Consider the following 115,343-nt stretch of genomic DNA (forward strand, 5'->3'; position numbering starts at 1 on the left):
GAACAAATATTGGGAAAACCCCCGCATCATCTGATGCGGGGGTTTTCTGCGTTCAGGGGTCTTTTACCACCCTCGCGGGGCGGCGGGACGCACCCGCTCAGAGCCTTCCCGCCGCCTTGAGGGCCAGATAGGCGTCCGCGAGCGCCGGCGCCAGACCATCGGGAGTCGCGTCCACCACCGACACCCCACGACGGCGAAGTTCCTCCGCGGTGCGGTGCCGCTCGCTCTGCGCCTGTGCCGCCGCAGCGGCCTCGTACACCGCCTCGGCGGTGCCCCGCGACTTCGCCATGCCGGCGATGAACGGGTCCGCGACCGAGGCGACCAGAACGGTGTGGCGCTGGATGAGCTGCGGCAGGACAGGAAGCAGACCCTGTTCCACCGGTGCCGCGTCCAGCGTCGTGAGCAACACGATCAGCGAGCGGCGAGGTGCCGCGCGCAGAGCGGTCGCCGCGAGACCCCGGGAGTCGGTCTCGACGAGCTCCGGTTCGAGAGTGGCCATCGCGTTGACCACGGACGGCAGGACGTCACCCGCCGAACGGCCCTGTACCAGCGCGCGGACCCGGCGGTCGTAGGCGAGCAGATTCACCCGGTCGCCGGCGCGGGACGCGAGCGCCGCCAGCAGCAGGGCCGCGTCCATGGAGGCGTCCAGACGTGGGGCGTCGCCCACCCGGGCGGCCGACGTACGCCCGGTGTCGAGGACCAGGAGGATGTGACGGTCGCGTTCGGGGCGCCAGGTGCGGACGGCCACGGTGGACTGGCGGGCAGTGGCACGCCAGTCGATCGAGCGGGTGTCGTCCCCGGGCACGTACTCGCGGAGGCTGTCGAACTCCGTCCCCTCACCGCGGGTGAGCACGCTGGTGCGGCCGTCGAGTTCACGCAGCCTGGCGAGCTTCGACGGCAGGTGCTTCCGGCTGGTGAACGGCGGCAGGACGCGCACCGTCCAGGGCACCTTGTGGGCGCCCTGGCGGGAGAAGAGGCCGAGGGGACCGTAGGAGCGAATGGTCACGCGGTCGGTCCGGCGGTCGCCGCGGCGGGTGGGGCGCAACCGCGTGGTCACCCGCCGGCGTTCCCCCGGGGGGATCGTGAGCCGGTGGCGGGAAGCCTCGACCTCGGTGCCGGACTGCCAGCTGCTGGGCGGCCACGCGTCCCGCAGCCGCGCCCGCAGGAGCCGGCGGGAGGGGTTGGAGATCGTGAGGGTGACGTCGGCGGTCTCCCCGAGACGGGCGGAGGTGTCCCCCGAGCGGGTGAGGCGGAGGCGCCGCACGGGCGCGGCAAGGGCGTAGTCGCAGGCGCAGGCCAGCGCCAGCGGGCCGTTGACCGCCAGGATCCCCGTCCAGCCCGGTTCCAGGATGCCGACGGGGACCGAGCCGAGGGCCGCGAGCAGAGCGGCGCGTCCGGTGAGCGCCATCAGCGGGGGACCGGCACGTGGGCGAGGATCGCATTGATGACCGAGTCGGCCGTCACACCTTCCATCTCGGCCTCGGGGCGCAGTTGCACACGGTGGCGCAGAGTGGGCAGGGCCAGGGCCTTGACGTCGTCGGGGATGACGTAGTCGCGGCCCGTCAGCCAGGCCCAGGCGCGTGAGGTGGCGAGGAGGGCGGTGGCACCGCGCGGGGAGACGCCCAGGGTCAGGGAGGGCGACTCGCGGGTGGCGCGGCACAGGTCCACGACGTAGGCGGTGATCTCGGGGGACACGGTCGTCTTGGCGACCGCGGCCCGGGCGGTCTCCAGGTCGGCGGGGCCGGCGACGGGTCGTACACCGGCGGCGCGCAGGTCGCGCGGGTTGAATCCGGAGGCGTGTCGGGTCAGGACGTCGATCTCGTCCTGCCGGGAGGGCAGAGGGATCGTCAGTTTGAGCAGGAACCGGTCCAGTTGGGCCTCGGGGAGGGGGTAGGTGCCCTCGTACTCGACGGGGTTCTGGGTCGCGGCGACCAGGAACGGCTCGGGGAGCGGGCGGGGGGTGCCGTCGACCGTGACCTGGCGTTCCTCCATGGCCTCCAGCAGGGACGACTGGGTCTTGGGCGGGGTCCGGTTGATCTCGTCCGCCAGGAGGAGGTTGGTGAAGACCGGGCCGGGCTGGAAGGAGAACTCGGCGGTGCGGGTGTCGTAGACGAGGGAGCCCGTGACGTCGCTCGGCATCAGGTCGGGGGTGAACTGGACACGCTTGGTGTCGAGTTCCAGTGCGGAAGCGAGTGTGCGGACGAGCAACGTTTTGGCGACCCCAGGGACTCCTTCCAGTAGTACGTGTCCGCGGCAGAGGAGGGCGACGACGAGACCGGTCACGGCGGGGTCCTGGCCGACCACGGCTTTGGCGATCTCGGCGCGCAGGGCTTCCAGGGAGGCACGGGCGTCGCCCGCGCCTCCGCTCCGCCCGGCGTTGTCAGTGGTCGGGTCCGTCATGAACGGCGTACCTCTCTTTCGAGGGCGTCGAGTTGGTCGGTCAGGGCGATGAGCGCCGCGTCGTCGCCGGGCGGCGGTCCGAAGAGGAGGGAGTGCAGGGCCTGGACGTCACCGGTGAGGTGGGCGGACAGGGCGGGGAGCAGGGCCTCGGGCGTGTGCGCGCGGGCGGCGGGGACGCCGGCGAGGGGAGCGAGGCGGGTGCGGGTGGCGGAGCGAAGAGCGGCGGCAGCGCGGTCGCGGGCATTGGCCTTGCGGTAGAGGCGGGCGCGTCCTTCGGCGGTCTCGGAGGCACGGATCGCGACGGGGAGCCCTTCCGGCACGAGGGGGCCGAAGCGCCGCGCTCTCCAGAAGGCGGCGAGGACCGCTGCGAAGAAGAGTTGCAGGGTGCCCCAGAGCCATCCCGACGGGAGCAGGTCGAGGAAGTTCTTCTGCTCGTCGGTGTCGGTGGCGGAGGCGTCGGACAGCGAGGGGAGGTACCAGACCAGATGCGGGCGGGAGCCGAGGAGTTGGAGGGCGAGCGAGGCGTTGCCCTGCTCGTCGAGGCGGTGGTTGTAGAGGATGTCGGGCGCACCGAGGACGACGGTGTCGCCGCCCCCGGACGCCGCGGGGATGCGCAGCAGGGTGGCGAGGCGCGCGCTGGGGTAGCACGAGTCGGCGTCGAGGTGGGTGGTGGTGTAGCGGATGCCACCGGTGTCGGCGCTGCCCGCGCGCCGGGCCTCGGGCAGGGTGCAGTCGGGCTCGAGGGTGGACTGGCCGCTGTTCGCGGGGTCCGCGGTGACTCCGGGCGCGAGCCGCTCGACGGACGGGCTGCCTGCCGCGACGAGGACGGTGCGCCCCCCGGAGGCCGCTGCCGCCCGGTGCAGCCGGGTCTGCTGACCGGGGGTCAGCAGGTCGGGAGCGGCGACCAGGAGCGTGCTGTCGGGACCGGTTGCGGCGCGTGCCGCGTCGAGGGTGGTGACCACCCGCGTGGACACGCCCCGTTGGGCGAGGAGTTGTGCGACGGCGCGGCTGCCGTAGGGGTCGGCGGAGCGCGGGTCCAGGGCGCCGTGCCGGGTGGTGGAGCGTACGGCCGCCATGGCGACGGCCGCGGCCAGGATCAGCACGACGGCGAGCGTGATGCCTCGGGCACGGGTCCACAGCCGGCGGGCGGTGGGCGCGGTGGAGGTGGCCGGCAGGGTGGCCTCGGTGGTCACTCGGCGGCCCCCTGGCGGGTGCTGTGGGCCGTGCGGGCGGTGCTGTCCGCGAGGGCGGGACTGGTGCGCTCCAGGTCGCGGTCGAGTTCGGCGAGGCGGCGGTACGACTGCTCGCCGGCCCGGCGTCCGCCGTACGTGACGTCGTCGAACTCGCGGGCCGCGGCGCGCAGCCGGTCCGTGTGCCCGGGCAGGGCCCGGCCCGCCTCGGCCGCCGCCTCGTCGGCGGTGCGGCCGGGGCGGGCGTCGAGCAGGGCTCGTTCCTCCAGCGCGCGCACGATGGCCCGCATGCGTTCCTGGACAGCCTGGTTCCAGTGGCCCTGGGCGGCGTGTGCCTCGCTGGCCGCCCGGTGTTCGGCGGCGCTTCGCGGGCGGTCGTCGAACAGGACGGGGGCCGAGGAGGCGGCGCGGCGGGGCGTACCCAGGCGCCACCACAGCGCCGCCAGCACGGCGACGACGAACAGGACGACGACGAGCAGGCCGACCGTCCCGCCGGGTGTCGCCGAGGCGGCCGCGCCGAACAGCCCGTCCAGCCAGTCCCAGAACGCGTTCAGGGCACGCTGCAGCAGGCCCGGGTCGTTCTCGTGGTACATCCGCTTGGACAGCTCGCGCCGAGCCGCCTCCCGCGCGGGATCGCGCGGAAGTGTCACGGGCGGCTCGTCCCCGGAGCCGCCGGCTGCCAGGACGGTCGTGTCCGCGGCGCGCAGCAGTCCTCGTACGAACGTGCTGCCGGTGCCGGACGAGGCCGCCGCTGTGAGCATTCCCCCCGAGAGGCTCACCGCATCATCTCCCCGGCGTGGGACCGGAGGCGCCGGTCACATGGCCCTGTACGCCGGCGGCGCGGGACAGTTCGAGGTCGAGGGCCTCGCGGCGGATGCGCTGGTCGATGTAGAGCAGCACGGTGACGCCCGCGCTGATCGGGAGGGTGAGCGTGGTGCCGATCAGCGAGCCGATCCCGCGGATGATCAGGAAGGCCCAGCCGACGTCTCCGCCTCCGGTGCCATACAGGCTGCTCGTGCTCTCGTCGCTCACGAGGGCCCCGATGAGGGCGAAGGGGATGGTGACGACGGATTCGACGATGTTGGTGATGAGGCCGGTGAGCAGCACGATGCCGAAGACGCGCCACCAGGAGCCGCGCACCAGCTTGGCGGAGCGGCCAAGGGCCTTGCGGATGCTCTGCCGTTCCAGCATCAGGGCGGGCGTGGCCAGGTAGAAGCGGATCATCAGCCATCCGGCGACCACGAAGGCCGCGAGGATGCCGAGGGCGAGCAGTGCCGCACCGCCGTTGTGGTTGCCGGAGAGCATGACGAGGAGTCCGGGCAGCGTCCCGGCGAGGATCACACCGCCGGTGATCAGGCCCAGGAGGAGGAGCAGGCCGAACAGTCTGGGGATCTGCGGGCGGGCTTCGCGCCAGGCCTCGCCGGTGCTGACCGGCTTGCCGAGGACGGCGCGGCTGGTGATGGTCGTCAGCAGGGCGGTGGCGACGAGGATGGCCACCATGGAGATCACGGCGACGATGCCGGCGCCGACCATGACGTCGCGCAGGGCGGGCAGGACGTCGTCGGCGGTGGCGGTCCGGTCGTCGAACGACGTCCGGGCGAGGGCGTCGTTCATGAGGAAGCCCTGGACGACGACCAGCGCGGTGTCGACGAGCAGTGCGACTCCGAGCGAGATGCCGAGCACCGTGCGCCAGTGGGTGCGCATGGTGGAGACGGCGCCGTCGAGGATCTCGCCGACGCCGAGCGGGCGCAGCGGGATGACACCGGGCTTGGCCGCGGGCGGAGGTCCGCCCCAGCCGCCGCCCCAGGGGGCGTAGCCGCCGGGGGTGCCGTAACCGCCGGGGGTGCCGTAACCGCCGGGGGTGCCGTAGCCGCCGTGGCCGGCGGGAGGGCCTCCGTGGCCGCCGGGGCCGGGGCCGCCGTGCTGGGGGCCGTTCCAGCCCGGGCCGGGAGGCGGGGGCGGCGGGGTCCGGTCGGGGCCGGGGGCCCCGGTGGGCGCGGACCACTGGCCGGGTGGCGGCTGCTTCTCGGACCACTTCGCGCCCGGCTGCTGCGGCTCAGTGCCCGGCTGCGGTGCCGGCTCGGAGGGGCCGGGGCGGTCGGCGGGTTCGGTGGAGCCGGACGCACCGGGTTCCCGCCCCTCGGACGAAGAGGCGGATCCGGGCGAGGCCCAGCCCGGAGTGTCTGTCATCGAAGCTCCTTCTCGGTGCCCTTCCGCGCACGCGGCGGCAGGTTGGCAGCCATCGTGCCATGGGGTGGTCACCGGCGGACCGGCCGCGGTGGGGGCGGGACACCTTCAATTGTCCGCCGGTTCCGGGGCAGACTGACGGCATGGCTGATCAGCAGGCGCGAACGGACGGGGACAAGCGGCCGAGCGAGATACCGGTTATCCGTTGGGAGGAACCACCCGAGGGTCCTGTACTGGTCCTTCTCGATCAGACGAGGCTCCCGACCGAAGAGGTCGAGATGGTGTGCACGGACGCGTCGGCGCTGGTGGAGGCGATCAGGTCGCTCGCTGTGCGTGGGGCGCCGCTGCTCGGGATCGCGGGGGCCTACGGCGTCGCGCTCGCCGCCGCGCGCGGCTTCGACGTGACCGAGGCCGCAGCGGCGCTCGAGGGCGCCCGGCCCACCGCGGTGAATCTGGCCGTGGGGGTGCGCCGGGCCCAGGTCGCGCACCAGACGGCGCTGGGCAGGACCGGCGACCCCACCGCGGCGGCCGCGGCGGCGCTGGCCGCGGCGCGGGCGCTGCACCGGCAGGACGCCGAGGCCAGCGCCCGGATGGCGGTGAACGGCCTGGCGCTGCTGGACGAGCTGCTGCCGGGCGGCGGACACCGGATCCTCACTCACTGCAACACCGGATCGCTGGTGTCGGGCGGGGAGGGCACCGCCTTCGCGGTGGCTCTCGCGGCGCACCGCGTGGGGCGGCTGCGGCGGCTGTGGGTGGACGAAACGCGTCCGTTGCTGCAAGGCGCTCGCCTGACGGCGTACGAAGCGGCCCGCAACGGGATGGCGTACACCTTGCTCACCGACAACGCGGCGGGATCCCTGTTCGCGGCGGGCGAGGTGGACGCGGTGCTGATCGGGGCGGACCGGATCGCGGCCGACGGTTCGGTGGCGAACAAGGTGGGGAGCTATCCGCTCGCCGTGCTCGCGCGCTACCACCATGTGCCGTTCATCGTGGTGGCGCCGCTGACGACGGTCGATCCGGACACTCCCGACGGGGCGTCCATCGAGGTCGAGCAGCGCCCCCCCTTCGAGGTGACCGAGGTCACAGCGCCGCAGGTGCCGGTGGCGGGAGCGGGAGGCGGGATCCCGGTCGCGCCCCTGGGAACCCAGGCGTACAACCCGGCGTTCGACGTGACGCCGCCCGAGTTGGTGACGGCGATCGTCACCGAGGAGGGCGCCGTCTCACCCGTGACGGCCCAGGCGCTAGCCGAGCTGTGTGCCAGGTCGGGCCAGGTGACGATCAACTGATGGGCTGATGTCGGTTCGACCCGGCCGGCTGCCGGAGCGGACCGGCGTCGTCGTGCACCGACCGTCATCCCCCGCTGCCGTCGACGTCGGTCGCCAGGGGCAGACAGTGACGGCGCCGTACGACTATCGTCACAGGCCAGTGAGCCTGCTCACCTGCGCCTCTGTCGTCGTTACGAGAATGGGATGATGTCGTTTATGAAGGGAAGAGTCCTTGTCGTCGACGACGACACCGCACTGGCCGAGATGCTCGGCATTGTGCTGCGTGGTGAAGGTTTTGAGCCGTCTTTCGTAGCCGACGGCGACAAGGCGCTGGCCGCTTTCCGTGAGTCCAAGCCCGACCTGGTGCTGCTGGACCTCATGCTGCCCGGTCGGGACGGCATCGAGGTGTGCCGGCTGATCCGGGCCGAGTCCGGCGTGCCGATCGTGATGCTCACGGCCAAGAGCGACACCGTCGACGTCGTCGTGGGCCTGGAGTCGGGCGCCGACGACTACATCGTGAAGCCGTTCAAGCCCAAGGAGCTGGTGGCCCGGATCAGGGCGCGGCTGCGCAGGTCCGAGGAGCCGGCACCGGAGCAGCTGACCATCGGTGACCTGGTCATCGACGTGGCCGGGCACTCGGTGAAGCGCGACGGGCAGTCGATCGCGCTGACCCCGCTCGAGTTCGACCTGCTGGTGGCGCTCGCACGCAAGCCGTGGCAGGTGTTCACCCGCGAGGTGCTGCTCGAGCAGGTGTGGGGCTACCGGCACGCCGCCGACACGCGGCTCGTCAATGTGCATGTCCAGCGGCTGCGCTCCAAGGTCGAGAAGGACCCGGAGCGGCCGGAGATCGTGGTGACCGTCCGTGGTGTCGGATACAAGGCCGGACCGAGCTGACATGACCGGGGACAGTGCCGCTTCGGCTCCCGGCGGGTCCGGGTCCCGTCCGGGGCGGCCTGTCGGCCGGGCGACGGCGGGTGCGCGTTTCAGGCGCCTCTTCGAGGGCGGGCTGCTGCAGGGCGGTGCCAAGGGCAGCCCGGTCCTGCGGCTGTTCCTGCGCTGGATGCGCCGGCCGCTGCTGCCGGTGATGCGGCTGTGGCGGCGCAACATCCAGCTCAGGGTCGTCGCCACGACTCTGCTGATGTCGCTGGGCGTCGTCCTGCTGCTCGGCTTCGTCGTGATCGGTCAGGTCCGCAACGGCCTGCTGGACGCCAAGGTGAGGGCCTCGCAGAGCCAGGCCACGGGCGGGTTCGCCGTGGCCAAGCAGAAAGCCGACGAGGCGGTCGGCGGAACCGGCGGCGGTACGGGTGCCGGGACCGGCGCCGCCGACGGCACCTCGACCCCCGACGGACGGCAGTCGCAGAACGTCATCCAGTGGATGAGCGACCTCGTGACGTCGCTCGCCAGTGGCGGCGCCGGCGCCTTCGACGTGGCGACCCTGCCCGTGGGCGACGACAGCGGCGGCGGCCGCAGCCCCCGCGGCTCCGGGAACGTCGACCCCGCCTCCAGCGTGCCCGCCGACCTGCGCGAGCGGGTCAACAGCGGTACGACGGCCGCCCAGAGCTACACGCGGATCGTCTACTACAACGGCAAGGAGTCCCAGCCGGCGCTGGTCATCGGCAAGCAGGTCAACGACCCCAACGGGCGTCCCTACGAGCTGTACTACCTCTTCCCGCTCACGCAGGAGGAGAAGTCGCTCAGTCTGGTCAAGGGCACCCTGGCGACCGCCGGGCTGTTCGTCGTCGTCCTGCTCGGCGCCATCGCGTGGCTGGTGGTGCGGCAGGTCGTGACGCCGGTGCGGATGGCGGCCGGGATCGCGGAGCGGCTGTCCGCCGGGCGGCTCCAGGAGCGGATGAAGGTCACCGGCGAGGACGACATCGCGCGCCTCGGCGAGGCCTTCAACAAAATGGCGCAGAACCTCCAGGTCAAGATCCAGCAGATGGAGGACCTGTCGCGCATGCAGCGCCGGTTCGTCTCCGACGTCTCGCACGAGCTGCGGACGCCGCTGACGACGGTCCGCATGGCGGCGGACGTCATCCACGAGGCGCGCGAGGACTTCGACCCGGTGACCGCACGGTCGGCCGAACTGCTCGCCGACCAGCTGGACCGGTTCGAGTCGCTGCTCGCCGACCTGCTGGAGATCAGCCGCTTCGACGCGGGCGCGGCGGCCCTGGAGGCCGAGCCGATAGACCTCAGGGAGGTCGTGCGCCGTGTGGTCAGCGGCGCCGAGCCGCTCGCGGAACGCAAGGGCACGCGGATACGCGTGGTCGGCGACCAGCAGCCGGTCGTCGCCGAGGCCGACGCCCGGCGCGTGGAGCGAGTGCTGCGCAACCTGGTGGTCAACGCCGTCGAGCACGGTGACGGCAAGGACGTCGTCGTCAAGCTCGCCGCCGCCGGCGGCGCGGTCGCCGTCGCCGTGCGCGACTACGGCGTCGGGCTCAAGCCGGGCGAGGCGACCCGCGTCTTCAGCCGCTTCTGGCGGGCGGACCCGGCACGCGCGCGCACGACCGGCGGTACGGGCCTCGGGCTCTCGATCGCCCTGGAGGACGCCCGGCTGCACGGCGGCTGGCTGCAGGCCTGGGGCGAGCCGGGCGGCGGCTCGCAGTTCCGGCTGACACTGCCGAGGACCGCCGACGAACCGCTGCGCGGCTCGCCGATACCGCTGGAGCCCAAGGACTCACGCCGCAACCGGGGCCTCGACGACGCCGGGCTGCCCCGTGGCGGCGAGGAGAAGCGGGCCACCGTTCCGGTGCAGCACAGCGGCGCCCAGGTGCCCGCGCTGCCGCCGCGGACCTCTGTCGCGCCCGGGCTGGCCACGGTCACCCCGGCCGCCGACCCGACCGCGCTGCCCGGCAACGGCACCGGCACGCGCGTGGTGCCCAGGCCGGCCGGGGGCGTACGGCGCCCCGGGGACAGGACCGCCGAGAGTCCCGCACCCGATACGAACGCGGCCCGGCCGGACACGGCGCAGCCGGGTGACCCGACCGAGCCAGGGGAGGAATTTCGTGGGCGCTGACCGCAAGGGGGGCGCCCGGCGGCGGCCGGGACGCGCGGTGGCGTTCGCCGCCTTGGGGGTCGTACTGCTGTCCGGGTGCGCCTCGATGCCCGACAGGGGCGACCTGCGGGACGTGGAGTCGACACCCCGGCAGGACACCGGGGTGCGGGTGTTCGCGATGCCACCGGCCGACGGTGCCGGTCCGGGCGAGATCATGCAGGGCTTCCTGGAGGCGCTGACCAGTGATGATCCGCAGTACGACACGGCTCGCAAGTACCTGACGGCCGACGCGGCGCACCGCTGGCGGCCGGAGCTGTCGACCACGGTCCTCACGAACGGGCCGGGCATCGAGACCGACTGTCAGGCCGGCCAGAAGGAGGACAACAGCGTCAGCTGCGTCCTGACGGGCAGCCGGGTCGCCACGGTCGACGCGCAGCAGGCGTACCGGCCGGCCGACGGGCCGTACCGCAAGAAGCTTCAGCTCGTGCGGAACGCCAAGAGTGGGCAGTGGCGCATCGACGGGCTGCCCGACGGCGTCGTCATGGGCAAGTCCGACTTCCAGCGGAACTACACGTCCGTCGACAAGTACTACTTCGCCTCCAATACGGCGGTCGGGACGAGCGGGCAGCCGGTGGCGGTCGCCGACCCGGTGTTCGTGCGCGGCCAGGTGGACCCGATGACACAGGTGGTCCGCTCGCTGCTGAAGGGGCCCACCGCCTGGCTCGGACCGGTGGTCAGGTCCAGCTTCCCCACCGGCACGGCCCTGCAGGACGACGTCACGGGCCTTGCTCCGGACGACCAGAACAAGCTGACGGTGCCGCTGAACCTGAAGGCGTCGCAGGTCGCGGCCAGCAAGTGCGCCGAGATGGCGACGCAGATGCTGTTCACCCTGCGGAACCTTGCGCCGACGCTCGAGTCCGTGGAGTTGCAGGGGCGCGATGGCGCGCGGCTGTGTGATCTGCCCGAGGAGCGTGCCGAGTCCGCCGCCTGGCACGGGGCGGACAAACGCCCCGACTTCCTGTACTACCTCGACGGCAAGCACCGGCTGGTGCGGATGACGACGGGAAGCACGGGGACCGGCGCCGTCGCGGTGCCGGGAGCGCTGGGCGAGGGCGGCAAGCGGCTGCAGTCGGTTGCGGTGTCGCGGGACGAGAACACCGCGGCCGGGGTCGGCGACGAGGGCAGGTCCCTGTACGTGACGTCGCTGACGGCGGACGGTTCGCTCGGGGACGCCCTGGTGACCAGCACCGGCGCGACCCCCGCCGACCGGCTGGCCACGCCCGGCTGGGACGCCCGGGGCGATCTGTGGGTGGTCGACCGCAACCCGGACCGTCCGCGGCTGAAGGTCCTGGAACAGGGCGTCTCGAAACCCGAGGACGTCGCCGTGCCCGACCTGCCCGGGCGCATCACGGACGCGCGGGTGGCCGCGGACGGCGTGCGGATCGCGCTCGTCGTGGAGGAGAAGGACGGCAAGCAGTCCCTGCTCCTCGGGCGGATCCAGCGCGACGGCGGGACCGGAGAGGGCATCTCCGTGGACGGTCTGCGGCCGGCGGCACCCGACCTGGAACAGGTGAGCGCCATCTCCTGGGCCGGGGACAGCAGGCTCCTCGCCGTCGGCAGGGAGCAGGGCGGCGTGCAGCAGATGCGGTACGTCCAGGTCGACGGCTCCGCACTGGACGGCCCGGCACCCGGCTCGCTGCCGGGGGTGAAGGCGATAGCCGCTTCCGAGGACGAGCGGGTACCGCTGGTGGCGTACTCGGACGACGGGATAGTCCGGCTGCCGTCCGGAGCGCAGTGGCAGAAGGTGGACAAGGACGGGACGGCGCCCGTCTATCCCGGCTGAGCGGCCGTTCCGAGGCGCCGCCCCCCCGTCGCCGCAGGGCGTTCGGGCGACCGCCCGTCACTCGTGCGAGTGGCGGGCGGTGCCGCTCGCCCCGAGTTGTCCACAGGGGGTTTTCCACAGGGGTGGCAGGCCGTCCCCGCCGTTGGCACAGTGGAGGCCATGCGGGGGTGGTGGAACGACCTCACCGACCTGGTGCTGCCGGCCGAGTGCGCGGGCTGCGGGGCACCTCGTACGGCGCTCTGCGCGCGATGCCGGTCCGCGCTGAACCGGGCCGCGCCGCTACGGGTGCGACCGGTGCCGGAGCCGGCCGGGCTGCCGGTGGTGCACGCGGCCGCTCCGTACGCCGAGAGGGTGCGGGCGCTGATTCTGGCCCACAAGGAGCGGGGCGCGCTGGCCCTCGCCGGAGTGCTGGGCACGGCTCTGGCGGAAGCCGTGCGGGCGGGCCTCGGGCGGCACACGGCGGGTGCGGGCACGGAACCGGCCGGACCGGACCGGGCCTGTGGGCACGGGGCCGTGCTGCTCGTGCCCGTGCCCTCCGCACGGTGGGCCGTACGGGCGCGTGGGCACGATCCGGTACGGCGGATGGCCCTGGCGGCGGCCGGTGAGCTGCGGCGCACCGGGACGCCGGCCCGGGTGGCGGCCGTACTGCGCCAGCGGCGCGCCGTTGCCGACCAGGCCAGGCTCGACGCGCGGCAGCGGCTGGAGAACCTCGCGGGCGCTCTGGAGGTGACGGCGGGCGGTGGACGGCTTCTCGACGGCGGCCGGATCGTCCTCGTGGACGACCTGATCACCACGGGCGCGACTCTCGCCGAGGCGGCGCGCGCCCTGCGGGAGGTGGCCGGATCACACCGGGAAGCGAGACACGAGGACGGGAACCGGGTGAGACAAGTCGTGTACCGCGCCGTAAGTCGGGAAGGTAGGGGAGAACGAAGGACCGGAGTGCGAGAGGAGAGGGGGAAGTGGATGCACGGTGCACCGGAAAAGGCGGCGGTGAACACCCTCGGGCCGATGCTCCATGCGGCCGTGGTCGCCGCTCCTCGGGATTCTTTCGAAATGGACAGGAACTGACCGCCGACCTGCATCGTTGCAGGTAGTGACAGGGGTAATTCACCTGTACGGAGGTACGCAGCAGTAGAGGGTGACGCCATCCGTCCGGGCGAGATATGTTCGGTTGTGAGGAAAGGCGCAGGCCACACCTCTCTAATCGGAATGCCGTGCCACGGGTTTTCCGCAATCACCCGTGGCGGTGGGGTGGAGATCTCGCCCATGGGGGAGGAGGAGGTGGAAGTCACCGAGTCCGAGGTCCGGTGATCACCGGACCTGGTGCAAAAGGGAGATGCTCCGCCCGTGCGGCGGAGTGATCCGGGAACGGAGTTCTGCGTGGACATCGTCGTCAAGGGCCGCAAGACCGAGGTGCCCGAGCGGTTCCGCAAGCACGTGGCCGAGAAGCTGAAGCTGGAGAAGATCCAGAGGCTCGATGCCAAGGTGATGAGCCTCGACGTCGAGGTGTCCAAGGAGCCGAACCCTCGACAGGCGGACCGTTGCGACCGAGTGGAGATCACGCTCCGCTCCCGCGGTCCGGTGATCCGGGCGGAGGCAGCGGCCAGTGACCCCTACGCGGCACTCGACCTGGCCGCGGAGAAGCTGGACGCCCGGCTGCGCAAGCAGCACGACAAGCGTTTCTCCCGGCGCGGCGCCCGCCGGATCCCGGCGGCGGAGGTCGCCGACCACGTGCCGGACGCGGCGACACTGGGCAGCAACGGCCTCCCCGTCCCGCAGGAGGAGACGGACGGAGTGCCGACCAAGCGGATCGGCTCGCTGGAGGTGAAGGGTGAAGGCCCCCTGGTCGTCCGCGAGAAGACCCACGTCGCCTCCCCGATGACGCTCGACCAGGCCCTCTACGAGATGGAACTGGTCGGCCACGACTTCTACCTGTTCGTCGACTCCGAGACCAAGGAACCGAGTGTCGTCTACCGGCGGCACGCCTACGACTACGGCGTCATCCACCTGAGCACGGACCCGATGGTCGCCGAGGGGGAGCCTCCCGCGGCCGGAGGCACGCTGGGCGGCTGATCCCGCCCGTCCAAGCCGGTCAGGTGCCCCTGGTGCGCGTGTGCGCCCCCAGGGGCACCGGTGTGCGACCACTTCGCGCCCTGCACGGCACCTCGCGGACGCCCGGGCATGAAATCATGACGGCACCGGCCCAACCGGTGGGCCGCTGCCTTGGGTTGGCGATGGCACAGGACCACAGGCCACAGCCTCAGGGGGAGGAACGATGGCGGACACCTTCGGACCGATGCGGGACGAGGACGCCGACGACGATGTCATCGGCACGGGCCCGGATGCGGTCCGTCCAGACGCGGAGCCGATCAGGGTCCTGGTGGTCGACGACCACGCCCTCTTCCGGCGCGGCCTGGAGATCGTGCTCGCGGCCGAGGAGGACATCCAGGTCGTGGGCGAGGCCGGCGACGGGGCCGAGGCCGTCGACAAGGCCGCCGACCTGCTCCCCGACATCGTGCTGATGGACGTCCGGATGCCCAAGCGCGGCGGGATCGAGGCCTGTACCTCCATCAAGGAGGTCGCCCCCAGCGCGAAGATCATCATGTTGACGATCAGCGACGAGGAGGCCGACCTCTACGACGCGATCAAGGCCGGTGCGACCGGGTACCTCCTCAAGGAGATCTCCACCGACGAGGTGGCCACCGCCATTCGCGCGGTGGCCGACGGCCAGTCGCAGATCAGCCCGTCCATGGCGTCGAAGCTCCTCACCGAGTTCAAGTCGATGATCCAGCGCACCGACGAGCGCCGGCTGGTGCCCGCGCCGCGGCTGACCGACCGGGAGCTGGAAGTCCTCAAACTCGTCGCCACCGGGATGAACAACCGCGACATCGCCAAGGAGCTGTTCATCTCCGAGAACACCGTGAAGAACCACGTCCGCAACATCCTGGAGAAGCTGCAGCTGCACTCCCGCATGGAGGCCGTGGTCTACGCGATGCGGGAGAAGATCCTGGAGATCCGGTAGCGGTCAGGCGAGGGCGCGGCTCAGTTCCCGCGCCAGGGGCTCGCGCAGTTCCGGTGCGTCCACCCGCTCCACGCGCACGTCCGTGCAGTTCACCCAGCCGGCCGCCTCCACCAGGGCCTGCGCGACCGCCGCAACCGCCTTCGGCCCGTCCAGGGTGACCTGCTTGGCCACCAGCGTGCTGCCCTCGCGAGCGGGGTCGACACGCCCGACCAGCCGGCCGCCGGCGAGCACCGGCATCGCGAAGTAGCCGTACACCCGCTTGGGCCTGGGAACGTAGGCCTCCAGGCGGTGGGTGAAGCCGAAGACGCGCTCCGTGCGCGCCCGCTCCCAGATCAGCGAGTCGAACGGCGACAGCAGAGTGGTGCGGTGGCGGCCGCGCGCCGGTGTCGTCAGGGCGGCCGGGTCGGCCCAGGCCGGCTTGCCCCAGCCCTCGACCTCGACCGGAACCAGACCCGAGTCGGCGATCACCGCGTCGACCTGCTCGCCCTTGAGGCGGTGGTAGTCGGCGATGTCCGCGCGCGTGCCGACACCGAGGGACTCGCCGGCCAGCCGGACCAGACGGCGCAGGCACTCCGCGTCGTCCAGTTCGTCGTGCAGCAGCGGCTGCGGGACCGCTCGCTCGGCGAGGTCGTACACCCGCTTCCAGCCGCGCCGCTCGACGCACACCACCTCGCCGTACATCAGGGCCCGCTCCACGGCGACCTTGGTGCCCGACCAGTCCCACCAGTCACTGGTCCTCTTCGCACCGCCCAGCTCGGTGGCGGTCAGGGGACCTTCCGCGCGCAGCTGTTTGACGACCTGGTCGTAGGCGCCGTCGGGCAGTTCGTGGTTCCAGTGCGGGCGGTTGCGGTAGGCGCGACGGCGGAAGGCGAAGTGCGGCCACTCCTCGACGGGCAGGATGCACGCCGCGTGCGACCAGTACTCGAAGGCGTGCGCGTCCTTCCAGTAGGCGGCCTCGACCGTCGTGCGGCCGACCGCGCCGAGCCGGGCGTAGGGCACGAGCTCGTGGGAGCGGGCGAGCACCGAGATCGTGTCCAGCTGGACCGCGCCGAGGTGGCGCAGCACTCCGCGGACACCGGCCCGGCGGTCGGGCGCGCCGAGGAACCCCTGGGCCCGCAGGGCGAGACGGCGGGCGTCGTCCGCGGTGAGAGTGGTGGTGGGGCGCGGCAGGGTCGTCATGCCCCGGACGATAGAGGCTGCCACTGACAGCCCGGCGTGAGCTGGGACTTCGCCTGCTCCTAGGTACGCGCGGGCAGGTACGGCGCCGTCGACGGCAGGCCCAGGTCCGAAGGGAGCAGGGAGCCGACCCAGCAGTCCCGGCGTACGCCCTTGTTGTTGACGCCGGAGCGCAGGGTGCCCTCGACGGTGAAGCCCGCGCGCTCGGCGACCGCGCGGGAGGCCCGGTTGCCGACCTCGGCGCGCCATTCGACCCGGTCGACGCCGACGTCGGTGAAGACCCACCGGCACGCGGTGAGGACGGCTTCGGTGACGTAGCCGTGGCCGCGGTGCTCCCTGGCGGCCCAGTAGCCGACCTCCGCGGCGCCCAGCGAGTGCATCGTCAGGCCGATCATGCCGGCCAGCCCGCCGCCGGTCAGGAAGACGCCGAAGGTGAACATCGAGCCCTGCGACCAGCCGTCGGGGACCATCTGTTCCGTGAAGGCGCGGGCGTGCTCGTGCAGATAGGGCGAGGGGATCGTGGTCCAGCGCTGGATGTCCGGGTCCTGCGCGGCCCGGTACACCGCCTCGGTGTCGTCCGGGCCGACGGCGCGCAGCAAGAGACGGTCGGTGGTGAGGGTGACGGGTTCCATCGGCCGATTCTGCTCGCAACACACGCCCGGAGCCATCCGTTTGCGCGTTGCGTGAGCACGCGATCACATTTCGTGCGATTCCCCGCTACGGTGCGGCACTATCCGAGCGGCCCGTCCGTTGTCCCGGTTGAAGCAGCCGTCGAGCCGACAGGCCTCCCGACGCGGCCGGGTCCTCGCATACGATGGCGGTTGCTCAGTACGTAGAAGGAAAAACCGACCGTCCCAGGCCCGACCGGCAAGGAGACCAGCCCCCGTGTCCGTCCTCTCGAAGATCATGCGTGCAGGCGAAGGCAAGATCCTGCGCAAGCTGCACCGCATCGCGGACCAGGTCAACTCCATCGAAGAGGACTTCGTCGACCTCTCCGACGCCGAGCTGCGGGCCCTCACCGAGGAGTACAAGCAGCGGTACGCCGACGGCGAGAGCCTGGACGACCTGCTCCCCGAGGCGTTCGCCACCGTCCGCGAGGCCGCCAAGCGCGTCCTCGGCCAGCGCCATTACGACGTGCAGCTGATGGGTGGCGCCGCGCTCCACCTCGGCTACGTCGCCGAGATGAAGACCGGTGAGGGCAAGACCCTCGTCGGCACGCTGCCCGCGTACCTGAACGCCCTGTCCGGGGACGGCGTCCACCTCATCACGGTCAACGACTACCTGGCCGAGCGCGACTCCGAGATGATGGGCCGCGTCCACAAGTTCCTGGGCCTCAACGTCGGCTGCATCCTCGCCAACATGACGCCGGCCCAGCGCCGCGAGCAGTACGCGTGCGACATCACCTACGGCACGAACAACGAGTTCGGCTTCGACTACCTGCGCGACAACATGGCGTGGTCGAAGGACGAGCTGGTGCAGCGCGGCCACAACTTCGCCATCGTCGACGAGGTCGACTCCATCCTCATCGACGAGGCCCGTACGCCGCTGATCATCTCCGGCCCGGCCGACCAGGCCACCAAGTGGTACGGCGACTTCGCCAAGCTGGTCACGCGCCTCAAGCGCGGTGAGGCGGGCAACCCGCTCAAGGGCGTCGAGGAGACCGGCGACTACGACGTCGACGAGAAGAAGCGCACGGTCGCCATCCACGAGTCCGGTGTCGGCAAGGTCGAGGACTGGCTGGGCATCGACAACCTCTACGAGTCGGTGAACACCCCGCTCGTGGGGTACCTGAACAACGCCATCAAGGCCAAGGAACTCTTCAAGCGCGACAAGGACTACGTCGTCATCGACGGCGAGGTCATGATCGTCGACGAGCACACCGGCCGTATCCTCGCCGGCCGCCGCTACAACGAGGGCATGCACCAGGCGATCGAGGCGAAGGAAGGGGTGGACATCAAGGACGAGAACCAGACGCTCGCCACGATCACCCTGCAGAACTTCTTCCGCCTCTACGGCAAGCTCTCCGGCATGACCGGTACGGCGATGACCGAGGCCGCCGAGTTCCACCAGATCTACAAGCTCGGCGTGGTCCCGATCCCGACCAACAGGCCGATGGTCCGCAAGGACCAGTCGGACCTGATCTACCGCACCGAGGTGGCCAAGTTCGAGGCGGTCGTCGACGACATCGCCGAGAAGCACGAGAAGGGCCAGCCGATCCTCGTCGGCACGACCTCCGTCGAGAAGTCGGAGTACCTCTCGCAGCAGCTCAGCAAGCGCGGCATCCAGCACGAGGTGCTGAACGCCAAGCAGCACGAGCGCGAGGCGTCGATCGTCGCCCAGGCCGGCCGCCGGGGCGCGGTCACCGTGGCGACGAACATGGCCGGCCGTGGTACCGACATCAAGCTCGGCGGCAACCCCGAGGACCTCGCCGAGGCGGAGCTGCGCCAGCGCGGCCTCGACCCCGAGGAGCACATCGAGGAGTGGGCGCACGCCCTGCCCGCCGCCCTGGAGAAGGCCGAGCAGGCGGTCAAGGCCGAGAAGGAGGAGGTCGAGGAGCTCGGCGGGCTGTACGTGCTGGGCACCGAGCGGCACGAGTCGCGCCGCATCGACAACCAGCTGCGCGGTCGTTCCGGCCGTCAGGGCGACCCGGGCGAGTCCCGCTTCTACCTGTCGCTGGGCGACGACCTGATGCGCCTGTTCAAGGCCCAGATGGTCGAGCGCGTGATGTCGATGGCGAACGTGCCCGACGACGTGCCGATCGAGAACAGGATGGTCACGAAGGCGATCGCGTCCGCGCAGTCGCAGGTCGAGCAGCAGAACTTCGAGACCCGTAAGAACGTCCTGAAGTACGACGAGGTGCTCAACCGGCAGCGCGAGGTCATCTACGGCGAGCGCCGGCGCGTCCTGGAGGGCGAGGACCTGCACGAGCAGATCCAGCACTTCATGGACGACACCATCGACGCCTACATCGCCGCGGAGACCGCCGAGGGCTTCCCCGAGGACTGGGACCTGGACCGGCTGTGGGGCGCCTTCCGGCAGCTGTACCCGGTGAAGGTCGTCATCGAGGAGCTGGAGGAGGCGGCCGGTGACCGGGCCGGTCTGACCGCCGAGTTCATCTCCGAGTCCATCAAGGAAGACATCCACGAGCAGTACGAGGCCCGTGAGGCGCAGCTCGGCTCCGAGATCATGCGTGAGCTGGAGCGCCGGGTCGTGCTGTCGGTCCTCGACCGCAAGTGGCGCGAGCACCTCTACGAGATGGACTACCTCCAGGAGGGCATCGGCCTGCGCGCGATGGCGCAGAAGGACCCCCTGGTCGAGTACCAGCGCGAGGGCTTCGACATGTTCACCGCGATGATGGACGGCATCAAGGAGGAGTCCGTCGGCTACCTGTTCAACCTGGAGGTCCAGGTCGAACAGCAGGTCGAGGAGGTGCCGGTCGAGGAGGCCCAGCCGGTGGGCGAGGGCGTCCAGGACACGGTGCCGGCGCAGGCCGGGGCGCGTCCCGAGATCCGCGCGAAGGGGCTGGACGTGCCGCAGCGGCGCGACCTGCACTTCTCCGCGCCGACCGTGGACGGTGAGGGCGGCATCGTCGAGCGTGACCTGGAGGACGACGAGCCCGTGCGGTCCGAGTCGGACGGGCTGACGCGTGCGGAGCGGCGTCGGCAGGCGAAGGGTGGGCGGCGCCGCAAGAAGTAGCGGGTTGCCTGCGGCGCTTTCGCCGTTCGGTTCGGCAGGGCCGGTCTCCTTTTCGGGGGGCCGGCCTTTCTGCGTTGCGGTGTGTTGCGGTGCGGTGCGGTGCGGTGTGTTGCGGTGCGGTGTGCGGGCGGTGGGGTGGGTGTGGCTTGCCCGCGCCTGCGGGGTGCCGCTGCGCCCACCCGTGCCGCCCCAGCGGCACGACTGCCCGCAGCTAGGCGGCACGAGTGCACGCGGCTGAGGCGGTACGAGTGATGGCGGCTGAGGCGGTACGGCTGCCCGTGGGTGTGTGGGGGTCAGGTGGGGGTTGGGCCCGTTTCCACTGCTGTGCAGCGCCAGCGGAGGTCGTTGCCGAGCTCCAGGCGGAAGGCCATGGCGCGCAGCCGGTCGCCGGCGGCGATGCGGGCGAAGACCTCCAGGGCGCCGTCGCTGGGGACGTAGTAGCCGATGTCGTGGACGACCGGCCGGGGGCCGAGGGCCCGCAGGGGGCGGCGTTCGGCGAGGCGGACCAGGTCGTCGTAGGCGCGGCCCGCGGTGTGGCGGAGCATCCAGTGAACGGGTCGCTGACCGCTCAGAACGGCCAGCAGACGGTCCGCGAAGAGGTCGGTGGGCCGGGGCTGCCGTACGGCCTTCGCGGGCAGCGTACGGGCCGTCTCCGGCCGGGCGGCCGTGCGCACGGTGCTCCTGGCGGGGGTGCGCGGTGGCGCGCCGGCCGGGCGCCGGGTGTCGTGACGGGTCGGGGGGCGGTGGCGCGGGCGGGTCTGGGGGGTGCGGCTCATGACCTTGTTCAAGGGGGGTCCCCGTTCGGCGGGCCCAGGAGATACCGGGCGGTAACCAGCAGTCGGAGACCTTGTACGGGGCGGAGGAGACGGAAGCAAGGAAGGCGGCGGCGGGTGTCCGCGGCCCCGGAGAGTTCACCTATCCGAGGGATGAGGACGGGCAAAGCTCCAGGTGGCGGGTGGGGTACCGGGTGAATTCCGGGGCGGGGAGTGGACGCCGGCGGGGGCGGGGACAGGGACTCGAAAGGGGACGCCCGCACGTATCCTGAAGGCCCTCGGAAGGCGCGTCGTGGCGCGGCGGACCGGGGCGCCCAGCGGAGCAGACGACCAGAAAAGAGCGGCCGGCCATGCGCGTGTACGTCCCCCTGACCCTCCCCGGTCTCGCCGAGGCGCACAGGACGGGTGAGCTGGGGAGCGGCCCGTTCCTCGCGTACGCCGTCACCCCCGCGCTGCGCGAGTGGTACCTCTCCGACGACATCGAGGAGCTGGAGTACGCGGCGCTCGGCCGGGCCGCGCTCGCCTCGCTGCGCCTGCTCGCCGCCGACCGCGCGGCGGCACGGCGCCGGGTCGTGGTCGCGGTGGACGTGCCCGACGGAGCCTGCACCGTGGACCCCGACCGCGGACTCGACCCGGCCGCGCTCGGCCAGGTGACGGTGACGGTGACGGTGCCGCTCGCCAAGGCGGCAGCGGTGCACGTCGACGCCGACGACGCGGAGGCGGACGTGACCGCGGCCGCGGACGCCCTGGAGGCGGCCGAGGGCGGGGACGACGACGCCCGGTTCGTGGTGGACGGGGCGGACGACCACGAGCTGCTGTGGTACGCCACGCAGGAGATCCCCAACCTGGTCGGACAGGCCTGACCCGGGTCCCGGACGGTCCGCCCTCCCTGGTTCCCGCTACGGGTTCGTCAGTGGAGGCGGGTACGGTCTTGGACATGGGGACGAAGGCGCGCGCGCACATAGTCTGGGACTGGAACGGCACCCTGTTCCACGACAACGACGCGATCATCGGGGCGACGAACGCGGCCTTCGCCGAGCTGGGGCTCGCACCGATCACGCTCGAGCAGTACCGGTCGCTGTACTGCGTGCCGGTGCCGAAGTTCTACGAGCGGCTGCTCGGCCGGCTGCCGACCGACGCGGAGTGGGAGCTGATGGACGGCGTCTTCCATCGGCACTACGCGGAGCACCGGGTGCGGTGCGGGCTCACCGACGGGGCGGCCGAGCTGCTCGCGGGGTGGCGGTCGGCGGGGCACAGCCAGTCACTGCTGAGCATGTACGTGCACGATGAACTGGTGCCGCTCGTGCGCGGCTTCGGGATCGAGACCCACTTCGTTCGGGTCGAGGGGCGTACGGGGCCGTCCGGTGGGAGCAAGGCCGAGCACATGGTGCGGCACCTGCGGGCGCTGGCGGGGGCGGTGGAGCCCGCGCGCACGGTCGTGATCGGGGACGCGGCGGACGACGCGGTGGCGGCCGGGTACGTGGGGGCGCGGGCCGTGCTGTACACCGGGGGGTCGCACAGCCGGGCCAGTCTGGTGGGGGCAGGAGTGCCGGTGGTGGACACGCTGGAGGAGGCTGTGGCTGAGGCTCAGCGGATCGCGGCGTAGGGCTGCCGCCGGGGGGGCGGGCGGTGTGTGAGCGCCCTGTGCTGGGGTCGGCGGGGGGTCTGCCCGTGCCTGCGGGGTGCCGCTGCGCCCACCCGTGCCGCCCCAGCGGCACGACTGCCCGCAGCTAGGCGGGACTGTCCGCCCAGCTACGCACGACTGCCCGCAGCTAGGCGGGACTGTCCGCCCAGCTGCGCACGACTGCCCGCAGCTAGGCGGGACTGGGCGTAGCCGGGTGGCGTTGATGCTTCGGCTACGCCGGGGCCTTGGTGCGGAGGATTTTCAGGAACTCTCGCATCCAGGCCGGGTGGTCCGGCCAGGCCCGGGAGGAGACCAGGGTGCCGTCGACGACCGCCTCGGTGTCCTGGAACCCCGCGCCGGCTGCCTGCATGTCCGGTTCCAGGGCGGGGTAGGCCGTGACCCGGCGCCCCCGCAGGCTGTCGATCGCGGCCGTGAGCAGCGGGCCGTGGCAGATCTGGGCGACCGGCCTGTCGGAGTCGAAGAACGCCTTGAGGATCTTGCGCAGTTCGGGGTCGTTGCGCAGGTATTCGGGGGCCCGGCCGCCGGGGATGACGAGGGCCGCGTACTCGCCGGGATCGACCTCGGCGAAGGCGAGGTCGGCGGGCCAGGTGTAGCCGGGCTTCTCGGTGTAGGTGTCGTAGCCGGGCTCGAAGTCGTGCACGACGAAGCGGAGGGTCTTGCGGGTCGGGGCCGCGATGTGGACCTCGTACCCCTCCTCGCGCAGGCGCTGGTAGGGATAGAGGACTTCCAGGGACTCCGCTGCGTCTCCGGTGACGATCAGGATCTTCGCGGGCATGTCGGCTCCTCGGGGGGGCGGACTCCGGGAGGGCGCACCGTGCGCGCCGTCCCGGGCAACGTGCCTCCGTCGGGCGTGCTTGCCAAGGGGGCCCGTCGTTTTCAGGGTGCGGCCGACGGCCGGAGAGCGCTAGCGGATACGCCACTCACCCGCCTACCGGTGCTGTGCAGAACGTCAAAGTTACCCGCTCGGTTTTGTACACATACGGCTCATGACGGCTCCGGGGTGAGGAGCGATAGCCTTGTGGCGTGATCAGCGCGATAGTTCGCGGGGGCAGTGCTGCCCCTGCCCTGCGCCCGGGCCGCACGGAACACCTCCGTGACCGGGCGGCGGTCGCTGGTCTTCGCGGGCGGGACGGGGGCGCGGACGCCTCCCCGACGCCGAGGACACCCCCGGACATGGTGACGCCGACAGCGGCGTCCAGACCGACGGGCGTGCGGAGAATGGCCGAATCCCCCCCGCTCATCTCACCTCGCGGCATAGCGTCTGAACGGACCGGACATCCCGGGCCGTGGCGTCACGCCGGAGGGGGAGAGACCGTACTTCCTTCAAAGTCACGCAACGGCGCGCGACAGGAGCCAGAGGACAATGCAGACCAAGCTGGACGAAGCCAAGGCCGAGCTGCTCGAGAGGGCCGCGCGGGTAGCTGAGAACAGCCCGGTCGGGGGGCACCTACCGACCGGGACGACGCGCGAGGGCACCCCCGGCACCCCGGACAGCGCATCCGTGCTCGCGTTCCTCCAGCGCTACTACCTGCACACCGCCCCGGAGGACCTCGCCGACCGCGACCCGGTCGACGTCTTCGGCGCCGCGGTCTCGCACCACCGTCTCGCCGAGAACCGCCCCCAGGGCACCGCGAACGTCCGGGTGCACACCCCGACGGTCGAGGAGAACGGGTGGACCTGCAGCCACAGCGTCGTGGAGGTGGTCACCGACGACATGCCCTTCCTCGTCGACTCGGTCACCAATGAGCTGACGCGGCAGGGCCGCGGTATCCACGTCGTCATCCACCCGCAGTTCGTCGTCCGGCGTGACCTGACCGGCAGGCTGATCGAGGTCCTGCCGACCCCGCCCACCGGCGACCTCCCGCACGACGCGCACGTCGAGTCCTGGATCCATGTCGAGATCGACCGCGAGACCGACCGCGCCGACCTGAAGCAGATCACCGCCGACCTGCTGCGTGTCCTGTCCGACGTCCGCGAGGCCGTCGAGGACTGGGAGAAGATGCGGGACACGGCGACGCGGATGGCCGACGGCCTGGAGAGCGAGCCCACCCCCGGCGACCTGCCCGAGGCCGAGGTGGAGGAGGCCCGCGAGCTGCTGCGCTGGCTGTCCGGCGACCACTTCACCTTCCTCGGCTACCGCGAGTACCAGCTCCGCGACGACGACACGCTCGCCGCCGTGCCCGGCACCGGTCTCGGCATACTGCGCTCGGACCCGCACCACGCCGAGGACGACCAGCACCCGGTCAGCCCCTCCTTCGAGCGGCTCCCCGCCGACGCCCGGGCCAAGGCCCGTGAGCACAAGCTGCTCGTGCTGACCAAGGCCAACAGCCGCTCCACCGTGCACCGGCCGTCGTACCTCGACTACGTCGGCGTGAAGAAGTTCGACGCGGACGGCCGAGTCGTCGGTGAGCGCCGCTTCCTGGGCCTGTTCTCCTCCGCCGCGTACACCGAGTCCGTCCGCCGCGTCCCGGTCATCCGCCGCAAGGTCGACGAGGTGCTGGTGCGCGCGGGCTTCTCGCCCCACAGCCACGACGGCCGCGACCTGCTCCAGATCCTGGAGACGTACCCGCGCGACGAGCTGTTCCAGACACCGGTCGCCGAACTGCAGTCCATCGTCACGAGCGTCCTCTACCTGCAGGAGCGGCGGCGGCTTCGCCTGTACCTGCGCCAGGACGAGTACGGCCGCTACTACTCGGCCCTCGTGTACCTCCCGCGCGACCGGTACACCACCGGCGTCCGGCTGCGGATCATCGACATCCTGAAGGAGGAGCTCGGCGGCACCAGCGTCGACTTCACCGCCTGGAACACCGAGTCGATCCTGTCCCGGCTGCACTTCGTCGTCCGCGTCCCGCAGGGCACCGAGCTGCCCGAGCTGTCGGACTCCGACAAGGAGCGCATCGAGGCCCGGCTGGTGGAGGCGGCCCGGTCCTGGACCGACGCGTTCGCCGAGGCGCTGACCGCCGAGTGCGGCGAGGAGCACGCCGCCGAGGTGCTGCGCCGCTACAACCACTCCTTCCCCGAGGGCTACAAGGCCGACCACCCCCCGCGGGCCGCCGTCGCCGACATCGTCCACCTGGAGGCGCTCGGCGAGGACAAGACCTTCTCCCTCAGCCTGTACGAGCCGGTGGGCGCGGCGCCCGACGAGCGCCGCTTCAAGATCTACCAGAAGGGCGGCACGGTCTCCCTCTCCAAGGTCCTGCCGGTGCTCAGCCAGCTGGGCGTCGAGGTCACCGACGAGCGGCCGTACGAGCTGCGGTGCGCGGACCGCACCACCGCCTGGATCTACGACTTCGGGCTGCGCATGCCGAAGGCGCCGGGCGGCGGCGACTACCTGGGCGACGACGGCCGTGAGCGGTTCCAGGAGGCGTTCGCCGCGACCTGGACCGGCAAGGCGGAGAACGACGGCTTCAACTCCCTCGTCCTGAGCGCCGGGCTGACCTGGCGGCAGGCGATGGTGCTGCGGGCGTACGCCAAGTACCTGCGGCAGGCCGGCTCGACGTTCTCGCAGGACTACATGGAGGACACCCTCCGCAGCAACGTCCACACCACCCGGCTCCTCGTCTCCCTGTTCGAGGCCCGGATGTCGCCGGACCGGCAGAAGGCCGGCCTGGAGCTGATCGACGCGCTCCTCGAAGAGCTCGAGGCGGCGCTGGACCAGGTGGCGAGCCTGGACGAGGACCGCATCCTGCGCTCCTTCCTGACCGTCATCAAGGCGACCCTGCGCACCAACTTCTTCCAGGAGACGCTCGGCGGACAGCCGCACGACTACGTCTCCATGAAGTTCGACCCGCGGGCCATCCCGGACCTGCCCGCGCCGCGCCCGGCGTACGAGATCTGGGTGTACTCGCCGCGCGTCGAGGGCGTGCACCTGCGCTTCGGCAAGGTCGCCCGCGGCGGTCTGCGCTGGTCCGACCGGCGCGAGGACTTCCGCACGGAGATCCTCGGCCTGGTCAAGGCGCAGATGGTGAAGAACACGGTCATCGTGCCGGTCGGCGCCAAGGGCGGCTTCGTCGCCAAGCAGCTGCCGGACCCGACCGTCGACCGCGACGCGTGGCTGGCCGAGGGCGTCGCCAGCTACAAGACGTTCATCTCCGCGCTGCTCGACATCACCGACAACATGGTCGCCGGCGAGGTCGTGCCGCCGCAGGACGTCGTCCGGCACGACGGGGACGACACCTACCTGGTGGTCGCGGCCGACAAGGGCACCGCGACCTTCTCGGACATCGCCAACGGGGTCGCCGAGAAGTACAACTTCTGGCTCGGCGACGCCTTCGCCTCCGGCGGCTCGGCCGGCTACGACCACAAGGGCATGGGCATCACCGCCCGCGGCGCGTGGGAGTCCGTGAAGCGGCACTTCCGCGAGCTGGGCGTGGACACCCAGAGCGAGGACTTCACGGTCGTCGGCATCGGCGACATGTCCGGTGACGTGTTCGGCAACGGCATGCTGCTGTCGGAGCACATCCGCCTGGTCGCCGCCTTCGACCACCGGCACATCTTCATCGACCCCGACCCGGACGCGGCCACCGGCTACGCCGAGCGCCGCCGACTGTTCGAGCTGCCCCGCTCCAGCTGGGCCGACTACGACACCGAGCTGCTGTCGGCCGGCGGCGGGGTCTTCCCGCGCAGCGCCAAGGCGATCACGCTGAACGCGCACATCCGCGAGGCCCTCGGCATCGAGGACAAGGTCACCAAGATGACCCCGGCCGACCTGATGAAGGCCATCCTCCACGCGCCGGTGGACCTGCTGTGGAACGGTGGCATCGGCACGTACGTCAAGTCGTCCGCGGAGTCGAACGCGGACGTCGGCGACAAGGCCAACGACGCCATCCGCGTCGACGGCTGCGACCTGCGCGTCAAGGTCGTCGGCGAGGGCGGCAACCTGGGCCTGACCCAGCTCGGCCGCATCGAGTTCGCCACGCACGGCGGCAAGATCAACACCGATGCGATCGACAACAGCGCCGGCGTGGACACCTCCGACCACGAGGTGAACATCAAGATCCTGCTGAACGGCCTGGTCACCGAGGGCGACATGACCGTCAAGCAGCGCAACAAGCTGCTCGCCGAGATGACCGACGAGGTCGGCGCCCTGGTCCTGCGCAACAACTACGCGCAGAACACGGCCCTCGCCAACGCCCTGGCCCAGTCCCGCGACATGCTCCACGCGCAGCAGCGGTTCATCCGCCACATGGTGCGCGACGGCCACCTGGACCGGGCGCTGGAGTTCCTGCCGACCGACCGCCAGATCCGCGAGCGCCTCAACCAGGGCCACGGCCTGACCGGCCCGGAGACGGCCGTCCTGCTGGCGTACACGAAGATCACGGTCGCGGAGGAGCTGCTGCACACCTCGCTGCCGGACGACCCGTACCTGCGCGGCCTGCTGCACGCCTACTTCCCGACGGCGCTGCGCGAGCGGTTCGTGGAGGCCATCGACGGCCACCCGCTGCGCCGTGAGATCACCACGACCGTCCTGGTCAACGACACGGTCAACACCGGCGGTACGACGTATCTGCACCGCCTGCGCGAGGAGACCGGCGCCTCGCTGGAGGAGATCGTCCGCGCCCAGACCGCGGCCCGTGCGATCTTCCGCTCGGCCCCGGTGTGGGACGCGGTGGAGGCCCTCGACAACAAGGTCGACGCCGCCGTGCAGACCCGCATCCGGCTGCACTCGCGCCGCCTGGTCGAGCGCGGCACCCGCTGGCTGCTCAACAACCGGCCGCAGCCGCTGGAGCTCGCCGAGACGGTCGAGTTCTTCGCCGAGCGGGTCGAGCGGGTCTGGCAGGAGATGCCGAAGCTGCTCAAGGGCGCGGACCTGGAGTGGTACCAGCACGTGTACGACGAGCTGTCCGCGGCCGGCGTCCCGGACGAGGTGGCCGGACGCGTGGCCGGGTTCTCCTCCGCCTTCCCGGCGCTGGACATCGTGTCGGTGGCCGACCGCATGGGCAAGGAGCCGCTGGACGTCGCCGAGATCTACTACGACCTCGCCGACCGGCTGCACATCACCCAGCTGATGGACCGCATCATCGAGCTGCCCCGCGAGGACCGCTGGCAGTCGATGGCCCGCGCCTCCATCCGCGAGGACCTGTACGCGGCCCACGCGGCGCTCACCGCGGACGTCCTCGCCGTCGGCAACGGCACGTCGACGCCCGAGCAGCGTTTCAAGTCGTGGGAGCAGAAGAACTCGGCGATCCTGAGCCGTGCCCGCACCACCCTGGACGAGATCCGCGGGTCGGACTCGTTCGACCTCGCCAACCTGTCGGTGGCGATGCGCACGATGCGGACGCTGCTGCGCACGCACTCGTAGCCGTACGGCGTCCCGAGGCGCCCCGGGTCCGCGACAGCGGCCCGGGGCGCCTTCGTTCTTACCGGATCTTGGGGAAAGGCGTGGGAGAAGAGTAGGAAAAACGTGCGGTGAATTTACCGTTTCCGGCTGATCGGTGCGCTTCGGATAGGGTCTGCGATGTGACAGTGAACCTCGCCAGGACCCGTCTGCATGTACGCCGCGCCGTCTGACCTCGAACCGGTGAGCCGTACGACGCCGGCGGGAGGCGCGACACGCGCCGGCCGGTCGCTGCCGCTGGTCGCCGCCGGGCTCGTGCTGGGGCTGCTGCTCCTGGTCGTCGTCCGTCTGCCGTGGGCGGGCGACCTCGGTATGCACGCGGCCACCGTGCAGCGGCTGCGGCACAGCCTGGCGCACCCGGGCAACCCGCTCGTCGACGCCGGCACGCCCAGCCCGTACTACTCGCCGTGGATGCTCGTGCTCGGCTGCGTGGCCCGGGTGACGGGCCTGTCGGTGTTCGTGGTCCTGCGCCTCGCGGCGGTCGCCGGCCTCGGGCTGCTGACCACAGGGGTGTGGCGGTACGTCCGCACCCTCAGCGCGCACCGCGCCGCGCCCGCCCTGGCGCTGCTCGCCCTGCTCTTCCTGTGGGGCCCGGAGCTGTTCAACTGGAGCGGCTTCCTGGGCCTGAACTCCCTCGCGCTGACGGTGTCGTACCCGAGCGTGTTCGCGCTCGGGCTCACCTTCCACTTCTGGGCGTGGCTGACGGGCGCGTGCGCCCTGCGGGCCGCTGCCGCCTGGTGGAGGTGGCCGGCGCTGGGGCTGCTGTGGGCGTCGATCCTGCTGTGCCACCAGTTCACGGGTGTGGTGGCGTCCCTCGGCGCGCTGGCCGTGGTGGTCGCCTCGCGGCCCGGCCGGGCGGTGCTGCCGCGGCTCGGCGCCGCGCTGCTGCCGGGCCTGGCGGCGTTGTGGCTGTGGCCGTACTACGACTTCTTCGCGCTGTTCACCGCCGGAGCCGACCTGGAGGCCATCCACCGCCCGCTGTACGGGCATCTGGCGGCCCGGTTCGGGCTGGTGCTGCTCGGGGTCGTGGCCCTGGGCCTGCGGTGGCGACGGGACCGCCGGGACCCCCTGGTGCTGTTCTTCGCGTTCGGCGTGCTGGTGTTCGCCGCGGGCGGGCTGACCGGGCACTACTCATGGGGCCGGGCCCTGCCGGCCGCGCTGATCCCGGCCCAGCTGGCGGCCGCGCTGGAGGCCGTGTCGGCCGGGCGGCGGGCGGTACGGGCGGGATGGGCGTGCGTGCTGGGCGTGGCATTGGCGGTGGGGGCGTGGACGCAGGCCGGGACGCTCGGGTACGTGGTGGGGCCGGACGCACTGCCCGGGGTGGTGGCGGCGAAGTACCGGACGCCGTGGGTGGGATACCAGTGGATCATGCGGGCGGGGGTGCGGTACGGGGACGTGGTGATGGCTCGCACGTTTCCCGCGCGGCAGATTCCGGCGTACGGGCCGTACACGGTGGCGCCCGGGTATCCGGACGTGTTCCTGGCGGACGCGGGGCGGAGGGAGGCCGCGGTGTCGCGGTACTTCGACGGGGGGACGTCCGTGGGGGAGCGGCGGGGGATCTTGCGGGAGTACGGGGTGCGGTGGGTCGTGGGGCCGCGGGGGCTGGCTGGGGCGGGGACCGGGTTGCGGAAGGCGACCGGTGGGCCGGGCGGGCAGGTGCTGTACCGGGTGGTGCCCTGAGCCGCGGCTGAGGGGGCGGGGTGGGTTTGCGCTTGCCGGCGCGCGCAGGGTGCCGCTGCGCCCACCCGTGCCGCCCCGGCGGCGCGACTGCCCGCAGCTACGGCGGCGCCGGTGCCCGGCCAGCTGCGGTGGCGTGCATGCCCGCAGCTACGGCGGCGCGACTGCCCGCAGCTGCGGTGGCGAGGGTGCCGTGGTTGTGGGTGGGTGGTGGGCGCAGTGCCACAGGGGCGCGGGGAACTGCGCGACCAGCCCGTCACGGGCCGTCGGTCGCGCACGCTCCCCGCAGTGCGGCGGCGGTGCGTGGCCGCCCGCTCACTTCAGCAGGCTCGACACCAGCTTCGCCGCCTTGCGGACCTTCGGGGGCGCCACCTTCCGGACCACCGGGCGGATCACGTGGGCCGTCACCCCCACCGGACGCCAGCGGAGCTGCAGACGGCCGGGGTTGCGGCCCTCCGGCTCGACGGTGACCTCGTGGGGGGCCGCTCCCGAGCGGTAGTCGATGCGGGCCCTGCGGACCGGGAAGTCCAGGGGGGCCAGCAGCAGACCGGAGTGGGACAGGCCCTGCTGGTCCAGGCGGATCATCGGGTGGCGTACGCCCTCGAAGCCCTGCACCGGCAGCGTGGCCGCGGCGAGGTCCAGGTGGACGGTGCCCTCGAAGACGCCGGGGCTGACCGGGTCCAGGCGGAACGGCACCGTCATGCGGCGCCCGCCGGGGGACAGCAGCAGGCCGGCCCGCTGCGGGCCGACGGGCAGCCGCAGCCCGGGGTCGTACGTGCGCACGGCCAGGGTGAGGCGGGCGCCGGCGCCGGCGGTCAGCTCGGTGATCTCGTGGCGGAAGTGGGCGCTGGTGAACGGGCGGGTGTCCAGCTCCAGGTCGGACACGTCCAGCTCACGCCGGGCCTGCTCGGAGCCGGGAACGCGGTCGCCCCAGTAGGGCACGCCGGCCGCGTCGGCTGTGATGTGCCGCGGCGCCACCGCGTGCCCCAGGCCGCGCGCCGCCAGCACGGCGTCGGCCAGGCGGCCGTCGCGCAGCAGCTGGAGCACGACCCGCTCCTGGCGCGGCAGCCGGGCGTAGGCGCCGGGGGCCAGGGCGTCCAGGTAGGGGTTCATGATCTCGGCGAAGGAGCGCAGCCACTCCTCGTCCCGGTAGGGCAGGTCGCCCGCGTACATCCGGAAGTCGTGCTTGAGGAACTTGTAGTCCTTGTCCCCCCGCAGCCCGGCGTGTCCGCTGCTCACCAGGAAGTCGTCGATGAGGTGCTGCACGTGGACGCGGTCGCGGACGTTGGAGATCTTGTGCCGCTGGTTGGAGATGGAGGCGGAGGCCGCCGCCGCGAACGGCTCGATGTACCAGACGTAGACCGGGTCCGGAATGATCGTGAACGCCTTCGCCAGGCAGTACGCCTGCGCCGAGAACAGCTGGTCCTCGTAGTGGATGCCCTCGGGGAAGCGGAGTTCGTGGCGGTCCAGGAAGGAGCGGGCGTACATCTTGCTCGTGGACAGGTGCTCGAAGAGCAGTCCCGGATCCGCCTCGATGCCGTCCAGTGTGCGGTGTTCGGCGACCAGGTGCGGCATCCACGTCGAGCGGCGCCCGTTGTCGACGCGTACCCGCCGTACCGCGCCCATCGCGAAGTCGACCTCGCGCTCCCGGTGGGCGGCCAGCAGCAACTCCACCGCGCGCGGCGGGAGTTCGTCGTCGCTGTCGAGGAACATCAGGTAGGGCGCCCGGGCGATCTCGATGGCCCGGTTGCGCGGGGCGCTGCAGCCGCCGCTGTTCTCCGGCAGGCGCAGGTAGCGCACACGCTCGTCCTGCGCCGCCAGCTCCCGCGCCACGGACGGCGTGTCGTCCGTGGAGTGGTCGTCGCTGATGATGATCTCGATGTTGGCGTGGGTCTGCGCGCGCAGCGAGGCGACCGCACGGGGGAGGCGGGCCGCGTCGTTGTAGACGATGACCGTGACGGTGACGTCGGGGGTGGTCATGCCGTGGCCTCCTCGGGGGTCGGGGCGGGGGTGCGTTCCTCGATCGGGAGCACCGGGGGCAGGGCTTCCTCGGGTTCGCCGAGGAACACCCGGCGTACGACCCGTTCGGCGGCGCGTCCGTCGTCGTACTCGCAGAACCGGCGCCGGAACGCGGCCCGTGCCTTCGCCGCGCTCTCGTCCCGCCAGGCGCCGGAGAGGAAGACCTCCGTGAGCTCCTCCTGGGTGCGGGCCACCTGGCCGGGGTGTTCGGCCATGAGGTCGAAGTAGACGCCCCGGGTGGTCCGGTAGGTCTCCCAGTCGTCGGCGTAGACGACGATCGGGCGGTCCAGGTTGGCGTAGTCGAACATGATCGACGAGTAGTCCGTGACCAGCGCGTCGGCGGCCAGGCACAGTTCCTCGACGGGGTCGTAGGTGGAGACGTCGATGATCCGGCCGGAGCGGCGCAGCCCGGTCAGCGGGGAGGCCGCGCCGCCGTAGAAGTAGTGGGCGCGGACGAGCAGCACCGTGTTCTCGCCGAGGCGGTCGGCGAGGGCGGCGAGATCGAGGCGCGGGGTGAAGCCGGCCTCGTAGTCGCGGTGGGTGGGGGCGTAGAGGACGGCGGTCCTGCCGGGGGCGATGCCCAGGCGCTCACGGGCCGCACGGACGTCGGCGGCGGTCGCCGTGTAGTAGACGTCGTTGCGCGGATAGCCGTAGTCCAGGGAGGTGTAGCGGGCCGGGTAGGCGCGTTCCCACATGCGGGTGGAGTGGCTGTTGGCGCTGACGCTGTAGTCCCACTTGTCGATGCGGGCCAGCAGGGCGGCGAAGTCGAGGCCCTTGGCGGCGGCCGGGTGTTCCATCTGGTCCAGGCCCATGCGCTTGAGCGGGGTGCCGTGGTGGGTCTGGAGGTGGATCGCGTCGGGCCGTTTGACCATCGCGTTGGGGAAGTTGACGTTGTTGACCAGGTACCTGGCGGTGGCCAGGGTCTCCCAGTAGCGGCGGGTGCCGGGGACGACGTGGTCGGTGCCGGGCGGCAGCAGGGCCGCGTTCTCCTTGTTCACCACCCACACCCTGTGGATGTGCGGAGCGAGTTCGGCGAGCTTGGCGGCGACCGCGGCCGGGTTGCAGGACACCCCGCGCTCCCAGTAGGCGGCGAACACGGCGAGGTTCGGGTCGACCGGGCGGCTCAGGGCGCGGCGGTACTGGTGGTCGCGGACCTTCGCGCTCACCTGGCGCTTGCGGGTCCGTACGGCCTTGCGGGCGGCGCGCCGGGTGCGGTTGGCGGCCTGGAACGCCCGGTACTTGCTGTAGGCGCCCTCCTCCAGCAGGGAGTGCCGTACGCCTTCGAGGCCGGGTGGCCGCTGATGGCCCTCGGGGCGCCAGCGGACGGCCGCCAGGGAGGCGCGGCGGAAGAACTCGCGGGCCACCGGGTCGGGCATGTCCTCGCGCGCGAAGGTGCGCACCAGGTCGCGCACCATCAGGTCGTACAGCACCGTGTGCACGGCGCGGCGGTCCCTGGCGAGCGGCAGCAGGGACTCGTAGCGGTCGATGAGGGCGAGCCGGTCCTCGGGGGCGAGCGGCGGCAGGCTCTCGGGGCGCAGCACGCGGTTGTCGTACGCGACTTGGTTCAGGCAGGCCACCCGGTCGGCGTGCAGCAGGGCCGCGTGGGCGGCGCGCGGCTCGTCGTCGGTGTCGAGCAACTGCTCGTGCGCCCGCCAGAAGTCGGCCCGCAGCACGCGGTTGCCGAGCAGCGGCGCGATGCGCAGCAGGTTGGCGCCCTGGTTCAGGGTGAGGGCGTCGCGCCCGACGGCGGCGAGGAAGCGGCCGTCGCGGGACGGGGCGGCGCTGGTCCGCCAGGTGGTGGTGACGTGGTCGAGGAGGAGCACGTCGAAGGCGGCGCCGTCGGTACCGGTGGCGCCGGTGTCCTCGAGTTCGGCGATCCGCTCGGCGATCAGGCGGGGCGCGCCCGCCGGCAGGCCGTCCTTGGCGTGCACGAAGTGCAGCCAGCGGCCCGACGCGTGGGCGGCGCCGGCCGCCCGCGCCGCCGCGTCGCCGGTGCCCTCGGGCAGCGGCACGACAACCGTCTCGGGCGCGTGGCCCTCGGCCGTCTCCCGTGCCCAGTCGCCGACCGCGGCGACGATCACCTCGGTGCCGGCCAGCGGGTGGGATTCCAGGGAGCCGAGTAGCTCATTCAAACGCCCCTGTGCGTTCGGTCCGTAGACGATCACGCTGAGGTGGGGCATCGCAGGGAACTCCTTTGACTCGTCGACTCCGGGCACCCTGCATAACATACCGATATTAAGCGGATGAAAGGGATAACCACGCTTCAAGTAAGAGCCGGAGGCGGGCACCGGGCTCATGAGGGAAGAGGGGCTTTGGGGGCTTCGGGTTGCGGCGCCTGCGGCAGCGGTGCGTCCGGCTCCGGTGCGTCCGCCTGCGGCAGCGGTGCGCCCGGCTTCGCGGCGTCCGCCTGCGGTGCGGGCTTCTTCGCGGCCGGTTTCCCGGCCGCCGCCTTCTTCGCGGCGGGCTTCTTCGCGGCGGGCTTCTTGTCGCCGGTGAAGGCCTCGTACTCCTTCATGACCTCCTCCGTCGGCCCGTCCATGCGCAGTTCACCGCGCTCCAGCCACAGGACCCGCTCGCAGGTGTCGCGGATCGACTTGTTGTTGTGGCTGACCAGGAACACCGTGCCCGCCTGCTCGCGCAGCTCGCGGATCCGCTGCTCCGAACGCTTCTGGAAGGAGCGGTCGCCGGTCGCCAGCGCCTCGTCGATGAGCAGGACGTCGTGGTCCTTGGCGGCCGCGATGGAGAAACGCAGCCGGGCCGCCATGCCGGAGGAGTAGGTGCGCATCGGCAGGGTGATGAAGTCGCCCTTCTCGTTGATCCCGGAGAAGTCGACGATGTCCTGGTAGCGCTCCTTGACCTGCTCCCGGGACATGCCCATGGCGAGGCCGCCGAGGTAGACGTTGCGCTCGCCGGTCAGGTCGCTCATCAGGGCCGCGTTCACGCCGAGCAGGGAGGGCTGGCCGCCGGTGTGGATGTGCCCGCTCTCCACGGGAAGCAGGCCGGCGACCGCCTTGAGCAGGGTGGACTTACCGGAACCGTTGGTGCCGATGAGCCCGATCGCCTCGCCCTTGTAGGCGACGAACGACACGTTCTTCACCGCGTGCACCCGGCGCACGCCGGCGGCCTTCTCGGCCTGTTTGCGGCGCAGTATGCGGTTGAGGGCGGCGGTGGCGGTGCCGCGGCCCGCGCCGGTGCCGTTGACGCGGTAGACGATGTCGACGCGGTCGGCGACGACGGTGGGGATCCTCGCTTCGGTGTGCTCAGCCACGGCCGTACGTCTCCTCAGCCTTCCAGAAGTAGATGAAGCCGCCGACGCCGGCGGCCACGGCCCAGCCGGTGGCCGCCGCCCACACGTGCGGGGGCAGGGATCCGGCGCGGAAGCTGTCGATGAGCGCGAACCGCATCAGGTCGATGTACACCGCGGCCGGGTTCACCTGCAGCAGGCGGGCGATCCACTCGGGCCGTCCCTCCAGCGTCCTGCTGATGGAGAACATGACGCCGGAGGCGTACATCCAGGTGCGCAGGAGGAACGGCATCAGCTGCGCGAGGTCCGGGGTCTTGGCGCCCATCCGGGCCACGATCATCGACACGCCCGCGTTGAAGGTGAACTGCAGGACGAGCGCCGGGATCGCGAGCAGCCACGAGGCGGCCACCGGCACGCCGAAGCAGAGCAGGATGACGACCAGGGCGGCCATCGAGAACAGCAGCTGCTGGAGCTGCTGGAGCGCGAAGGAGATCGGCAGGGCGGCGCGCGGGAAGTGCAGGGCGCGGACCAGGCCGAGGTGGCCGGAGATGGCCCGGGTGCCGGCCATGATCGAGCTCTGCGTGAACGTCCAGATGAACACCCCGGTGACCAGGAACGGCACGTAGTCCGGGACGTTGTGCTTGGTGCCGATCAGCACGCCGAAGATGAAGTAGTAGACCGCCGCGTTCAGCAGGGGGGTCATCACCTGCCAGACCTGGCCGAGCTTCGCCTGGCTGTACTGGGCGGTGAGCTTGGCGGTGGCGAAGGCGGTGATGAAGTGGCGCCGGTCCCACAGCTGGCGGACGTACTCCGGCAGGGAGGGGCGGGCGCCGCTGACCGACAGGCCGTGCCGGGCGGCCAGCGCCGCGAGGTCGTCCTCGGCCGGGGCCTGGGTCGGGGGCGGTGTGTGGAGTACCTGGCTCACATCCGCTGCTTTCGCTCGGGGAAGGGAGTGCTGCGTCCGGCTGCCGCCGGGCTGCGGCGGTGTCCCGTCGCCCGCTGTTTCCTTACGGTTCTCTTCGCGTTCTCTTACGTCGGGACGGCACCGTATCGTCGCAACGTGAGCGTAGGGGCAACGGACGTCGGAACGCAACCGTTTCGTCGTAGCGGCCTATGCTGTTCGTATGACGACGAACGCCGACGAGTCCGCCGACGAGCCGCCGGCGCGTCCGCGCCGCCGGGCCCCCGCGGGGGCCGCCGTGCTCCGGGAGGACGTGACCGACGCCATCCGGGCGGCCGTGTTCGGGGAACTGGCGGCCGTCGGCTACGCGCGCATGTCGATCGAGGGCATCGCCCGCCGGGCGGGCGTCGGCAAGACCGCGGTGTACCGGCGCTGGCGTTCGAAGCTGCACCTGGTGCTGGACGTCGTCTCCGCGATGGCGGTCTCGGGCTTCCCGGTGCCGGACACGGGTTCCCTGGAGGACGACCTGCGTCTGCTCTACGGGGTCACCTCGCGCGCCCTGCGCCACCCGGTCGCCTCACAGATCATCCCCGACCTCCAGGCCGAGGCGGCCCGCAACCCCGACCTCGCCGAGGCCTTCCAGAAGGCCCTGCGGGACGGCCAGGATGGTGTGGCCAGCAAGATCGTGGCGGCGGCGGAGGAACGCGGCGACATCCGCCCGGACATAGACCCCGACCTGGCCCTGGACCTGATCTCGGGCCCCCTGTACTGGCGCGCGGTGGTGACCCGCTCCCCGAACCTCCCCAAGGGCTACCTGCAGAACCTGGCCCGGGCCACCGCGGGGGCGCTCAGGGCCCTGTGAGCGGCCCGGGCGCGCGGCGGCGGTCCCCCCGGGGCGCGCGCGGCGGCGGTGCCCGGAAGAGGGGGGCGGCCGCCGCGGTCGCGGGGGCGCGGAGGTCCTACGAACGCGCCGCTTCCGGGTGGTGGTGGAGCCAGCCGTCCCAGGCCGAGGTGATCATGTCCTGGACGTCGTACTTGGCCTGCCAGGAGAGTTCCGTGGCGATGCGGTCGGCGGAGGCCACGACGCGGGCCGGGTCGCCGGGGCGGCGGGGGGTGACGGTCGGAGGGCGGTCGTAGCCGGTGACCGCGTTGACGAGGTCGATCATCTCGCGGACGGAGACGCCCTCCCCGCGGCCGATGTTCAGCGTCAGGTCGGTGCCGGGGGAGGACTCCAGCGCGCGGGCGACGGTGACGTGGGCCTCGGCCAGGTCGGCCACGTGGATGTAGTCGCGCACGCACGTGCCGTCGGGGGTCGCGTAGTCGTCGCCGAAGATGCGCGGCGGCGCGCCCTCCGTCAGCTTCTCGAAGACCATCGGGATCAGGTTGGACACGCCGGTGTCGGCGAGTTCGGGTGAGGCCGCGCCCGCCACGTTGAAGTAGCGCAGGGACGCGGTCGAGAGGCCGGTCGCCCGGCCGGCGGCGCGGACCAGCCACTCGCCGATCAGCTTGGTCTCGCCGTAGGGGGACATGGGGCGGCAGGGGGTCTCCTCCGTCACCAGGTCCACGTCCGGCATGCCGTAGACGGCCGCCGAGGAGGAGAAGAGGAACGACGGGACCTCCGCCCGGGTCACCGCCTCCAGCAGCACGCGCAGGCCCTCGACGTTCTGGTGGTAGTAGTGCAGCGGGCGCTCCACCGACTCGCCGACCTGCTTCTTCGCCGCCAGGTGGACCACCCCGGTGATCTCGTGCTCGGCGAGCGTACGGGCCAGCAGGTCCGCGTCCAGGGTCGAGCCCCGCACCAGTGGGACCTCGGCCGGCACCCGCTCGGCGACGCCCGTCGACAGGTCGTCGTAGACGACCGTGCGCTCTCCCGCCTCGGTCATCGCCCGTACGACATGCGCTCCGATGTATCCGGCGCCGCCAGTGATCAGCCAGGTCATGTGCGGCCGTCTCCTCGTCCGTGGTTCCGTGTCTCAGTGAAGCAGGCGGCGTCCCTCAGCGGAGCAGGCGGCGGAGCCGGCCGCGGAGCACCTTGACGACGCCGCGCGGTCCGGCCGCCACGCGCAGCGCGAGCGCACCCGAGTGCGTCGCGTAGGGCTGCGCCAGCAGCACGCCGTGCCGGACGCTCGGGACGACGCGCCGGCGCAGCCGGGCGGCGCCGGTCAGGGCGTGCGCCGTGAGGTCCCGGTGGGTGCCGTCCGCGAAGCGCAGAGTCAGCCGCAGGTCCCAGGTGCCGTCGCCGAGTCCCGCCAGGTCGACGGGCACCTCTGCCGACCAGGTGTCCGCGCCGGAGGGCGAGAGGGTGGCCGTCACGTGCCCGGCCGGCCGGTCGTCCTGCCGGGACCGCCACTGCACGACCAGCTCGCCGGGCTTCGCCTCGGCCACCTTTCCGTACAGCTCGTGCAGCGTGAGGCGCAGCAGTGAGGCACGCGCGCGGGGGCGCAGTTCCGCGTCCACCGCGAGCGGGAGGGTGCCCGTGGGACGGCCAAGCAGCGGGGCCAGGCCGACCTGGGGCAGGTCGGCGGACCAGATGGGAACGCCGTCCGGGGTGCGGGCGTAGGGCGGGAGCAGGCGCGCCGGGCGGGCGGCGAGCTCCCGCAGCCGGGGCAGGTCGCGCGGCTCGGGCGACTCCGCGACGACCCGGGCGATCAGCCGTCCGGGGGCGGCGGGGTTCGTCTCCCAGTCGGCGGCGTCGTAGCGTTCGAGGTACTCACGCGTGTGCGCCCACCACTCGCGCCGGTAGTCCGCGTCACGCAGCCCCAGCTCGCGTGCGTACATGCGCATCTCGTGGTCGAGGAACTTGCCCCGCGCCGCCCGCGCCAGCTCCTTCTGCCCGGCGCCGAGCAGGATGTCGTACGCCATCGCACAGGCCTCGACGCGCGCCTTCCAGTTGTCTATGCGCGCCCGGTCCAGGGAGAGGGACAGCTGCTCGGCCGACCGGCGCACGTGCCACACGTACACCCGGTCCGGTACGAGCGCGATGCGCGGGCCGGCGGCCAGCACACGCGCGGTGAACACGAAGTCCTCGTAGAGGAAGCGGCCCTCGGGGAAGCGGATGCCGTGCTCGCGCAGGAAGTCGGTGCGGTAGAGCTTGTTGACGCACAGCGTGTCGTGGACCAGACGCGGGCGCTGGGAGGGACGCGCGAGTACGGCGTGCGTGGCGTACAGGGGCGCCTGCCAGGGCTGCTCGGTCCCCGAGGGCAGCTCCCGGCGCACGCACAGGCCGCTCACGACCTCGGCGTGCGCGTCCCCGGCCGCCGCCAGCAGCGCGTCCACCGCGCCCGGCGGCAGGACGTCGTCGCTGTCCAGGAACATCACGTACGGCGCGGTCACCGCGTCGACCCCGGTGTTGCGCGGGCTGCCGCAGCCGCCGCTGTTCACCTCCCGGCGCACCACCCGCAGCCGGGGCTCCCGCGCGGCCAGCCGGTCGAGCAGTTCGGCGCTGCCGTCGGTGGAGCAGTCGTCCACGGCGATCACCTCGGCGACGGCGGGCCCCTGGCCCAGGGCCGAGCGCACCGCATCGCCCACGTGGGCACGGTCGTTGAAGCCGATGACGACGACGGCGACCTGCGGCGCCGGTCGGCTGTCCGCCGGGTCCGGCGCGTTCTGGAGGTCGGGCACGTCCGTCGGATCGGGCGGGCCTTCGATGTCTGGCGGGTCTGACGGATTCGAATGCATGGGGTCCACGGGCCGGCAGCGTAGGAAAGTTCGGTAATACCCGGTTAAGAGATACTTAGTGCTCGGTCCGGAAGACGGTTGGAATCGGACCGAGGTTGCCTCGGCGGTACCTTCTTTTCGGCCGGTGGCCGCGCGGCCCGCCACAACCGCACGAAGGACAGCCCGGCGGCACCCGCCAGCAGCGCGTTGCGGGACAGCATCAGCAGGCAGCCGCTCCAACTGCCGTCGACCACCTCGCGGTAGCACACCGGGTACGCCACCGTGCTCAGCGCGGACGCCGCCAGGACCAGTGCCGCGACCGGCCGTTGGCTGGTGGACCGCGAGGTCAGGCACACGGCGGCGAGACCGAGCAGCCAGATCATGTACTGGGGGCTGATCACCCGGCTGGTGACCGTGAACAGCAGCACCGCGCTCAGCGCCGCGTCGTACGGCGTGGCCTCGCTCCAGCGCCGCGCCCGTACCCGCCACAGCACCAGGAGCCCGAAGGCGGCCGCCGTGAGGGCGAGGGAGGCGTTCGCGACGGCCTGCACGTGCGGGCCGACCAGTTCGATCGCGCCGTACTGGTAGCGGGTCCGGCCGGTCCAGCCGGCGTGCCGCGCGAGGCTGAGCGCCGTGCCGCCGAGCGACTCGATCTGCACCCCCCGGCCGCCCTGCTGCCGCAGGAAGGACAGCGGGTCGGTGAAGAGGACGGCGAACAGCGCGAGGGCCGCGGTCCCGGTGGCCGCCGCCCAGCCCCATGACCTGCGGGTCGCCCCGCCCGGCGGCGTGCCCAGCAGCACCAGCGCCGGCCACACCTTCACCAGCGCGCCCAGCGCCCCGAACACACCGCACGCGCGCGGGGAGCGCGAGAGCGTCAGCAGGCAGAGCACGGCCAGGCCGGTGACCACCACGTCGTACCGGGCGAGCGGGAGGTGCAGCAGCAGCGGCAGGCCGCCCGTCCACAGGGCCGCGCCGCGCACGCTCCGCCCCGGCCGTGTGCCCGCGCGGACCAGCGCCGCCCCGACCAGCGCGTCCGTGGCCAGCGACAGCACGACGAACGCCTGGAAGTACGTCAGCCCCGGCAGCAGCCCCGGGGCGAGCAGCACTCCGCCCGCACCCGGCGGGTACTGCCACATCGGGTCGTGCGCGGGGAAGGAGCCGTGCGCGAGGACGCCGTACCAGTGGACGTACAGCCGCCACACCTCACGGGTCACCGAGCCCCCGCCCAGCAGCGAGGCGGTGTCGTGCAGGAGCAGCCACAGCGTCAGGGCGCGGGTGGCGAGCCAGCAGGCGGTGAGGGCGAGGACCGGGCCGGGGGTGACACGGAGGCGGTTCATCAGCCGCGAGCCTAAGCGGTACGGATGGTGTATTCCCGGCGATACGCCGTCAATACGTGGCAAAAGGCACCTGATCGCGAAAGATCGGGGCGTGGTGAACGCCGGGGTGCGTGTGCGCCCGCCGTCGCGCCGGGCGGCCGGAGCGACAGCGGACGCGCCGAGCCCTGTGCGGGCGCGGGTGCGGGTGCGGGTGCGGCGCGCGGTCGCCGTGGGCGTGCCCGCGGTGACGATGCTCGCCGTCGGGCTCTGGGGGCTCGACCGGGGCGGGATGTGGCGCGACGAGGCGGTCACCTTCCAGGTCGGGCGGCGCACGGTGCCGCAGATCTGGCGGCTGCTGCACGACGTGGACGCGGTGCACGGCCTCTACTACCTCCTCATGCGCCCGGTCCTCGCCGTCCACCCCGGCGAGGTCGTCCTGCGGCTGCCGTCGGTGTGCGCGGCGGCCGTGACGGCGGGACTGGTCGCCGCGCTCGGCACCCGGCTGGCCAGGCCGCGCGTCGGGCTGTGGGCCGGGCTGCTCTACGCCGTCACCCCGATGGCCGGCCACTACGCCCAGGAGGGCCGCTCCTACGCCCTGGTGGCGGCCGGCGCGACCGGGGCGACGCTGCTGTTCGTCCGTGCCGCGCGGGGAACCTCCTGGTGGGCGTACGGCGCCGTCGTCGCCCTCACCTGCTGGCTGCACGAGTTCGCGGTCCTGCTGCTGTTCGCCCACGGGGTGTCCCTGGCGCTGGGCCGGGCCGGGGCGCGGGTGTGGCGCGGCTGGGGGCGGGCGGCGGCCGCGGTCGTGCTGTCGCTGCTGCCGATGGTCTTCGTGTCACGGGCGCAGGCCGCGCAGGTCGCCTGGCTGCACAGGCCGACGGCGACTGCGGCGCAGGGGCTGGCACGGCAGTTCCTGGGACCCTCCGACGGGGTGTACTGGATCTGCCTGGGACTGGCGCTGCTCGGGCTGGCGGGGGTCGTCGGACCGCGGGGCGAATTCACCCGTGCGGGGGTGGCCCTGCCGTTGACGGTGGTGCCGCCGGCGGTCCTGATGCTCGTCTCGCAGCACTCCCCGCTGTACGTCGACCGGTACGTGCTGTACGCGCTGGGCGGGGCGCCGCTGCTGGTGGCCGGCGGCGCGGAGCGGGTGGCGGCGGCGCTGGGCGGCCTGCGGCGGTACGGCGGCCGGGTGGTGGTGGGACGGCTGCGGCCCGGGGGCCGGGCGGCGCTGGGCGGCCTGCGGCGGTACGGCGCCCGGGTGGTCGTCGGTCGGCTTCGGCCCGGCGGCGGGCTGGACGGGCGGGCGCGACGGGCCGCCGGTCCGTGGCGGTCCTCTCCGGTCGCCCTCGCCGGTGTGCTGGCCGTCGCCGCGTCCCTCCTGCACCAGTCGTCCCTGCTGAGCGCGGACCGCGACCCCGGCCGCCGGCCCGACGACATCGCCGCCGTCTCCCGGCTCGCCGCACGGGAGCTGGGGCCCGGGGACCCGGTGCTGTTCCTGCCGGCGCAGACGCGCGGCGCGGCCCTCGCCTACCCGCGGGCGTTCCGGGGCGCCCGGGACGTGGCCCTGACCGAGGGCGCGGCGACGTCCGGGACGCTGTACGGGCGGGAGGCCGGCCCCGCCGGGCTGCGCCGCCGTCTGGCCCGGCTGGAGCGCGTGTGGGTCGTCGCGGACCAGGACCTGCTCGCCGGCCGCTGGACCTCCCACAGCCCCACCGAGCGCGCCAAACTCGCTGTGCTGCGACGGGAGTACTCCGTCCGGGCGGAGGCCGCACGGCACCGGACGACCGTACGGCTCTACGTGCGCCGGGCTCGGGCTACGGCGCGCCCTGGGCCTCCGTCAGCGTCGCCGCGTCCAGGGCGGTGGTGAGGCGGTCGAGCCGTTCCCGCAGCTCGATGATCTCCGTCAGCTCGAAGCCGGTCGCCGCCGCGATCCGGCGCGGCACCTCAAGGGCGCGCCCGCGCAGCGCCGAGCCTTCCTCGGTGAGCCGTACCCGTACCGACCGCTCGTCCTGCGCGCTGCGCTCGCGCCGCACGAGACCGGCCGCCTCCAGCCGCTTGACCAGCGGCGACAGCGTGCCGGAGTCGAGCCGCAGATGCTCGCCGAGCTTCTTGACGGGCTGGTCGCCCCGTTCCCAGAGCACCAGCAGCACCAGGTACTGCGGGTAGGTGAGCCCCAGGTCCCTGAGGATCAGGCGGTAGACGCCGTTGAAGGCGCGGGACGCGGCGTGCAGGGAGAAGCAGATCTGGTTCTCCAGGCGGAGCCAGTCGGCGTCGGCGGCGGCGACTTCGTGCGAGCCGTGCGGGGTCGGGGATGCGGTCATGGGTCCAGGGTAGCCCTTGCGGGCCATTTGGTTGTGCACAACTTAATTGTGTGCTCTACTTGTGCTCGCAACGGACCGCACAACCGGATCCCGTGACGCACCCACACCGAGAGGGATGGTCTTCCATGGACGCGCTCTACACCGCTGTCGCCACCGCCACCCACGGCCGCGAGGGCCGTGCCGTCTCCTCCGACGGCAGGATCGACCTCGCCCTGGCCATGCCGGTGGAGCTGGGCGGCAACGGCCAGGGCACCAACCCGGAGCAGCTCTTCGCCGCCGGGTACGCCGCCTGCTTCGGCAGCGCCCTCGGCCTCGTCGGCCGCCAGGCGAAGGTGGACGTCAGCGAGGCCGCCGTGACCGCCGAGGTCGGCATCGGCAAGCAGGGCGAGGGCTTCGGGCTGAAGGTGACGCTGCGCGTCGAGCTGCCCGACAGCGTGGACGAGGCGACCGGCCGCAAGCTGGTCGAGACCGCGCACCAGGTCTGCCCGTACTCCAACGCCACCCGCGGCAACATCGACGTCGACCTCGTCATCGAGTAGGCGGACGGCGCGCCGCGACGGTGCCGGTCCCGTACAGGGGCCGGCACCGCCGCGTGTGTCCGCTGCGCCGCCGGCGGAGCTCTCAGTACGCCGTCCGCCCGGGGAACCGCGGCGCGGCGCCCGGCTCGGTCATCGGCCGGGCCGTCCCGCGGGACGCCAGGTGGACGGCCGGCTCGGAGTGGGCCGCGTCGAGCCGAAGGGCATGGGAACTCCCTGGGGGTCCGACGGTCTTCAGCGGGTCTCGGTGACGGGGAGCGCGCCGGTGGGCTGCGGCGGGGCGGCCGCCGGGGCGCGCGCCGGCCGCGGCACCGCCGATGCCGCCGACGGCACCGGTCTGCGCCGGCCGAGCGGGACGACGTGCGGCCGCCCCTCCGTGTCGCCCAGCACCACGTGCCGTACTACCCGTTCGGCGGCGCGTCCGTCGTCGTACGGGCAGAACCGCCGCCGGAACTCCGCCCGCAGCAGGTCGGAGCGCGCGTCGCGCCAGCGGCCGGTCGCGAAGACGTCGATCACCTCGTCCTCGCTGTGGGCGACCGCGCCCGGCGGCGAGCAACGCAGGTCGAGGTAGGTGCCGCGGGACGCCTCGTACGCCTCCCGGTCCGGGGTGTGCACCACGATCGGCCGGTCCAGGTTGGCGTAGTCGAACATGAGGGCCGAGTAGTCGGTGAGCAGCGCGTCCGAGGCCAGGCAGAGGGACTCCACGCTCGGGTGGTCGCCGACGTCGATGACCCGGGCACCCGTCCCGAGGGGACCGCCGTGCACCGGGTGGGAGCGGGCCAGGATCACGAACCGCGGGCCCAGACGGCGCAGGACGCGCTCCAGGTCGAGCAGCGGCTGCTGGGTGCGGCGGTGGTCGCGGTACGTCGGCGCGTACAGGATCGCGACCGCGCCCTCGGGAACGCCGAGCGACTCGCGCAGCCGGGCCACGTCGGCCGACGTGGCCCGCTGGAAGACGTCGTTGCGCGGGCGGCCGTACTCCAGGGTGGTGAAACGGCCCGGGAAGACCCGCTCCCAGGTGAGGGTGGAGTGCCGGTTGCCGGACAGCACGTAGTCCCACTGGTCGACGTCCCTCAGCAGCTCCTCGAAGTCGGTGCCCCGGGCCGCCGCGGGACGCTCCTGGAGGTCGAGACCCGTGTGCTTGAGCGGCGTGCCCTGCCGTGTCTGCACCACGACCTGGCCGCGGCGCTTCCCCGGCCCGGGGCCGGGAAGGGCGTCGTGCACCAGGTACTTGGAGCGGGCCAGCGCCGTCCAGAAGGCCGCCGTGCCGGGGCGCAGCGGGCGCGGGCCCGGCGGGACCGCGTGCTCCCACCCGGGCTGGACGATCCAGGCGGTGCGGATGTGCGGGGCGTACGCGCGGAACGCCTCCTCCAGCGCCCCCGGATCGCCGCGTCCCCAGGAGGCGGTGAACACCGCCCGGTCGGCCCGCAGCGGCAGCCGCAGCTGGACGCGGTAGTGCAGCCGGAGCACGCCGGAGCGCAGGGCGCGGACCGGCCGCACCGCCGACCTCAGCGCGCGCCGGCGGACGGCCGAGACCAGCCGCAACGCCCGGAACGTGCGGTGCAGGCCGTAGCGGACCAGGGCCTGCCGCGGCCCCGTCCGGACGCCCGGGACGCGGTGGCGGCGGCAGTGGGCTCGGGCCCGGCGGAGGAACTCGCCGTGACTTCCGCGCGGGAGCCTGCCCCGCCGCGTGAAGACCACGGCGTAGTGGTCGACCATCCGGCGGAACAGCTCGGGCCGCCAGCACGCCAGGTGCGGCCGCTCGTCGACGTAGGCGAAGACCCGGTCGTACTGGTCGAACAGGTCGAAGTGCCGGCGGCTCGTGGTGCCGAGGATGCTGCCCTGCCGTCGCTGCCGGTAGTGCACGCACACCCGGTCCAGGGTGGCGATCGACTCCGCCGTCATCAGCACCGGGAAGGTCCAGGGGGTGTCCTCGTAGTAACCGGGCGGGAAGGCGAAGGCGTGCTCCTGGACGAACTCCCGCCGGTAGGCCTTGTTCCACGCCACCATCAGCACCCTGAGCAGCCCCGGCCGGTCCTGGAGCCGGAACGGCGCCGGCCCCTCCTCGGCGAGCTGGGCCGACAGCTGGTTGCGCGCCGTCCGGCCGTCCCAGTAGGTGCGCGCGTAGTCGTAGACCAGGACGTCCGGCTCACCGGTCACCGTGATCCGGTCGGCGACCGCCCGCAGCGCGTCCGGGGTGAGCGTGTCGTCGCTGTCCAGGAAGACCAGGTAGTCGCCGCTCGCCTCGGCCATGCCCGCGTTGCGGGCGCGGCCGAGTCCCCGGTTCTCGGCCAGGTGCACGGGCTTCACGCGCGCGTCCAGGGCCGCGTACTCGTCGATGATCGCGCCGCAGGCGTCGGGGGAGCAGTCGTCCACGGCGATCAGTTCGAGATCGGGGTACGACTGCGAGAGCACCGAGTCCAGGCATTCGGCGAGGTACGCCTGGACCTTGTACGCGGGGACGATGACACTGAACCTGGGCATGGGACATCCATGGGTCGGACGGCGCGGGCGTCATGCCCGGCAACGGCCCGGGAAGCGGCTTGGTTACGGCCCACGGGGCAACCGGGCTCCATCAGGTGAACGCCGAGGGGCGGACCGATGCCGGTCCGCCCCCCGAAGAGTGCCCGCCGGGCGCCTACTTGACCGCGCCCGCCATCACACCGGACACGAACTGCCGCTGGAACGCGAAGAACACGGCCAGCGGGATCACCATGGAGATGAACGCGCCGGGCGCCAGCACGTCGATGTTGTTGCCGAACTGCCGTACCTGCGTCTGCAACGCGACCGTGATCGGCTGGGTACCCGACTTGGTGAACACCAGCGCGACCAGCATGTCGTTCCACACCCACAGGAACTGGAAGATGGCGAGGCTCGCGATCGCCGGCCCGCCGAGCGGCATCACCACACGTGTGAACAGCCGCAGTTCACCGGCGCCGTCCAGCCGGGCCGCCTCCAGCAGCTCGCGCGGGATCTCCGCGAAGAAGTTCCGCAGCAGGAACACCGCGAACGGCAGGCCGAAGCCCGTGTGGAACAGCACGACCCCGAGGATCGTCCCGAACAGGCCGATCTTCCCGAACAGTTCGGCGATCGGAATCAGCGCCACCTGCACGGGCACCACCAGCAGGCTGACCACGCCCAGGAACCACCAGTCCCGCCCGGGGAACTCCATCCACGCGAACGCGTAGCCCGCGAGTGAGCCGATCACGACGACCAGCAGGGTCGCCGGAACCGTGATCAGCACGGTGTTCACCAGGGAGTCGGTGATGTCGCCGTTCTCCAGCAGGTTGCGGTAGCTGTCGACGGTCAGCCTGGACGGCTCGGAGAACACCGTCCACCAGCCGCTCGCGCTCATGTCCTGCGGCGCGCGCAGCGAGGAGACGAGCAGCCCGACGGTCGGCACCAGCCAGAACAGGCCGACGAGCACGAGGACCACACGGACCAGGCCGCCGCTCAGCTTCTCCGCGATGCGGGAACCGAGGGACCGCCGGGCCCTGACCGTGTGGACCGGCGCGGTCTTGCCGATGCTTCCGGCGGTGGTGGTCATCGCCGCACCTCCCGCCTGAGCCGACGGATGTTGAACAGCATCACCGGGATCACCAGGAGCAGCAGGAACACGGCGATCGCGCTGGCGACGCCCGGCTGGCCCTCGGCGAATCCCTTGCGGTAGAGCTCCAGGGCCAGCACGTTGGCGTCGTCCTGGGAGGAGCCGGGCGCGATGATGTAGACGAGGTCGAACACCTTGAGCACGTTGATCATCAGCGTGACCACGACCACCGCGAGGACCGGCGCCAGCAGCGGCACGGTGACCCTGCGGAACACCTGCCACTCGTTGGCGCCGTCCACCCGCGCCGCCTCCAGCAGTTCCCGGGGCACGCCCGCGAGCCCGGCCGCGATCAGGACCATCGCGAAGCCCGCCCACATCCACACGTACGACCCGATGACCGCCGGGGTGACCAGCGCCGGGCCGAGCCAGTCGACGCCGTTGTACGGCTCCTTGAAGTTGCTCGCGGGCAGCCGGAGCAGCGCCCCGTCGGCCGACGCGGGCAGCGTGAAGGTGCCGTCGCCGGCCGCCTCGGTGGAGGCGACCACCTTGCCGTCCTTCACCGCCTCGATCCGCATCCCGGCGTAGCCCAGCTCGGCGGGGTCGGGCGCGCCCAGCTTCCCGACGCCCTCGCCCCGGGTGAAGTCCTGCCAGGTGGTGCCGGTGATCCTGCCGGACTCCGCCGTGGCGGCGGCGGCCTTCTTCGCGCCGTCCGGCATCTGGTCCGGGGCGACGCCCACGAGCGGCAGGGCGACCGGCTGCCCGGCACGTACGGCGGCCTTGGTGACGAAGCCCCCGTCCCGCGCCACGAGCGGTGACTGCCGGCCCGGGTGCGCCTTCGGGAACGCCGACGACTGGGCGAAGGTGTCGTGGACGCCCACCCACACCGCGTTGGCGACGCCCTTGTCCGGGTCCTGGTCGTACACGAGCCGGAAGATGATGCCGGCCGCCAGCATCGAGATCGCCATCGGCATGAAGACGACCAGCTTGAACGCCGTTCCCCAGCGCACCCGTTCGGTCAGCACCGCGAAGATCAGGCCGAGCGCGGTGGAGACCGTGGGCGCGAACACCACCCAGATGACGTTGTTCTTCAGCGCCGTCCGGATGCCGTCGTCGGTGAACAGCGCCTTGTAGTTGTCGGCGCCGGCGAAGCCGTCGCCGGAGGCGTTGTAGAAGCTGCGGACGACCGAGTACCCGATCGGGTAGACCACGAGCGCGCCGAGCAGCACCAGGGCGGGCAGCAGGAACAGGGCTGCCACGGTCCGGCGGCTGCCGGTCACGCTCTTGCGGCTCTTGGGCGCGGCGGGGCCCGGTGGGGCCCCGGCCGCCGCTGCCGACGCCATGGCCGGATCAGCTCCCGTTCCCGTACGCGGCCGCCGCGTCCTTCTCCAGCCGCGCCTGCGTGCCCGCGACGTCCTTCGGGTTCTTCAGGAAGTCCTGCAGGTCCTTCCACTCGCCCTTGCCGGGGGTGCCGCCGAACGCCTGCGGGGCCTGGTCGGACATGTCGAAGCGGAAGTCGTCGCCGGAGGCGATCAGCGCCTTGGCGATGGTGCGCTGCACCTCGTTCGGGTAGGCCGACTCGGGCACGTTCCTGTTCGGGGAGAGGTAGCCGCCGAGCTTGGCCTGGATGGTCGCCGCGTCCGGGGAGGCCAGGAAGGTGGCCAGGGCCTGGGCCGCCTTGGAGTCCTTCAGCACGACGGCCGCGTCACCGCCGGAGACCACCGGAGCGCTGGAGCCCACGGCGGGGAACGGGAACACCTTCGCGTCGGTGCCCACCTTCGCCTTGGTGTCGCCGATGTTGACCTGTGCGAAGTCGCCCTCGTAGACCATGGCGGCCTTCGGCTGGTCGCCACCGGTGAAGGTCTGGGTGACGGAGGCCGGGAACTCGGTCTGCAGCGCGCCGTCCGCGCCGCCCGCCACGTAGTCCTTCCTGCCCCAGATCTGGGCGAGCGTCGTGAGCGCCTGCTTCACCGACGGATCGGTCCACTTGATCTTGTGCTGGGCGAGCTGGTCGTACTTCTCCGGGCCCGCCTGGGACAGGTAGACGTTCTCGAACCAGTCCGTCAGCGTCCAGCCGTCGGCGCCGCCGACCGAGAACGGGGTGACCCCGGAGTCGTACACCGCCCGCGCGGCGGTCAGCAGGTCCTGCCAGCTCTTGGGCTCCTTGGCGCCCGCGTTCCCGAAGGCCTTGGCGTTGTACCAGATCAGCGACTTGTTGGCGGCCTTGTAGTAGACGCCGTAGCTCTTGCCGTCGACCTTGCCGATGTCCTGCCAGCCCGGCGAGTAGTTCTTCCGCAGTTCCTTGAGCGCGTCCGCGCCGAGCGGCTTGGCCCAGCCCTTCTGCACGGCCTGCCTGATGGCGCCCGGCTGCGGCAGCAGCGCCACGTCCGGCGGCTGACCGCCCGCGATCTTGGAGCCCAGGAAGTTGATGATCGGGTCCTGGGCGGGCACGAACGTCACCTTCGCGCCGGTGCGCTTCTCGAACTCCGCGAGGACCTGCTTGAAGTTCTTCTGTTCGGTGCCGGTCCAGACGGCGGCGACCTCCAGCTTCTCGCCGTTCAGCTTCGGCAGGGTGACGGTGGAGCCGGTGGCCCCGCCGCTCGTGTCGCCGTCGTCCTTCTTGTCGTTGTCGGAGCCGGAGCATGCGGTCAGCGCCAGGGCTCCCGCGAGCAGCGCGGCGAGTGTGGTGACGGCCCTGTGTGTCCGGATGGTGCTGCTGTTGCTGCGCATCACTTCCCCGTTCGTCGTTCTCCGTTGAACGTCAGAACTGTGTCCCGTCCGGTCCGGTCTACGCCGGGCCGCGCGAAGGCGGCAAGAGCGCCTGCGCCGTCCAGCGGTCCATCGTGACCGGCTCGTGATCAGGGGGGTATGCGTGCGGATTCCGCCAGGGCCCGGTGAGGCGGCGGCGGGAGCCCGAAGCGGTGGCGGGCCCCTGGACGCGGCGGGGGCCCGCCGCAGCGGCGTGGGCCCTTGAAGCGGTGGCGGTCTCCTGAGGCGGCGGTGAACCCTTCAAGGGGTGGCGGGGCGCTAGAGCAGCGAAGGCACCTCCGCCGCCGAGACCTGGCGGGCCGCCCGCTCCACCGCGCTCGCCAGCAGCGCGAGGTCGGTGGGGCCGTTGCCGAGTTCGCGCACGGGCCGGCGGGTCGGCGGGTCGCCCATGCGCTGCCAGTCCAGCGGGACGACCGTGGGGCGCTGGGTCGCGGTGCGGGGGATGCGTCCCGTCACCCGGCCGCCCTGGAATTCGGTGACCCGTCCGTCCGCGCAGGTCAGCCGGCCCCGCCCGGGCGCCACCTCCTCCGGTCCCGGCTCGGGAGCGTCCAGGGTCACCCGCAGGGTGGCCCGGCGGGCCGGTTCCGTCTCCTCCGTACGGCCGCCGGTCCCGGCTGCCGCCACCAGGTGCACGCCGAGCCGCTCGCCCTCCCGGGACACCGCCTCCAGCGCCCGCATCACCGACCCGGCGGCGGGCCGGCCCGGTGAGCCGAGGGGCGGGGAGACCAGCGCGTCCAGGTCGTCGACGACGACCACGAGCCGGGGCAGGGGCGGTGCGGTCTCGGCCCGCCGGCGTGCGGCCGCGCCCGGGCGCAGCCGCAGGGTGGAGCTGGGCGGGGTGTCGAGATCACCGGTGGCGGACGTGCGCTGGGCGACGATCCGGCCCGACACCTCGCGGCTCGTGTGCCACTCGGTGAAGTCGCAGCGGCCCAGCAGCTCCGCCCGCCGTTTCAGCTCGGCGCTCAGCGACTGCGCGAACTCCCGCATGCGGACCGGGTCGTGAGCGCCCAGGTGGGTGGTGACGTGCGGTATGTCGGTGCAGACCCGCAGGCCCTCGTCGCGGCCGACGCCCGTGCCGACGCCGTCCCGGCCGTCGATCAGCACCACGCCCAGCCGGTCCGGCCGTTCCGCGGCGGCCAGCGAGGCGACCACGGACCGCAGCAGCTCGGTACGGCCGCTGCCCGCGGGCCCCTCGATCAGCAGGTGCGGACCGTCGGCCACCAGGTCGGCGGTGAGCGGGCCACGCGGTCCGGCACCGAGCACCGCCCGGGCCCGGCCGCCCAGCGACTCGGTGTCGTCCGCCGCGTCCGCCCAGCGGGCCATCAGCGACGCCGGGGTGGCCCGGGCCAGTCCCAGCTCGTCCAGCAGCCGCGCGGAGCGCGGCAACGGCGTGGCGACGCGCGGGTGCCGCTCGCCGGCGGGGCCGTCCGGTCGCAGGGGCGCCAGTGCCCGCGCGAACCGTTCCGCCCAGGCGGCGGAGACGGCGTCCACGGCGGCGACGGTGCCCGGGCCGACCGGTCCGCCCGGCGCCACGCGCATCAGGTGCAGCGCGCTCGCGACATCGCCGCCCAGCAGCGCCACGGCACCGCAGTGCCGGAACGTCGGTGTCGCCGCGCACGCGGCCTCGTACACCCGTGTCGCGGGGGACGCGGGGGAGGCGGGCTCGGTCTCGGCGAGACACAGCACGTGGATCCCGGCCCGCGGCCCGGCCACGGCCAGCCGTGCGAGGGCGTCGCGCAGGGCGGTCCCGCCGGGATCCCCGTCCACGACGACGACGGTGTACGGCCCCGGAAACCCACCCCCGGCACCGACCGGTTCGGCGTCCCCCCTGGCCCAGGAGGGCCGCCGGCCGGGGGTCGCTATGCCACCGGGGTACGGGTCGTGCGCGGGAGCGCCGTGCGGTGGGGGTGCCGAGCCCGGCATGGATGCGCCGGCCGGGCCGGGGGGAGTGTTCCTGGCGGGGCCGCCCGGGTACGGGTCGTGCGCGGGAGCGCCGTGCGGTGAGGGTGCCGGGCCGGGCATGGACGCGCCGGCCGGGCCCGCGGCCCCTGCGGTCGGGACACCGGGGCGTGTGTCGTGGGCGGGGGCGTCGGCGGAGGCCCTGAAGGGTCCGTCGGCGGCAGTCGGGACCGGGCCCCGTGCCGAGGCGCCGTGCGGCGAGGGGGCCGCGCCGGCAGCGGACGCGCCGGTCCGGCCCGAAGCCGTGTCCCGGGCCGGGGCGTCGGGGCGGGGTGCCGGATGCGCCGCGCTTCTGCCCGTCGCCGCGTGGTCGTCGACCCGGCGCAGCAGTTCCTCCGTGCGGGCCGCCGCCTGCTCGCGGTCGTAGGCGAGCAGCAGCCGGCAGCCCTGGCCGTGGCCCGGCCGGACGTGCGGGAGCCAGCCCAGCCAGGACCATTCCGCCGTGCGTTCCTCCACCGGACGCGAGCGGTCCGCGCTGATCAGCACGATCTCCAGCAGATCGGGGGAGTGCAGCGCGGCGAGCTGGGCCAGTGCCGCGCGGGCCAGCCCGGACAGGCGGGGGCGCGGGCCGGCCAGGCCCAGCGCGCCCGCCTCGCGCAGCGCCGCCGTCACCGGCACGGCGGGCAGCAGCCCCGAGCCGTCGGGCGCGCTCCGGTCGGCCGTGCCGAGCCGGAGGGTCAGCACCTCCGGGTGACCCGGCCCCCGCTCCCACAGCCGGGGCCCCGGGCCGAGCGCCGTCAGCAGCAGCGCGGCCGGGTCAGGCCAGGTCTCGGTCTGCTGCGGCGCACCGGCGGCGGGTACCTCGGCGGCACGGGCCGCCGCGGCCTCGTACGTCTCCGGACCGGCCGGCTGTTCCCCGCGCCCGCCGGTCAGCCGGCGCGCCCACGCGCCGAGCCCGCGCCGCCGCAGGACCTGCGGGACGTCGGGCGTGCCGCCGCCCGCCGGGCGCGGCGCGGTAGGACCGGCAGGGGGCTCCCCGAAGGGTCCGCCGGGCCCCGCGACGCCGAACCGCCCGGCATGGGTGCGAGTCTCGCCCGAAGCGGCACCGGACGTCGCGGCGTCGTCACCCCTGCTCCCGCCGCGCGGCGCTCCGGCGTGCCCCGGTATCACCGGGGGCTCCCCTTGCCGGTGCTCCGGGAAGGCCTCCCAGCCGGCCGAGCCGTAGGCGTGGCGCACATCGCCGGAGGGGCCTTCGCCGGCAGCCGGCGCACCTCCCGCGCCGGACGGCCGCCCGCCCCAGGCACCCCCCGCACCCGCCGACGGCGCTTGCGCCCCACCAGGGCCACCCGCACCCGACGACGCTTCCCGCACGGGTGGTGCGGGTGGGAACCCGGACCCGGCCGAAGGCCGGGCATCCCCTGACGCACCGGCACCCGAAGACACACCCGTACCCGAAGACGAAACCGCCCCCGCCCCCGAAGACACGCCCCCGCCGGCCAGGCCGACCCGCAGGCACCCCTCCCCGTCGGCGACGGTCCGCACCCGAGCCCCCGGCCCCCCGGACGGAGTCACCCGCAGCGCGGACTCCCCGATCCTCAGCAGCGCCCCCGCGGGCAACCGCGCCGGGCGGTCGGTCACCCGCGTGCCGTCGAGCACCGTGCCGTTCGTGGAGTTCAGGTCGGCCACCGAGACACCGCCGTCGGCCGCGACCGTGACCACGCAGTGCAGCCGGGACACGTCCGGGTCGTCCAGCGGGACGTCCGCGTCGGCGGAGCGGCCGACGGTGATCCGGCCGCCGTGCAGCAGATGGACCCCGCCCGCGTCCGGGCCCGCGACCACGTGCAGCTGGGTCGGCGCGTCGTCCAGCTCGGGATGGGACTCCGGGGCCGCCGGGGCGCCCAGGGACAGTACGGCACCATCGACCAGCGGCGGCTCGCCGAGGACACAGCGGCGGGGGTCCAGACGGTCGGTGCCGGCGTACAGGACCACCGGGGAGCCGGTCGCGTCACGCCCGGTACCGCCCTCGCCCGTGACCGCACCGGCCAGCGCCGAGGCGACCGCGGCCAGGTCCGTGCCCGTGGGCGCCGTGACCAGCACGTCGCGGCTCGCGGCGCGGCCCCGCTGCGGAGACGGGCCCGGCGGGTCTACGACGGTCAGCCGGATCTGCATCGGCGTCAGCGGTCCCTTCTGCGCGGGTCTGCGCGGGCGCGGACTTCCCCCCACCCCACACGAGCACGTCGGCCAGTACTGGGAGGCATCCTCGCACCTGCCACCGACAGCGCGCCCGGCACCCGGGAACAAGTGATCTTGATTGGTCGGCTCTGCCCCCAAAAGTGCCTGACCAGTGCCGCACACGCGATCAGTTGAGATCGGTCACGTCCGGCTCCGGCAACCACTCGACCGGGACGCGCGTCTTTCCTTCGAACATGCACCAGAACGCCTGCGCGGTGCCCCGAGGACCGGCACTAGAGTGGGTCGGAACACCAGGACACCGGGACACCGGACGACGGAACACCGGAAACGCAGGCAAGCAAGCAGCAGGGAGCGCGTGACGTGCGGCCAGTCGGCAGCAAGTACCTGCTTGAGGAGCCGCTCGGACGCGGCGCCACAGGCACCGTCTGGCGTGCCCGCCAGCGCGAGACCGCGGGCGCCGAGGCGGCCGTGCCGGGCCAGCCCGGGGAGACCGTCGCCATCAAGGTCCTCAAGGAGGAGCTGGCGAGCGACCCGGACATCGTGATGCGCTTCCTGCGGGAACGCTCCGTGCTGCTGCGCCTCACCCACCCCAACATCGTCCGGGTCCGCGACCTGGTCGTCGAGGGCGATCTGCTGGCCCTGGTGATGGACCTCGTGGACGGCCCCGACCTCCACCGCCACCTGCGGGAGAACGGCCCCTTCACCCCGGTCGCCGCCGCGTTGATGACGGCCCAGATCTCCGACGCGCTCGCCGCGAGCCACGCCGACGGCGTGGTGCACCGCGACCTCAAGCCCGCCAACGTGCTGCTCCAGCAGCACGACGGCCAGCTGCACCCGATGCTGACCGACTTCGGCATCGCCCGCCTCGCCGACTCCCCGGGCCTGACCCGCACCCACGAGTTCGTCGGCACGCCCGCGTACATCGCGCCGGAGTCCGCCGAGGGCCGCCCGCAGACCTCCGCCGTCGACGTCTACGGCGCCGGCATCCTGCTGTACGAGCTGGTCACCGGCCGCCCGCCGTTCGCCGGCAGCACCGCCCTGGAGGTGCTGCACCAGCACCTGAGCGCCGAGCCGCGCCGTCCCTCGACCGTCCCGGACCCGCTGTGGACGGTCATGGAGCGCTGCCTGCGGAAGAACCCGGCCGAGCGGCCGAGCGCCGAGAACCTCGCGCGCGGGCTGCGCGTCGTCGCCGACGGCATCGGCGTGCACGCGAACGCCGCCCAGATCGCCGCGGCCGAGGGCGTGGGCGCCCTGCTGGCCCCCGACCCGGCCCCGGCCGCCGTCCCGGGAGTGCCCGGCGCGGCCGACCCCACCCAGGTGCTGCCCACGAACGCACCGCAGGGCGCCTACGACCCGAACGCCGCGACCAGCGTCCTGCCGTACACCAGTGGTCCGGCCGGCGCCGCCGACCCCACCGCCGTACTGCCGAACACCGGCGCGGCCGACCCGACGGCGGTGCTTCCGAACACGGGCCCGCAGGGACAGCAGCCCGACCAGCCGCACCCCTGGCAGTCCCAGCTGCGCGCCGCCCGGGACCGCAACGAGCAGACGCAGATCCAGTACCTCGCCCCGGACGAGGACCCGCTGCGTCGCCGCCCCCAGCGGCAGGTCGCCCGGCCCCAGCAGCAGCCGCGCCCGGCCCCCCAGCCCCGTCCGCAGCGGCCCCAGCCGCGCGGCCGGCAGCAGCCGGCGGCCGACTACGGCTACCCGCCGCAGCAGCCCCAGCACTACGCCCCGCCGCAGCAGCCCCAGCGCTACGCGCCGCCCGCGCCGGAGCCGCGGCGGCCCGCGCCCGAGCCCCGGGCGCCCCGGCAGCGCAGCGCCAACCCGACGAAGATCCCCGGACTCGGCTGCCTCAAGGGCTGCCTGTTCACGATCGTCATCCTGGTCGTCGCGAGCTGGCTGATCTGGGAGCTGACGCCGCTGCAGGACTGGATCGGCACCGGCAAGGGCTACTGGGACCAGCTGAGCGACTGGGCCGGGAGGATCGGCCACTGGGCCAAGGAACTGGGCGGTTCCGCCGGCGGCGGGAACTGAGCGGGCGAAGCACCGGAAACCGATCCCCGGTTTGGGGACTTGTCGACATCTGGCGGGTGATTTCCGCCTCCCCCGTGAAGGCCGGCTCGTTCGGCGCGTAGTTTTAACGACAACACGCGTCGGTAGGAGCAGTCTTGGCACGGAAGATCGGCAGCCGGTACACCGCGAACCAGATCCTGGGGCGGGGCAGCGCCGGCACGGTGTGGCTCGGCGAGGGTCCCGAGGGTCCCGTCGCCGTCAAGCTGCTGCGCGAGGACCTCGCCTCCGATCAGGAGCTCGTCGGACGCTTCGTCCAGGAGCGCACCGCACTGCTGGGCCTGGAGCACCCGCACATCGTCACCGTGCGCGACCTGGTGGTCGACGGCAACGACCTGGCGCTGGTCATGGACCTGGTCCGGGGCACCGACCTGCGCACGCGGCTCGAACGCGAACGGCGGCTCGCCCCCGAGGCCGCCGTGGCGATCGCCGCCGACGTCGCCGACGCGCTGGCGGCGGCCCACGCGGCCGGCGTCGTCCACCGGGACGTCAAGCCCGAGAACGTCCTCCTCGACATGCAGGGGCCGCTCGGTCCCGGCGGCGCCCACCCCGCGCTGCTCACCGACTTCGGCGTCGCCAAGCTGATCGACTCGCCGAAACGGACCCGGGCCACGAAGATCATCGGCACGCCGGACTACCTGGCGCCGGAGATCGTCGAGGGCCTGCCCCCGCGGGCCTCCGTGGACATCTACGCGCTGGCGACGGTTTTGTACGAGCTGCTGGCCGGCTTCACCCCCTTCGGCGGCGGCCACCCCGGCGCGGTACTGCGCCGGCACGTCACCGAGACCGTCGTACCGCTGCCCGGCATCCCCGAGGAGCTGTGGCAGCTGATCGTGCAGTGCCTGGCCAAGGCGCCGGCCTCCCGGCTGCGCGCCTCGGAGCTGGCGGCCCGGCTGCGGGAGCAGCTGCCCGTACTGGCCGGGATGCCGCCGCTGGAGGTGGACGAGCCGGAGCCCGCCGAGGAGGCGGAGGCTGAACCGCAGTCGCCGTCGGCTCAGGCGGAGGGCGAGCCGGTACGGCGGCGGGGCGCGGTCTCCCTGGTCCCCGGGGCCAGGCCGGACTCCAACCGGGACACACACACCTCGATGCGGGTGCCGGGACCGGACGAGCTGGCGGGCGGGGCGCACGGCACGGCACGGGCGCCACGGGCGGCGGGCGCTCCGCGGCCGGGGTCGGCCCGCCACCGGGCCGCGGTGCGGCGGCGCCGGATCACGCTGGGCGTGGCCTCGGTGGTCGTGGCGGCCGCGGTGGGCGTCGGCGCGTGGCTGATCTCCGACGGAGACGACACGGAGTCCCCGCAGCACACCCACAGCACGTCGACGCCCTGAGCCGGCGGGTCCCCCTCCGGCCGCCCGTCCGAACGGCCGGCGTCACCGGCCCGCCGGCGCCCGGCGCCCGGCGCGCGCGGACGGGGCCGTACGGCCCTGAGCCGGGGCTGCGCCGGCGGCGGTCCCGGGGTGTCCGGCGTCACGGTGCCGGGCACCCGGGGGCAAGGGCTCACTCGGCGCTCGGCGGAGCCGTTACGCTGGAGGCGTGGCAGTCGTCGATGTATCCGAAGAGCTGAAGTCCCTCTCCTCGACCATGGAGTCGATCGAGGCCGTCCTGGACCTCGATGCGATGAGGGCGAATATCGCCGTGCTCGAGGAGCAGGCGGCCGAGCCGTCCCTGTGGGACAACCCGGACGAGGCGCAGAAGATCACCAGCAGGCTCTCCCACCTCCAGGCCGAGGTCAGGAAGGCGGAGGCGCTGCGCGGCCGGATCGACGATCTCGCGGTCCTCTTCGAGATGGCCGAGGAGGAGGACGACCCGGACACCCGCGCAGAGGCCGAGTCCGAGCTGGCCGCGGTGCGGAAGTCGCTGGACGAGATGGAGGTCCGCACGCTTCTGTCCGGCGAGTACGACTCCCGTGAGGCGCTCGTCAACATCCGCGCCGAGGCCGGCGGCGTCGACGCCGCCGACTTCGCCGAGAAGCTCCAGCGCATGTACCTGCGCTGGGCCGAGCAGCGCGGCTACAAGACGGAGCTGATCGAGACGTCGTACGCGGAAGAGGCCGGCATCAAGTCGACCACCTTCTCCGTGCAGGCGCCGTACGCCTACGGCACCCTCTCCGTCGAGCAGGGCACGCACCGCCTCGTGCGCATCTCGCCCTTCGACAACCAGGGGCGCCGCCAGACCTCCTTCGCGGGCGTGGAGGTGCTCCCCGTGGTCGAGCAGTCCGACCACGTCGAGATCGACGAGTCCGACCTGCGCATCGACGTCTACCGGTCCTCCGGTCCGGGCGGACAGGGCGTGAACACGACCGACTCCGCGGTCCGCATCACCCACCTGCCCACCGGCATCGTGGTCTCCTGCCAGAACGAGCGGTCGCAGATCCAGAACAAGGCCACCGCCATGAACGTCCTCCAGGCCAAGCTGCTGGAGCGGCGCCGCCAGGAGGAGCAGGCCAAGATGGACGCCCTCAAGGGCGACGGCGGCAACTCCTGGGGCAACCAGATGCGTTCGTACGTGCTGCACCCGTACCAGATGGTCAAGGACCTGCGCACCGAGCACGAAGTGGGCAACCCCGAGGCCGTGTTCAACGGTGAGATCGACGGGTTCCTGGAGGCCGGGATTCGCTGGCGCAAGCAGCAGGAGAAGTAACTTTGTCGACATGACAACTGCCGCCCTTGAGGCGGCAGTTGTCGTTTGTCCGGGATTCACGTCACACTCACAGGCTTCAACTCCCCTCAAACGTCCCTCGGTCGGACATTGCGCGCGCAACGTCCTTGACGTCGCTTTGAAAAATCGCGAGGGTGGGGCGCGGCATGCGTACTCGAGGGGCGCATGTGAACCGGGGGATCGAGTTGACGCGCACTTCGCCACCAGCTGCCTCCGTCGATCACGGCAAGCCCCACGCTCCGCCTCATTGACGATCAGCTACTGGGGGTAGCAACCACATGACGAAGAAGACGCGGATCCGGGTCGCGCGGATAGCCGCGGGCGCCGTGATCGCGGCCGGTGCGTCGCTGACCGCGGCGGGTGCGGCTTCCGCCCTCGACCTCGGTGTCCAGGCGGGCCCGCTCAGCATCGGCGTGACGACCGACGGCAACGCCCCGGGTGAGACCGAGGGCACGACCGAGGGCACCACGCAGGGGACCACCGAAGGTGCCATCGTCGGCGTGACCGAGGGCACGACCCAGGGCAGCACCGAGGGGACGACCGAGGGCACGACTCAGGGGACGACCCAGGGCACCACCGAGGGCACGACCCAGGGGACCACTGAGGGCACCACCGAGGGCACGACCCAGGGCACCACCGAGGGCACGATTCAGGGGACGACCCAGGGCACCACCGAGGGTACGACCCAGGGGACCACCGAGGGCACGACCCAGGGCACCACTCAGGGCGGCAACAACGGCGGTGGCTCCGGCAACGGTGGCAACACCGGCGGCGGCAACGGTGGCGGCCACTCCGGCGGTGGCAACGGTGGCGGCCACTCCGGTGGCAACGGCAACTCGGGCGGCAACGGCAACTCCGGTGGCAACGGCGCCTCGGGCGGTTCCGGGGACGGTGGCACCACCGGCGGCGGCAACAACGACACGCCCCAGGGCGGCAACAACAACAGCTCGCAGGAGGAGGGCTCCTCGGCCCTCACCGACACCGGCTCCGACACCACGGCCCAGGGCGGCGACAAGCAGCTCGCCGAGACCGGTGCCGGTCAGACCGCGTTCCTGCTCATCGGCGCCGCGACGATGATCGCCGGCGGCATCGGCTTCCGCGTCCTGCCGCGTCTGGCCGGCGGCCGGGGCGGCGCGGCCGCCTGAGCGTAGCCGCACGGTCACGCACCGCGCGCACGGCGCGTACCCGCGTACGAAAGGGCCCGGAGCTCGCGCTCCGGGCCCTTTCGCCGTCCGTGGCTCCCGCCGCCCTACGCGGTCTGGTGCGCCAGCAGCGCCACCGCGGCGATCAGCACCGCCAGCAGCGCGATCAGCGCCATCGGGTTCATACCCGCGAAGAAGCCCTCCTGCTGCAGTCGCGCGCGGTTCGCACGGCACACGGGGCACCGGCCCTCGCTCACGGGCGCCGCGCAGTTCGCGCACACCAACCGGTCGTACGTCATGCGCTCGCCCTCCTTGCACCGGCCATCACGCGTACAACGCTCAGGGGAACGGGAACGTTCCCCCCTCCACTGTGCCAGGTTCCCGCGCCGCCCGCCGGGTCGCTTCCGCAGGCGTGGTCTCGGTCACGCCCGGTACAAAAGCGCACAACCTGTCCTCAACGCCGTACGGGCCCTGCACGTGCACACCCGGTTCGCGTATGGTCACGCTCATCTACCCCCGGCGACCCGTGGTGCATCCGTGATCCGATTCGACAACGTCTCCAAGGTCTACCCCAAGCAGACCCGCCCCGCCCTCAGGGATGTCTCCCTGGAGGTGGAGAAGGGCGAGTTCGTCTTCCTCGTCGGTTCCTCCGGCTCCGGAAAGTCCACCTTCCTGCGGCTGGTCCTGCGCGAGGAGCGGTGCAGCCACGGCCAGGTGCACGTGCTCGGCAAGGACCTCGCGCGCCTGTCCAACTGGAAGGTGCCGCAGATGCGCCGCCAGCTGGGGACGGTCTTCCAGGACTTCCGGCTCCTGCCGAACAAGACGGTCGCGGAGAACGTGGCCTTCGCGCAGGAGGTCATCGGCAAGTCCCGCGGCGAGATCCGCAAGTCCGTGCCGCAGGTGCTCGACCTGGTCGGCCTCGGCGGCAAGGAGGACCGGATGCCCGGCGAGCTGTCCGGCGGTGAGCAGCAGCGCGTCGCCATCGCGCGGGCCTTCGTCAACCGGCCCAAGCTGCTGATCGCCGACGAGCCCACCGGCAACCTCGACCCGCAGACCTCCGTCGGCATCATGAAGCTGCTCGACCGCATCAACCGGACGGGCACCACGGTCATCATGGCGACGCACGACCAGAACATCGTGGACCAGATGCGCAAGCGCGTCATCGAGCTGGAGAAGGGCCGCCTCGTCCGCGACCAGGCCCGCGGCGTCTACGGCTACCAGCACTAAGCAAGTTCACGACGGAAAGGCTCGACCAGACGCCATGCGCGCCCAGTTCGTCCTGTCGGAGATCGGTGTGGGTCTCCGCCGCAACCTGACGATGACCTTCGCCGTCATCGTGTCCGTAGCCCTGTCCCTGGCGCTCTTCGGCGGCTCCCTGCTGATGAGCGACCAGGTCAGCACCATGAAGGGCTACTGGTACGACAAGGTCAACGTCTCGATCTTCCTGTGCAACAAGCACGACGCCGACTCCGACGTCAACTGCGCCAAGGGCGCGGTCACCGAGGACCAGAAGAAGCAGATCCTCGTCGACCTGAAGAAGATGCCGGTCGTCGAGACGGTCAGCTACGAGTCCCAGGACCAGGCGTACAAGCACTACAAGGAGCAGTTCGGCAACTCCCCGCTGGTGGGCTCGCTGACCCCGGACCAGATGCAGGAGTCGTACCGGATCAAGCTCAAGGACCCGCAGAAGTACAAGGTGATCGCGTCCGCGTTCAACGGACGCGACGGCGTGCAGTCGGTGCAGGACCAGAAGGGCATCCTGGACAACCTGTTCCAGCTGCTGAACCTGATGAACCGGGCCGCGCTCGGCGTGATGGCGCTGATGCTGCTCGTCGCGCTGCTGCTGATCGTCAACACCGTGCGCGTCTCGGCGTTCAGCCGTCGGCGCGAAACGGGGATCATGCGCCTGGTCGGCGCCTCGGGCTTCTACATCCAGGCGCCCTTCATCGCCGAGGCGGCCGTCGCCGGTCTCATCGGCGGCAGCCTGGCCTGCGTGTTCCTGGTGGCCGGGCGGTACTTCACCATCGACCACGGCATGGCCCTGTCCGCCAAGCTCCAGCTGATCAACTTCGTCGGCTGGGACGCGGTGTTGACCAAGCTGCCGCTGATCCTCGCCACCAGTGTGCTGATGCCATCGCTGGCGGCGTTCTTCGCACTGCGCAAGTACCTGAAGGTGTGACGCACGCCAACGCGGGCCGTACGGTCATCGAGCCGTACGGCCCTGCGCGTTGGCCTAGACTCACCGCCATGTCAGGTCGTGACCTGTTCTGTCAGCCCCGTCGCATCCGCCGCGGGGCAGCCCTGACATTGGTCTTCGCCGGCGTGCTGGTCACCGGCGCCGCCACCGGCTCCTTCCCGCAGTCCGACGAGCCCGCGCGCGAGGCCGCCTCCGGCCCGGCGGGCCCCCGCACCCGGCACGAGGCCGTGCAGCGGGCCGCCGCCGAGGCGATGGCCGACGGCAAGTCCCCGATGGAGGCGGCCGAGCGGGCCGTCAGCCGCAGCGGCGACCGCTGGGGCGCCGTCTACTCCGAGGACGAGTACGAGGAGTTCCGGGACTCCCTCGACGGCCGGTACACCGGCGTCGGCCTGTGGGCGCGACGGGAGCGGGACGGCCGGATCGAGGTGACGAAGGTCCAGCCGGGCTCGCCGGCGGCCGCCGCGGGGATCCACGCGGGCGACCGGCTGCGCAGCGTCGACGGCGGCGAGGTCGACGGCCGGCCGGTCACCGAGGTGGTCTCCTTACTGCGCGGCGACGCCGAGGACGCCCCGGCCGGCACGACGGTCACCCTCGGTCTGCAGCGCGGCACGCGCGCGTGGACCGAGAAGCTGCACCGGGCCCGGCTGTCCACCGACTCCGTGACCGTCCGCAGGCTGCCCGGCGGGGTCACCGTCATCAAGATCGCCGCGTTCACCAAGGGCTCCGCCCAGGCCGTCCGCGGGGCGCTGCACGACACTCCGGCCGACGCCGGGGTCGTCCTGGACCTGCGGGGCAACTCCGGAGGCCTGGTCACCGAGGCCGTGGACACCGCGTCCGGCTTCCTCGACGGCGGCCTGGTGGCCACCTACGACGTCGACGGCGCCCAGCGCGCCCTGCACGCCGACTCCGGCGGCGACACCACCCGGCCCCTGGTCGCCCTCGTCGACGGCGGCACGATGAGCGCGGCCGAGATGCTCACCGGCGCCCTGCAGGACCGGGGCCGCGCGGTGGTGATCGGCTCGCGCACCTTCGGCAAGGGCTCCGTCCAGATGCCGACGAAGCTCCCCGACGGCTCCGTCGCCGAGCTGACCGTCGGCCACTACCGCACCCCGTCCGGGCACGCGGTGGACGGCCGGGGCGTCACCCCCGACCTGGAGGCGGGGCCGGACGCGCTGCGGCGGGCGGAGACGGTACTGACGGGCCTGGGCGACCCGTCGTAAACGGCTTCCCCCGGACCCCCTCCGTAGTGCGAAAATGGACGGCACTATGAGCAAGGGAATGTACGTACCGAAGGAGTCCCAGCCCAAGCAGGGCGGGGGGGCCGCGAAGACGGCCAAGGACGGCAAGCGCAAAATCGTCGCGCAGAACAAGAAGGCGCGGCACGACTACGCGATCGTCGACACCTACGAGGCCGGGCTCGTCCTCACCGGCACCGAGGTGAAGTCGCTGCGCCAGGGGCGCGCCTCGCTGACCGACGGCTTCGTCCAGATCGACGGGAACGAGGCCTGGCTGCACAACGCCCACATCCCCGAGTACTACCAGGGCACCTGGACGAACCACTCCGTGCGCCGCAAGCGCAAGCTGCTCCTGCACCGCGAGGAGATCGACAAGCTGGAGGCCAAGTCCCAGGAGACGGGTCACACGATCGTGCCGCTCGCCCTGTACTTCAAGGACGGCCGCGCGAAGGCCGAGATCGCCCTCGCACGAGGCAAGAAGGAGTACGACAAGCGGCAGACCCTGCGTGAGAAGCAGGACCGGCGGGAGTCGGACCGGGCGATCGCGGCGGTGCGGCGCAAGCAGCGCGGCTAGGCCGGCCCGGCCGGGGGAATACGCTGGCACGGAACCGCGTTGGTCACGTACGATGGCATCTGCACCGCACAGCAGGTGCGCGAGCCTCTCCGGTCGCCCGGAGGGGATTGAAAAAACAACATGGGGATGATCGGTTTCGACAGCGGCTGTCGAAGCAGGGGAAGCGTGTCGAGGAAGCGGCAATGATCTCGTAAACCATATGTCGCAAAAAATAATCGCCAACACCAAGCGCGATTCCTCCTCGTTCGCCCTCGCTGCCTAATTAGCAGCTAGCGAACTCTCATAGGAGTGTCAGCCCGGGCTTGTTCCCGTCCCGGATCCTGGCATCAGCTAGGGAACTAAACCTTGATCCCGGTCACGGGGTGAAGAGGGAAACCAAACAGTGACTGGGCCCGTCGGCGACTTGTTCGCGTGATCGCCGGGGCCGAGAAAAGCGAAGCGAACTGCACACGGAGAAGCCCTGGTTCCGCACCGTTGGACGCGGGTTCGATTCCCGCCATCTCCACGATCGGGAGGCTCTGCGAGCCTCCCACCCATGTGGGCGAAGGCCCCGCCGCTCGCGAGCGACGGGGCCTTCGCCATGCGCGGTGTGCCTTCGCGTGCGCGGTGCCGGTCACGAGAAGCGGTGCAGCTTCCTCATGTCCATGGCATGATCCGCCTGCAAGCGCCGCCCGTCCGCCCGTGAAGGACGTACCCCTCATGTTCCTGCTCCGCCTCCTGCCGCCCCTGCCCCGTGAGATCAGCCTCGGCGTGGTCGGGCTGTGCGCGGGCCTCTTCCTGGCCGTCATGGGCGCCCTGCACGGCTACGGCGAGGTCACCGGCGTCGCCGGGACGGTCCGGATCGCGAACTGCGACCACGCCCACGGCGGCTGGCGGGACCTGTGGACCGACGGATGGGCCTGCCAGGGCGCGTTCGAGGCGGACGACCACAGCGTCAGCATCCGCAGCGTCGCGGTCGACGGCGTCTTCGACGACCTGCCCGACGCCACCGTGGCCGCACGCGTCGAGGGCCCCTCCGCGCACACCGCGCTCCAGGACACCTCCGGCAGCTGGAAGTGGCCCGCGCTCACCGGTGTCGTCATCCTCGCCTTCACCGCCTGGCGCGTCCGCACCATCCGCCGCCTGCTCGCCGAGCGCAGGACCTCGGTGCCCCCGAGCGCGGTCCCTGCCTGATCCCGCCTGCGATCCTGCCTCAGGCCACCTGCCGCGGCGAGCGCACCCGCCCCGCCCCCGAGTGGATCAGCAGGGCCAGGCAGGCCGCCGCGACCGGGATCGCGTAGGCGGTGGCGGGGGAGAGGTGCTCGGCCGCCCAGCCGCCCGTCGCCGAACCGCAGGCGACGCCGGTGAGCAGTCCGGTCACCATCAGGCTCATGCCCTCGTTGAGCCGGTCGGCCGGGGTGCGCCGCTGCACCAGGGTCATCGCCGTCACCATGGTCGGCGCGGTCGCCATGCCCGCCACGAGCAGCGTCCCGGCCAGCACCGGCAGGGAACCGGTGAGCGCCGCCGACAGCCAGGGCAGGGTCATCAGCGCCGCCATCGCCGCCAGGCAGCGGGTCAGCGTGACGCCGGCCGGTCTGAGCGTCCCGTACACCAGCCCCGCCGCGCAGGAGCCCGCCGCCTGCAGGGCGAGCACGGCACCCGCCGCCGCCCGGTGCCCCTGCGCGTCGGCGTAGGCGATCGTGACGACCTCCATCGACCCGAACACCGCGCCGGTGGCCGCGAAGCAGGCGAGCAGCGCGGGCATGCCGGGGCCGCGCAGCGGCGAGGGCGCCTTCGAACGGGTGAGCGGCGGCGGCTCGGTGGCCCGCTGGGCGGTGAACAGCAGCATGCCGGACAGCAGCAGCACCGCCGCCGTGAGCGTGCCGGCCTCCGGGAAGAACGTGCCGGTCAGGAACGACGCGAGGACCGGTCCGAGCATGAAGCACAGCTCGTCGGCGGCCTGTTCGAAGGAGTTCGCGGTGTGCAGCGCACCCGGGTCGTCGTGCAGCAGATGGGCCCAGCGGGCACGGGAGAGACCGCCGATGTTGGGGGTCGCCGCGGTGGCCGCGTAGGCGGCGAAGAGGGTCCAGCCGGGGGCGTCCCAGCGGACGCACAGCAGCAACGCCAGGCTGCCGAGCACGGAGACCAGCGTGGCCGGCACGGCGACCCGGGCCTGCCCGTGCCGGTCCACGAGCCGGGCGACCCACGGGCCGGCCAGCGCGGTCGCGCCGAGACCCGTCGCGGTGACGGCGCCGGCCAGGGCGTACGAGCCCCGGGAGGCGGCGATCATCACGACGGCACTCACGCCGAACATGCCGATCGGCAGCCGGGCGAGGAGATTGCCGGCGGTGAAGGCGCGGGCGCCTGGAAGGGAGAAGAGGCGGCGGTATCCGGCACTTCGCGGGACGTCCGCCGGTATGTGCCGTTCCTCGGCGGTCTGTTGCGGCATGGCTCCACGGTCACCCGGAGGCGGCCGCCGGGTCCAACACCTTCTCGGCGCCGATTGACGCACCCGTGTTGTAAGTTCACCGCCATGCCCGCGCCCGCCCACATCGACCCCCGCCTGCTGCGCGCCTTCGTCGCCGTCGCCGAGGAGCTGCACTTCACCCGGGCCGCCACCCGCCTGTACGTCGCCCAGCAGGCCCTCAGCCGGGACGTACGGCGGCTGGAGCGGGAGCTGGGCGTGGAGCTGTTCGTGCGCACCACCCGGCAGGTGACGCCGACCGCCGACGCCGAGCGCCTGCTGGCCCACGCCCGGCGGGTCCTGGCCGCCCAGGACGACCTGCTCGCCGCGTTCGGGCAGGCCCGTCCGCTGCTCGTGGACGTCAACTCGCCCGGCCTGGGCACCGGCCGCCGGGTGCTGCACCGGGCCCGCGAACTCGCCCCCGACTGCGAGCTCATGGCCCGCTACGAGAGCGGCCTCACCGGAGCCGCGGCCGACCTGCTGTCCGGCCGGCTGGACGCCTCCTTCGGCCGCTTCGCCGGCCTGGACCCGGCCTTGCGCTCCGGTCTGGAGCAGCAGCCGGTGCGCCTGGAGCCGATGGCGGTCGTCCTGCCCGCGGACCATCCGCTGGCCGCCCTCGACGAGGTGCCGGTGGCCGCGCTGGCCGGGGAGGAGGTGTACGCGGGCGCCGGCAACCCGCGCACCCGGGAGTGGACCGACCTGGCCCGCCGGCTCTTCGAGGGGCGCGGCGTCCGGCTGGCGGCGCCGCTTCCGCTGGCCGTCGGGGACGAGGAGTTCGAACGGATCATGACGAAGACCCGGAATCCGGTGCTGGCCGTGGTGGACTTCCCGGCCATGCCCGGGACGGTACGGCGGCCCCTGGCCGATCCCGTGCCGCTCTCCCCTGTCTCCCTGGTCTGGCGGAAGGGGCTCGTCCACCCCGGACTGGACGCGCTGCGCAGGGCGGCGGCCGAGCTGGCGCGGGCGGAGAACTGGCTGGACCGGCCCGCCGACGGGTGGATTCCGGCCAGTGACGACAGCGTGATGACGTCCGGCATCGACACGCGGTGACTCCCGGTGCCCCGCGGCTGACCTCTCATCCCGGCCGCGGGCATCGTGAGAGCAACGTTCCCTTCCGGTCACCCACAGCCACAGCCAGGAAACGCGTCCTCCCTACCTTCGGGACTCATCACCGCGAACCACCCGAGTCCCGGAGCACCGTGGAGGCGTCATGACAGGCCCGGCCCCAACCCGTCGCAGTGGCCGCTGGATCGAGCGCTGGGATCCGGAGGACGAGGCATTCTGGCAGGCCGGCGGGGAGCGGGTCGCCCGCCGCAACCTCTGGTTCTCCGTGCTCTCCGAGCACATCGGGTTCTCCGTGTGGACCCTGTGGTCCGTGCTCGTGCTCTTCATGGGGCCCGAGTACGGACTCACCCCGGCCGACAAGTTCCTGCTGACCTCGGTGGTCACGCTGGTCGGCGCGGTGGTCCGGGTGCCGTACACCTTCGCCGTGGCCCTCTTCGGCGGCCGCAACTGGACGATCATCTCGGCGAGCATGCTGCTCGTCCCGGCCGTCGCCGCGTTCGCGGTGATGGAGCCGGGGACGTCCTTCTCCACCTTCCTCCTGGTGGGCATGCTGGCCGGCATCGGCGGCGGCAACTTCGCCTCCTCCATGACCAACATCAACGCCTTCTTCCCGCTGCGGAAGAAGGGCTGGGCGCTCGGGCTCAACGCCGGCGGCGGAAACATCGGCGTGCCCGTGATCCAGCTGATCGCGCTCGCGATCATCGGCGCGGGCGGCGGACCGCGCGTGCTGCTGGGGATCTACATCCCCCTGATCGTCGTCGCCGCCGTCCTCGCCGCCTCGTTCATGGACAACCTGGCCTCGGTCAAGAACGACACCGGCGCGGCCAAGGACGCGGCCAGGGACGCCCACACCTGGATCATGGCCTTCCTCTACATCGGCACGTTCGGGTCGTTCATCGGCTACAGCTTCGCCTTCGGCCAGGTGCTGACGAACCAGTTCGGGCGCACCCCGCTGCAGGCGGCGTACCTCACGTTCATCGGCCCGCTGCTCGGCTCCCTCATCCGGCCGGTGGGCGGATGGCTCGCCGACCGCTACGGCGGCGCCCGCATCACCCTCTACAACTACGTCGCCATGGCCGCCGCCACGGGTCTCCTCGTCTTCGCCGGGATGCGCAAGTCGCTGCCGCTGTTCGTTCCGGTGTTCGTCGTGCTGTTCGTGCTGAGCGGACTCGGCAACGGGTCGACGTACAAGATGATCCCCGGCATCTTCCAGGCCAAGGCCGTCGCCAAGGGGCTCGAGGGGGAGGAGGCGGCCGCCTACGGCCGGCGTCTGTCCGGTGCCGCCATGGGGCTCATCGGGGCCGTCGGAGCGCTCGGCGGTGTCGGCATCAACCTGGCCTTCCGGCAGTCCTTCCTGTCGTACGGCTCGGGCACCGGCGCCTTCGTCACCTTCCTCGCCTTCTACGGCGCCTGCTTCGTGGTCACCTGGGCCGTATACCTTCGCCGGGGGGCCGGTGAGGCCCACGCCACAGCCTCCGCCGACGCGAAGCCGCAGCTCAGCTACGCCGAGGTGTGACGTAACACCGCGGACATCAGCCCGAACCGAGCCTGTCACGCGCCGTTGACAGGCTCGTTCGGCATGCGGGTCAGCTAGGAGAGCCATGGACGACGAACTGCAGCAACCCGAACACGGACCCCTCGCCGGGTTCACCGTGGGAGTGACGGCCGCGCGCCGCGCCGAGGAGCTGGGCGCGCTGCTGCAGCGGCGGGGTGCGACCGTGCTGCACGCGCCCGCCCTGCGCATCGTGCCGCTCGCCGACGACGGCGAACTGCTCGCCGCCACCAAGGAGATCATCGGCCAGGTTCCGGACGTCGTCGTGGCCACCACCGCCATCGGCTTCCGGGGCTGGATCGAGGCGGCCGAGGGCTGGGGGGTCGGCGAGCAGCTGCTCGGGCGGCTGCGCGGCGCCGAACTGCTGGCCCGCGGGCCGAAGGTCAAGGGGGCCATCCGGGCCGCCGGACTGACCGAGGAGTGGTCACCGTCGTCGGAGTCCATGGCGGAGGTGCTCGACCGGCTGCTGGAGGAGGGCGTCGGCGGGCGCCGGATCGCCGTCCAGCTGCACGGGGAACCGCTGCCGGGGTTCGTGGAGTCGCTGCGGGCCGCAGGAGCGGAGGTCGTCCCGGTGCCGGTGTACCGCTGGCTGCCGCCGGAGGACACCGGCCCGCTCGACCGGCTGCTGGACGCGGCCGTCTCCCGGGGCCTGGACGCCCTCACCTTCACCAGCGCGCCCGCCGCCGCCTCGCTGCTCGACCGGGCGGAGGCGCGGGGACTGACCGGCGAGCTGCTGACCGCCCTCGGCCATGACGTGCTGCCGGCCTGCGTCGGCCCGGTCACGGCCCTGCCGCTGCAGTCGCTGGGGGTGGACACCGTCCAGCCGGAGCGGTTCCGCCTCGGCCCCCTCGTCCAGCTCCTGTGCCAGGAACTGCCCGCCCGGGCCCGGGTGCTGCCCGTCGCCGGGCACCGGCTGGAGATCCGGGGCCACGCGGTCCTGGTGGACGGCGAGCTGAAGCCGGTGCCGCCGGCGGGCATGTCCCTGCTGCGGGCCCTGTCCCGCCGCCCGGGCTGGGTCGTCGGCCGCGCCGACCTGCTGCGCGCCCTGCCGGGCACGGGCCGCGACGAACACGCGGTGGAGACGGCGATGGCCCGCCTCCGCGCGGCACTGGGCACCCCCAAGCTGATCCAGACGGTGGTCAAACGCGGCTACCGCCTTGCCCTGGACCCGGCGACGGACGCCAAGTACGCGGACGCCTGAGGGAGGGTTGCCCACCAACCCCCGCCGAAGGGGTTCCGGCCGCCCGGAGGGCCGGGCACTGTGTAGGGGAGTGACGGAACCGTCCCCGGTCCTAGGCGGTGACAGGCGCATGGCGCTGCGTACGGCCCCGGCCCCCTACGAGTCGCGGTTCGACAGCGGGCGGATCTGCCTCGATCTGCTGGCGACCACGCACCCGGGCGAACGGCTGCACGCCGTCGGGCCGTTGCGGGCCTGGATCGCCGGGGCGGGACTGGTACCGCCCGGCACTCCGCTGGGGCACGCCGACGCCTCGTGGCTGACGGGGTTCTGGGAACTGCGGGGACATGTGGGGCAGTTGGTGCGCCTGGGGCACACGGTCCTGACGGAGCCGTACGATTCAGCGCTCGGACGGCTCAACGAGGCCGCCCGCGTCCCGACCCCCGTGCCGCGCGCGGTGCGCGGTGCGGACGGGGCGCTGGTGCGGGAGTTGGCCGGGCCGCCGGAGTGCGCCGCGCTGCTCGCCGTCCTCGCCCGGGACGCGGTCGAGCTGCTCACCGACCCCGTGGCGCGGGCCGCCCTGCGGGAGTGCGAGGGGGACAACTGCCCGCTGCTGTACCTGGACACCTCCCGCGGCCGGCGCCGGCGCTGGTGCTCCAGCGAGGTCTGCGGCAACCGGGAAAGGGTGGCCCGGCACCGGAGGCGGGCGGCCCTCACGCGGGCCTGAGTCGCCCGGTATGCGCCCTGTGCGGCATAGCGGCCGAAGTGTGCCCGGAGTGATTTCCGCTACATCCAGTTTGGTGGTGCGGCGTCACGGGCAACCCGGCGCGCGGTGTCGATGTGTCGGAAATGTAAACACAGCGCGGTGGGAATGTGCGCGCATGTCCCGCTCGTCACGTCGACCTCGAGAAAAGTGCCACCTCCCTTTGAACATCACGAGGCCCTCTTCCGTACGGGTGGGCGAGCGACCGACTGGGGGAACCCCCGGACACCGGAGGTGGGCGTGCGCAAGGATGCGGCCGTGGCCAATGAACGTGGAACGAGGGCCCGACATCGCATGTCCTCGCAGCCCTCGGAACCTGACGAGGAGCTGATGCGTGCCCTGTACCGGGAGCACGCCGGACCTCTGCTCGCGTATGTCCTCAGGCTGGTCGCCGGAGACCGGCAGCGCGCCGAGGACGTCGTGCAGGAAACGCTCATCCGTGCCTGGAAGAACGCCGGTCAGCTCAATCGTGCGACCGGATCGGTACGCCCCTGGCTGGTGACGGTCGCGCGCCGCATCGTCATCGACGGCCACCGCAGCCGGCAGGCCCGGCCGCAAGAGGTCGATCCGTCGCCGCTGGAGGTCATCCCCGCGGAGGACGAGATCGACAAAGCGCTGTGGCTGATGACGCTGTCGGACGCGCTCGACGACCTGACCCCGGCACACCGGGAGGTTCTGGTCGAGACGTACTTCAAGGGGCGTACGGTCAATGAGGCGGCCGAGACGCTGGGCATCCCCAGTGGCACGGTCCGCTCCCGGGTGTTCTACGCCCTGCGGTCGATGAAGCTGGCACTGGAGGAGCGGGGGGTGACGGCGTGATGAGCGGGTACGGGGGTATGCAAGGGTTCGGCACGGGTGGTCCGGGTATGTCTGGACCCATGAGCCCCAGCCAGGGATCCGCGGTGCCGAGCGAGCACGAGACCGTGGGCGCCTACGCCCTCGGGATTCTCGACGACGCCGAGGCAACCGCTTTCGAGGCGCATCTCGCCGGATGCGAGTGGTGCGCCCAGCAGCTGGACGAGCTGGCCGGAATGGAGCCGATGCTCGCCGCGCTCGCGGACCTGCCGGGCTCCGGCAGCACACCCGCGATCGGCGAGTCGCTGTCGGCGAGGCCCAGCCCGCGGGTGGTGGAGAAGCTGGTCGACGAGGTCGCCGACCACCACGCGAAGAAGCGCCGGCGCAGCTTCTACATGATCGCCGCGGCCGCCGCGCTGATCATCGCCGGGCCGCTGGCCGCCGTGGCGGTCAACGGCGGCTCGGACGACGGAGGGAAGGTCACCGCCTCGCCGGCCCAGTCCGCTTTCGAGACGATGTCCGACAAGGCGTCGGGCACGGACCCGTCGTCCCACGTCAGCGCCACCGTCGGCATGGAGCGCAAGAACTGGGGCACCCAGGCCGTCCTGGAGCTGAAGAACGTCAAGGGACCGCTCAAGTGCTCCCTGGTTCTCGTCGCCAAGAACGGCCAGCGCGTGACGATGTCGTCCTGGTCGGTCCCGGACTGGGGCTACGGCCTCCCGGACGGCAAGACCGAGGAGTCGAAGAAACCGCTGTACATCGGCGGAGCGGCGGCCTTCCAGCCGAACGAGATCGACCACTTCGAAGTGGTGACGTTCGAGGGCAAGAAGCTGGTGCAGGTCGACGCGTAGCGCCTGCGGCGGGCTCGGCGGCTCGGCGGGGGCGGGTGCTCGGAGTCGTTGTTTTTCGGGTGCGGGTGGGCTGTGGCTGGTCGCGCAGTTCCCCGCGCCCCTTGGGGTTGGTGCCCTTGTGTTTCGGGTGCGGGGCGGTCGTGGCTGGTCGCGCGGTTTCCCGCGCCCCTTGGGCTTGGTGCCCTTGTTGTTTCGGGTGCGGGGCGGTCGTGTTGGCCGCGCGGTTCCCCGCGCCCCTTGTGCGGGTCGGTTGGGCTGGTCGCGCGGTTTCCCGTGGCCCTTGGTGCCGCGCCGTTTCTCCCGTAGCCTCCGTGGCCCCCTTTCGCGTACGGTTGACGGCTGCCCAGCACGTCAGAAGGGGGCCCGGTGGCCGCTCAGGTTCAGCAGTCCGCGGTCGGCTCGGTACACGACGGACACGACTCCGTCCGTGAACGGGAGATCAGCGTCGAACAGGAACACCTGGACCGGGTGTACCGGCGGCTGGAGGAGAAGATCCACGAGGCCGAGTTCCTGATGCACGACGCGGCCAAGCGCGGCCAGGTCGGCACCCCGGGCGCGCTGGCCGAGCGGGACGCGCAGGTCTTCCGGGCCGGCATCCATCTGAACCGGCTCAACAACGAGTTCGAGGACTTCCTCTTCGGCCGCATCGACCTGCTGCCCGGCAAGGACGGCAAGAAGGGCCCCGACGGCGCGTACACCGCGGTGGAACCGGCCGAGGGCGCCGTGCGCGGCGACAACACCGCCGACATCGCCGAGACCCTGCACATCGGCCGCATCGGCGTCCTCGACGCGGACTACGCCCCGCTGGTCATCGACTGGCGGGCGCCGGCCGCCGCGCCCTTCTACCGGGCCACGCCCGTCGAACCGGGACGGGTCGTGCGGCGCCGCGTCATCCGCTCCAAGGGGCGCCGGGTCCTCGGCGTCGAGGACGACCTGATGCGGCCCGAGCTGACCGCCTTCCTCGACGGCCACGCGCTGCCCGTCATCGGCGACGGCGCCCTCATGGCCGCCCTCGGCCAGGCCCGCGGCCACACCATGCGGGACATCGTCTCCTCCATCCAGGCCGAGCAGGACATGGTCATCCGCGCCCCCGCCGCCTCCGTCACCTACGTGGAGGGCGGCCCGGGCACCGGCAAGACCGCGGTCGCCCTGCACCGCGCGGCCTACCTGCTCTACCAGGACCGCAGACGCTACGCCGGCGGCATCCTGATCGTCTCCCCGACCCCGCTGCTCGTCGCCTACACCGAGGGCGTGCTGCCCTCGCTCGGCGAGGAGGGCCAGGTCGCGATCCGTGCGATCGGCTCCCTCGTCGACGGCGCCGAGGCCACCCTGTACGACTCCCCGTCCGTGGCCCGGGCCAAGGGCTCGTACCGGATGCTGAAGGTGCTGCGCAAGGCCGCCCGGGGCGCCCTGGAGCTGGGGGCGTCCGCTCCGGCGGAGCAGCTCGCCCTGGACGAGGACGCCGAGCCGCAGCGCCTCGACGGCCCGCCCGGCCGGCTCCGCGTGGTCGCCTTCGGGCGCCGCCTCGAACTGGAGGCCCCGGAGCTGGAACGTATCCGCCGTACCGCCCTCGGCGGCACCGCGCCGGTCAACCTGCTGCGCCCGCGTGCCCGCAGGCTGCTCCTGGACGCGCTGTGGGCCAAGTCCGGCGCCGGCACCCGGCACACCGACCCGGAGCTGGCCGCCGAGCTGCGCTCCTCCTTCGACGAGGACGTCACGACGGAGGACGCCTTCATCGCCTTCCTCGACGCCTGGTGGCCCGAGCTGACCCCGGGGGCGGTGCTCGCCGCCATGGCCGACGAGAAGCGGCTCGGCCGCTGGGCGCGCCGGATCCTCAACCCCGGCGAGGTCCGCAGGGTCGCCCGCTCCCTGAAGCGGGACGGCCACTCCGTGCACGACATCGCCATGCTGGACGAGCTCCAGGCGATCCTCGGCGCCCCGGCCCGCCCGCGCAGGAAGCGCGAGCTGGACCCGCTGGACCAGCTCACCGGCCTGGAGGAGCTGATGCCGGTGCGCGAGGAGTCGCAGCGCGAGCGGGCCGAGCGGCTCGCGCAGGAGCGCGTCGAGTACGCGCACGTCATCGTGGACGAGGCGCAGGACCTCACGCCGATGCAGTGGCGCATGGTCGGCCGCCGTGGCCGGCACGCGACCTGGACGGTCGTCGGCGACCCCGCCCAGTCGTCCTGGTCCGACCCGGACGAGGCGGCCGAGGCCCGCGACGAGGCCCTCGGCACGCGCCCCCGCCGCCGTTTCCAGCTCACCGTGAACTATCGCAACCCGGCCGAGATCGCCGAGCTGGCCGCGAAGGTCCTCGCGCTCGCCATGCCCGGCTCCGAGGCGCCCTCGGCCGTCCGGTCCACCGGCGTCCAGCCGCGCTTCGTCGTCGTGGCGGACTCGCCCGGGCGGACCGTGCGGGCCGAGGCCGAGCGGCTGCTCGGGCTGGTGGACGGCACCGTCGGCGTGGTCGTCGCGATGAACCGGCGCGAGGAGGCCCGCCGCTGGCTGGCCGGGCTCGGCGACCGGGTCGTGGCGCTCGGCAGCCTGGAGGCCAAGGGCCTGGAGTACGACGCCACGGTGGTCGTCTCCCCGGCGGAGATCGCCGACGAGTCCCCGGCGGGCCTGCGGGTGCTGTACGTGGCGCTGACCCGGGCCACCCAGCAGCTGACGGTGGTCTCCGGCGACCGCGACGAACCGGACGCGGCGGGGGTCCCGGACCTGCTCAGGGACTGATTCGCGGGCGACCGGACGCAGTGGGAAGGGCTTTCGGCATCCGTTTGTTAGCCTGGTACGTGGCACCGGCTCGATCCAAGCCCCCGGGCCCAACCTTCGTCCCTCAGAGGGACCACTTGCCGCGAGGCGAGCATGGCGGGTCGGTGTCATGAACGTGTGAGAGGCCCACGTCACCACGTGACGTGGGCCTCTTCCTTTGCCCGATCACTTCTCGTATGGTGGAAGTCGCTTTCCGAAATCGTGGCACCTGCCGGGAGCTCCGCGTGAACAAAACGTCCGCAACCCGGGGCGGCTACCACGTACTGATCGGTAGGTGCGACGATCGGACGGCACTACCCGCGACACGGTGAAAGCAGAGGAAGTCGGCCATGGCAACGGCGCCCAGCGTCTCCTACTCGATGACGATCCGGCTGGAGGTGCCCGCGAGCGGAACCGCAGTCTCGCAGCTCACCAACGCCGTGGAGTCCTCCGGAGGCTCGGTCACCGGCCTCGACGTCACCGCGTCCGGCCACGAGAAGCTCCGTATCGACGTCACCATCGCGGCCACCTCCACGGCCCACGCCGAGGAGATCGTCGAGAAGCTGCGCGGGATCGAGGGCGTCACCCTCGGCAAGGTCTCCGACCGCACCTTCCTCATGCACCTCGGCGGCAAGATCGAGATGGCGTCGAAGCACCCCATCCGCAACCGTGACGACCTCTCCATGGTCTACACGCCGGGCGTGGCCCGCGTCTGCATGGCCATCGCCGAGAACCCCGAGGACGCCCGCCGCCTCACCATCAAGCGCAACTCCGTTGCGGTCGTGACGGACGGCTCCGCCGTGCTCGGCCTCGGCAACATCGGCCCCAAGGCCGCGCTGCCCGTCATGGAGGGCAAGGCGGCCCTCTTCAAGCGCTTCGCCGGCATCGACGCCTGGCCGCTGTGCCTGGACACCCAGGACACCGACGCCATCGTCGAGATCGTCAAGGCGATCGCCCCCGGCTTCGCCGGCATCAACCTGGAGGACATCTCCGCCCCCCGCTGCTTCGAGATCGAGGCCCGGCTGCGCGAGGCCCTCGACATCCCCGTCTTCCACGACGACCAGCACGGCACCGCCATCGTCGTCCTCGCCGCCCTGACCAACGCGCTTCGCGTCACGGGCAAGGCGATCGAGAACATCCGCGTCGTGATGTCCGGCGCCGGCGCGGCCGGCACGGCCATCCTCAAGCTGCTGCTCGCGGCGGGCGTGAAGACCGCCGTCGTCGCCGACATCCACGGTGTCGTCCACGCCGGCCGCGAGGACCTGGTGGACGCCCCGGCGGACTCCCCGCTGCGCTGGATCGCCGGCAACACCAACCACGAGAACCTCACGGGCACCCTGAAGGAGGCCGTGCGCGGCGCCGACGTCTTCATCGGCGTCTCCGCCCCGAACGTCCTCGACGGCGACGACGTGGCCGCCATGGCCGACGGCGCCGTCGTGTTCGCGCTCGCGAACCCCGACCCCGAGGTGGAGCCCGCGATCGCCCGCCAGACGGCGGCCGTTGTGGCCACCGGCCGCTCCGACTTCCCGAACCAGATCAACAACGTGCTGGTCTTCCCGGGTGTCTTCCGCGGCCTGCTGGACGCGCAGTCCCGTACCGTCAACACGGAGATGATGCTCGCCGCCGCGAAGGCCCTCGCCGACGTGGTGACCGAGGACGAGCTGAACCCCAACTACATCATCCCGAGCGTCTTCAACGACAAGGTCGCCGGCGCCGTCGCCGGCGCGGTCCGCGAGGCCGCGAAGGCGGCCGGGGCGACGGCCTGACGGCTTCACGCCGTACGGTGCGGGGGCTGTGAGGATCACCACGGCGACCCCCGTACCGGCGCGTCGTGGAACCACCGGATGCCGGGCGCGCTCTAGGGTGACGGCCGAGCAGGCGCTTTTCGTGTGACTCCCCAGGGTGTTCTCACGACTCCTACGGGTGCCGGATTGGCTTTCCCGCCGCAGGTAGGGGCAGGATGCGGTCCTGGGCGCGAGCGCATCGGCATCGCAGTGCCGCGGCGGCCTGGCCGCGTGGCACACCCCAACGGCAAGAAAACACGGGAGTAACAACATGAACCGCAGTGAGCTGGTGGCCGCGCTGGCCGACCGTGCCGAGGTGACCCGCAAGGACGCCGACGCCGTGCTGGCCGCGTTCGCCGAGACCGTCGGCGAGATCGTCGCCAAGGGCGACGAGAAGGTCACCATCCCCGGCTTCCTGACCTTCGAGCGCACCCACCGTGCCGCTCGTACCGCGCGCAACCCGCAGACCGGCGAGCCGATCAACATCCCCGCCGGCTACAGCGTGAAGGTCACCGCGGGCAGCAAGCTCAAGGAAGCGGCCAAGGGCAAGTAAGCGCTCCGCTTCGAGCGCCGGCCCACTGGAGCGCCGGGGCGGCTGCGGACCGGCATGCGACCGGTCGCGCAGTTCCCCGCGCCCCTGTCAGGGCGCCTCAGCAGAAGACGCCGAAAAGGGCTGCACCCTCCATGAGAGGGGCAGCCCTTTTCGGCGTTCGTACGTCTAGCCGAGTGCCTTGCCCGGCAGCTCGACCTTCGCTCCCAGCTCCATGAGCTTCTCCATGCTGTGCCTGCCCGGGGGATGACCCCCGGACCCCCAGCCGGGGCGGTGTCGTGCCGCCCGGAGCCGTGGGGCCCGGGTCAGCCCAGTGCCTTGCCCGGCAGCTCGACCTTCGCTCCCAGCTCCATGAGCTTCTCCATGCTGTGCCTGCCCGGGGGATGACCCCCGGACCCCCAGCCGGGGCGGTGTCGTGCCGGCCGGAGCCGTGGGGCCCGGGTCAGCCGAGTGCCTTGCCCGGCAGCTCGACCTTCGCTCCCAGCTCCATGAGCTTCTCCATGAAGTTCTCGTAGCCGCGGTTGATCAGTTCGATGCCGTGGACCCGGGAGGTGCCCTCGGCCGCCAGGGCCGCGATCAGGTACGAGAAGCCGCCGCGCAGGTCGGGGATGACCAGGTCGGCGCCCTGGAGCCTGGTCGGGCCGGAGACGACCGCGGAGTGCAGGAAGTTGCGCTGGCCGAAGCGGCAGTCGGAGCCGCCCAGGCACTCGCGGTACAGCTGGATGTGGGCGCCCATCTGGTTCAGGGCGGAGGTGAAGCCCAGCCGGGACTCGTAGACCGTCTCGTGGATGATGGACAGGCCCGTGGCCTGCGTCAGTGCCACCACCAGCGGCTGCTGCCAGTCGGTCTGGAAGCCGGGGTGCACGTCCGTCTCCAGCGCGATGGACTTCAGCTGGCCGCCCGGGTGCCAGAAGCGGATGCCCTCGTCGTCGATCTCGAAGGCACCGCCCACCTTCCGGTAGGTGTTCAGGAACGTCATCATCGAGCGCTGCTGGGCGCCGCGGACGTAGATGTTGCCGTTGGTCGCGAGAGCCGCCGAGGCCCAGGACGCGGCCTCCAGCCGGTCCGACAGGGCGCGGTGGGTGTAGCCGCCGAGCTTGTCCACACCGGTGATGCGGATCGTGCGGTCGGTGTCCATCGCGATGATCGCGCCCATCTTCTGCAGCACGCAGATGAGGTCCTCGATCTCCGGCTCGACGGCCGCGTTGGACAACTCCGTGACACCCTCGGCCAGCACGGCCGTCAGCAGCACCTGCTCGGTCGCGCCGACCGACGGGTACGGCAGCCGGATCTTCGTACCGCGCAGCCGCTGCGGCGCCTCCAGGTACTGTCCGTCGGCCCGCTTCTCGATCGTCGCGCCGAACTGCCGCAGCACGTCGAAGTGGAAGTCGATGGGCCGGCCGCCGATGTCGCAGCCGCCCAGGCCCGGGATGAACGCGTGGCCGAGGCGGTGCAGCAGCGGACCGCAGAAGAGGATCGGGATGCGGCTGGAGCCCGCGTGGGCATCGATGTCAGCCACGTTGGCGCTCTCGACGTGCGTCGGGTCGAGCACCAGCTCGCCGGGCTCCTCGCCCGGACGGACCGTCACCCCGTGCAGCTGGAGCAGGCCGCGCACCACCCGCACGTCACGGATGTCGGGAACGTTGCGCAGGCGGCTCGGCTCGCTGCCCAGCAGGGCGGCGACCATGGCCTTCGGTACGAGGTTCTTCGCACCGCGGACACGGATCTCGCCCTCCAGCGGGGTTCCGCCGTGGACAAGCAGGACATCGTCGTTGACGGTCATGTATCTCGCGTTCCGATGAGTTGGGCAGGGGCCGGCCGATCACTGTGCGCAGGGGCCGGGAAGACAGGGTAATCGCCCATCGCCCCCCGTCCGTAAGCCCGAGGACCGCTCAACCACGTCATAGCTGTGTCACAACACGAACCGTTCCCTTTCGGGCACATGGGGTCACCGGATCGGCGGTGTGCGCCCGCCCCGCCCCGGTGCGCCCGCACCGCGTCCACCTCCGCACCTCTGATTGGCTCCCCACTTCGGGGCAAGATGCGGGATCATGTCTGGCATGACCGAGGTGTCCTCGCTCACAGGGCGGCTGCTCGTGGCCACGCCCGCCCTGGCGGACCCGAACTTCGACCGCGCGGTGGTGCTCCTCCTCGACCACGACGAGGAGGGCTCCCTCGGTGTCGTGCTCAACCGTCCCACCCCGGTGGACGTGGGCGACATCCTGGAGGGCTGGGCCGACCTGGCCGGTGAGCCCGGAGTCGTCTTCCAGGGCGGTCCGGTGTCGCTGGACTCGGCGCTCGGCCTCGCGGTCATCCCGGGCGGCACGGCCGGCGACCGCGCCCCTCTCGGCTGGCGGCGGGTGCACGGCGCGATCGGACTGGTCGACCTGGAGGCGCCGCCGGAGCTGCTCGCCTCGGCCCTGGGGAGCCTGCGGATCTTCGCCGGCTACGCGGGCTGGGGCCCCGGCCAGCTGGAGGACGAGCTGGTCGAGGGCGCCTGGTACGTGGTCGAGTCCGAGCCGGGCGACGTCTCCTCGCCGGCCCCCGAGCGGCTGTGGCGCGAGGTGCTGCGCCGGCAGCGCGGAGAGCTGGCCATGGTGGCCACGTATCCGGACGACCCGTCGCTCAACTGATACGGGCGGGCTTCAGTACCCTGAACGGTATGAGCACTCTTGAGCCCGAGCGCGGGACTGGTACGGGCACCCTCGTAGAGCCGACGCCGCAGGTGTCCCACGGCGACGGCGACCACGAGCGCTTCGCCCACTACGTCCAGAAGGACAAGATCATGGCGAGCGCCCTCGACGGCACTCCCGTCGTGGCGCTGTGCGGCAAGGTCTGGGTGCCGGGCCGCGACCCCAAGAAGTACCCCGTGTGCCCCATGTGCAAGGAGATCTACGAGTCCATGGGCAGCGGCGGCGACGACAAGGGCGGCGACAAGTAGCGGTCCCCCTGTCCGTCTGAGGTTCTCCAGCAGGCCCCCGGGGCGCGCCACAGCGCGTTCCGGGGGCCTGCCGCGTCTTCCGGCCACGAAGTGGTACAGACCTCTTGTCGGCGTGTTCGCGCGGTCCCTACGCTTCCCGGGTCACGCACCGGGGCGTGCGCGGCGGAACGGCCATCGCGTGTCCTGCAACGCACTCGTCGTGAGGATGGAACATGGTGGATGTGATCCCCGCGCCGGTGAGCACCGGCCGGTCCCCGTCCGGCAGCACCCGCCTGGACGCCGGAACCGCGCTGCGGGCCGGGCCGGGCACGGAAGGCGTCGCCCGCTGGCTGCGGGCCGCGCTCGGCGCGGCGACCGGACTGCCGTTCCCCGAGGCCGCCGACCGCCCCCACCGCATCGAGCTGGGCATCGACCCGGAGCTGCCCCCGGAGGGCTACCGCCTCGTCGCCGACGGCCATCCCGTCCGCATCCACGGTGGCAGCGCCGCCGGCGTCTTCTGGGGCGCCCAGACCCTCCGGCAGCTCCTCGGCCCCGACGCGTTCCGCCGCGCGCCGGTGCGGCCGGGCCGCGACTGGGACCTCCCGGCCGTCACCGTCGAGGACGGCCCGCGTTTCGGCTGGCGCGGTCTCCTCCTCGACGTGGCCCGGCACTTCATGCCGAAAGAGGGCGTGCTGCGCTACCTGGACCTGATGGCCGCCCACAAACTCAACGTCCTCCACTTCCACCTGACGGACGACCAGGGCTGGCGCATCGAGATCCGGCGCCATCCGAAACTGACCGAAGACGCCTCCTGGCGGGCGCGGACCAAGTTCGGCCACCGGGCCTCACCCCTGTGGGAGCAGAAGCCGCACGGGGGTTACTACACCCAGGACGACATCCGGGAGATCGTCGCCTACGCCGCCGAGCGGCACATCACCGTCGTCCCCGAGATCGACGTGCCGGGCCACTCGCAGGCCGCCATCGCCGCGTACCCCGAACTCGGCAACGCCGACGTCGTCGACACCACCGCCCTCTCCGTCTGGGACACCTGGGGGATCTCCTCCAACGTCCTGGCGCCCACCGACACCGTCCTGCGCTTCTACGAGGGGGTGTTCGAGGAGGTGCTGGAGCTGTTCCCCTCGGAGTTCGTCCACGTCGGCGGCGACGAGTGCCGCAAGGAGCAGTGGAGCGACTCGGTGACCGCCAAGAACCGCATGGCCGAACTCGGCCTGGCCGACGAGGAGCAGCTGCAGTCCTGGTTCATCGGGCACTTCGACGCGTGGCTCTCCGCGCGCGGACGGCGCCTCATCGGCTGGGACGAGATCCTGGAGGGCGGCCTCGCGAGGAACGCGGCGGTGTCCTCCTGGCGCGGCTACGGCGGCGGCGTCGCGGCCGCACGGGCCGGCCACGACGTGGTCATGTGCCCCGAGCAGTACGTGTACCTGGACCACCGCCAGGCCCCGGGCGAGGACGAGCCGGTGCCGATCGGCTTCGTGCGCACCCTGGAGGACGTCTACCGGTTCGACCCCGTTCCGCCCGGCCTCACCGGGCCGGAGGCCGCGCACGTCCTGGGCACCCAGGCGAACGTCTGGACCGAGGTCATGGAGGACAGCGCGCGGGTGGACTACCAGGTCTTCCCCCGGCTCGCGGCCTTCGCCGAGGTGGCCTGGAGCCGGCTCCCCGCGCCGGAGGACCGGGACTTCGCGGACTTCGAGCGCCGCATGACGGCCCACTACGCCCGTCTCGACGCCCTCGGCGTCGCCTACCGGCCGCCCACCGGACCCCGGCCCTGGCAGAAGCGCCCCGGAGTGCCCGGTCGCCCGATCGAGGGGCTCCCTCCGAACATGTGAGGCAAAAAGCCTCGAACGGTCACCGAAGAGTGGCAATCGGCGCGCACCGGTGATGCCGTGGCAAAGCGGACCATCTCCCTGGTGAGGCGGGCGAATGCCTCCTAGCGGACCCCCGCGTTCGGCCCCGGCGAAGATGTGCCAGAGTTGCCACGTCCGCCCTGTGAGCACGTACCGTACGGCCACACAGGCGGGACCAGGTGGGGCAGCGGGAAGGGGCAGCCGGTTTGACCACGCACGCACCGCAGGCGGCGCAGGCCGTCACGCTGCCCACGACACTGGACGAGGCCGTGGCGGCACTGACCGCCATGCCCGCCGCCGTCCCCGTGGCCGGCGGCACCGACCTGATGGCCGCCGTCAACTCCGGCCAGCTCCGTCCCGCCGCTCTCGTGGGCCTCGGGCGGATCAGCGAGATCCGCGGCTGGCAGTACCAGGACGGCCACGCGCTGCTCGGCGCCGGTCTCACGCACGCGCGCATGGGCCGCCCCGACTTCGCGGCCCTGATCCCGGCGCTCGCCGCCGCCGCGCGCGCCGCGGGCCCGCCGCACATCCGCAACGCCGGCACCCTGGGCGGCAACATCGCCACGGCCGCCCCCACCGGGGACGCGCTGCCGGTGCTGGCCGCCCTGGAGGCGACGCTGATCATCGCGGGCCCGGGCGGAGCCCGCCGGGAGATCCCGGTGTCGCACCTCCTGGCCGGCGTGGAGATGCTGAACGGCGGCGAACTGATCGGCTTCGTGCGCGTGCCGCTGCTGCACGCCCCGCAGGTCTTCCTGAAGGCCACCGGGCGCACCGGTCCGGGCCGGGCGCTGGCCTCCGTGGCCCTCGTCCTCGACCCCGCCCGGCGCGGAGTGCGCTGTGCCGTCGGCGCCATAGCGCCGATGCCGCTCAGGCCGCTGGACGCGGAGCAGTGGGTCGCCCAGCTGATCGACTGGGACAACGACCGCGCGCTCGTCCCCGAGGCGCTGCACGCCTTCGGCGAGTACGTCGCCGCGGCCTGCATCCCCGATCCGGCGCCCGAGCCCGACGGTTCGGTGCCCGCGCTTCCGCCCGCCGTACTGCACCTGCGGCGCACCGTCGCCGCACTGGCCCGACGAGCACTGGGGAGGGCGCTGTCGTGAGCGACGACCAGCACGGAGAGGGCACGTCCCAGGGCGGCGGCCGCTGGGACCCGCTGCCCCAGGGCGACTACGACGACGGCGCCACCGCCTTCGTCAAGCTCCCCGAGGGCGGCATCGACGCCCTGTTGTCCGGCGACAGCCCGCTGGCCGCACCGGGCCACGGCTACGTGCCGCCGCAGATAACGGTGGCGCCGGGAACCGGTGACCCCGCCACCGGCACCTGGGCGGCGCCCGCGGGCGGCGCCCAGTGGCCCGACCCCAACGCCGCCGGCCAGGCGCGGCCCGGGGACGCGGACGACCGGTTCACCTACCAGCCGGGCGCCACCCAGCACTGGACCTTCGAGGAGCCCCCGGCCCCGGCGGCCCCCGGGCACGACGTCACCGGGCAGTGGTCCATCCCCGTCGCGGGCGGTGACCTCCCGGACGAGTCCGGCGAGTTCACCACGTCCTCGCTGGTCGAGCAGTGGGGTGGCACCCCGCCGCCCACGCTGCCCGGCGGCGCGCCCGCGCCCTGGGCGACGGACGGCACGGACCACACCTGGACCCAGCCCGGCGAACCGCGGACCGGCGACGCGCGGCACGCGGAGCCGCACACCGGCGACGTGCGGCACGCGGACCCGCAGGCACCGGACCGGGTGGACGCACCGCTGCCCGACCACACCGGCGCCCACCCGGCGGGCTCCGCGCCGGACGCCTACGCCGGTGCCGCGCCGGACGGGTACGCGGTCGAAGAACGTCATGAGCGGGGCCCGGCCGGTCATGCGGCCGAGGGTCACGGCGAGGGCGGCCACGACGAGGACGGCCGGGGCGGCCATGGTGGCCAGGGTGGTCACGGGGGGACCGGGCCCGCGCCGACCGCCCACGCGGGAGCCGGTCAGGCCGGAGCCGGTGAGGGCGACACGCCCGGCGCGGTGTCCGGGCGGACCGAGCCGGGCGCGCACGCCGCGCCCGCGCAGGACGGCGCGCCCGAACCCGCCCCGGTTCCCAGGATCAACGCCCACCACCCCGTGGAAGCCTCTGAGGGCCCCGCTGAAGGCTCCACGGCCCCCGACAAGGCCGAAGGCCCGGCGACCGGGCCGGAGACCGCCACGAGGCCGGAAACGGCCGAGCCGGCGGCCGCGCCCGCCGACGGCGGAGCGGCCGAACCGGAGGACCCGACCGGCGACGGCGCGGCCCCCGGGCCGGACGACCTCCCGGGGGCACGCCCCGGGGAAGCCGACGAGGCCGGGGACCCGGCCGCCGCGCCGCCCGCGCCGCACGACGAACACCCCCTCGCCTCCTACGTGCTGCGCGTCAACGGCGCCGACCGGCCCGTGACCGACGCCTGGATCGGCGAGTCCCTGCTCTACGTCCTGCGTGAACGGCTCGGCCTCGCGGGCGCCAAGGACGGCTGCTCACAGGGCGAGTGCGGCGCCTGCAACGTGCAGGTCGACGGGCGTCTGGTGGCCTCCTGCCTGGTTCCGGCGGTCACCGCGGCCGGCAGCGAGGTGCGCACCGTCGAGGGCCTGGCCGCCGACGGGCAGCCCTCCGACGTGCAGCGCGCGCTCGCCCGGTGCGGCGCCGTGCAGTGCGGCTTCTGCGTGCCCGGCATGGCGATGACCGTGCACGACCTGCTGGAGGGCAACCCGGCGCCCACCGAGCTGGAGACCCGGCAGGCCCTGTGCGGCAACCTCTGCCGCTGCTCCGGCTACCGGGGCGTCCTGGAGGCCGTCAAGGAGGTCGTCGCCGAACGCGAGGCCTCGCACGCCGCCCCCGAGCCGGACGCCGAACAGGCACGCATCCCGCACCAGGCGGGCCCCGGCTCCGGTGGCGTCAACCCGTCGGCGTTCGAGGCGCCCGGCGCGTTCGACACACCCCGCACCCCCGGCGGCCACCCCGCTCCCCAAGACCCCTACGGCGACCCCGCCGACCTTTACGGCGACCCCTACGGCGACGCCCCGGACGCCTACGGCGGCCCGGGCGATCCGTACGGCGCCCCCGGACCGCACGACCAGCACTACGGCCAGGACGGAGGCCAGGCGTGAGCAACGAAGCCGGCATCGCGACCACCGCCGCGGACCCCGCCCCCGAGACCGAGCCGGCGCCGCACGGACTCGGCGCCGCCCTGCCGCACGCCGACGCACGCGCCAAGACCGAGGGCACCTTCCCGTACGCCGCCGACCTGTGGGCCGAGGGCCTGCTGTGGGCGGCCGTGCTGCGGTCCCCGCACGCGCACGCGCGCATCGTCTCCATCGACACCACCCACGCGCGCGAGATGCCCGGCGTACGCGCCGTCATCACGCACGAGGACGTGCCCGGCACCCCCCGCCACGGCCGCGGCACCCCCGACCGGCCGGTGTTCGCCTCCGAGGTCGTACGGCACCACGGGGAGCCCATCGCGGCCGTCGCCGCCGACCACCCGGACACCGCGCGGATGGCCGCCGCGGCCGTCATCGTCGAGTACGAGGTGCTCGACCCGGTCACCGACCCCGAGCAGGCCTTCGAGGCGGAGCCGCTGCATCCGGACGGCAACCTGATCCGGCACATCCCGCTGCGCCACGGCGACCCGGACGCGGTCGGCGAGGTCGTCGTCGAGGGCCTGTACCGGATAGGGCGCCAGGACCCGGCCCCCATCGGCGCCGAGGCCGGCCTCGCCGTGCCCCGCCCCGACGGCGGCGTGGAGCTGTACCTGGCCTCCACCGACCCGCACACCGACCGCAACACGGCCGCGGCCTGCTACGGCCTGTCCCCCGACCGGGTGAAAATCGTCGTCACCGGGGTGCCCGGCGCCACCGCCGACCGCGAGGACCAGGGCTTCCAGCTCCCGCTCGGCCTGCTCGCCCTGAAGACCGGCTGCCCGGTGAAGCTGACGGCCACCCGCGAGGAGTCCTTCCTCGGCCACGCCCACCGCCACCCCACCCTGCTGCGCTACCGCCACCACGCCGACGCCGAGGGCACGCTGGTCAAGGTCGAGGCGCAGATCCTGCTCGACGCGGGCGCGTACGCCGACACCTCCGCCGAGGCCCTGGCCGCCGCCGTCTCCTTCGCCTGCGGCCCGTACGTCGTCCCGAACGCCTTCATCGAGGGCTGGGCCGTACGCACCAACAACCCGCCCTCCGGCCACGTGCGCGGTGAGGGCGCCATGCAGGTGTGCGCCGCCTACGAGGCCCAGATGGACAAGCTGGCGAAGAAGCTCGGCCTGGACCCGGCCGAACTGCGCCTGCGCAACGCCCTCGCGACCGGGGACGTCCTGCCGATCGGCCAGACGGTGACCTGCCCCGCGCCGGTCGCCGAACTCCTGCGCGCCGTCCAGGACTTCCCGCTGCCCGCGCTGCCGAAGGACACGCCCGAGGAGGAGTGGCTGCTGCCCGGCGGCCCCGAGGGCGCGGGCGAACCGGGCGCGGTGCGCCGCGGCGTCGGCTACGGCCTGGGCATGGTGCACATGCTCGGCGCGGAGGGCGCCGACGAGGTGTCCACGGCGACGGTCAAGGTGCACGACGGCGTCGCGACCGTGCTCTGCGCGGCCGTCGAGACCGGCCAGGGCTTCACCACCCTCGCCCGCCAGATCGTCCAGGAGACCCTCGGCGTCGAGGAAGTCCACGTGGCCCCGGTCGACACCGACCAGCCGCCGGCCGGCGCGGGCTGCCGCGGCCGCCACACCTGGGTGTCGGGCGGCGCGGTGGAACGCGCGGCGAAGATGGTCCGCGCCCAGCTCCTGCAGCCCCTGGCCCACAAGTTCGGCATGTCCACCGAGCTGCTGCAGATCACCGACGGCAAGATCACCTCCTACGACGGCGTGCTGTCGACGACCGTCGGCGAGGCGCTGGACGGCAAGGAACTGTGGGCCACCGCCCAGTGCCGCCCGCACCCCACCGAGCCGCTCGACGCGGCCGGCCAGGGCGACGCCTTCGTGGGCCTCGCCTTCTGCGCGATCCGCGCGGTGGTGGACGTCGACATCGAGCTGGGCTCGGTCCGGGTGGTGGAGCTGGCGGTCGCCCAGGACGTGGGCCGCATCCTCAACCCGGCCCAGCTCGCGGCCCGGATCGAGGCGGGCGTGACCCAGGGCGTGGGCATCGCCCTCACCGAGAACCTGCGCGCCCCGCGCGGCCTGGTCCGCCACCCCGACCTGACCGGGTACGCCCTGCCGACCGCCCTGGACGCCCCGGACATCCGGATCGTCGAACTGGTCGAGGAACGGGACGTGGTCGCCCCCTTCGGCGCCAAGTCGGTCAGCGCGGTCCCGGTGGTCACCACCCCCGCGGCGATCGCCTCCGCCGTCCGCGCGGCCACCGGCCGCCCGGTCAACCGCCTCCCGATCCGCCCCCAGGCGGCCGTGGTCACCACGCAGTGACCGCGCCCGCGCACGCCCCCGCGCAACGTACCCGGTCCGCCTGACGTCCTTGCAGGTGACGGCAGTTGTCAGTGGGTGGGCGTAGTGTGCCGAGCAGTGGTCGCCGCCTGCCCGACCACGCACACGGCGACGTGTGCACGCGGACGCACGGCAAAGATCGCGGGGGAGCGATGAGCACGACCGACGCCGGGGGACCGGCGATCACGCTGACCGAGGCGGAACTCGACGGATACGTCACGCACCCGCCCACGCGCGGCCTGCTCACGGGCGCCGGACTGCCCGCCCGCACCGACCTGCTGACCTTCTCACCGCTGCGCACGCACGGGCTGCGCACCCTGGCCGACGCCGCGGGCGGCCCCTTCCAGGTCGCGGAGGAGCTGCGCGACCGCCTGGTGATCGGCGAACTCCTCAACCCGGAGCGCATGGACCGCGAGTCGATCCTGCTCGACGGAGCCACGGGCGAGATCACGACGGCCTACCTCTTCGAGCCGCCCGAGCCGCGCCCCTTCGCGCCCTCCCTGGACACCCTCCTGCGCTTCGCCGCGGTCGCCGAGGAACTCACGGGCCTGCGCGGCCGTTTCGCCTCCCTCGCCGGGGAGTACGGCCCCAGCACCGTGGCCGAGGCCTCCCGCCGCCTCCTCGCCCTCTTCGAGGAGGGCACCGGCGGTCGGGTCCCGCCGTACTGGAAGGCGGCGGCCCTGATCCGCCCCCTCGCCCTCGTCGCCGGCCCCGGTACGGCGTCCGGCCTCGCCCTGGACGTCCCCGGCCGCGTGCTGGACCAGGAGTTCGGCCACGGCCGGGTGGTCCGCTACGAGGAGGTCGACTTCCCCGCCACGCTCACCCACGAGCCGACCCGCCGCTTCCTGCGCGACACCGGACTGCCGGAGGAGGCGGTCCTCTTCCACGCCGACACGGACGTCCCCCTGCCGACCCTGCGGGAGTACTTCGCCGACCGCCCCCGCCACGCCCAGGACGCCCTTCCGGCCCACTGCGACCACCTCATCCGCCTCGGACACCTCGTGGAGGACAACAGCCTGGTGGTGGACGGCAGAACGGGCGCGGTCCTCACGTACAGCGAGCCGGAGAGGACCCTCTACGCCCTCAACACCGACGTCTCCACCCTGGCCTTCACCCTCTGGCTCCTGCACCACGAGCGCACCATCGACGGGCACCTCGGCAACGAACTGACCACGGCCACCTACGACCAGCTGGCCGCGGCCATGATCCACACCCTGTCCGCCCTGGACCCCACGGGCCTCCTGCCGGACACTGACTGGCACTACTGGACGGACGCCTTCCAGGACGAGGCGGGCGGCGTACTCTGAGGCACCCGGAGGCCTGCGGCGCAGCGTCATGGGCGGAACGCGGAGAGGCCGTGGCGGGATACGAGTCAGGAGTGGAACACCTGGGTGAAGTAGTAGGAAGTCCAGCCGTCAGGGTCATGGCCGAAAGCGATGCCCACACCGCTCGTGTTGTGCGTGCAGTTGAGCATGGTCGCCTTATGGCTAGGACTGTTCCACCAGGCGTTGAAAGCCGTGTCCGGCCCAGGTGGGGCAGCATCGCCCCGAAATCTTCCGCGGAAGACGTTCTCGGCGCCGGAGGAACCCACGGCCTTTGCGATTCGACCATCGGGCCCAGAAGCCAAACCACCGTCAGACCCGTAATGTCCTGGAAAGCCTTCCGGTGACAGTTTGTCCCAGAGGCCGGGATGAGCAGCCAGGTCTTCACAGTGGGCTCGTGCTACGAGCACGAGCCGCGGATCGACTTCAAGGCGCGAACATCCCCCCTGTACGAGGTGCGCGTCCTTGACCAGCTCCCAGGTCCTGCGTTCCTGGGTGTCCATCACGTCTGTCGCGTTCGACTCGATGTGCCCCAGGACGAAGGTCCAGCCTGCCGCTTCGTGCCCACCACCGGTGGGGCACCGGCCTTTGTTGGTCGGGAATCCGTCAAAGAAGAGTGCGTGGCACTTGCCGCAGTAACGCCAATCACCCTGCTCTCTCGGACTGGGGGGAGAGGTCATGGGTCCGTGGTAAGCACCGAAGTGCCAACCCGCCGCAGTGTGCCCACCGCCGGCAGGACATCGACCCTTGTCCGAGAATCCGTCGTAGAAGAACGCGTGACATGGGCCGCAGTGGCGCCACCGTGCCTGCAGCACAGGAGATTCCACGGGTTCTTGGTCGCCACCCCACACGCTGTAGTTGAAGCCCCAGGCTTTATGTACGCCGCCCGCTGGACATGGGCCCTTGGTCAAGAAGCCATCGAAAGCCAGAACCTGACATTTGCCGCAGGAACGCCAATCGAACTGCTGAACCATGAGTAGCGAGCCTTCTCATTCGTGTCGGGTCCACTAACTCCCCCGAGGCGGGGTCACCCCTTTCCAGGGTGACCCCGCTGTGTGAACCGCGCATCTCCGCGACCTCTTGGTCCGGGATGGCTGTCTGCACGATCTGCGCCACACTGCTGCGACGGAGCTGCTCATCTCGGTGGCAGGTTGACGCTTTCATCTGGAAGTCGGGCGAGTGGAGGCGCTGGGCGCCCGGCACCGTAATTGAGACGGGAACTGAGACGGGCGATCAAAAGGGCGGCATCCACGGGGATGCCGCCCTTCGCTATCGCCTGGTCAGGCAGTAAGAGGCCGTGGCGGGATTCGAACCCGCGTAACTCGCTTTGCAGGCGAGCCCCTGAGCCACTCGGGCACACGGCCGTGATCACGTCTCACACGGCCGTGGCGGGAATCGGACCCGCGTGACTCCCCGCGAGCGGAGCTCGCTGATGGGTGCAGCGCAGGCGAGCCCCTGAGCCACTCGGGCACACGGCCGTGTTGACATCACGACCGTAGGGCGGTGCGGGGGAGTGGCTCAAGGGAAGGGCGGGGGCCGCAACGCGACTGCCATACGCCGTTCACGCACGGAGTGACGGCGTCTCAGGGTGTCGGCAGCTGGACGTACTTCCGGAAGGTGTAGGTCGCGTCGTAGGACATCAGGTTCCCGCTCGCGGCCGGCAGCCCGAGCCGCCGGTTGAGCGGTGCCGTCAGCGGCCCGCAGTTCTCCGCGGCGGGGGCGGTGAAGGTGTCGTCGTACGCGGAGAACTTGATCAGCGGTGGATCCTGCGAGATCCACTGCGAGGGGCCCGACCGCTTCAGCCCGAAGTCGACCGGAGTGCTCGCCCCGATGACGCATCCCCGCGGCAGCAGCGGGCTCAGCAGCCGGAAGCGCAGGCTGAACCGGCCCGTGTAGAAGTCGGACCGGCCGCCGTACTCCGGCCGTATCGCCAGTTGGAGCGGTCGCGAGCGGTCCCCGGCCGCCGTTCCGGTCAGCCCGCCCGGGACGGCGGTCGGCGTCGTGTGCATCGCGCCCCACACCTGCCCGTCGCTACCGTCCGGCATGGGGCCCTCGGCGTGCGTCATGGTGATCGGAGCGAGATCCACGGTGACCTCGCCCATCGTCAACCGCGGTGCCGCACTGTGGACCTCGCACTTCCAGCGGGCCCGGTCGACCCCGGCGGGCAGGGCGGGGCAGTCGCCGAAATCGGCCGCGGATCGCGCGGTGGTGGCGTGCGGAGCGGCGTACGCGGAACCCGGCGCGCACACCCCCGCAAGACCTACGAGGGCGGCCGCACCGGCCAGGGCGACCGTGGCACGGCGGGCGAGGGACGTCCGGAGACCGTCGGCAGTGGTGTTCGACATGACCCACAGCCTTCCGGCCACGACCGCCCGCCCGCCATCGGTGACTCCCCCGCCTCGACCCTGAGCCACCCCTGATGGCCTGTCAGGGATCACCCGCTGGATGCGACGGCGGCGTCCGCCGGCCCCTTCCGGGACGTACGACCAAGGTCGCAGGCACGGTGCGGCTTTTGACAGGGGTCAAAGTCTGTCATGGGCCTTACGCTGTCGGCCATGAGTGCCCTGGAATCCCGTGACGCCGCTGTCGTCGAGCAAGCCGTCGAGCCGGACGGCGGTGTGCTGGGCCGGTCGTACCGGGCGCTGAGTGTCGGCATCGTCTCCGTCGTCCTGCTGATCGCCTTCGAGGCGACCGCCGTCGGCACCGCGATGCCCGTCGCCGCACGGGAACTGGACGGCGTGGCCCTGTACGCCTTCGCCTTCTCCGGGTACTTCACGACCAGCCTCTTCGGGATGGTGCTCGCGGGGCAGTGGTCCGACCGGCGCGGTCCCCTCGGCGCGCTGACCACGGGGATCGGCGCCTTCGCCGCGGGACTGGTCGTCGCCGGGACCGCGCGGACGATGTGGGTGTTCATCCTGGGGCGGGCCGTCCAGGGCCTGGGCGGCGGGCTGGTGATCGTCGCCCTGTACGTCGTCGTCGGCCGCGCCTACCCGGAACGGCTGCGGCCCGCGATCCTGGCCGCCTTCGCGGCCGGCTGGGTCGTGCCCTCCATCGTCGGCCCCCTCGCCTCCGGAGCCGTCACCGAGCACCTCGGCTGGCGCTGGGTGTTCCTCGGCATACCGGCCCTCGTCGTGTTCCCGCTCGCCCTCGCCCTGCCGCAGATACGCAGGCGGGCGTCCGGACCGGTCGACGCGGAGGCGGGCGCGGCCTCCTTCGACCGCCGGCGCATCCGGCTCGCCCTCGCCATCTCCCTCGGCGCCGGACTCCTCCAGTACGCCGCCCAGGACCTGCGCCCGTTCTCCCTGCTCCCCGGCCTCGCCGGCGCCGCCCTGCTCGTGCCCGCCGTCCGCGGTCTCCTGCCGCACGGCACCTACCGCGCGGCCCGCGGCCTGCCCTCCGTCGTGCTGCTGCGCGGACTGTCCGCGGGGTCCTTCATCGTCGCCGAGTCCTTCGTGCCGCTGATGCTGGTCACCCAGCGCGGCCTCTCCCCGACGCTCGCCGGGTTCTCGCTCGCGGCGGGAGGCGTCACCTGGGCGCTGGGCTCCTGGGTGCAGTCCCGGCCGCGCGTGGCGCCGTACCGGGAACGGCTGATGACCGCCGGGATGGTGCTGGTCGCCGCCGCGATCGTGACCGCCCCGAGCGTGCTGCTGCACTCCGTGCCCGTATGGACCGTCGCCGTCGCCTGGGGTTTCGGGTGCCTCGGCATGGGACTGGTGATGTCCGCGACCAGTGTCCTGCTGCTCCGGCTGTCCGCCCCGGAGGAGGCCGGCGCCAACTCGGCCGCGCTGCAGATCTCCGACGCCCTCTCCAACGTCGTCCTCCTGGCGGCGACCGGCGCGGCCTTCGCGTCCCTGGGCGGCGGCAGCACGGCGGTCACCACCGCGGCCGAGACGGCGGGCGGCGCCCGTCCGGCGGCCTTCGCCGCCGTGTTCCTGCCGATGGCGGGGGTGGCGCTGGTGGGGGCGTGGGTGACGAGGCGCTTGCGGTCTTCCGCCTGACACCACGTGGTACCACTTAGTACCATGGCGCCATGGCTGGACTGAACCTGCGGTTTACGGACGAAGAGCTCGAGGCACTGCGCGAGCGCGCTGCGGCGGAGGGACGCAGCATGCAGGCCTTCGCCCATGACGCCGTGATGGCGGCCGTAAACGAGCGCTCACGACTGTTCAACGAGGCGGCCGAGCATGTACTGAGGGCGAGCGCCGAGCTGAACCGGAGGCTCGCCTGATGTACTACCTCACGCTCCCCGAACTGCTGAACCTGGCGCAGCGGCTCGGGGCGGACGAGGTGCGCGACTACGGGCTGCTGGACTCGGCGCTCGCACGTCCTCAGTCGAGCGTGTTCGGGCAGGACGCCTACCCGGACGTGTGGCAGAAGGCGGCGGCCCTGATGGAGTCCCTGGCCCGCAACCACGCACTCGTCGACGGCAACAAGCGCATCGCCTGGTACGCCACCTGGGTCTTCCTGCACGTGAACGGGCATCCGCTGGACCCGGACTTCGACGTCGACGAGGCCGAGCGCTTCGTGCTGGATGTCTGCCAGGGCGCCCTGGACGTGCCCAAGATCGCCGGTCGGTTGCCCCGTTTCGCGCGCTGACTGTGAGCTGAATCGCACCCGAGGGGGCGCGGCCTCGTTCGCGCGGGGACACCGCCCGGCCGCCGGTAGGGTGGCCCGGTTGTCATACGTAGCCGAGCCCGCCCGACCCGTTCCCCGGAGACCGTGACTACCACCGCCGCTTCCTCCTCCACCCACTCCCACCACCTCTCGCCCGCCTTCCCGGGCCGGGCCCCCTGGGGTACCGCCAGCAGGCTGCGTGCCTGGCAGCAGGGGGCGATGGAGAAGTACATCCAGGAGCAGCCGCGTGACTTCCTCGCCGTCGCCACGCCCGGCGCCGGCAAGACGACCTTCGCGCTGACCCTCGCCTCCTGGCTGCTGCACCACCACGTCGTGCAGCAGGTGACCGTGGTCGCGCCGACCGAGCACCTGAAGAAGCAGTGGGCGGAGGCCGCGGCCCGGATAGGCATCAAGCTCGACCCCGAGTACAGCGCGGGCCCCCTCGGCAAGGAGTACGACGGCGTCGCGGTCACGTACGCCGGCGTCGGTGTGCGGCCCATGCTGCACCGCAACCGGGTCGAGCAGCGCAAGACCCTCGTGATCCTGGACGAGATCCACCACGCCGGCGACTCCAAGTCCTGGGGCGAGGCCTGCCTGGAGGCGTTCGAGCCCGCCACGCGACGGCTCGCGCTGACCGGTACGCCGTTCCGGTCCGACACCAACCCGATCCCCTTCGTGACGTACGAGGAGGGCACGGACGGCATCCGGCGCTCCGCCGCCGACTACACCTACGGATACGGCAACGCCCTCGCCGACCACGTCGTCCGGCCCGTCATCTTCCTCTCCTACAGCGGCAACATGCGCTGGCGCACCAAGGCCGGTGACGAGGTCGCCGCCCGGCTCGGCGAGCCGATGACCAAGGACGCGGTCAGCCAGGCGTGGCGCACGGCGCTGGATCCGCGCGGTGAGTGGATGCCCAGCGTGCTGCGCGCCGCCGACCAGCGGCTGACCGAGGTCAGGAAGGCGATCCCGGACGCCGGCGCCCTCGTCATCGCCTCCGACCAGGACTCCGCGCGCGCCTACGCCAAGCTCATCCGGGAGATCACGGGTACGAAGGCCACGCTCGTGCTGTCCGACGACGCCGGCGCCTCGAAACGGATCGACGAGTTCAGCGACGGCCACGACCGGTGGATGGTCGCGGTGCGCATGGTGTCCGAGGGCGTCGACGTGCCCCGGCTCGCGGTGGGCGTGTACGCGACGACCATTTCGACCCCGCTCTTCTTCGCGCAGGCCGTCGGGCGTTTCGTACGGTCGCGGCGGCGCGGCGAGACCGCGTCCGTCTTCCTGCCGACCGTGCCCGACCTGCTGACCTTCGCCAACGAGATGGAGAAGGAACGGGACCACGCCCTCGACAAGCCGAAGAAGGAGGGCGAGGAGGACCCGTACGCCGAATCCGAGAAGGAGATGGAGGAGGCGAACAAGCAGCAGGACGAGGACACCGGCGAGCAGGACATGCTGCCCTTCGAGGCACTGGAGTCCGACGCCGTCTTCGACCGGGTGCTGTACGACGGCGCCGAGTTCGGCATGCAGGCCCACCCCGGCAGCGACGAGGAGCAGGACTACCTGGGGATCCCGGGGCTGCTGGAGCCCGAGCAGGTGCAGTTGCTGCTGCAGAAGCGGCAGGCCCGGCAGATCGCGCACAGCAAGAAGAAGCCGGACTCCGAGGCGGACCTGCTGGAACTGCCGGCCGAGCGGCGGCCGGTGGTCACCCACAAGGAGCTGATGGAGCTGCGCAAGCAGCTGAACACGCTGGTCAGCGCCTATGTGCACCAGAGCGGCAAGCCGCACGGCGTGATCCACACCGAACTGCGCCGGGTGTGCGGCGGCCCGCCGAGCGCGGAGGCGACGGCGGGCCAGCTGCGCCAGCGGATCGACAAGGTACGGGAGTGGGCCACGCGCATGCGCTGACCCGCTGACCCGCTGAGCCTGGGCTGCCTGCTGCCTGCTGCCTGCTGCCTGCTGCCTGCTGCCTGCTGCCCGGTGCTCGCTGCCTGGTGCTCGCTGCCTGGTGCCCGCTGTCCGTTCCGGGAGCCCGAGGCCCCGGCCCCCGGCCGTCGGCCCCGCCCCGGCCCCGCGTCAGCGCAGCGCCTCGGCGACCTCCCGGGCCGCCTCCACCACCCGCGGGCCCACCCGCTCCGGCACCGCGTCCGCCAGCATCACCACGCCCACGCTGCCCTCGACGCCCGTCACGCCGACCAGCGGCGCCGCGGCACCGCTCGCGCCCGCCTCCAGCTCGCCGTGCGTGAGGGTGTAGCCGGGGTCGGTGGACGGTGACTGCCTGGCGGCGAGGATCGCCCGCCCGGCCGCGCCCCGGTCCAGCGGGTGCCGGAATCCGGCCCGGTAGGCCACGTGGTAGTCCGTCCACGTCGGCTCGACCACGGCCACGGCCAGCGCCTCCGTCCCGTCCACCAGCGTCAGGTGCGCCGTCGCCCCTATGTCCTCGGCCAGCGACCGCAGCGCGGGCAACGCGGCCTCGCGCACCAGCGGGTGCACCTGCCGGCCGAGCCGCAGCACCCCGAGCCCGACCCGGGCGCGGCCGCCGAGGTCACGTCGCACGAGCGCGTGCTGTTCCAGCGTGGCGAGCAACCGGTACACGACGGTCCGGTTCACGCCCAGTTTGGTGGACAACTCCGTGACGGTCAGCCCGTGGTCGGTGTCGGCGAGCAGCTTGAGGACGCGCAGTCCCCGGTCGAGCGTCTGAGAGGTCTCCGCGGTCACGACGCCCACTCCTTTGGTGGTGAGGTCGGCAACCCCTGGGCGTCGTACTCGTCGCCGAGTCCCGTCGGCGACGCGCCTCAGAGGCCGCCGATCGGCAGGACGGCCCGGCGGCTCCGGGCCCAGTCGCTTCACGGCTGCGCTCCGCGGCGGCGCTGCCACGGGGCGTGTGCGTAGCGGGACAGTAGCGAAGCCGGTTCGCTGAGCGGAAGGCTTCGTCCAGAATCCGGGCAAGGCGAGATCCAGCCTGTCGGCATTCGTCCGGATACGCTCACCGCCACCTCTGAGCTACGGGTCCTCCACGCGGGGTGAGGGGCCGGTGGCCGCGTGGGGCCGCCGGGTTAGATTGACTCCGTGCTCTCACGTCTCACACGCTCCCAGGCAGTAGCCGTCTGCGCCCTGCCCGTCGTGGCTTTGATCGCCACGGCGGCGTTCGCTCCGCTGCCGTTCTCGGTGGCCCAGCCCGGCATGACGGCCGACGTGCTCGGTGAGAACAAGGGCACCCCGGTGATCACCGTCTCCGGTGCGGCGACCCGGAAGACCAGCGGACAGCTGCGGATGACCACCATCGAGGCCACCGGCCCGGACGCCCAGATGTCCCTGGGCGACGTGGCCGGCAACTGGTTCCGCACGGACCGGGCCGTCATGCCGCGCGACTCGGTGTACCCGAGCGGCGACACCGTCAAGGAGATCGAGAAGCACAACGCGGCCCAGATGCGTGAGTCACAGGACGCGGCGACCCGGGCGGCGCTGAAGTACCTGAACCTGAGCGCCGACAAGGTCAAGGTCGATCTCAAGCTCGCCGACGTGGGCGGGCCCAGCGCCGGCCTGCTGTTCACCCTGGGGATCATCGACAAGCTGGACGGCGACGGCAGCGGCGGCGACCTCACGGGAGGCCGCACCATCGCCGGTACGGGCACGATCGACGCCGGCGGCAAGGTCGGCGCGGTCGGCGGGGTGGCCCTGAAGACGCAGGCCGCCCGGCGGGACGGCGCCACGGTCTTCCTGGTGCCGAAGGCGGAGTGCGCCGACGCCCGTTCGGAACTCCCCGAGGGCCTGCGCCTGGTCCCGGTCACCACCCTGAGGAGCGCCGTCGACGCCCTGGTCTCCCTGGAGAAGGGCAAGGGCAAGGTACCGAGCTGCTAGGCCCTGTCGTCTGGAGCTCCTCAGGTGAGGACCTCTCACTCGCCCCCGGCGGCCTGTTCCACCAGCGGGATGATCCGCAGCGGAACCGGGGTCTCCATGACGATCGTCGTGGACGCCCGGACGATGCCCTCGAAGCCGACGACCCGGTCGATCACCCGCTGGAGGTCGGCGTTGGAGCGGGCCACCAGCCGGCACAGCATGTCGCCGCTGCCGGTCGTGGTCAGCAGTTCCAGCACCTCCGGCACGGTGGCCAGATGTGCCCGGACGTCGGCGCCCTGGCCCTGCCGGATCTGGAGCGTGGCGAACGCGGTGACCGGGTAGCCGAGCGCCGCCGGGTCCACCTGCGGGCCGAAGCCGCGGACGACCCCGTTCGACTGCAGCCGGTCGAGTCTGGCCTGCACCGTCCCGCGGGCCACCCCGAGCCGCCGGGACATCTCCAGCACGCCGATGCGCGGCTCCCGGGCCAGGAGCACGATGATCCGTCCGTCCAGCCGGTCGATCGCCATTTCCGAACCCTCCGGAGGTGGTCATCCTGTACAGAAAGGCCGACGGAACGGCCGTACCGCTGAGCACATTGCCCAGTGAACACGCAAACTATTGCGCACCTTGCAGGCCGGGGTCACCCTTCGGCTATGACGCAGACCACACACGACACTCCCGGCGCGACCGCTCGGCAGGCCGACCCCTTCCCGGTCAAGGGAATGGACGCGGTCGTCTTCGCCGTGGGCAACGCCAAGCAGGCGGCGCACTACTACTCCACCGCCTTCGGCATGAAGCTGGTCGCCTACTCCGGACCGGAGAACGGCAGCCGCGAGACCGCGAGCTACGTGCTGGAGAACGGCTCCGCGCGCTTCGTCTTCACCTCGGTCATCAAGCCGAGCACCACCTGGAGCCACTTCCTCGCCCAGCACGTGGCCGAACACGGCGACGGCGTCATCGACCTGGCCATCGAGGTCCCGGACGCCCGCGCCGCGTACACGTACGCCATCGAGCACGGCGCCCGCTCCGTCGCCGAGCCGTACGAGGTGAAGGACGAGCACGGCACCGTCGTCCTCGCCGCGATCGCCACCTACGGCGAGACGCGCCACACCCTCGTCGACCGCAGCGGCTACGACGGCCCCTACCTGCCCGGCTACGCGGCCGCCAAGCCGATCGTCGAGCCGCCCGCGCAGCGCACCTTCCAGGCCGTCGACCACTGCGTCGGCAACGTGGAACTCGGCCGGATGAACGAGTGGGTCGAGTTCTACAACAAGGTCATGGGCTTCACGAACATGAAGGAGTTCGTGGGCGACGACATCGCCACCGAGTACAGCGCGCTGATGTCGAAGGTCGTCGCGGACGGCACCCTCAAGGTCAAGTTCCCGATCAACGAGCCCGCGATCGCCAAGAAGAAGTCCCAGATCGACGAGTACCTGGAGTTCTACGGCGGCGCCGGCGTCCAGCACATCGCGCTGAACACCAACGACATCGTCCAGACCGTCCGCACCATGCGCGCGGCCGGCGTCCAGTTCCTCGACACCCCGGACTCCTACTACGACACCCTCGGCGAGTGGGTGGGCGACACCCGTGTCCCGGTCGAGACCCTGCGTGAGCTGAAGATCCTCGCCGACCGCGACGAGGACGGCTACCTGCTGCAGATCTTCACCAAGCCGGTCCAGGACAAGCCGACCGTGTTCTTCGAACTGATCGAGCGGCACGGCTCGATGGGCTTCGGCAAGGGCAACTTCAAGGCCCTGTTCGAGGCGATCGAGCGCGAACAGGCCAAGCGCGGCAACCTGTAGGTCACCGGAGCCCCCGCCGGCCCGGTCACCGCTCCGGCAGCGGCTCGTCCGGCACGTCTCCCAGTTCCCGCAGCGCGGACCGCGCTGCGGGAACCCACAACGGGGAGAAGTACGGGTTGATCCGCAGCGCCTCCTCCAGGTGCCGCCGGGCCGGCCCCGTCAGCTCCAGCTCGCCCTCGATCACGCCCCGGTGGAAGGCGTACAGCGCACTGCGCACCCCGCCGCCCTTGGCCTTGTCCGTGGCGACGGAGGCGTACGTCAGCGCCTCCGCGTCCTCTCCGGCCCGGTACAGCGCCCAGCCGAGGGCGTCGGCCACCTCGATCCCCGGCTGGCGCCGCCACTCCTGGCGCAGCCGCTCCACGGCCTCCCGGGCATCCCCGTGGTCCGCCTCGAACTGGCCGATCAGCAGCTCCTCGTCGACCCCGCCCGCCACCGCCTCCCGCACCAGCGTCCGCAACCGGTCGTACTGCGCCTCGGCGGAGTCCGTGCGCCCCAGCGACTCGTACAACTCGCCCAGCTCCAGGACGTCCTGCGCTCTCGCCCGCCCGGCCACGGCCGCCCGGTACGAGGTCAGCGCCTCCTGCGTGCGGCCCAGCGCGGCCAGCGCCCGCCCCCGCCCGGCCAGTGCCGCCCGCCGGCCCGCGTCGAGGCGTACGGCCGCCTCGAAGTGCCGCAGCGCGTCCGGCAGGTCCCCGCGCTCCCAGGCCAGCTGCCCCAGCCCGGTCAGGTAGGCGGCCTGCTCGACGGGCGTGCCGGCGGCCGCCGCCGCGTCGGTCAGCTGGGCCACCGCGTCCTCGCGCCAGCCCCGGTCCCGGTACACTGCCGACGCTCGCGCCTTGACGGCGGGGCGCGCGGCCCCGTCGGTGCGCAGCTCCATCAGCTTGTCCAGGGTCTTGCGGGCGGCCTCGTAGTCGCCGAGCCCGTTGTAGGCGTCGATCAGCGGCCCGTACGCCGCCCACCGCCCGGGCGCCGGCTTCAGCGCCTGCTCGGCGTATCGTTTCGCCACCGGGAAGTCCCGCCGCGCCAGCGCCAGCGCGGCCATGCCGTCCAGAGCCTCGGCGTTCCCGCTGCCGCGCACCTCCAGCGAGGTCCGCAGCGCCCGCTCGGCCCTCGGATAGTCCGCCGCGTCGGCCGCCGCGCGCCCCCGCTCCACGTACGCCGACCCCAGCACCGCCCACGCTCTGGCGTCCCGCGGCCGCACCCGCACCCGCCGCTCCTGCTCCCCGATGAGCGCCGTCAGCCGGGGCAGCGCCGCCGGCACCCCGAAGGTCACCGCGGCCGGCGCCTGCGCCCGCGGGCCGGCGGCCGGCGGCGCGGCCGCCCCGTGCCGCCGCTCGCCGGGCAGCAGCGTCAGCACCGCGCCCGCGACGACACCGCCCGCAAGCGCGGTGGCCAGCACCCGCCGCAGCCACCGCAACGGCCGGCGCGGCGCGGGCGGCCCAGCGGCCGGGGACGTACCCGGCACCCTCAGTCGCTTGTCCATGGCGCTCACTGTGCGTCAATACGACGAGCGCGGCCGGGTGGCCCAAGGGGCGGCGCGGGCGGGTTCACACCGATGGCGGCGAGTGTCACGCTGTGATCATGAGCCGTATCGAAGCGCCCTGCGACGAAGCGACGAGCAACCTCACCGACCGGCTCCTGGCGGGTCTGCCGCCGGAGGCCGTCCTGACCGACACCGACGTCACCGCCTCCTACGCCAACGACATGGCGAGCTTCTGCCCCGCGGGCGTCCCGGCCGTGGTCGTGCTGCCGCGCACGGTCGAGCAGGTGCGGCACGTCATGCGGACCGCGACCGAGCTGCACGTCCCCGTCGTCCCGCAGGGCGCCCGCACGGGTCTGTCCGGCGGCGCCAACGCCACCGACGGCTGCATCGTGCTGTCGCTGACCAGGATGGACCGCATCCTGGAGATCAGCACCGTCGACCGGATCGCCGTGGTCGAACCCGGCGTCGTCAACGCGGCGCTCTCCCGCGCGGTCGAGGAGCACGGCCTGTACTACCCGCCGGACCCCTCCAGCTGGGAGACGTGCACCATCGGCGGGAACATCGGCACGGCGTCGGGCGGCCTGTGCTGCGTCAAGTACGGCGTCACCGCCGAGTACGTGCTCGGTCTGGACGTCGTCCTCGCCGACGGGCGCCTGATGTCCACCGGCCGCCGCACCGCGAAGGGCGTCGCGGGCTACGACCTCACCCGCCTGTTCGTCGGCTCCGAGGGCTCCCTGGGCATCGTCGTCCGGGCGGTGCTGGCCCTGAGGCCCAAGCCGCCGCGGCAGCTGGTGCTGGCCGCCGAGTTCGCCTCCGCCACCGCCGCCTGCGACGCCGTGTGCCGGATCATGGAGAGCGGTCACGTCCCCTCCCTCCTCGAACTGATGGACCGTACGACGGTCAAGGCGGTCAACGCCTTCGCCCGCATGGGTCTGCCGGAGACCACCGAGGCGCTGCTGCTGGCCGCCTTCGACACCCCGGACCCGACGGCCGACCTGGCCGCCCTCGGCGCGCTGTGCGAGGCCGCCGGAGCGACCCAGGTGGTCCCCGCCGAGGACCCCGCCGAGTCCGAACTGCTGCTGCAGGCGCGGCGGATCGCGCTGCCCGCGCTGGAGGCGGCCACCGGCACTACGATGATCGACGACGTGTGCGTGCCGCGCTCGAAGCTCGGCGCCATGATCGAGGGAACCGAACGGATCGCCGAGAAGTACCGGCTGACCATCGGGGTCTGCGCGCACGCCGGCGACGGCAACACCCACCCGGTCGTCTGCTTCGACGCGAAGGACCCCGACGAGTCACGGCGGGCCCGCGAGTCCTTCGACGAGATCATGGCCCTCGGCCTGGAACTGGGCGGCACCATCACCGGCGAGCACGGGGTGGGCGTGCTGAAGAAGGAGTGGCTGGCCCGGGAGATCGGCCCGGTGGGGATGGAGATGCAGCGGGCGGTCAAGCGGGCCTTCGACCCGCTGGGGATCCTCAACCCCGGCAAGCTCTTCTGACCTCGCCTCCGGCCCGCTCACCGGGCGAGCAGGTGGTCGAGCGCGTCGTCGATGCCCAGCCGCCCGCCCTCCGTCCCCGGGGGCACCGCCCGCAGCGTCCGCTCCAGCCAGGCGGACACCTGGGCGGCGGGCGCCTCCAGCAGGGCGTCGCCGTCGGGGGAGTCCAGCGCCATCAGCACGACGCCGCGCCGGCCGGTCCTGGACGGCCACACCCGCACGTCCCCGTGCCCGCACGGCCGGAACACCCCCTCCACCAGCAGCTCACGGGCGAACGTCCAGTCGACGGGGTGCTCGGAGTCGATGTGGAAGGTGATGTGCACGGCGTAGGGGTCGTCGGTGCGGTAGGCGAGCCGGGCCGGGACCGGGACGGCGTGCTCCGGCGACAGGATGAGCCTGAGTTCCAGCTCCCGTTCCACCACGGTGTGACGCATGACCTGCGTTTCCTCTCTCGTCGGCGCTCGGCGGGGCCGCTCGGTGGACGCCCGCACCGGGGGAGAGGGGGCAGGGGGCCGGCCATTACGCGGGTCCGGGGAGGTTTCCTCCGCGCTCCCGGCGGACCCGTGAGCGCCCGGCACGGCGTTGCCCGGAAAGGGGTGGGTACGGCTGGACTGGCGGTGGGGGATGCCCGCGTCTGGTAGATGTGGAGGCTCCCATACCACCCCCGAGCAGATACGGGACGACGGACATGAGCGCCCCAACCCCGGCCCCAGGTGACGACAGGCCCCGCGAGGGCTACTACCCGGACCCGTCCATTCCCGGCTACGTCCGGTACTGGAACGGCGCCTCCTGGGTGCCCGGCACCAGCCGGCCGGCGCCGAAGGACGGCGAGCCGCTCAACCCGCCGCCCGGCGTCCGCCCGGCGGCCCCGGCCGTGGAGGAGACGGGTCCGCACTTCTTCGACGAGGACCCGCAGCCGCACGCGGCCGACGCGGGAGACGCCGGTCCCGGCGGCGAGCCCTGGGGGTCCGACCCGAGGCGCGCGGCGCAGGCCCCGGCCGGGCCGGCCGACGAGGGCCCCGACCCGAGCGGCACCTTCCTCTTCCGCCGCCCGGTCCCGGGCCCCGCGGCCGTTCCGGACGAGGGCACGATGACGTTCCGCCCGGTACCGGGCCAGGACGCCCCGGGGGCCCGGAACGACGCCCCGGGGGCCGGGGGTGCACACGTGCCCGGCCAGGGAACCGGTCCCGGCGGGCACACCGGCGGCACCGGCTCCGGTGTGCCCGGCTTCGGCGTTCAGGGGCCGGTCAGCACGTCCATGCCGTCGTCTTCCATGCCGTCGTCTTCCCCGGCACCCGCGCCCGCCCCGCCCGGCTCGGCCCCTTCCACCGGCCCCGGCTTCGGCGCCGGAAAGGCCGCTGCGGCCCGCGCCGCCGTGCAGCCCCCGCAGACGGCGCAGCCCGCGCAGGGCTCCCAGGGCTACGGCTACCCGCAGTCCGCGCAGCCTCCGCAGGGCTCCCACGGCTACGGCTATCCGCAGTCCCCGCCGTCAACGCAGACCCCGCAGTCTCCGCACGCCCCGCAGGGCTCCCAGGGCTACGGCTATCCCCAGTCCGCGCAGGGCTCCCAGGGCTACGGCTACCCGCCGCCCGCCGCCCATCAGTCACCGGTCGCGCCCGCCTCCGTGTCGCCCCCGGTGCCGCAGCAGGCCGGGCCGGGGCAGGGCGGAGCAGCCGGTCCCCTGAGCGCCGGTCCCGGGGGCGGGCAGAGCTCCTGGGCCCAGCAGGTGCACCAGCTGGCCGGGGGCGCGGAAGAGCAGCCCGTGGCGCCGTGGAAGCCGCCGGTGGAGGACCCGTTCCAGGCGGCGGCGCGGCGCCAGGCCGCGGCCCGGCCCGCCGGGCTCGGCAAGCGGTTCGCCGCCCGGCTGATCGACAGCCTGGTCGTGGCGGCGGTGACGGCTGCGGCGGCCGTGCCCCTCGGGCTCCAGGCCGCCGACCACATCCAGCAGAAGATCGACGCGGCCCGGCTGTCCGGCCGTACCGTCACCGTGTGGCTGCTCGACGGCACGACCGGCACCAGCCTCGGCATCGTCCTCGGCGTCCTCCTCCTCTCCGGTCTCGTGTACGAGGTGCTGCCGACCGCCAAGTGGGGGCGGACCCTCGGCAAGAAGCTGTGCGGTCTGGAGGTGCGGGACATCGAGGCGCACGAGGCCCCGACGTTCGGCGCGGCCCTGCGCCGCTGGCTGGTCTACAGCGTCCCCGGTCTGCTCGGCGTCGGGGTCGTGGGCGTGCTGTGGTGCGTGTTCGACCGTCCCTGGCACCAGTGCTGGCACGACAAGGCGGCCCGCACGTTCGTCGCCGGCTGACCGCGGCGGGCGCGTACTCCGTACGGCCGCCCGCCGCGTGCGGAGACGAATCGTCCGGGTTCCACTCGGGCCATGAGCAGCCAACCGCCCCCCGGCTCCGGAGAGCAGCCCCCCGAGGACGACCCGTTCAGGAAGCGGCCCCCGTCGGACCAGGGGTCGGGCTCGCCGTACGACACCCCGTACGGCGGCGCCCAGCAGCCCCCGCCGCCCGGCGGCGGTCAGCCCCCACCCCCGGGCGGCGGACAGCAGCCGCCCCCGTACGGCGGCCAGCAGCCGCCTCCGGCCGGCGGCAGCCCCTACGGCAGCCCGTACGGCGATGGCCCCTACGGAGCCGGAGCCGGTGCGGGCGGTCACCCCGGCGACCCCCTGGCCGGCATGCCCCCGCTCGCCGACAGCGGCAGGCGGACACTCGCCCGGATCGTCGACATGATCCTCGTCGGCATCGTCGTCTGGCTGCTCACCTGGGCGTTCGGCGTGCGCGAGTACAACATCAACGGCGACCGCGTCGAGGTCGGCAGGTCCTTCGCGCAGTCCCTGATCGCGGCGGTCCTCTACGTCGCCTACGACACCATCCTGATCAGCAGGTCGGGGCAGACCCTCGGCAAGAAGTGGCTCGGCATGCGGGTGGCGAACCTGGAGAACGGCGCCACCCCGTCCGCGCAGACCTCGCTGCTCCGGGCCCTGGTGCTGTGGTTGCCGTTCGCCTTCTGCTGCGCCTGCATCTGGACGGCGATCTGCGGCGGCTGGAGCTTCTTCGACAAGCCGTACAAACAGGGTCTGCACGACAAAGCGGCCAAGACGGTGGTGGTCAGCACCCGTTGAGCCGGGGAGCCGGTCGCGCTCACAGGGTGGTGGGCACGCGCTCCTCCTCGTCCACCGGCGCCCCGGCGGGCGCCTCGGTGGTGCGCGGTGCGGGTACCGTCATGGCGACCAGGAGCCCCAGTGCGAGTGCCGCCAGGGCGATGACGGTGATCGCGAGGACCGAACTCGCCTGGGACAGCAGCAGCATGGCGAGCGTCGAGAGGACCACGGTGCAGGAACCGTAGGCGAGCTGGGCGGCAGTCGGACGAGGCATGGCGATCGTGTCCTCGGAAGTCTTCGGGGTCGGTTGTGGGGGGTGCCGTTCGACTCTCTTCGCGTGCATGCCCTGGCCGAACGCCCGGTAAGCGTGACCTAACCCACGGTACCGGTGCACAGGGGGCGCACGGAGTCATGGGTCCCCCCGGCGGGCCCCAGGCCCCCGTTGGGGGATCGGCACTGTTCACGAGCGGGTCGGCGGGCGTTCGCAAAGCGGACGCCCGCTCCGCATAGTGCACTTGTCCTGCTCAAGTCAAGGTCTGTCTTTTCTTCTAAACCTCTAGTCAAATGTCGTCACTTGAACACGCGCTGATCGAGCGCGCACGGATTCCTCCATGACCCAGGGCCCCCTGTCCGTGTGCGCGGCGCGTAGGGGAGGAACTCAAGTGACCAGCAGATCCTGGATGTTCAGAGCGGCCGCGATCGGTGTGACGCTCGCGGCGACGTCCGCCGGCTTCGCGACCTTCGCCGTCGCGGAGGCGAGCACCACCGCGTCGTCGGCCGCCGCGAACCGGCACGACCCGGCGCCGGTGAAGCAGCGCAAGCACGACCTCGACGGCCCCCTGAGCAAGACTCAGGACGCGCAGCGCCGCGAGGCGCTGAACCAGCTCATCGCGGGCAAGGCCAAGGCGCAGGAGCGCAACGGCTCCAAGGTCGTCGCGCTCAAGAGCAGCAAGGGCCAGAGCAAGTACGTCGAGCTGAGCCGCGAGAAGACCGACAAGATCTTCACGATCCTCGTCGAGTTCGGCAACCAGAAGGACCCCAAGTTCGGGGGCTCCAACGGGCCGCTGCACAACAAGATCGCCGCGCCGGACCGCAAGAAGGACAACTCCACGGCGTGGCAGAAGGACTACAACCAGAAGCACTTCCAGGACCTGTACTTCGGTACCGGCACCAAGACCGAGTCGCTGAAGAAGTACTACGAGAAGCAGTCCTCGGGCCGCTACTCGGTCAGCGGTGAGGTCAGCGACTGGGTCAAGGTCCCGTACAACGAGGCGCGCTACGGCAACAACGCCTGCGGTCAGACGAACTGCCCGAGCGTGTGGAACGTCGTCAGCGACGGTCTGAACGCCTGGGTCGCCCAGCAGAAGAAGGCGGGCAAGTCCGACGCGGACATCAAGAAGGACCTCGCCAAGTACGACAAGTGGGACCGGTACGACTTCGACGGCGACGGCAACTTCAACGAGCCCGACGGCTACGTCGACCACTTCCAGATCGTGCACGCCGGTGAGGACGAGTCCGCGGGCGGCGGCGCCGAGGGCAAGGACGCCATCTGGGCCCACCGCTGGTACGCCTTCGGCACCGACGCCGGCGCGACCGGCCCGGCCGGCAACAAGCTCGGCGGCACCCAGGTCGGCAGCACCGGTGTCTGGGTCGGCGACTACACCATCCAGCCGGAGAACGGCGGCCTCGGTGTCTTCGCCCACGAGTACGGCCACGACCTCGGTCTGCCGGACGAGTACGACACCGCCGGCGGTGACAACTCCACCGGCTTCTGGACCCTGATGTCCTCCGGCTCCTGGCTGGGCACGGGCAAGGAGTCCATAGGCGACATGCCGGGCGACATGAACGCCTGGGACAAGATGCAGCTCGGCTGGCTGAACTACGACACCGCCAAGGCCGGCAAGCAGTCCACGCACAAGCTGGGCGTCGCCGAGTACAACACCTGGGACAAGCAGGCCCTCGTGGTCACGCTGCCGGACAAGGCGGTCACCACCACGATCACCCAGCCCGCCGAGGGTTCGACCCAGTGGTGGAGCGGCAGCGGCGACAACCTGAAGAACACGCTGACCCGTTCCGTCGACCTGACGGGCAAGGCGAAGGCGAGCCTGGACCTCGACGGCTGGTGGGCCATCGAGGACGGCTACGACTACCTCTACACCGAGGTGTCGACCGACGGCGGCGCCAACTGGACCGCCCTGGACGGCACGGCGGACGGCCAGGCCATCCCGCGTGACGGCAGCGGCAAGCCGGCGCTGAGCGGCTTCTCGCAGACGCACAAGAAGCTGTCGTACTCGCTGGACGCCTACGCGGGCCAGAAGATCGACCTGCGCTTCCGCTACGCCAGCGACGGCGGTGTCGCGGAGAACGGCTTCACGGCCGACCAGATCAGCGTGACCGCCGACGGCACCCCGCTCTTCTCGGACAACGCCGAGACCGCGGACGCCGCCTGGACCGCGAACGGCTTCTCCCGCATCGGCGCGTCCTTCACCAAGGACTACAAGCAGTACTACCTCGCCGAGAACCGCCAGTACGTCTCGTACGACAAGACGCTGAAGACCGGCCCGTACAACTTCGGCTTCGCGTCGCGCCCGGACTGGGTGGAGCACTACCCGTACCAGAACGGTCTGCTGATCTGGAAGTGGGACACCTCCCAGGCGGACAACAACACCAACAGCACCAACGGCCACCCGGGCACGGGTCTGATCCTTCCGATCGACTCGCACTGGAAGGCGCTGAAGTGGTCCGACGGCACGCTGATGCGCAACCGCATGCAGGCCTACGACTCCCCGTTCAGCCTCTACGGCACGGACGGCCTCACCCTGCACAAGGCGGACAAGGTGACGAAGATCAAGGCGTCGAAGGGCGTCTCGGTCTTCAACGACCACACCAGCTCCTACTACGACCCGACGAACCCGACCGGTGGCGTGAAGATCACTGACACCAACACCAAGATCTCGATCGCCAAGGAGGCCAAGGACGGCTCCACGATCCAGCTCAAGGTCGGTCCCGCGGTGAAGTAGTCTCCATCACCGCAGGTCACAGGCGTATCGGCGGCAGCCCCTTGGCGGGCTGCCGCCGATCGTGTTTAGGTGCGTCCTGTGAACCGCTTATTGACACCGACCGGAACGGGGATGTGACCGCATGGCCGCAGGAGGCTTCTGCAAGCTGCCGAACGGCACGGTGGTGGTGGCGTTGAACCTGCCCTACGGCTCCGCCGCGGTGCGTGTGCTGGTACACGCCCAGAACCGGGCGCGGGCCCTGACCAGGCTCCGCAACCTGGGCCTGCGGGCGATCTACCTGCGAGGAAACGCCGCGCCCCCGTCGCCGGACGAGATCACGGCGGTGCTGCACCACCCCGACGGCCTGATATGGCGCACGGCGCCGGCGGACAGCGGTGTCGTCGCCAACGAGCTGTGGCACCCGATCCGCGCGCTGCTGAGACAGCCCCCGGTGGTCCAGCAGGGGTGACGCGGCCCGGCGCGCGCCCCGTCGACGGGCCGGCGCGCACGGGCCGGCCGGGGCTCACGTGCCGGTGGCGGCCCGGCCGAGCGCGGCGAGTGCGGTGGCGGCCTCGGCCTGGCGCGGGCTGCGCAGCGCGGCGAGGGCGTCCCGGGCGGCGCGCAGCGTCTCCCGGGCCTCCGGGTGCCCCAGAGCGGCGAGCACCCGGCCCAGGTCGAGCCGGGCAGGTTCGGCCCAGGCCGGCATCTGCGAGGCCTCGAAGAAGGCCACGGCGTGCCGGAGCGACGGCTCGGCCTCGTGCCAGCGCTCCAGCGCCGCCAGGTCGTTGCCGATGTGCTGCCGGGCGACCGCGTGGTACATGGCGATCAGCTCGTCCGCCTGGCCCGGGACGCCCGCCCGGCAGATCCGTTCGCTGCGGCGGTGGATGTCCAGGGCTTCCGCCGCCCGGCCCATCCGGCGCAGCAGGGTGCCGAGGGTGTTGAGGGTCGTCAGCTCCGCCAGCCTGGCCTGCGGGGAGGTCTGCGAGGCGAGGCGGCGGACCGCCTCGCGCAGCCGCGTGTGGGCCTCCTCCATCCGGCCCAGCCGGTCCAGCGCCTGCGCGCCGTAGCCCAGTGCCCAGCCCTGCTGGAGCCCGTCCCCGCTGTCACGGGCCGCCACGAGCGCGGCGTCGGCGGACGCCAGGGCGGCCCGGGGATCGTGGGCGCAGGAGTTGTGGGCCCAGGCGAGGTAGTTGAGGTGCACCGCTTCCTCCCGCCTGCCGCCGAGCGCGCGGGCGGAGCCGGAGGAGCGCCGGAAGACCTCCACCCACTGCTCCCAGTGCTTGTTGAGGTCGGAGAACCAGTGCATCGCCTCCGCCGCGTCCAGGACCTCCCGGTGCCGGCCCGAGTCGTGGGCCCGGCGCAGCGCGGCGAGCCACTGGGCCCGCTCGGCCTCCAGCCAGGCCCGTGCCTCCTCCCGGCCGGCGGGGGCTCCGTCCGGGTCCGGGTCGCCGGACGGCGCCGCCCGGTCGTGGTCGACGTCGAAGTGGAGCGCGGCCGCGGTGGCCCGGCGCAGCATCCACCGCGCGGTCCGGTCCAGGGCGGCGTCGCGGACCGCGGGGCCGTCCTCGGCCGCGACCTGCTCGGCGGCGTAGAGCCTGAGCAGGTCGTGGAACCGGTAGCGTTCGGCGGCGGGATCGCTCTGGAGCAGTCCGGCGTCGGTCAGCTCCTCGGCGCGGGCGACCGCCTCGTCGTGGGGGAGCCCGGCCAGGAGCGCGCCGGTCTCCGGGCTGAAGTCCGCCCCGGCGGCCAGTGAGGCGCGGCGCAGGAACGCCCTGGAGTCCGCGGGAAGCTGCCGGTACGAGAGCGCGAAGGCGGCGCGTACCCGCAGGTTCCCGGCCTGGAGGCCGTCCAGCCGCCGGCCCTCGGCGGCGAGCCGGGCGGCGAGCTTGCCCAGGCGCTCGTGCGGCCGGCTGAGGAGCCGCTGCCCGGCGATCCGGACGGCCAGCGGCAGGTGCCCGCACAGATCGGCGAGGTCGCGGGCGGCCTGCGCCTCCGCCCGCACCCGTTCGGGACCGACGATGCGGGTCAGCAGTTCCACCGCCTCCTCGCGCCGCAGCAGGGCCAGGTCGCAGCGGTGGACGGAGGTCAGACCCGCCAGGGCCTGGCGGCTGGTGACGATGGTCAGCGACGGGCCGGTGCCGGGCAGCAGCGGACCGACCTGGGACTCGTCGGCGGCGTTGTCCAGCACCAGGAGCAGCCGCCGGCCGCCGGTCAGGGACCGCCACAGGCCCGCGCGGTCGTCGGTGCCGGCCGGGATCGCGGCGTCGGCGACGCCCATGGCGCCCAGCAGCCGGGCCAGCGCGTCACGGGGGGTGGCCGGCTCGGCGTCCATGCCCTGCAGGTCCAGGGCGAACCGCCCGTCCGGGAAGTGCGGGGCGAGACGGTGTGCGGCGTGCACCGCGAACGCGGTCTTGCCCAGGCCGGGCTGCCCGGCGACCACGGTGACCACCGGCCGGTCCGGGCCGGCGTCCCGCGCCAGGTCCAGCAGCCGGGCGAGAGCCGCGTCGCGGGCGGTGAAGTCCTGGATGTCGCGCGGCAGGGGCAGGGCGGCGGGCGCGGCCGGTCCGTCCGTCGTCCGGGGGCGCGGACGCCCCAGCGCGGCGGACTCCTCCAGGCCCGCCGCGTCGTCCGCGTCCAGCCCCAGCGCCTCGGCCAGTGCCTGGACGGTACGGCGCTGCGGTCCTCGGGTACGCCCGCGTTCCATGTCGGCCAGGGCCCGGACGCTCACGCCGGCCGCATGGGACAGCGCCTCCTGGCTGAGTCCGGCACGGGCCCGCAGGAGGCGCAGCCGCTGCCCGAAGTCCTCCGTGGAAGGCGAGCCACCGCGCACCGTCGACGTCCCCCGATCATCCGGCCCGTCCGGACGCGAGCCCCGGCAGAAGTATGGCGGACCGCACTTCTGCCGGGGGAACTGCCTGGGACGCGTGGGCAGTTGGTGGTCGACTGAGGACAGGCGCGGGACGCCCCTACCCCCCTGTGCGGGCCGGGGAGCGGCACAGACCACCCGCCGCCGGACGACCACCGAAGACACGTGGCGATCGCGAATCGGGGAGACCTCACATGAGCAGTGGCAACGAGCAGACCACCGGGATCTCCCGGCGGAGCGTGCTGGCGGCGGGTGCGCTGACCGCCGCCGCCGTGGCGTACCAGGCGGGCCGGGCCCCCGCGGCGTCCGCCGCCGCCAAGCCCGCCATCTTCTACGCCCCCCACCAGGACGACGACGCGATCGGCCTGGCCGGTTCGATCCTGGAGCACAAGGCGGCGGGCAGGCCCGTCCACCTCGTACTGGTGAGCAACGGCAGGAACCCCGATCTGGCCCAGCTCATGAACACCGACCCCTGCCCCCTGACCACCTGGGACAGCCCGCACCCGTGCGCGGCGGGCGGCAGGCACAACCTGTCCTGGCCGACCGACGGGACCTCCAAGGTCGTCGCCGCCCGGACGGCCGAGTTCATGGCCTCCGCGAAGGCACTGGGCGTCGACAAGGTCGTCAACCTCAAGATCGTGGACGACGGCTTCGACAGCAACTCCGCCTACAACAAGCTCGTCGACCGGATCGACGCCAAGGTCAGGGCGCTCGCCGCGCAGTACCCCGGCGCGTCGCACAAGTTCACGGCCGGCTGGCTGGAGCGCACCGAAACCCACAAGGCGTGCAGCGACGTGGCCTACCGCCTGATGAACGACGGCACGATCTCCGACGTGCGCTTCAACCACGTCTACGCCTACGGGCGCCCCCGCGAGCGGCGCGCGGACGGCGCGGCGTACGTGCTGGACATCCCCGGCTCCCACATGAAGACCAAGCGCAACGCGATGTACGCCTACAACACGTGGGACCCGAGCCGGAACCTGTACGCCCTCGGCTACCACAGCGTCCCCGACCTGCTGGAGGCCGCGCACGCCGATCCCCGCGAGTTCGTGTACACCCTGCCGTCCGACTACCGGCCGGGCAGGGGCAACTGAGAACCGCACGACACCGACCAGGACCACGCAGGGCATCTCGTTCGGATCATGCCGGGCTCGCGGGCCCTGGCACCTGATCCGGCCTGATCCGAACGAAAGACCCTCGGCCGACGGCACCGAGCCGCGGCCCCGCACCACCGACGGGGGAACTCTCCATGAACATCGTGCGCACCAACGCCATGCTGCTCGCCACCGCGGGCACGGCCCTCGCCCTGTCCCTCACCGCCTGCCAGAGCGACTCGGACACCGGGTCGGCTCCTGCGACGGGCTCCTCGGCGACCTCCTCGGCGGCCGGGAAGACGGCGGGCGGCGAGCACGCCGGCGCGTCCGGCACCAAGGGCCCGACCGGTGCGGCGCGCCCGGCGGAGTCGAAGAGCCCGGCGAAGGCCACCGGCACCGGCGGCTCAGCGGGCTCGACCGGCGAGCAGGCGAGCGCGGCCACCCGGGTCTGCGCAGCGCGGGACCTCACCGTCACCGCCGCCACACAGGGTGGTCCTCCCTACACCCACCTCGTCCTCACGGCGAAGAACACCTCCGGGCACACCTGCCGGCTGGCGGGCGCCCCGCACATCCAGTTCCTGGAGAGCCACAAGCAGGACGTCCCGGTCGTCGACAGGAGCAAGCCGGCCACGCCGGTCGTGCTCACGGCGGGAGCCCCCGCCTATGCCCTGGTCAGGCTGTCGGACGGCGGGGTCGACGAGGAGAACGAGCCGGTGTCGGCGTTCTCCGTCACGCTGGAGGGCGACTCCACGGTCATCGCCGTCTCCGCGCCCGGCAAGGGCGGCGTCGCCGTCGACCCGGCGAAGGCCCTCACCGGCTACTGGACCCCCGAGCTGCGCAACGGCGCTGACGACTTCTGACGAAAGGCCCCCGGTCCGCCCGTCTGCCCCACCCCTCAGGCAGACGGGCGCCGGGTGTGATCCGCGAGGTCGCCCGCCCCGCGGGCGGACGACGCGACTTCGCGGGCACGACCTAGCCGCTCACCACGGGCTTGCCCGTCAGCTCCACGCCGGCCGCCCTGAGCTCCTCCAGGGCGCGGTCGGTGGTCTCCGCGGCCACCCCGGCCGTCAGGTCCAGGAGCACCTGGGTGCGGAAGCCCTCGCCCGCCGCGTCCAGCGCGGTGGCGCGCACGCAGTGGTCCGTGGCGATGCCCACCACGTCCACCTCGGTGATCTCCCGTTCCCGGAGCCAGGCGGCGAGGGGCACCCCGTTCTCGTCGGTGCCCTCGAAGCCGCTGTAGGCGGCGGAGTACGCGCCCTTGTCGAAGACGGCGTCCACCGCGCCGGAGGCGACGGCGGGGGCGAAGTTGGGGTGGAAGCCCACGCCCTCCGTGCCCGCGACGCAGTGCGCGGGCCAGGAGCGGACGTAGTCCGGGTCGTCCGCGAAGTGGCCGCCGGGCGCGATGTGGTGGTCGCGGGTGGCCACGACGTGCCGGTACCCGGTGCCCGCCGCCTGGCCGATCAGCTCGGTGATGGCGGCGGCCACGTCCGCGCCGCCGGCCACCGCGAGGCTGCCCCCCTCGCAGAAGTCGTTCTGCACGTCTACGACGATCAAGGCGCGGCGCATGATGGGTGTCCTTCGACGAGGAGTTAAGTAACTGAGCCTAGAGACTCACGGGCCTTCAGGGGAGGGGGCAGAGGGCTCGAAGGGGCGGACGGCGGGCGTGACCGGGCAGGCCCTAGCTACCCGAGCCGGGCTGTGCGTACTCCGTCGGGATGACGGGTTCCCCCTTGGACAGCTGGGTGGCGGACAGCGGCAGGCCCGCGCGGGCGGCGATGTGCCGCTGTCGCGGTAGGTCCAGCGGCTCCCGCGCGACGACCTCGCCCTCCTTGACCAGGGGCACCAGCAGCTGCCGCCCGGCCAGCCCGTCCGGGACCGGTCCGGTGCCGACGACCTCGGCCTCCGCGATCCCGTCCCGGTCCAGCCGGCGGGCCGCCCACTTGCGGCCCCCGACGGAGGTCTTGCCGCCGCTGGACTTCTTCGCGACCGGGACCAGCGGTGCCCCGGGGCCGGCGGTCTCGGCGCGGGCGACCAGCTTGTAGACCATGGACGCGGTCGGGTGCCCGGAGCCGGTCACCAGCTGGGTGCCGACGCCGTAGGCGTCCACGGGTGCCGCGGCCAGGGAGGCGATGGCGTACTCGTCCAGGTCGGACGTCACGACGATCTTCGTGTTCCGCGCGCCCAGCTCGTCCAGCTGCTGGCGCACCCGGTGCGCCACCAGCAGCAGGTCGCCGGAGTCGATGCGGACGGCGCCCAGCTCGGGGCCGGCCACCTCC

Annotated in this window: 88 protein-coding genes, 2 tRNA genes and 1 other RNA gene (1 of these 91 running past the window's edge); 54 read left to right on the top strand and 37 right to left on the bottom strand. The window is 72.6% G+C overall.

Annotated elements, in window-relative coordinates; all coding sequences use genetic code 11:
- Nucleotides 1–97: 97 nt before the first annotated feature.
- From IE177_RS04195 to IE177_RS04215, 5 genes are read right to left on the bottom strand one after another with little or no spacing between them, the layout of a single operon-like run.
- Nucleotides 98–1,408 carry a DUF58 domain-containing protein gene (locus IE177_RS04195; protein WP_190013371.1) on the bottom strand — a complete coding sequence of 437 codons (1,311 nt, stop codon included), beginning with the start codon at nt 1,406–1,408 and terminating at the stop codon, nt 98–100.
- Nucleotides 1,408–2,400, bottom strand: a complete 993-nt coding sequence (locus IE177_RS04200) for an AAA family ATPase (protein WP_190013372.1) — start codon at nt 2,398–2,400, stop codon at nt 1,408–1,410. Before IE177_RS04200 ends, IE177_RS04195 begins: the two co-directional genes overlap by 1 nt.
- Nucleotides 2,397–3,593 carry a DUF4350 domain-containing protein gene (locus IE177_RS04205; RefSeq protein WP_190013373.1) on the bottom strand — a complete coding sequence of 399 codons (1,197 nt, stop codon included), beginning with the start codon at nt 3,591–3,593 and terminating at the stop codon, nt 2,397–2,399. Before IE177_RS04205 ends, IE177_RS04200 begins: the two co-directional genes overlap by 4 nt.
- Nucleotides 3,590–4,351: a DUF4129 domain-containing protein gene (locus IE177_RS04210; protein WP_190014069.1), complete on the bottom strand. Its 762-nt coding sequence runs from the start codon at nt 4,349–4,351 to the stop codon at nt 3,590–3,592. Before IE177_RS04210 ends, IE177_RS04205 begins: the two co-directional genes overlap by 4 nt.
- Before the next feature lie 22 nt (nt 4,352–4,373).
- Nucleotides 4,374–5,780, bottom strand: coding sequence for a glycerophosphoryl diester phosphodiesterase membrane domain-containing protein (locus tag IE177_RS04215; RefSeq protein WP_190013374.1), 1,407 nt, complete (start codon nt 5,778–5,780; stop codon nt 4,374–4,376).
- A 140-nt stretch (nt 5,781–5,920) separates the two neighbouring features.
- Between IE177_RS04215 and mtnA the strand changes: the two genes are divergently transcribed.
- From mtnA to IE177_RS04250, 7 genes are all read left to right on the top strand, one after another.
- Nucleotides 5,921–7,063 carry an S-methyl-5-thioribose-1-phosphate isomerase gene (mtnA, locus tag IE177_RS04220; protein WP_190013375.1) on the top strand — a complete coding sequence of 381 codons (1,143 nt, stop codon included), beginning with the start codon at nt 5,921–5,923 and terminating at the stop codon, nt 7,061–7,063.
- Nucleotides 7,064–7,246: 183 nt separating this feature from the next.
- Nucleotides 7,247–7,936, top strand: coding sequence for a two-component system response regulator MtrA (mtrA, locus tag IE177_RS04225; RefSeq protein ID WP_187279108.1), 690 nt, complete (start codon nt 7,247–7,249; stop codon nt 7,934–7,936).
- A 1-nt stretch (nt 7,937) separates the two neighbouring features.
- A complete protein-coding gene (gene mtrB, locus IE177_RS04230; RefSeq protein ID WP_190013376.1) occupies nt 7,938–10,055 on the top strand; it encodes an MtrAB system histidine kinase MtrB in 2,118 nt (705 codons plus the stop codon).
- Nucleotides 10,045–11,877, top strand: a complete 1,833-nt coding sequence (locus IE177_RS04235) for an LpqB family beta-propeller domain-containing protein (protein ID WP_190013377.1) — start codon at nt 10,045–10,047, stop codon at nt 11,875–11,877. Before mtrB ends, IE177_RS04235 begins: the two co-directional genes overlap by 11 nt.
- 159 nt (nt 11,878–12,036) lie before the next feature.
- Nucleotides 12,037–12,945 carry a ComF family protein gene (locus IE177_RS04240; protein ID WP_190013378.1) on the top strand — a complete coding sequence of 303 codons (909 nt, stop codon included), beginning with the start codon at nt 12,037–12,039 and terminating at the stop codon, nt 12,943–12,945.
- Nucleotides 12,946–13,257: 312 nt separating this feature from the next.
- Nucleotides 13,258–13,950, top strand: coding sequence for a ribosome hibernation-promoting factor, HPF/YfiA family (gene hpf, locus IE177_RS04245; protein WP_229815894.1), 693 nt, complete (start codon nt 13,258–13,260; stop codon nt 13,948–13,950).
- A 202-nt stretch (nt 13,951–14,152) separates the two neighbouring features.
- The gene (locus IE177_RS04250; protein WP_190013380.1) at nt 14,153–14,899 is read left to right on the top strand and encodes a response regulator; all 747 of its coding nucleotides are present in this window, start codon (nt 14,153–14,155) and stop codon (nt 14,897–14,899) included.
- A 3-nt stretch (nt 14,900–14,902) separates the two neighbouring features.
- On the opposite strand, the gene IE177_RS04255 is transcribed toward IE177_RS04250, so the two are convergent.
- Both IE177_RS04255 and IE177_RS04260 read right to left on the bottom strand, forming a co-directional pair.
- The gene (locus tag IE177_RS04255; RefSeq protein ID WP_190013381.1) at nt 14,903–16,078 is read right to left on the bottom strand and encodes a winged helix-turn-helix domain-containing protein; all 1,176 of its coding nucleotides are present in this window, start codon (nt 16,076–16,078) and stop codon (nt 14,903–14,905) included.
- Between the two features lie 59 nt (nt 16,079–16,137).
- Entirely contained in the window at nt 16,138–16,707 is a 570-nt protein-coding gene (locus IE177_RS04260; protein WP_190013382.1) for a GNAT family N-acetyltransferase, read from the bottom strand.
- A 253-nt stretch (nt 16,708–16,960) separates the two neighbouring features.
- Between IE177_RS04260 and secA the strand changes: the two genes are divergently transcribed.
- Nucleotides 16,961–19,771 carry a preprotein translocase subunit SecA gene (gene secA, locus IE177_RS04265; RefSeq protein ID WP_190013383.1) on the top strand — a complete coding sequence of 937 codons (2,811 nt, stop codon included), beginning with the start codon at nt 16,961–16,963 and terminating at the stop codon, nt 19,769–19,771.
- Between the two features lie 293 nt (nt 19,772–20,064).
- Here the strand turns inward: secA and IE177_RS04270 are convergent, their stop codons facing one another.
- The gene (locus IE177_RS04270) at nt 20,065–20,559 is read right to left on the bottom strand and encodes an Rv3235 family protein (RefSeq protein ID WP_190013384.1); all 495 of its coding nucleotides are present in this window, start codon (nt 20,557–20,559) and stop codon (nt 20,065–20,067) included.
- A 335-nt stretch (nt 20,560–20,894) separates the two neighbouring features.
- Here IE177_RS04270 and IE177_RS04275 point away from each other — a divergent pair, with 335 nt between their 5' ends.
- Together IE177_RS04275 and IE177_RS04280 are read left to right on the top strand one after the other, a co-directional pair.
- Nucleotides 20,895–21,407, top strand: coding sequence for a DUF6912 family protein (locus IE177_RS04275; RefSeq protein ID WP_190013385.1), 513 nt, complete (start codon nt 20,895–20,897; stop codon nt 21,405–21,407).
- A gap of 74 nt (nt 21,408–21,481) precedes the next feature.
- The gene (locus tag IE177_RS04280; protein WP_190013386.1) at nt 21,482–22,150 is read left to right on the top strand and encodes an HAD family hydrolase; all 669 of its coding nucleotides are present in this window, start codon (nt 21,482–21,484) and stop codon (nt 22,148–22,150) included.
- A gap of 250 nt (nt 22,151–22,400) precedes the next feature.
- Here IE177_RS04280 and IE177_RS04285 read toward each other — a convergent pair whose 3' ends face one another.
- On the bottom strand, nt 22,401–22,964 hold the full coding sequence (locus IE177_RS04285; protein ID WP_190013387.1) for a DJ-1/PfpI family protein: 564 nt from the start codon (nt 22,962–22,964) through the stop codon (nt 22,401–22,403).
- Between the two features lie 588 nt (nt 22,965–23,552).
- On the opposite strand from IE177_RS04285, the gene IE177_RS04290 reads away from it, so the two are divergent.
- Complete coding sequence (locus IE177_RS04290; protein WP_190013388.1) at nt 23,553–28,490, top strand: NAD-glutamate dehydrogenase; 4,938 nt, start codon at nt 23,553–23,555, stop codon at nt 28,488–28,490.
- Nucleotides 28,491–28,679: 189 nt separating this feature from the next.
- Nucleotides 28,680–30,206, top strand: a complete 1,527-nt coding sequence (locus IE177_RS04295; protein ID WP_229815895.1) for a hypothetical protein — start codon at nt 28,680–28,682, stop codon at nt 30,204–30,206.
- A 312-nt stretch (nt 30,207–30,518) separates the two neighbouring features.
- On the opposite strand, the gene IE177_RS04300 is transcribed toward IE177_RS04295, so the two are convergent.
- The 4 genes from IE177_RS04300 to IE177_RS04315 form a co-directional block, all read right to left on the bottom strand.
- On the bottom strand, nt 30,519–32,183 hold the full coding sequence (locus IE177_RS04300; RefSeq protein ID WP_190013390.1) for a glycosyltransferase family 2 protein: 1,665 nt from the start codon (nt 32,181–32,183) through the stop codon (nt 30,519–30,521).
- Nucleotides 32,180–34,402 carry a CDP-glycerol glycerophosphotransferase family protein gene (locus IE177_RS04305; protein ID WP_190013391.1) on the bottom strand — a complete coding sequence of 741 codons (2,223 nt, stop codon included), beginning with the start codon at nt 34,400–34,402 and terminating at the stop codon, nt 32,180–32,182. Before IE177_RS04305 ends, IE177_RS04300 begins: the two co-directional genes overlap by 4 nt.
- Nucleotides 34,403–34,515: 113 nt before the next feature.
- Complete coding sequence (locus IE177_RS04310) at nt 34,516–35,508, bottom strand: ABC transporter ATP-binding protein (protein ID WP_373305042.1); 993 nt, start codon at nt 35,506–35,508, stop codon at nt 34,516–34,518.
- Complete coding sequence (locus IE177_RS04315) at nt 35,483–36,391, bottom strand: ABC transporter permease (protein WP_190013392.1); 909 nt, start codon at nt 36,389–36,391, stop codon at nt 35,483–35,485. The genes IE177_RS04310 and IE177_RS04315 overlap by 26 nt, the downstream gene beginning before the upstream one ends.
- 199 nt (nt 36,392–36,590) lie before the next feature.
- On the opposite strand from IE177_RS04315, the gene IE177_RS04320 reads away from it, so the two are divergent.
- On the top strand, nt 36,591–37,229 hold the full coding sequence (locus IE177_RS04320) for a TetR/AcrR family transcriptional regulator (protein WP_190013393.1): 639 nt from the start codon (nt 36,591–36,593) through the stop codon (nt 37,227–37,229).
- Nucleotides 37,230–37,326: 97 nt separating this feature from the next.
- On the opposite strand, the gene galE is transcribed toward IE177_RS04320, so the two are convergent.
- The 3 genes from galE to IE177_RS04335 form a co-directional block, all read right to left on the bottom strand.
- Nucleotides 37,327–38,307 (bottom strand): UDP-glucose 4-epimerase GalE, encoded by a 981-nt coding sequence (galE, locus tag IE177_RS04325; protein WP_190013394.1) that lies wholly within the window; start codon nt 38,305–38,307, stop codon nt 37,327–37,329.
- A 55-nt stretch (nt 38,308–38,362) separates the two neighbouring features.
- Nucleotides 38,363–39,988, bottom strand: a complete 1,626-nt coding sequence (locus IE177_RS04330; RefSeq protein WP_229815897.1) for a glycosyltransferase family 2 protein — start codon at nt 39,986–39,988, stop codon at nt 38,363–38,365.
- Between the two features lie 101 nt (nt 39,989–40,089).
- Nucleotides 40,090–41,361 carry a glycosyltransferase 87 family protein gene (locus IE177_RS04335; protein WP_190013395.1) on the bottom strand — a complete coding sequence of 424 codons (1,272 nt, stop codon included), beginning with the start codon at nt 41,359–41,361 and terminating at the stop codon, nt 40,090–40,092.
- A gap of 229 nt (nt 41,362–41,590) precedes the next feature.
- On the opposite strand from IE177_RS04335, the gene IE177_RS04340 reads away from it, so the two are divergent.
- Nucleotides 41,591–43,207, top strand: coding sequence for a glycosyltransferase family protein (locus IE177_RS04340; RefSeq protein ID WP_190014073.1), 1,617 nt, complete (start codon nt 41,591–41,593; stop codon nt 43,205–43,207).
- Here IE177_RS04340 and IE177_RS04345 read toward each other — a convergent pair.
- The gene (locus IE177_RS04345) at nt 43,155–43,661 is read right to left on the bottom strand and encodes a MarR family winged helix-turn-helix transcriptional regulator (protein WP_229815898.1); all 507 of its coding nucleotides are present in this window, start codon (nt 43,659–43,661) and stop codon (nt 43,155–43,157) included. The two genes, IE177_RS04340 and IE177_RS04345, sit on opposite strands and share 53 nt — an antisense overlap.
- Nucleotides 43,662–43,786: 125 nt before the next feature.
- Here IE177_RS04345 and IE177_RS04350 point away from each other — a divergent pair, with 125 nt between their 5' ends.
- Nucleotides 43,787–44,200 carry an organic hydroperoxide resistance protein gene (locus IE177_RS04350; protein WP_190013396.1) on the top strand — a complete coding sequence of 138 codons (414 nt, stop codon included), beginning with the start codon at nt 43,787–43,789 and terminating at the stop codon, nt 44,198–44,200.
- A 231-nt stretch (nt 44,201–44,431) separates the two neighbouring features.
- Here the strand turns inward: IE177_RS04350 and IE177_RS04355 are convergent, their stop codons facing one another.
- The 5 genes from IE177_RS04355 to IE177_RS04375 all read right to left on the bottom strand — a co-directional run bounded on the left by IE177_RS04355 (nt 44,432) and on the right by IE177_RS04375 (nt 54,578).
- The gene (locus tag IE177_RS04355) at nt 44,432–46,681 is read right to left on the bottom strand and encodes a bifunctional glycosyltransferase/CDP-glycerol:glycerophosphate glycerophosphotransferase (protein WP_190013397.1); all 2,250 of its coding nucleotides are present in this window, start codon (nt 46,679–46,681) and stop codon (nt 44,432–44,434) included.
- A gap of 154 nt (nt 46,682–46,835) precedes the next feature.
- Entirely contained in the window at nt 46,836–47,744 is a 909-nt protein-coding gene (locus IE177_RS04360; protein ID WP_190013398.1) for a carbohydrate ABC transporter permease, read from the bottom strand.
- Complete coding sequence (locus IE177_RS04365; RefSeq protein ID WP_190014077.1) at nt 47,741–49,021, bottom strand: carbohydrate ABC transporter permease; 1,281 nt, start codon at nt 49,019–49,021, stop codon at nt 47,741–47,743. Before IE177_RS04365 ends, IE177_RS04360 begins: the two co-directional genes overlap by 4 nt.
- 70 nt (nt 49,022–49,091) lie before the next feature.
- Complete coding sequence (locus IE177_RS04370; RefSeq protein WP_190013399.1) at nt 49,092–50,471, bottom strand: ABC transporter substrate-binding protein; 1,380 nt, start codon at nt 50,469–50,471, stop codon at nt 49,092–49,094.
- A gap of 297 nt (nt 50,472–50,768) precedes the next feature.
- Nucleotides 50,769–54,578, bottom strand: a complete 3,810-nt coding sequence (locus IE177_RS04375; RefSeq protein ID WP_190013400.1) for an FHA domain-containing protein — start codon at nt 54,576–54,578, stop codon at nt 50,769–50,771.
- A 384-nt stretch (nt 54,579–54,962) separates the two neighbouring features.
- Here IE177_RS04375 and IE177_RS04380 point away from each other — a divergent pair, with 384 nt between their 5' ends.
- The 4 genes from IE177_RS04380 to IE177_RS04395 all read left to right on the top strand — a co-directional run bounded on the left by IE177_RS04380 (nt 54,963) and on the right by IE177_RS04395 (nt 60,478).
- Complete coding sequence (locus IE177_RS04380) at nt 54,963–56,639, top strand: serine/threonine-protein kinase (protein WP_190013401.1); 1,677 nt, start codon at nt 54,963–54,965, stop codon at nt 56,637–56,639.
- Nucleotides 56,640–56,773: 134 nt separating this feature from the next.
- Complete coding sequence (locus IE177_RS04385; protein ID WP_190013402.1) at nt 56,774–58,003, top strand: serine/threonine-protein kinase; 1,230 nt, start codon at nt 56,774–56,776, stop codon at nt 58,001–58,003.
- A gap of 205 nt (nt 58,004–58,208) precedes the next feature.
- Nucleotides 58,209–59,315 (top strand): peptide chain release factor 2, encoded by a 1,107-nt coding sequence (prfB, locus tag IE177_RS04390; RefSeq protein ID WP_190013403.1) that lies wholly within the window; start codon nt 58,209–58,211, stop codon nt 59,313–59,315.
- A 296-nt stretch (nt 59,316–59,611) separates the two neighbouring features.
- A complete protein-coding gene (locus tag IE177_RS04395; protein WP_190013404.1) occupies nt 59,612–60,478 on the top strand; it encodes a hypothetical protein in 867 nt (288 codons plus the stop codon).
- 104 nt (nt 60,479–60,582) lie between these two features.
- Here IE177_RS04395 and IE177_RS04400 read toward each other — a convergent pair whose 3' ends face one another.
- Nucleotides 60,583–60,774: a hypothetical protein gene (locus IE177_RS04400; RefSeq protein ID WP_190013405.1), complete on the bottom strand. Its 192-nt coding sequence runs from the start codon at nt 60,772–60,774 to the stop codon at nt 60,583–60,585.
- A gap of 238 nt (nt 60,775–61,012) precedes the next feature.
- Here IE177_RS04400 and ftsE point away from each other — a divergent pair, with 238 nt between their 5' ends.
- The 6 genes from ftsE to IE177_RS04430 all read left to right on the top strand — a co-directional run bounded on the left by ftsE (nt 61,013) and on the right by IE177_RS04430 (nt 65,654).
- Nucleotides 61,013–61,702, top strand: a complete 690-nt coding sequence (gene ftsE, locus IE177_RS04405; protein ID WP_031159396.1) for a cell division ATP-binding protein FtsE — start codon at nt 61,013–61,015, stop codon at nt 61,700–61,702.
- 34 nt (nt 61,703–61,736) lie between these two features.
- On the top strand, nt 61,737–62,654 hold the full coding sequence (gene ftsX / locus IE177_RS04410; protein WP_190013406.1) for a permease-like cell division protein FtsX: 918 nt from the start codon (nt 61,737–61,739) through the stop codon (nt 62,652–62,654).
- A gap of 68 nt (nt 62,655–62,722) precedes the next feature.
- A complete protein-coding gene (locus IE177_RS04415) occupies nt 62,723–63,892 on the top strand; it encodes a S41 family peptidase (RefSeq protein ID WP_190013407.1) in 1,170 nt (389 codons plus the stop codon).
- Between the two features lie 46 nt (nt 63,893–63,938).
- Nucleotides 63,939–64,481 (top strand): SsrA-binding protein SmpB, encoded by a 543-nt coding sequence (smpB, locus tag IE177_RS04420; RefSeq protein ID WP_190013408.1) that lies wholly within the window; start codon nt 63,939–63,941, stop codon nt 64,479–64,481.
- A gap of 122 nt (nt 64,482–64,603) precedes the next feature.
- Nucleotides 64,604–64,989, top strand: a transfer-messenger RNA (tmRNA) gene (ssrA, locus tag IE177_RS04425).
- A 173-nt stretch (nt 64,990–65,162) separates the two neighbouring features.
- Nucleotides 65,163–65,654 (top strand): hypothetical protein, encoded by a 492-nt coding sequence (locus tag IE177_RS04430; RefSeq protein WP_229815899.1) that lies wholly within the window; start codon nt 65,163–65,165, stop codon nt 65,652–65,654.
- Nucleotides 65,655–65,673: 19 nt separating this feature from the next.
- Here IE177_RS04430 and IE177_RS04435 read toward each other — a convergent pair whose 3' ends face one another.
- Nucleotides 65,674–66,909, bottom strand: coding sequence for an MFS transporter (locus IE177_RS04435; RefSeq protein WP_190013410.1), 1,236 nt, complete (start codon nt 66,907–66,909; stop codon nt 65,674–65,676).
- 84 nt (nt 66,910–66,993) lie between these two features.
- Here IE177_RS04435 and IE177_RS04440 point away from each other — a divergent pair, with 84 nt between their 5' ends.
- The 9 genes from IE177_RS04440 (at nt 66,994) to IE177_RS04480 (ending at nt 78,212) form a co-directional block, all read left to right on the top strand.
- Nucleotides 66,994–67,974, top strand: coding sequence for a LysR family transcriptional regulator (locus tag IE177_RS04440; RefSeq protein ID WP_190013411.1), 981 nt, complete (start codon nt 66,994–66,996; stop codon nt 67,972–67,974).
- A gap of 160 nt (nt 67,975–68,134) precedes the next feature.
- Complete coding sequence (locus IE177_RS04445; protein WP_190013412.1) at nt 68,135–69,505, top strand: nitrate/nitrite transporter; 1,371 nt, start codon at nt 68,135–68,137, stop codon at nt 69,503–69,505.
- 85 nt (nt 69,506–69,590) lie between these two features.
- On the top strand, nt 69,591–70,742 hold the full coding sequence (locus IE177_RS04450) for a uroporphyrinogen-III synthase (protein ID WP_190013413.1): 1,152 nt from the start codon (nt 69,591–69,593) through the stop codon (nt 70,740–70,742).
- Between the two features lie 109 nt (nt 70,743–70,851).
- The gene (locus IE177_RS04455) at nt 70,852–71,445 is read left to right on the top strand and encodes a CGNR zinc finger domain-containing protein (protein WP_190013414.1); all 594 of its coding nucleotides are present in this window, start codon (nt 70,852–70,854) and stop codon (nt 71,443–71,445) included.
- Nucleotides 71,446–71,715: 270 nt separating this feature from the next.
- On the top strand, nt 71,716–72,300 hold the full coding sequence (locus IE177_RS04460) for a sigma-70 family RNA polymerase sigma factor (RefSeq protein WP_079071569.1): 585 nt from the start codon (nt 71,716–71,718) through the stop codon (nt 72,298–72,300).
- A 59-nt stretch (nt 72,301–72,359) separates the two neighbouring features.
- Nucleotides 72,360–73,127 (top strand): anti-sigma factor family protein, encoded by a 768-nt coding sequence (locus IE177_RS04465; protein ID WP_190013415.1) that lies wholly within the window; start codon nt 72,360–72,362, stop codon nt 73,125–73,127.
- Between the two features lie 366 nt (nt 73,128–73,493).
- Complete coding sequence (locus tag IE177_RS04470) at nt 73,494–75,857, top strand: HelD family protein (protein ID WP_190013416.1); 2,364 nt, start codon at nt 73,494–73,496, stop codon at nt 75,855–75,857.
- A gap of 368 nt (nt 75,858–76,225) precedes the next feature.
- Nucleotides 76,226–77,641 (top strand): NAD-dependent malic enzyme, encoded by a 1,416-nt coding sequence (locus IE177_RS04475; RefSeq protein WP_190013417.1) that lies wholly within the window; start codon nt 76,226–76,228, stop codon nt 77,639–77,641.
- A 289-nt stretch (nt 77,642–77,930) separates the two neighbouring features.
- Nucleotides 77,931–78,212, top strand: a complete 282-nt coding sequence (locus IE177_RS04480) for an HU family DNA-binding protein (protein WP_023550134.1) — start codon at nt 77,931–77,933, stop codon at nt 78,210–78,212.
- 439 nt (nt 78,213–78,651) lie between these two features.
- Here IE177_RS04480 and murA read toward each other — a convergent pair whose 3' ends face one another.
- Complete coding sequence (gene murA, locus IE177_RS04485) at nt 78,652–79,992, bottom strand: UDP-N-acetylglucosamine 1-carboxyvinyltransferase (protein WP_190013418.1); 1,341 nt, start codon at nt 79,990–79,992, stop codon at nt 78,652–78,654.
- Between the two features lie 277 nt (nt 79,993–80,269).
- Between murA and IE177_RS04490 the strand changes: the two genes are divergently transcribed.
- The 7 genes from IE177_RS04490 to IE177_RS04520 all read left to right on the top strand — a co-directional run bounded on the left by IE177_RS04490 (nt 80,270) and on the right by IE177_RS04520 (nt 89,752).
- A complete protein-coding gene (locus IE177_RS04490; protein ID WP_190013419.1) occupies nt 80,270–80,842 on the top strand; it encodes a YqgE/AlgH family protein in 573 nt (190 codons plus the stop codon).
- Nucleotides 80,843–80,871: 29 nt separating this feature from the next.
- Nucleotides 80,872–81,150 (top strand): DUF3039 domain-containing protein, encoded by a 279-nt coding sequence (locus tag IE177_RS04495; protein WP_143638399.1) that lies wholly within the window; start codon nt 80,872–80,874, stop codon nt 81,148–81,150.
- A 212-nt stretch (nt 81,151–81,362) separates the two neighbouring features.
- The gene (locus tag IE177_RS04500) at nt 81,363–82,979 is read left to right on the top strand and encodes a beta-N-acetylhexosaminidase (RefSeq protein ID WP_190013420.1); all 1,617 of its coding nucleotides are present in this window, start codon (nt 81,363–81,365) and stop codon (nt 82,977–82,979) included.
- A 224-nt stretch (nt 82,980–83,203) separates the two neighbouring features.
- Nucleotides 83,204–84,097 carry an FAD binding domain-containing protein gene (locus IE177_RS04505; protein WP_190013421.1) on the top strand — a complete coding sequence of 298 codons (894 nt, stop codon included), beginning with the start codon at nt 83,204–83,206 and terminating at the stop codon, nt 84,095–84,097.
- Entirely contained in the window at nt 84,094–86,121 is a 2,028-nt protein-coding gene (locus IE177_RS04510) for a (2Fe-2S)-binding protein (protein WP_190013422.1), read from the top strand. Before IE177_RS04505 ends, IE177_RS04510 begins: the two co-directional genes overlap by 4 nt.
- Nucleotides 86,118–88,427, top strand: coding sequence for a xanthine dehydrogenase family protein molybdopterin-binding subunit (locus IE177_RS04515; RefSeq protein WP_190013423.1), 2,310 nt, complete (start codon nt 86,118–86,120; stop codon nt 88,425–88,427). Before IE177_RS04510 ends, IE177_RS04515 begins: the two co-directional genes overlap by 4 nt.
- 170 nt (nt 88,428–88,597) lie before the next feature.
- Nucleotides 88,598–89,752 carry an SUKH-4 family immunity protein gene (locus IE177_RS04520; protein ID WP_190013424.1) on the top strand — a complete coding sequence of 385 codons (1,155 nt, stop codon included), beginning with the start codon at nt 88,598–88,600 and terminating at the stop codon, nt 89,750–89,752.
- A gap of 65 nt (nt 89,753–89,817) precedes the next feature.
- On the opposite strand, the gene IE177_RS04525 is transcribed toward IE177_RS04520, so the two are convergent.
- The 4 genes from IE177_RS04525 to IE177_RS04540 all read right to left on the bottom strand — a co-directional run bounded on the left by IE177_RS04525 (nt 89,818) and on the right by IE177_RS04540 (nt 92,112).
- The gene (locus tag IE177_RS04525) at nt 89,818–90,447 is read right to left on the bottom strand and encodes a CAP domain-containing protein (RefSeq protein WP_190013425.1); all 630 of its coding nucleotides are present in this window, start codon (nt 90,445–90,447) and stop codon (nt 89,818–89,820) included.
- 612 nt (nt 90,448–91,059) lie between these two features.
- Nucleotides 91,060–91,131: transfer RNA gene (locus IE177_RS04530), tRNA-Cys, on the bottom strand.
- A gap of 16 nt (nt 91,132–91,147) precedes the next feature.
- Nucleotides 91,148–91,245, bottom strand: a tRNA-OTHER gene (locus IE177_RS04535).
- Nucleotides 91,246–91,350: 105 nt separating this feature from the next.
- Complete coding sequence (locus IE177_RS04540) at nt 91,351–92,112, bottom strand: hypothetical protein (RefSeq protein ID WP_190013426.1); 762 nt, start codon at nt 92,110–92,112, stop codon at nt 91,351–91,353.
- A 210-nt stretch (nt 92,113–92,322) separates the two neighbouring features.
- Between IE177_RS04540 and IE177_RS04545 the strand changes: the two genes are divergently transcribed.
- From IE177_RS04545 to IE177_RS04560, 4 genes are all read left to right on the top strand, one after another.
- Nucleotides 92,323–93,765 (top strand): MFS transporter, encoded by a 1,443-nt coding sequence (locus IE177_RS04545; protein ID WP_190013427.1) that lies wholly within the window; start codon nt 92,323–92,325, stop codon nt 93,763–93,765.
- A gap of 32 nt (nt 93,766–93,797) precedes the next feature.
- Entirely contained in the window at nt 93,798–93,995 is a 198-nt protein-coding gene (locus IE177_RS04550; RefSeq protein WP_190013428.1) for a hypothetical protein, read from the top strand.
- On the top strand, nt 93,995–94,363 hold the full coding sequence (locus IE177_RS04555) for a type II toxin-antitoxin system death-on-curing family toxin (RefSeq protein WP_190013429.1): 369 nt from the start codon (nt 93,995–93,997) through the stop codon (nt 94,361–94,363). Before IE177_RS04550 ends, IE177_RS04555 begins: the two co-directional genes overlap by 1 nt.
- Before the next feature lie 123 nt (nt 94,364–94,486).
- On the top strand, nt 94,487–96,289 hold the full coding sequence (locus tag IE177_RS04560) for a DEAD/DEAH box helicase (RefSeq protein WP_190013430.1): 1,803 nt from the start codon (nt 94,487–94,489) through the stop codon (nt 96,287–96,289).
- Nucleotides 96,290–96,457: 168 nt separating this feature from the next.
- Here the strand turns inward: IE177_RS04560 and IE177_RS04565 are convergent, their stop codons facing one another.
- A complete protein-coding gene (locus IE177_RS04565) occupies nt 96,458–97,099 on the bottom strand; it encodes an IclR family transcriptional regulator (protein WP_190013431.1) in 642 nt (213 codons plus the stop codon).
- A gap of 351 nt (nt 97,100–97,450) precedes the next feature.
- Between IE177_RS04565 and IE177_RS04570 the strand changes: the two genes are divergently transcribed.
- Nucleotides 97,451–98,242: a S16 family serine protease gene (locus IE177_RS04570; RefSeq protein WP_190013432.1), complete on the top strand. Its 792-nt coding sequence runs from the start codon at nt 97,451–97,453 to the stop codon at nt 98,240–98,242.
- Nucleotides 98,243–98,277: 35 nt separating this feature from the next.
- Here IE177_RS04570 and IE177_RS04575 read toward each other — a convergent pair whose 3' ends face one another.
- Nucleotides 98,278–98,748: an Lrp/AsnC family transcriptional regulator gene (locus tag IE177_RS04575; protein WP_190013433.1), complete on the bottom strand. Its 471-nt coding sequence runs from the start codon at nt 98,746–98,748 to the stop codon at nt 98,278–98,280.
- 126 nt (nt 98,749–98,874) lie between these two features.
- Here IE177_RS04575 and hppD point away from each other — a divergent pair, with 126 nt between their 5' ends.
- The gene (gene hppD / locus IE177_RS04580) at nt 98,875–100,023 is read left to right on the top strand and encodes a 4-hydroxyphenylpyruvate dioxygenase (protein WP_190013434.1); all 1,149 of its coding nucleotides are present in this window, start codon (nt 98,875–98,877) and stop codon (nt 100,021–100,023) included.
- 25 nt (nt 100,024–100,048) lie between these two features.
- On the opposite strand, the gene IE177_RS04585 is transcribed toward hppD, so the two are convergent.
- Complete coding sequence (locus IE177_RS04585; RefSeq protein WP_190013435.1) at nt 100,049–101,506, bottom strand: tetratricopeptide repeat protein; 1,458 nt, start codon at nt 101,504–101,506, stop codon at nt 100,049–100,051.
- Between the two features lie 92 nt (nt 101,507–101,598).
- Between IE177_RS04585 and IE177_RS04590 the strand changes: the two genes are divergently transcribed.
- The gene (locus tag IE177_RS04590; protein WP_190013436.1) at nt 101,599–103,005 is read left to right on the top strand and encodes an FAD-binding oxidoreductase; all 1,407 of its coding nucleotides are present in this window, start codon (nt 101,599–101,601) and stop codon (nt 103,003–103,005) included.
- 17 nt (nt 103,006–103,022) lie between these two features.
- Here IE177_RS04590 and IE177_RS04595 read toward each other — a convergent pair whose 3' ends face one another.
- A complete protein-coding gene (locus IE177_RS04595; RefSeq protein WP_190013437.1) occupies nt 103,023–103,436 on the bottom strand; it encodes an SsgA family sporulation/cell division regulator in 414 nt (137 codons plus the stop codon).
- Between the two features lie 254 nt (nt 103,437–103,690).
- Between IE177_RS04595 and IE177_RS04600 the strand changes: the two genes are divergently transcribed.
- Entirely contained in the window at nt 103,691–105,307 is a 1,617-nt protein-coding gene (locus IE177_RS04600; protein ID WP_190013438.1) for an RDD family protein, read from the top strand.
- Nucleotides 105,308–105,379: 72 nt separating this feature from the next.
- Nucleotides 105,380–106,129 (top strand): RDD family protein, encoded by a 750-nt coding sequence (locus IE177_RS04605; protein WP_190013439.1) that lies wholly within the window; start codon nt 105,380–105,382, stop codon nt 106,127–106,129.
- Between the two features lie 19 nt (nt 106,130–106,148).
- On the opposite strand, the gene IE177_RS04610 is transcribed toward IE177_RS04605, so the two are convergent.
- The gene (locus IE177_RS04610) at nt 106,149–106,382 is read right to left on the bottom strand and encodes a hypothetical protein (protein WP_190013440.1); all 234 of its coding nucleotides are present in this window, start codon (nt 106,380–106,382) and stop codon (nt 106,149–106,151) included.
- Between the two features lie 388 nt (nt 106,383–106,770).
- Between IE177_RS04610 and IE177_RS04615 the strand changes: the two genes are divergently transcribed.
- Both IE177_RS04615 and IE177_RS04620 read left to right on the top strand, forming a co-directional pair.
- A complete protein-coding gene (locus IE177_RS04615) occupies nt 106,771–109,128 on the top strand; it encodes an immune inhibitor A domain-containing protein (RefSeq protein WP_190013441.1) in 2,358 nt (785 codons plus the stop codon).
- 121 nt (nt 109,129–109,249) lie between these two features.
- A complete protein-coding gene (locus IE177_RS04620) occupies nt 109,250–109,576 on the top strand; it encodes a hypothetical protein (protein WP_190013442.1) in 327 nt (108 codons plus the stop codon).
- A gap of 54 nt (nt 109,577–109,630) precedes the next feature.
- Here IE177_RS04620 and IE177_RS04625 read toward each other — a convergent pair whose 3' ends face one another.
- The gene (locus IE177_RS04625) at nt 109,631–111,937 is read right to left on the bottom strand and encodes an ATP-binding protein (RefSeq protein ID WP_190013443.1); all 2,307 of its coding nucleotides are present in this window, start codon (nt 111,935–111,937) and stop codon (nt 109,631–109,633) included.
- 230 nt (nt 111,938–112,167) lie between these two features.
- Here IE177_RS04625 and IE177_RS04630 point away from each other — a divergent pair, with 230 nt between their 5' ends.
- Together IE177_RS04630 and IE177_RS04635 are read left to right on the top strand one after the other, a co-directional pair.
- Complete coding sequence (locus IE177_RS04630) at nt 112,168–113,067, top strand: PIG-L deacetylase family protein (RefSeq protein WP_190013444.1); 900 nt, start codon at nt 112,168–112,170, stop codon at nt 113,065–113,067.
- 155 nt (nt 113,068–113,222) lie between these two features.
- Nucleotides 113,223–113,927, top strand: a complete 705-nt coding sequence (locus tag IE177_RS04635; protein WP_190013445.1) for a DUF4232 domain-containing protein — start codon at nt 113,223–113,225, stop codon at nt 113,925–113,927.
- Between the two features lie 112 nt (nt 113,928–114,039).
- Here IE177_RS04635 and IE177_RS04640 read toward each other — a convergent pair whose 3' ends face one another.
- The gene (locus IE177_RS04640; protein WP_190013446.1) at nt 114,040–114,633 is read right to left on the bottom strand and encodes an isochorismatase family protein; all 594 of its coding nucleotides are present in this window, start codon (nt 114,631–114,633) and stop codon (nt 114,040–114,042) included.
- A gap of 112 nt (nt 114,634–114,745) precedes the next feature.
- Nucleotides 114,746–115,343, bottom strand: partial view of a nicotinate phosphoribosyltransferase gene (locus tag IE177_RS04645; protein ID WP_190013447.1) — the 3' end only. Its footprint extends 749 nt past the window's final position; only the last 598 of its 1,347 coding nucleotides appear in the window; the start codon falls outside the window, past its right edge; it ends in the stop codon at nt 114,746–114,748.

The sequence above is a fragment of the Streptomyces lucensis JCM 4490 genome, from assembly GCF_014650035.1.
In the GTDB taxonomy this organism is placed as follows: Bacteria; Actinomycetota; Actinomycetes; order Streptomycetales; family Streptomycetaceae; genus Streptomyces; species Streptomyces lucensis.

Coding starts and splice junctions, on each gene's coding strand:
- IE177_RS04300 (WP_190013390.1), bottom strand. CDS start 32,183: ATGACCACCCCCGACGTCACCGTCACGGTCATCGTCTACAACGACGCG.
- IE177_RS04195 (WP_190013371.1), bottom strand. CDS start 1,408: ATGGCGCTCACCGGACGCGCCGCTCTGCTCGCGGCCCTCGGCTCGGTC.
- IE177_RS04335 (WP_190013395.1), bottom strand. CDS start 41,361: ATGAACCGCCTCCGTGTCACCCCCGGCCCGGTCCTCGCCCTCACCGCC.
- IE177_RS04575 (WP_190013433.1), bottom strand. CDS start 98,748: ATGGCGATCGACCGGCTGGACGGACGGATCATCGTGCTCCTGGCCCGG.
- IE177_RS04630 (WP_190013444.1), top strand. CDS start 112,168: ATGAGCAGTGGCAACGAGCAGACCACCGGGATCTCCCGGCGGAGCGTG.
- IE177_RS04355 (WP_190013397.1), bottom strand. CDS start 46,681: ATGCCCAGGTTCAGTGTCATCGTCCCCGCGTACAAGGTCCAGGCGTAC.
- IE177_RS04550 (WP_190013428.1), top strand. CDS start 93,798: ATGGCTGGACTGAACCTGCGGTTTACGGACGAAGAGCTCGAGGCACTG.
- IE177_RS04285 (WP_190013387.1), bottom strand. CDS start 22,964: ATGCCCGCGAAGATCCTGATCGTCACCGGAGACGCAGCGGAGTCCCTG.
- IE177_RS04585 (WP_190013435.1), bottom strand. CDS start 101,506: ATGGACAAGCGACTGAGGGTGCCGGGTACGTCCCCGGCCGCTGGGCCG.
- IE177_RS04415 (WP_190013407.1), top strand. CDS start 62,723: ATGTCAGGTCGTGACCTGTTCTGTCAGCCCCGTCGCATCCGCCGCGGG.
- IE177_RS04475 (WP_190013417.1), top strand. CDS start 76,226: ATGGCAACGGCGCCCAGCGTCTCCTACTCGATGACGATCCGGCTGGAG.
- IE177_RS04305 (WP_190013391.1), bottom strand. CDS start 34,402: ATGCCCCACCTCAGCGTGATCGTCTACGGACCGAACGCACAGGGGCGT.
- IE177_RS04240 (WP_190013378.1), top strand. CDS start 12,037: ATGCGGGGGTGGTGGAACGACCTCACCGACCTGGTGCTGCCGGCCGAG.
- IE177_RS04490 (WP_190013419.1), top strand. CDS start 80,270: ATGACCGAGGTGTCCTCGCTCACAGGGCGGCTGCTCGTGGCCACGCCC.
- IE177_RS04540 (WP_190013426.1), bottom strand. CDS start 92,112: ATGTCGAACACCACTGCCGACGGTCTCCGGACGTCCCTCGCCCGCCGT.
- IE177_RS04500 (WP_190013420.1), top strand. CDS start 81,363: ATGGTGGATGTGATCCCCGCGCCGGTGAGCACCGGCCGGTCCCCGTCC.
- IE177_RS04320 (WP_190013393.1), top strand. CDS start 36,591: ATGACGACGAACGCCGACGAGTCCGCCGACGAGCCGCCGGCGCGTCCG.
- smpB (WP_190013408.1), top strand. CDS start 63,939: ATGAGCAAGGGAATGTACGTACCGAAGGAGTCCCAGCCCAAGCAGGGC.
- mtnA (WP_190013375.1), top strand. CDS start 5,921: ATGGCTGATCAGCAGGCGCGAACGGACGGGGACAAGCGGCCGAGCGAG.
- IE177_RS04435 (WP_190013410.1), bottom strand. CDS start 66,909: ATGCCGCAACAGACCGCCGAGGAACGGCACATACCGGCGGACGTCCCG.
- ftsX (WP_190013406.1), top strand. CDS start 61,737: ATGCGCGCCCAGTTCGTCCTGTCGGAGATCGGTGTGGGTCTCCGCCGC.
- IE177_RS04455 (WP_190013414.1), top strand. CDS start 70,852: ATGGCGCTGCGTACGGCCCCGGCCCCCTACGAGTCGCGGTTCGACAGC.
- IE177_RS04480 (WP_023550134.1), top strand. CDS start 77,931: ATGAACCGCAGTGAGCTGGTGGCCGCGCTGGCCGACCGTGCCGAGGTG.
- IE177_RS04395 (WP_190013404.1), top strand. CDS start 59,612: ATGACGAAGAAGACGCGGATCCGGGTCGCGCGGATAGCCGCGGGCGCC.
- IE177_RS04640 (WP_190013446.1), bottom strand. CDS start 114,633: ATGCGCCGCGCCTTGATCGTCGTAGACGTGCAGAACGACTTCTGCGAG.
- IE177_RS04370 (WP_190013399.1), bottom strand. CDS start 50,471: ATGCGCAGCAACAGCAGCACCATCCGGACACACAGGGCCGTCACCACA.
- IE177_RS04360 (WP_190013398.1), bottom strand. CDS start 47,744: ATGACCACCACCGCCGGAAGCATCGGCAAGACCGCGCCGGTCCACACG.
- IE177_RS04290 (WP_190013388.1), top strand. CDS start 23,553: ATGCAGACCAAGCTGGACGAAGCCAAGGCCGAGCTGCTCGAGAGGGCC.
- IE177_RS04635 (WP_190013445.1), top strand. CDS start 113,223: ATGAACATCGTGCGCACCAACGCCATGCTGCTCGCCACCGCGGGCACG.
- IE177_RS04495 (WP_143638399.1), top strand. CDS start 80,872: ATGAGCACTCTTGAGCCCGAGCGCGGGACTGGTACGGGCACCCTCGTA.
- IE177_RS04215 (WP_190013374.1), bottom strand. CDS start 5,780: ATGACAGACACTCCGGGCTGGGCCTCGCCCGGATCCGCCTCTTCGTCC.
- IE177_RS04345 (WP_229815898.1), bottom strand. CDS start 43,661: ATGACCGCATCCCCGACCCCGCACGGCTCGCACGAAGTCGCCGCCGCC.
- IE177_RS04465 (WP_190013415.1), top strand. CDS start 72,360: ATGAGCCCCAGCCAGGGATCCGCGGTGCCGAGCGAGCACGAGACCGTG.
- mtrA (WP_187279108.1), top strand. CDS start 7,247: ATGATGTCGTTTATGAAGGGAAGAGTCCTTGTCGTCGACGACGACACC.
- hppD (WP_190013434.1), top strand. CDS start 98,875: ATGACGCAGACCACACACGACACTCCCGGCGCGACCGCTCGGCAGGCC.
- IE177_RS04200 (WP_190013372.1), bottom strand. CDS start 2,400: ATGACGGACCCGACCACTGACAACGCCGGGCGGAGCGGAGGCGCGGGC.
- IE177_RS04350 (WP_190013396.1), top strand. CDS start 43,787: ATGGACGCGCTCTACACCGCTGTCGCCACCGCCACCCACGGCCGCGAG.
- IE177_RS04445 (WP_190013412.1), top strand. CDS start 68,135: ATGACAGGCCCGGCCCCAACCCGTCGCAGTGGCCGCTGGATCGAGCGC.
- IE177_RS04400 (WP_190013405.1), bottom strand. CDS start 60,774: ATGACGTACGACCGGTTGGTGTGCGCGAACTGCGCGGCGCCCGTGAGC.
- IE177_RS04520 (WP_190013424.1), top strand. CDS start 88,598: ATGAGCACGACCGACGCCGGGGGACCGGCGATCACGCTGACCGAGGCG.
- IE177_RS04620 (WP_190013442.1), top strand. CDS start 109,250: ATGGCCGCAGGAGGCTTCTGCAAGCTGCCGAACGGCACGGTGGTGGTG.
- IE177_RS04545 (WP_190013427.1), top strand. CDS start 92,323: ATGAGTGCCCTGGAATCCCGTGACGCCGCTGTCGTCGAGCAAGCCGTC.
- IE177_RS04255 (WP_190013381.1), bottom strand. CDS start 16,078: ATGACGACCCTGCCGCGCCCCACCACCACTCTCACCGCGGACGACGCC.
- IE177_RS04450 (WP_190013413.1), top strand. CDS start 69,591: ATGGACGACGAACTGCAGCAACCCGAACACGGACCCCTCGCCGGGTTC.
- murA (WP_190013418.1), bottom strand. CDS start 79,992: ATGACCGTCAACGACGATGTCCTGCTTGTCCACGGCGGAACCCCGCTG.
- IE177_RS04600 (WP_190013438.1), top strand. CDS start 103,691: ATGAGCGCCCCAACCCCGGCCCCAGGTGACGACAGGCCCCGCGAGGGC.
- IE177_RS04440 (WP_190013411.1), top strand. CDS start 66,994: ATGCCCGCGCCCGCCCACATCGACCCCCGCCTGCTGCGCGCCTTCGTC.
- IE177_RS04610 (WP_190013440.1), bottom strand. CDS start 106,382: ATGCCTCGTCCGACTGCCGCCCAGCTCGCCTACGGTTCCTGCACCGTG.
- IE177_RS04275 (WP_190013385.1), top strand. CDS start 20,895: ATGCGCGTGTACGTCCCCCTGACCCTCCCCGGTCTCGCCGAGGCGCAC.
- IE177_RS04525 (WP_190013425.1), bottom strand. CDS start 90,447: ATGACCTCTCCCCCCAGTCCGAGAGAGCAGGGTGATTGGCGTTACTGC.
- IE177_RS04595 (WP_190013437.1), bottom strand. CDS start 103,436: ATGCGTCACACCGTGGTGGAACGGGAGCTGGAACTCAGGCTCATCCTG.
- mtrB (WP_190013376.1), top strand. CDS start 7,938: ATGACCGGGGACAGTGCCGCTTCGGCTCCCGGCGGGTCCGGGTCCCGT.
- IE177_RS04250 (WP_190013380.1), top strand. CDS start 14,153: ATGGCGGACACCTTCGGACCGATGCGGGACGAGGACGCCGACGACGAT.
- IE177_RS04605 (WP_190013439.1), top strand. CDS start 105,380: ATGAGCAGCCAACCGCCCCCCGGCTCCGGAGAGCAGCCCCCCGAGGAC.
- IE177_RS04555 (WP_190013429.1), top strand. CDS start 93,995: ATGTACTACCTCACGCTCCCCGAACTGCTGAACCTGGCGCAGCGGCTC.
- IE177_RS04295 (WP_229815895.1), top strand. CDS start 28,680: ATGTACGCCGCGCCGTCTGACCTCGAACCGGTGAGCCGTACGACGCCG.
- IE177_RS04280 (WP_190013386.1), top strand. CDS start 21,482: ATGGGGACGAAGGCGCGCGCGCACATAGTCTGGGACTGGAACGGCACC.
- IE177_RS04375 (WP_190013400.1), bottom strand. CDS start 54,578: ATGCAGATCCGGCTGACCGTCGTAGACCCGCCGGGCCCGTCTCCGCAG.
- galE (WP_190013394.1), bottom strand. CDS start 38,307: ATGACCTGGCTGATCACTGGCGGCGCCGGATACATCGGAGCGCATGTC.
- IE177_RS04260 (WP_190013382.1), bottom strand. CDS start 16,707: ATGGAACCCGTCACCCTCACCACCGACCGTCTCTTGCTGCGCGCCGTC.
- IE177_RS04210 (WP_190014069.1), bottom strand. CDS start 4,351: ATGCTCACAGCGGCGGCCTCGTCCGGCACCGGCAGCACGTTCGTACGA.
- IE177_RS04340 (WP_190014073.1), top strand. CDS start 41,591: ATGCTCGCCGTCGGGCTCTGGGGGCTCGACCGGGGCGGGATGTGGCGC.